Raw genomic sequence first — 115343 nt, forward strand, 5'->3', positions numbered from 1 at the left:
TTCGTGAATGTCCACACAGATTGTCTTGTTATTAATTGTTAAAGAACATGCCATATAGGCTGCTTCCGTAGAAGCGTGCTTTAGATGCTGTCCGAAGACCCTCTTAAGCGGGACGCGCATATTACGCTATCCGGTTTCGTTGTCAACAAAGTTTTTAAAATAAATTTTAAACCCTTTCTATACAACCCGCTAATTTCCTGACTTACGTACAGTCTTCTAGCGACTCAACCTCTGGACTTAAATGACTCTTTCAAGTCTGTCCCCAAGCGAGGAGGCGCATTATAGAGAAGCCTTCATCACTTGCAACACCTTTTTTAAAATTATTGTTTAAGTGCTGGTTTATCCGACAATTAGAGCTAATTTGCTTTTTAAAGCAGCAATATGGAATGTGTTTTTGCTAAACTTTAGAAAAAGAACAGTAAGTCATTAGGATAAAAGTATGTCTTTACGAAGTTATAAAAACATCAAACCAACAATAAGTGATAGTTGTTATATAGATGAATCCGCTGTCATCGTCGGAAAAGTAGAATGTGCTGACGATGTTAGTATCTGGCCACTTGTTGCAGCTCGGGGTGATGTGAACTACATCAAGATAGGTGCTCGCAGTAATATTCAAGATGGAACTGTGTTGCATGTAACACGAGTAAGTGAATCCAACCCTGAGGGTTTTCCCTTAATTATTGGCGAAGATGTCACTGTAGGGCACAAGTGCATGTTACATGGTTGTACCTTAGGAAATCGTATCTTAGTGGGCATGGGCGCCATCATTATGGATGGCGCAGTAGTACAGGATGATGTGTTTATTGGCGGCGGAAGTTTAGTGCCGCCTAATAAAACCTTGGAGTCAGGTTACTTATATGTAGGTAACCCGGTAAAACAAGTTAGACCCCTAAAAGAGAGTGAATCAGCCTTTTTAAGTCAGTCAGCAGTAAATTACGTCAAACTTAAAAATGAGTATCTCAAAGAAGTCGTTTAAGTAAATTGGTCAATATGAAGATGAATTTGGCCTTCATTATCCATCTGTTCATTTTCAATAAGTGTTTCAAGCAACTCTTCAATATTAAACTGATGGTTGGCATAAAGACTCAATAAGGTCTTTGTGTCAGCTCCATTAATATAACAGTAAATAAGTTGACCACTATTTAGAGCCTGAATTTCCAACGACTGTTTATCTTCTTTATATACAGCCCCATCTAAAATCTGAATTGCTTGATTCATAAATTAGCTCTTAAGCTTTGAATAACAGGCTCAACTAATGGGCGAACACCACGCCACAAAATAAAACTTTCTGCCGCCTGCCCCACCAGCATTCCCAAGCCATCATAAACATTCTCGACACCTAAGAGACTAGCGTGTTGCATAAATACCGTGGGTTTATCGCTATAACTCATATCGTATACACAGTCTGATGCAGCGATGACAGAATCAGCAATAGCAGGTAAGTCACCAGATAAACTTGCCGAGGTAGAGTTTATGATTAGATCGAAAGGCTGAGTATAAGAAGTCAATGCATCAAAACCACAGCCCTCTAATATTTCCGAGGGTAACAAAGAAGCTAATACTTGTGCTTTTTCTGCGGTACGATTTGCAACCAAAAGTAGAGAAGGCTCCTCAGATAATAAGGGCTTGAGTACTCCACGTGCAGCCCCGCCCGCGCCTAAAAGTAATATACGTTTATTTTTTAATGCTATCCCTAAGCGCAGTAAATCTTGCACTAGGCCAGGGCCATCTGTAGTTTCACCAAAAAAACGTCCATTCGGCTGACGTTTAATCGTATTGATCGCACCTGCCAGTTGCGCACCAGATGAAAGTTCATCAACCCACTGTGCTGCCAACTCTTTAAAAGGAGCGGTTATATTACAACCTTGAGCCAAAGGATTGCTAAAGAAGGTTTCCAAGTGCTCAATAAAATCTTCTTTAACTGCTAGCATACGTGCATATTGCAACTCTTGCCCTGTTTGTTGTGCAAACATAGAGTGAATAAGTGGTGACTTGCTTTGGGCAATGGGGTTACCAAATACTAAATACTGATCCATGAATTTAAAATCCGTTGTAACAACTATGCTGGGAAAGTTAACTCAAAACCCGCCACAAAAAAACCAAGAAGTTGCGCAAGTTACTCCATACGTGTTAATCGGTGGGGAGCAAGGAGTGCGTAAACTAACCAATCGTTTTTACGACATTATGCAAAATGACGATAAGGCCAAGGAATTATTGACAATTCATCCTCAGCCAATGTTGTCTATAAGGCAAAAGTTTTTTGAATATTTATCAGGTTGGATGGGCGGTCCTGCACTCTATGAAACAAAATACGGCCACCCTCGGTTACGAGCACGGCACTTGCCCTTTACTATTAATAAGCAAATGCGTGATCAATGGATGTACTGTATGGACTTAGCAATGGATGATGTCATTGACCACCCAGAGCTAAAAAAGAGTCTACATGATGCATTTTACCAACTTGCTACCCATATGATTAATCAAGAAAACTGATTAATCCTCTAAACCTAACCAATCCTGAGGTTTGAGAAAACGTGCATACAATTCAGCTTCAGGCGATCCTGCAGTCGGAGTATATGCATACTCCCAGCGAACTAAAGGTGGCATCGACATTAATATGGACTCGGTGCGCCCTCCACTTTGCAAACCAAAAAGGGTGCCACGGTCATATACCAAGTTGAACTCCACATAACGGCCACGACGGTATAATTGAAAGTCTCGCTCTGCTGGGCTAAATGACAACTCTTTACGCTTTTCAAGAATGGGGACATAGGCTTCTAAAAAGCCATCTCCCACTGCTTGCATAAATTTAAAGGATTTATCAAAGCCCCATTCATTAAGATCATCAAAAAACAACCCGCCGACTCCGCGGGTTTCATCACGGTGTTTAAGATAAAAATACTCATCGCACCAACGTTTATAACGAGGATAAACCTCCTCACCATAAGGCAAACAAAGTTTATGAGCTACTTTATGCCAATGTACTACGTCCTCTTCAAAGGGGTAATACGGGGTTAAGTCAAAGCCCCCACCAAACCACCAAACGGGGTCTTCACCTTCTTTTTCAGCGACAAAAAAACGCACATTGGCATGGGTAGTTGGCACTTGGGGGTTAAGTGGGTGGATAACCAGCGAGACACCCATCGCCTGAAAGCTCCGTCCTGCCAGTTCTGGCCTTGCCAGTGTCGCAGAGGGCGGTAACATGCCACCAAAAACATGAGAAAAATTGACCCCGCCTTGTTCGATGACTGCACCATTAGTTAATACGCGAGTACGGCCTCCACCACCTTGCTCACGTTGCCAATTATCTTCTATAAACTCACCACGACCATCAGCCAGTTCTAGCGTTTGGCATATACTGTCCTGCAGTTTTAGTAGGTATTGTTTGATTTTCTCGAACTTAATTGGGGCTTCACTATTCATTAACTAATTTTCTCTAATTACTTTGCCAGTATAACCATGGCGGATCATGCTGGGCTTAAGGGCTCCACCGAGCTCACCAGCAATCAACACTACTTTGTCGGCAAATTGTGTGATGACTTGTTCAGGTGTTTGCGCTGCTGGGTAAGTTGAAATATTGGCGCTGGTTGATACCAAAGGTTTTTGGAACAATTCACATAGTTCTTGGATCAAGGGATGCTGACTTACTCGCACGGCAATAAAATCTGAGCCGCCAGTGATCCAAAGAGGAGCCTTTTTTGATGCAGGCAATAACCAAGTATTTGGGCCAGGCCAACTTGAAAAAATCTCGGTGCGCCTGTCCATCGGGATTGCTGCATCATCAACATAGGCTAAAAATTGCGAATAACTGCGTGCGACAAGTATTAAGCCTTTAGTCACACTACGCTGTTTAAGACGGAGTAGTTCTGTGACTGCAGATTCATTATCAGGATCACAGCCAAGGCCATATACGGCTTCGGTTGGATAAGCAAAAATACAGCCTTGAACAAACTGCTGCTGTAACTGTTGTGCAACGGATTTATCTAACATTGACCTAATGGACTAAAAGCAAATTCACAAAAGTGTAAAACACCCAAGCCTTGCAAGAAACTAAAAATTTAGGTCTTTGGCATTTGTTTATGCCCACATAATCGCTGGGGGCATTGTAAAACGTTGCCTTGGGCTGATTTTTTTTCAAGCATTAAAGGCCAAGCGCATTTAGGACAAGGAGTAGCTACAGGTAAAAAGTTAACTACATATTTGCACTTAGGGTAGTTATCGCAGGGATAAAACTGTTTGCCAAATTTATTAGAGCGCTTACTCAAATGCCCATCTTTACAGCTTGGACAACTTACTTTTTCTTCACTAATTGGTTTGCTTGATTCAATGTAAACGCAGGTAGGGAAATTACTACAACCAATAAACAGCCCATAACGGCCTTTTTTGATTACTAAACTTTCACTACACAGAGGGCAAGCCGAACCTTCAATAACCTTAACCTCGGCACTTTCGTAATCGTGCAAAGGTTTGGCAAAGTCACAACTTGGGTATTGGCTGCAACCAATAAAGGGGCCAGATTTACCATGTTTGATTTTAAGAGCCGAGTGACATTGTGGACACAAATCATCGATTTGTTCCAAAGCATGTTCGTCGGCCTTAAATAATGAATGATCGATTTTAGACACAGATTACCTATCACTCATTAAACATAAACGCGATTCGATTTAGTGAAGTGGCCCTTCGGGCTCTTCAAACAATAAATCTTCCATTTGCGCGTAGGCGTTTTCTTTGCCGGGTACATTAAATAACACCATTAAAACGACCCATTTCATGTCTTCAAGGCAGAATTCTTTGGATTCGATTTCCATTACCCGGTCAATAACCATTTCCCGAGTATAAGAATCGAGCACATTGATTTGCTCTAAAAACAGCAGAAAACCGCGACACTCTACATCCAGACGCATTTCTTCATCATGGGTGTATATCCGCATGGAATAATTCGCCGTGCCTTTAACCAAATAGGGATTAATATCCGTTTCTTGTAAGGCGGCTAATTTTTCCAGCCAAGATAAAGCTTTGTAGATTTCGTCGTGATGAAATCCAGCACGAATAAGCTCATCGGTGAGCTCATCTTGGTCGACACGGATTTCTGTTTCACTGTGAATGAAGTTTTCAAATAGATACATGAGGATATCGAACATGTTATTTTTCCCCCAATTTGATGTAACCGCCTGGAACAGCTGTTACTAAACCACGCAACTCATATTCTAGTAATTGTGACATAACTTCCGACACCGTCATGCCGCTGCGCTCAGCCACTATATCTAGTGGTGTGGCTTCAAAATCTACACTATCTAACAAAAGGTCTGTTGCCAAGCATTCAATGCTATTTTTTTTAGTTTTATTTGAATTTGTGACATCAATGTTAAATTCAAGCTCACTAAACTCTTCATTTATATCGGCAATACAGGTTACTAACTTTGCTCCTTGCTGAATTAAATAATGGCAACCTTTTGTTAATGGGTTATTAATATTACCAGGTATCGCAAACACCTCTCTATTTTGCTCAGTCGCATACCGCGCAGTGATTAATGACCCACTTTTTAGAGCCGCCTCAACGATTAAAGTTCCTCTTGATAAACCACTGATAATTCGATTCCGCCGCGGAAAATTTTCTGGTAACACAGGTGTTAGAGGGGCAAACTCAGAAATAATCACTCCGCCACCAGCGATGATGTCCTCAGCTAGTTTACGATGTTTTCTAGGATAAATGTTGTCGATGCCTGTACCTAACACTGCAATGGTCGGCCCTTTGGCTTGTATAGCGCCTTCATGAGAAAAGCCATCAATGCCAAGTGCTAAACCGCTGGTAATCGTCCAACCGCATTGGCTTAAATCATGTGCAAAAGACTTTGCATATTCTTTACCGCTAATACTAGGGTTACGACTCCCCACTATCGCCATTTGTAAATTTGCTAGCTTGTTTTGGTCACCATAACCAAATAGCAGTATGGGAGGGCTGGAAATTTCTTTGAGTAACAGAGGATAAACACTGTCTTCCAAATTCAAAACAAAGCGATTGTTGTCGCCATTTAACCACTGGATACTTTGCTGAATAAGTTCAACATTGGGATGAAGGATGGCTTCAACTTGAACAGGATTAAAGCCTATACCTATTAACTCTGCCTGAGTGGCAGTAAAAAAGTCGCTGATATTCCATTGCAACTTTTTGCATATTTTAGCGTAGCTTGCTGCACCAAATTTAGGAATAGAGGCTAAATGTAACCAAGCAAAAAGTTCATCAGTTTTGTTTAGCCGTTTTGCTAAGTCAACGTCCTGTTGCACACTCCCTCCTTTATCTCTTAAGGTTTAGCGACTATTGCACCTCTTTTAATTACTTTAGATGACTTAGTGATAAGTGCATAACTGGCTTTCTCAAAAACTTTAAATACAATCACTTCACCTATTTTTAACGCTGGCTGGATAATATCGCTGTCCATAATAAAAGCGTTGGCCATTGGGTTATTTTCGCCCTTATATTTTGGTTTTTCATCATCAATAATATTAGGGCCATTAGTATATATCCCCATCACCATGCCTGCGGAAACTTGCTCAGCACCTAAATCAATAATCACCACGTTATATTTGCCTAATAAACGATGCTGTTCCAAATCATCAATAATATAACCACGCTGTTCTTGCGCGGCACTGAGCATAATGCTGTCTGGTGATTTGTTTTCGTCCGGTACCAAACGGTCGCCACGTTTGACTTCATAGTTGGCATCTTCGATTTTAACTAAGCGTTGATTATCAAGCTCTGCATCTACGGCTTCCGCATTAGCAACATGTCTGATTTGCAAACCTATAAAATTACCTGATAAGTCATAAATTTCATTTTGTTTGCGTAGCACCTTAAAATTTGATTGATAGGAACGTGATGCTTTACTCAAGGTTAAATTATTACTGGCAAACAGCACTGAACCGTCCTGATTACCCAAAATATAGGGATGACGTTCATAGTCAACCTGTTGCATTATCTGATCGTCTTCAATAAAGGGCTTGATCACAGACCAGGGTAAAGCAGGGATAGGATCTGGCTCTTTTACTAATTTACTGCCTTGAGGCGACATTTTGATGACGGTTTTAGCTTCTTGGCGCGATAGCTCTAGTACCATCTCACCCTGCTCGTTTTGCCTTAACAACAGCTCATCGCCAGGATAAATGAGGTGAGGATTCTGAATATGTACATTGGTGCGCCATAATTCTGGCCATAACCAAGGTTTATCTAGGTACATTTTAGATATGTCCCACAAGGTATCGCCTTTTTGCACGACATATCTCTGTGGCGCATCCTGTTTGATATTAATCACATCAGCCCAACATAGAGCTGGCAACAGTATTAATGCCGTCAGAAAATTCAGTATTTTTTTGCTCATCATTATCTAAGCCTTGGTGCTAGCACTATTATGTTTTGGATCCATTTAGGCTAGAATAGCCCAAAGTAAGTTGTGTTAAATAGTCAATTCTATTTGCACGTATAGTTAACAATACATGCATAGTATGTATTTAATCCATTTTTATGCAAAAGTGGAGCGTCGTTAAAACATGTTCTGGATACTCAATATCAGAACCTTTAATAGTTGAACAGCATCATGGCTATATTAGAAGTATTACGTTTTCCTGATGAGCGTCTGCGCACCATCGCCACCCCAATTGATAAAATTGATAAAGAAATTCAAACCTTAATTGACGACATGTTAGCAACCATGCTGGATGAAAATGGCATTGGTTTGGCCGCAACCCAAATCAACGTGCACAAACAACTTGTGGTTATCGACGTTTCCGAAGAACAAAATGATCCGCTGATACTGATTAATCCAGTGATTACACACATGGATGGAAAGACTATCAGTGAAGAAGGTTGTTTATCGGTGCCCAACAACTACGCAAAGGTAGAGCGTGCTGAAAAAATCACAGTAACAGCCTTAGACAAAACAGGAAAAGAGTTTTCATTGGAAGCAGATGGTTTATTAGCTATTTGCATACAACACGAACTTGATCACCTAAAAGGTAAACTGTTTGTTGATTATTTATCACCACTTAAACGTCAACGCATTAAAACTAAACTTGAAAAAGAAGCACGTTTAGAAGCGAAAGGTTAACTCTTCATTGAATTCAAAACTAAAAATAATTTTTGCCGGAACGCCTGAATTTGCCGCAAACCATCTACAGGCACTTATTGATTCAGCACATCAGGTTGTCGCAGTATACAGCCAACCTGATCGCCCCGCTGGCAGAGGCAACAAATTACAAGCCAGCGCAGTAAAACAACTTGCGCTGGAACATAACATCCCTGTGTTGCAACCTGTATCGCTCAAAGAATCCAAGGCTCAGATTGAACTTGCGGCGCTTGATGCTGACATTATGGTAGTGGTTGCCTATGGTCTCATTTTACCCCTAGCCGTACTCAACACACCGCGTTTAGGTTGTATTAATGTGCATGGCTCACTGCTACCCAAATGGCGTGGAGCCGCACCGATTCAACGCTCAATTTGGGCCGGTGACGCAGCAACTGGCGTTACCATTATGCAAATGGATGAAGGCTTAGATACTGGCCCAATGTTGCTTGAGCGCTCAATTCCTATCGAAACCAACGATACCAGTGCATCTTTGTACAGCAAATTAGCTGACATAGGCCCTCAGGCTTTAATGGAGTACTTAGGCAATATTCAATCTCTAGGGCCTCGTAAACAAGATAATGCACTAGCGAGTTACGCCAAAAAACTCAGTAAAGAAGAAGCCTGTATTAATTGGCATTATAGCGCTATGCAACTTGAGCGTAATGTCAGAGCCTTTAATCCTTGGCCAGTTAGTTATTTTGAACTGCAGAGCATTACGATCAAGGTATGGCGCAGTGAAGTGGTGGTTAATAGCACTTATAAAAACAGCCTACCAGGTCAAATATTACAAGCAGATAAACAAGGTATTTTGGTAAAAACAGCCCAGGATTGCCTCTTACTGCAAAACATACAATTACCCGGTAAAAAACCTATGAATAGCGCTGATGTTCTGAATGGTCGCAGCGATTTATTTGTGGTGGGTAGCATTATTCCAAGTTCATCATTTAATGAGTAATCCAAACACAAAAAATAAAAACAACCTACGCGCTGATGCTGCATTCGTGTTGTATCAAATACTTGAACAAGGTAAAAGTGCTAGGGAATGTTTACCCGCCATGCAAGCCAAACATATGGATCAAGATAAAGCTTGGCTGCAAGAAATGGTATTTGGTGTATTAAGGCAACTGCCCATCTTGCAATACTGGCTGCGATTATTGCTTGAAAATCCACTGAAAAATAAATTCAAAGTAGCTGAACATTTAATTTTATTGGGGTTTTATCAAATTGCCTTTAGTCGGGTAAGTCAGCATGCCGCGGTATCGGAAACTGTTGAGGCCTGCAAACCACTCAAAATTGATGCCATGAAGGGTTTGGTGAATGCCATACTGCGAAATTTTATTCGTCAGGATATGCAAGACAATAAGCCTGACGATGCTCAGATTTTGTCTGGCCTGCCCAAATGGCTATATAAAAAGCTGAACCTTGCTTACCCTGACCAACTTGATGATATTATTCAACAAATTGAATCTAAAGCACCATTGTGGTTGCGGGTTAATACAAAAAATATTTCTCACCCTGATTTTTTGATCGCGTTAACTCAACACGCTATCGAATATTCATTATCACCACTACATGCTGAAGCGGTCATTTTAAGTAAAGGCGCAGATATCATCAGTTTACCTGGTTTTGTCCAAGGTTGGTTTGCTGTACAAGACGGTGCAGCTCAACTGGCAGCGCATTATTTGGCACCACAGGCCAATGAACGTATTTTAGATTGTTGCGCGGCCCCTGGTGGTAAAACAAGCCATATACTTGAACTAGCGGATAATTTAGAGCTCATAGCGCTCGAAATAGATAGCCAACGAATGACCAGAGTCGCTGAAAACCTCGAACGATTAGGCCACAGCGCTCAATTAGTTGTTGGGGATGCGAGTCGCCCAACAGATTGGTGGGATGGTCAACAGTTCGATCGTATATTATTAGACGCACCTTGTTCTGCCACCGGCATTATTAGGCGCCACCCCGATATAAAATGGCTGCGAAAAGCCAAAGACATTGATGCTTTAGTATTAATTCAGCAGCAAATACTCGATGCCATGTGGTTACTACTAAAACCAGGTGGGGTGCTGCTCTACGCCACATGCTCCATTTTAGCGGAAGAAAATCATCAACAAATTGACGATTTTTTAGCACGAACTACAGATGCCAAACTTGACCCCGAGTTTAAGCACGATGCCATACACTGCGGACAACAGATCCTGCCTGGAAACCAACAAATGGATGGTTTCTATTATTGCAGGCTGCTAAAGTCAGCTCAGATTAATGTTTAAAGACCAACAGGTTAGATTCAAAGCTCGATGAAAATTATTATTCTTGGCGCCGGACAGGTTGGAGCAACACTCGCAGAAAATTTAGTGGGTGAAAAAAATGAAATTACTGTCATCGACTCTGATGCCGAAACACTTAGATTGCTGCAAGACAGGCTGGACCTACAAGTAGTGCATGGCGTTGGTTCTCACCCTGATATATTGAAAAAAGCCGGCGCAGAGGATGCCGATATGCTTATCGCTGTAACTAACAGTGATGAAAGCAACATGATGGCATGTCAGGTTGCTTACAGCTTATTTAAAACCCCTACCAAAATTGCCCGTGTCCGCTCAGAACAATACATTATTTATCAGGAACAACTGTTTAAACACCAAGATGTACCCGTTGATCATTTGATAGCACCAGAACAACTTGTTACCAAAGCCATCAAACGACTGATTGATTATCCAGGCGCTTTACAGGTCGTTGAGTTTGCTGGTGGCAAAGCCAGCTTAGTAGCGGTAAAAGCCTATTACGGTGGTTTGTTGGTCGGTCATGCGCTTTCGACATTGAAAAAACACATCCCTAATGTAGATACCCGCGTAGCTGCAATTTATCGACGAGGTCGACCAATCCGGCCACTCGGTACGACTATTATCGAAGCTGATGACGAAGTATTTTTTATCGCCGCGACTAAACACATTCGTACTGTAATGAGCGAACTACAAAAACTCGAGTCTAGTTATAAGCGTATAATGATTGCGGGTGGCGGCTTGATTGGTGCTGGTCTAGCCAAATTACTTGAACACAATCACAACGTTAAACTTATTGAATTTAATCAGGAAAGAGCCAAACACTTATCCGCCACCTTAGATAAAACCATCGTGTTTTGTGGTGATGCATCGGATCATGAGTTGTTAACCGAAGAAAATGTACAACAAGTGGATGCTTTTATCGCAGTGACCAATGACGATGAAGCCAATATCATGGCAGCAATGTTGGCCAAAAGGTTAGGCGCCAAAAAAGCCATGGTATTGATCCAACGCGGAGCCTATGTAGATTTAGTGCAGGGTGGTGAAATTGACATCGCATTTTCGCCTCAACAGGCAACCATATCAGCCCTGCTAACCCACATCAGACGTGGCGATATAGTCAACGTGTACTCGTTAAGACGGGGCGCTGCAGAAGCTATTGAAGCCATAGCTCATGGCGATCACAATACTTCCAAGGTAGTAGGTCGAGAGATCCGTGAGATTAAACTTCCTCCAGGCACCACCATAGGTGCTGTAGTACGTCACGACGAAGTGATTATTGCCCACAGCAATACCAGGATAGAAGCCAATGACCATGTCATTTTGTTTTTAGTCGACAAAAAATTTATTGGTGATGTTGAAAAACTTTTCCAGCCCAGTGCATTCTTTTTTGGTTAAAACTCACGAATCAAAAAATCATACTTGCATTAAAAATTAGCGAGATGAAATAAGTAAAGTTTTAGGTTTAAAAGATACAACTATTCTAAAATAGCTATTAATGTCCGTCGCATTTAACTGCGCCAAAAGGTTGGAGAAAACAATACTAGTAACGAGAAAATCTCTAGACGACCAAATAACATTGCTAAGACCAAAATCCATTTACCGCTATCTGAAACATCGGCATAAGTGCCTGCAACTGAGCCAAGACCTGGACCTAAATTATTAAGGGTCGCTGCGGTTGCCGTAAAGGCAGAGACATCATCCATCCCTGTTGCAATTAAACACACCATAACGATAACAAATATCATGGCGTAGGCAGAGAAAAAGCCCCACACAGCCTCAACGATCCTATCAGGCAAAGCTCGACCACCGACTTTAACTGAGTATATGGCTTTAGGATGAATTAACCTGTTAACCTCTCGTTTACCTTGTAAAAATAGCAAAAAAATCCGTATGACTTTCAAGCCACCTCCGGTTGAGCTTGCACAACCACCGATAAAACTAGAGAAAATTAACATAATCGGTAAAAAAGCAGGCCAATGCGCAAAGTCGGTGGTAGTAAAACCTGCAGTTGTACTGACAGATACCGATTGTATAAGCGCCTGATCCAAAGCTATTCCAGCATCGGCAAACCAAGAATATTCAACCAAGGTGATAAAACAGACAAATACCAAGCTAAATTGAATAATAAAAAAAACTCTTAGCTCAGGATCATAAAAGTATCCCTTAAGCGAACGGCCACTCACTGCACCATAGTGCAAGGCAAAATTTAGTGCAGCAATCCACAAAAAAACCACACAAACCAGGTTTACTCCTACACTATCAAAATGACCAAGACTGGCGTCATAATTAGAAAATCCGCCGATAGCTACGGTAGAAAAGGCATGGCATATAGCATCAAACAAGTTCATGCCGACAAGCCAAAAAGCAACAGTACAAGCGATAGTTAGCGACAAGTATATGTACCATAGATGTTTAGCCGTATCGGCAATACGCGGCGTCATTTTAGAATCTTTGACTGGCCCAGGTATTTCAGCTCGATACAACTGCATACCACCCACACCTAAAATTGGCAGTATAGCAACAGCTAAAACGATGATCCCCATCCCACCAAACCATTGCAATTGTTGACGATAAAATTGCACGGCCTTAGGCAGGTAATCTATCCCTTCGATGACCGTTGCTCCCGTCGTAGTCAAGCCAGAAAAAGATTCAAAAAATGCATCCGTAATAGACATTCCCGGTTGTTCAAGTAATAAAAAGGGTAAGGCACCGAAACTGCCCAATACTGTCCAGAATAATACGACGATTAAAAAACCTTCTTTAGCTCTTAAGTCTTCTCGATAGCGTCTATTAGGGTACCAAATGAGTATCCCTGTCACTAAACACAGGATAAAAGCCAATAAAAATGGCAAGCCACTTCCATCTTGAAAGACCAACGAGACCAGTGCAGGGGGGATCATAGTGACACTAAAAAGAGCCACTAAAAGCCCTAAAATTCGGACTATAGCGCGATATTGCATGACTTAGATTTTACTCACCAAAATATCTCAAAACATTTATCGAACAATTTGCCAAGTCTATTGCTAAAGCTGACGTAAATCATTGGTTTATTGTATAAATTTTTAATATTGAACATTGCTCTACAAATGCTAGGTTTAAGTGCGTTATTTTTGGCTGCAGCGATAAAAACGCTATACCTATTTATCCTGTTGCCAGTCTACATCTCTATTGAACCACATTATCTGAGGAATATTTAATAAATAAAATCAAGACTTAAAACTTAGCTGCCCATATTTTATTAGAATAGGTAATTTAGCCAAGTTAGTTTGCACTCACTTTAATTTGTTGCCAATTTAACGATAGAGATTACCTTGAATATTATTTTTATCAGGCTGCAGCCCTTGGCACTCAAGACTTATACCTTTAGTGGTGATTCTACGCGGTGTTTTAGCATAAATATTTATTTAAAAAGCGCTTTTCTTGCTGCAAATTTATGTGTATCGTCTGTGCCGGTGATGATAGCAATAAGTATTTAGCAAAAAAGTTATCCACAACTCTTATATTCTACTACCTGCTTGTTAAAATATTTTCATGAACCCCATATTTATTAGCTTAAATCGTTAAAACTCGGTTTTTCTAACTGCATATATATTGTGTTTGATAACAACAATAAACAGAGTTATCCACATATTTTAACTACATCTTGATATAGATGAATGGCCAGCCTTATGGCATTCTTCAATGATACTTATTAATTCTTTTTGGATGTCACATGGCCATCGATAAATCACATATTCCGCATAAGCCTTTTATTCTGATTGATGGCTCATCTTATCTTTTTAGAGCTTTTCATGGCATGCCACCTTTAACCAACTCTAAAGGTCAAGATACAGGAGCGATTTACGGAGTGGTTAATATGATCCGTAGCCTGATTAAGGAGTTTGAACCCACTAATATAGCAGTAGTATTTGATGCAAAAGGTAAAACTTTTAGAGACGATATTTATACTGAATACAAAGCAAACCGACCTTCCATGCCAGAAGAGTTGCGCTCACAAATAGCCCCTCTTCATCAAATTATTACTGCCATGGGTTTACCCATTATTGTCGAAGACGGGGTTGAAGCTGATGATGTAATAGGCACATTAGCAAATCAGGCATCGAAACTTGGTATGCCCACCTTAATTAGTACCGGCGACAAAGATATGGCTCAGTTAGTAGATGAGCATGTTATTTTGATTAATACCATGAACAATCACGTCATGGATCGCGCCGGTGTTATTGAAAAATTTGGTATCCCGCCTGAACTAATCATCGATTTTCTTGCACTCAAAGGTGACAAAGTAGACAACATACCTGGTGTGCCGGGTGTGGGGGACAAAAGCGCATTAGGACTTCTGCAAGGCATAGGTAATCTTGACCAAATCTATTTAAATTTGGATAAAATCGCAACGCTAGATTTTCGTGGTGCTAAAACAATGGCTCAAAAGATGGTCGAGAATGAAACAAACGCTCGCCTATCCTACCTTCTAGCAACCATAAAATTAGACGTAGTTCTCGATTATTCGCCGTCAGAATTGCAACCTACAAAACCAGATTACGACACTTTACAAAAATTATTCGCAGAATATGAATTTAAACGTTGGTTGCAAGAAGTATCTAAACACGATGAAAAGCCAAGTTCGAACACACCAGTGGAGGAACTATCAAATGAAATTCATAAAGAAAAATACCAAACTATTCTTAGCATGTCTGAACTGCATCTTTGGTTAGACAAGTTATCGAAAAGTGAGCTGTTTGCCTTTGATACAGAAACGACCAGTTTAAACTACATGGATGCAGAGCTAGTTGGCATGTCTTTTTGCATAATAGAGGGCGAAGCAGCTTATTTACCACTTGCTCATGATTACCCTGACGCTCCTGATCAATTGAACAGACAAGAAGTATTAGCCTTGTTCAAACCCTTGTTAGAAAACCCACACATTAAAAAAGTGGGACAGCATCTCAAATACGATAAAAACGTATTAGCTAATTATGCTGTCAACTTACAAGGCATAGCTTACGACACCATGCTTGAGTCCTACGTGTTAAACAGTGTTGCAACAAGACACGACATGGATAGTCTTGCGCTTCGCTATTTGGGGCATCAAACCATTCACTTTGAAGATATTGCCGGCAAAGGAGCCAAGCAACTTACGTTTAACCAAATACCGCTGGAACAAGCATCCGCTTATGCCGCAGAAGATGCAGATATTACCCTACGCCTGCATAATGTATTGTGGCAGAGCCTTAAAAGTGAACATGGATTACCAGAAGTACTCAATGAGATAGAAGTTCCTTTGTTGACTGTGTTGGCCAAAATGGAGCAATTTGGTGTACTTATAGATAGCCAGCGCTTGGCTCAGCAAAGTCAGGATTTAGCGGCTAGAATTTTACAGCTTGAAAAAGAAGTACACCTTTTAGCGGATGAAACTTTCAATTTAGGCTCAACCAAACAACTGCAAGAAATTTTGTATACAAAAATGGGGCTACCGATACTTAAAAAAACCCCAAAAGGCGCTCCATCAACCTCTGAAGAAGTATTACAAGAGCTAGCTCTTGATTACCCTTTACCTAAGTTGTTAATGGAATATCGCGGCCTATCTAAACTAAAAAACACCTACACAGACAAGTTACCCAAGATGATAAATGCAAGGACCGGCAGAGTGCATACATCTTATCATCAGGCTATAGCGGCGACAGGACGTCTATCATCTACCGATCCTAACTTGCAAAACATTCCAATTAGGACTGAAGAAGGACGCAGAGTAAGGCAAGCTTTTGTGGCTAGACCAGGATACAAGATAGTTGCTGCAGATTACTCACAGATAGAATTACGCATAATGGCACATCTATCTAAGGATAAAGGCCTCATCAAAGCCTTTGCTGCAGGAAAAGACATTCATACAGCAACCGCTGCCGAAGTATTTGGGGTAGCTGTAGAACTAGTGAACACGGAACAAAGAAGAAATGCTAAAGCCATCAATTTTGGGCTTATCTATGGAATGTCTGCGTTTGGTTTATCACGTCAACTTAACATCCCACGTCAAGATGCCCAAAAATACATGAATTTGTATTTTGAGCGCTACCCTAGTGTCTTAGACTACATGGAAAACACTAGACTCGTTGCGAAAGAGCAAGGTTATGTAACCACGGTATTTGGACGACGTTTATATTTACCAGAAATCAATGCAAGTAATGTTATGCAAAGAAAAGGCGCTGAACGTGCCGCGATAAATGCTCCAATGCAGGGTACCGCAGCAGATATCATTAAAAAAGCGATGATATTAGTTGACGAATGGATCTGCGATTTACCTTTTGATGAAGTCAGAATGATCATGCAAGTACATGACGAGTTGGTTTTTGAAATAAAACAACAAAATGTTGATACTCATAGAAACACAATTATCAAGCTTATGGAACAAGCAGCAGCTCTTGATGTCCCGCTAACGGTAGAAGCTGGAATAGGAGATAACTGGGACGAAGCTCACTAGATATTTTCAATATCTTGTAAAAAAAACACTACCTTGTAATTTAGTTACAAAAATAAGTTGGAATGAATTTCATATTTGAATAAACTTGTCGCTGTAGGGTACAGAGGTGAGAAAATTCAAACCTTTGTTTTGGCCTCGGCAATATTATTGTCGAGGTTTTTTTTGCAATTTTTTAACAACATTGAACTTTTTTAAAATACCACCGTCTTAATTTACAGTTTATGTGTGTCCCTATGTGTTTTGCCCCACCATTGTGTGGGGCTTTTTTTTGTCTGTAAATTTGAATATGTTATAAAACGAATTGAACCATTAGGAATTGATGCACTCTGAATTATTGGTTTTTATGTGTTTTCTCAAAAGTCCTTTTGCCCCATTATTATATGGGGCTTTTTTATAATCCTATAGATCTTCGATATCGCTATCATGTGATTTTTTTGCATGGTAGCCAAACCAACTATCCAGTTTTATCTGCAAGTTTTCTAGACCTATGTTTGTTAAAGACGAAAAAACATCGACAGTGACATCCCCGCAAAATGCTAAGGCCGCTTCTCTAACCTTCAAAAGTTGGTTTTTACGATTGCCAGATTTTAATTTATCGGCTTTAGTTAATAGTGCCAACACAGGAATTTGTGCGTTAACTGCCCAATGGATGAGGTCTTGATCTGAGTCTTTAAAAGGATGCCGAATATCCATCAGCACAATAATCCCCTTTAAACTTTCGCGCTTTTGCAGATACTCCCCTAATGATTTTTGCCACTTTTCTTTAACCGCCATTGGCACTTTGGCATACCCATAACCAGGAAGGTCAATCAAACGCCTATTTTCATCAAGTTCAAAAACATTGATGAGTTGCGTTCTACCAGGAGTTTTACTGGTTCTAGCTAATGATTTTTGCCTAGTTAGTGTATTTAGCGCACTGGATTTTCCTGCATTAGAGCGCCCAGCAAAGGCAACTTCAATGCCTTTGTCCTCTCCCAAATGGCTAATATCTGGTGCGCTAATTCGAAATTTAGCCTGACTATAATGACTCACAAATAGTTCCCTATTGATACTTTAATAAAATTTACGACTTATTTTCCAGAGTATACCAGCAATTTATACATCTTCTGACTGCCAAGCGGCCGAATAAATCAAACTAATATCGTGGAAGTTATTTTACTGTTGCAGTAAATGTGTAAAATAAGGAATGTTTCTATAAAAGAATAGCCAGCTAATCAAATGCTTAATGAGAATATTATGAAAAAAGTGGGTTTACTTATCTGTTTGTTTTTTGGTGTGAGCAATGTTTCGCTAGCACAAGGTAATGCTGAAGAAGGCCAGAAAAAGTCTGTGGCTTGTGGCGCTTGCCATGGTGCAGATGGTAATAGTCAAATTGATATGAATCCCAAACTCGCTGGGCAGCACGCTGGTTATTTAGTAAAGCAGTTAAATGAATTCAAATTAGCTAGCGAGTCCGCTGGTCTACAAGGTCGAAATAATGCAGTAATGAATGGCATGGCTGCGGTTTTAAGTGAACAAGATATACTGGATATTGCAGCGTATTTTGCTAGTCAAAAACCTTCATCAGGCGAAGCCCCCGAAGATGTTATTGAATCTGGCCACAAATTATATGTAGGTGGAGATTTAGAAAGAGGAGTCACAGCATGTATTGCTTGTCATGGCCCTCATGGTGACGGTATTAGTTTGGCAGGTTTCCCAGACATAAGTGGTCAACATTCTGCATACCTGAAAAGTCAACTAGAAGCATTCCGCTCTGGTGAGCGCAATAACTCACACAATGGCATGATGGAAGATATCGCTAAACGACTAACCGATAAAGACATCGATATTTTGTCAAAATACATTGCTGGTTTGTACTAGCCAAGAATTTTAAAAAAACGACTTCGGTCGTTTTTTTATGCGCGTTATATAGTATTTTTATTTCGTAAGTACTGTTGAATTATTTCATTTGTAAAAATATTGTAATTTTTTGTTAATGCTGTATTCTCTACGCCAATTAAAAACAACAGGGATTTACAGGCAATTTGCTTGTCAAGGAAGAATATCAAATGGTTGACGCCATTTATTTAGACTACAACCTTGGAATTATAGGGACTATTAATAAAGAGTCAGGATGACCTAAAACAACAACTAACTTCGTTAATAATAATAAAAAGTGAAGTTCAGTCGGATCCATTGCTTTATCGATGGATCATTATTGGGAGATGTGTCAGCTGACACTTGTATCTGCAAAAAGGCGATGATTAATTATCATCGCCTTTTTTCTGTTTTATTTTTAATCTGCACCACTATATTACCCAGTCCAGACAAATTTACGTTAGAATAGCGCCATTAATTTATATCGGTAGTTACTATGGCTAGAAAACTAAAATCTCGTAAAATTGGGTTGATTGGCGTTCGAAAATCCCCTGACTTTAAGCGAGTTGAAAAAGAAAAACGAGTTAAAAATGGGTTAGGAAAACCAGCAGGGAGTCGCAACAATCAACCCGTTGCAAACGATGGAACAAACAAAGTTAAAAGCAATAATGATCCAAGATTAGGTAGTAAAAAACCTGTAGATTTATTTGCTCAGACAAACGAACTCGAAAAAGTAAAAACTAAGGTTAGGTTTTTCACGCCAGAGCAAGAATTAGCGAATATCGAAAATGATGAGAAATTGTCTCTACTTATTCAACAATCGGACAATGGCTCAGAAATTGACAGAGCAAGTCAAAACTATGTCAATCAACAGTTGAGCCGACATAAACAATTGTGTGAAATGCTTGGGATAGTAGAAGAAGGCATCGTTGAAGAAGTAGATCATGACGATGATGATCTATATGCTAAATTCGAAAGAATCAATGTAAACAAACTAAAAGACTTTTGACTTTCTCATTAATGATTTTATTACTCATATTGACTGCTGTTGCCCTAATTGCTGCGTTGGCGTGGTATGCAGGGTCGCTGTTGTTTAAACTGCAATTGCAAAAACAAAAAATTGAAAACGTTAGAACACAAAGACTGACGCAGATCCTTGAAAGTATTCATGTCATCTCACTAGCCATGGCACAGCAACAATGTAATTTATCGGAAGGTTGCATCAGGTTGTATCATTTACTTGAAAGCCTTCCAATAAAGAATAAGCCTGATTTTAGCGTTAAGTATTCAGGCATTTATGCTCTCTATCAAGAGGTAAAAGATCTGCCCACCCACGAAGCAAGAAAACAATTGTCCACACTCGAAAGAAAACTTCAAGATATACAAAGAGAAGAAAAAGAAACGCATTTTGGATCTCAGGTTCTTGCCGACGTTGCTAGACTAAAGGTGTTGTCGGTCTAATTCGCAGGCCAGCATTTTGGATTGCAAGATGAAGTTTTTTTACATTGTTCTAAAAACCAAATTTGCACACGTGGTTAAGCTAAGAGTTTTATTTGTCCCTTAATATTACCAGCAGAATGCTAGTTGCCACTTCAACATCTAACCTCATAGTATGCATACCAACCTTCAAGCCCTCACGCAGCAATTTAGTACGTTATTTTTTATATTTTTATTGTTTTATTAAGCTAAACAAGTCATTTAGCCTACATTCGCGCTTTGACAGCGGGTATACTTACCGCCGTTTTTTATTTTTGATGTTGGCAGAGGATAATGCAAAAGTTTGACTGTAAGACGTTTCAAGGCCTTATTTTGGCCCTGCAAGATTATTGGGCTAGACAGGGTTGTGTAATCATACAGCCATTGGACATGGAAGTTGGTGCTGGTACATTTCACCCAATGACTTTTTTGCGTTCTATCGGACCAGAGCCAATTAGTAGCGCTTATGTACAACCTTGCCGTAGGCCAACAGATGGACGTTACGGCCAAAACCCAAACCGCTTACAGCATTATTATCAGTTTCAGGTGATGCTAAAGCCGTCCCCAGACAATATCCAAGAGTTGTACTTAAAATCTCTTGAAGAGTTGGGTTTCGATCCAACCGTTAATGATATTCGTTTTGTCGAAGATAACTGGGAGTCACCGACCCTTGGTGCTTGGGGGCTTGGCTGGGAAGTATGGTTAAACGGCATGGAAGTCACGCAGTTTACCTATTTTCAGCAAGTTGGTGGACTTGAGTGTTTTCCTGTTACCGGTGAAATTACTTACGGTTTAGAGCGACTCGCCATGTACATTCAAGGTGTAGATAGCATCTATGATTTGGTTTGGACTGATGGCCCAAGAGGCTTAGTCACTTACGGCGATATCTTTATGCAAAATGAAGTTGAACAATCTGCTTATAACTTCGAACACGCAGATGTTGCTGCAATGTTTGCCAATTTCGATCAATACGAAAGTAATAGCCAAAAATTAATAGCTGCAAACTTGCCATTACCCGCCTACGAACAAGTCATGAAAGCATCTCACGTATTTAATTTACTAGATGCACGCCATGCCATATCAGTAACAGAACGCCAACGTTATATTTTACGAGTACGCACCCTGTCTAAAGCCTGCGCAGAAACGTACTTTAAAGCGCGAGAAACCCTAGGATTTCCAATGTGTAAAGGGGAACAACAATAATGAACGTGGAAAATTTACTCATTGAAATTGGAACAGAAGAGCTGCCTCCCAAGTCACTAGCAAAATTAGCAAGCAACTTTGCTCAGAATATTGAAAAGGCATTTACAGAAAGTGAGTTTAGCTTTAGTAGTGTAACTTGGTATGCGACACCACGCAGATTAGCGGTATCCGTGCTGCAATTGGCTGAAATGCAGAACGACCGAATAGTAGAAGTTCGTGGACCTGCTGTTACAGTAGCCTTTGATGCAAGTGGCAACCCAACGCCAGCGGCAATTGGATGGGCAAAGTCAAACGGCATTAAAATTAGTAATACCACTAGACTAAAAACCGACAAAGGTGAATGGCTTTATTACAAGGGAACAGAAAAGGGCTTAGCGGTTTCTCAACTCATAAGTACAATAGTTGACAAAGCCTTGGCGACACTCCCCATACCAAAACCTATGAAATGGGGCAGTAATACCATTCAGTTCATTCGCCCTATTCATACAGTCACAATGGTATATGGCAAGAAACTAGTTTCAGGAAAAGTTTTTGGAATTGAATCATCTAGAACAATATTGGCGCATAGATTTATGGGACCAAAAAGTTTTGTACTTAACTGTGCTGATGATTATCTGCAAGATTTAAAAAATAATTTTGTCATTGCCGATTTTACGCAACGAAAAGAACTGATACGTCAACAAATCCAAGATGCTGCTGCTAAAGAGAATGCTGTAGCCGATATGAACGATGAACTGTTAGAAGAAGTTGCGTCATTAGTTGAATGGCCTGTAGCACTTGTAGCAAGCTTCGATGAGTCATTTTTAGCTGTTCCTAAAGAAGCTTTGATTTATACAATGAAAGGTGACCAAAAGTATTTTCCACTGTTAGATAGTGCTGGAAACTTAAAATCTCGCTTCATTTTTATCAGCAATATTGAAAGCAGCAAACCCGAATTAGTTATAAGCGGCAATGAAAAAGTCATCCGCCCTCGCCTCGCCGATGCAGAATTTTTCTTTAATACAGACAAAAAACACACTCTTGAGTCTAGGCTAGAAAGTTTAGATACTATTTTGTTTCAAAAACAATTGGGTAGTTTGTTAGATAAAACCAAACGTATTGCAAACTTGGCCTCATCAATCGCTCAGTCCCTTGGTGCAGATGCAGAACTTGCACACCGAGCAGGAATGCTAAGTAAGACAGATTTAATGACCAATATGGTTATGGAATTCCCTGATGTACAAGGCATTATGGGTATGTACTACGCAACAATTGACGGTGAAAATTCTGAAGTCGCAACCGCTCTAAACGAGCAATATATGCCACGGTTTTCCGGTGATTCACTGCCTCAGTCGCCAATCAGTATTTCACTAGCAATAGCTGACAAGATTGATACTTTGGTTGGTATCTTTGGAATTGGACAAGTTCCTAAGGGTGATAAAGATCCTTTCGCGCTAAGACGCGCAGCTATTGGGTTATTGCGGATCATTGTTGACAAAAATTTACCTATTGATTTAGAAATTGTGGTTGAAGCTTCAATTAGTACTTTTGGTGATAAAGTCCAAATGAGTGGGCTAAAACAAGCCGTTGTAGATTTTGTGCTAGCGAGATTTAAAGCCTGGTACCTAGAGCAAGGTATAGAAATTGATGTCATACAAGCCGTGTCTGAAATTAGGCCAACTCGTCCTGCTGATTTCGCTGCTAGGGTACAAGCGATTACCCTATTTAAGAATAATCCAGCTGCTATAACTCTCGCTGCCGCTAATAAACGCGTTGCGAATATATTGGCTAAAAATCCCGTGAACGACTTTAACACAATTGACTCGAGATTATTGAAAGAGTCAGCAGAGCAAGACCTAGTTAATGCTTTAGAAGCGACTGAGGCTAAGTTAGAGGGCTTATTGGGCAATGGAGATTATAATGGCGCACTTGAGAACTTAGCTAAGCTTAGAGGGCCGATAGATGATTTTTTTGAGAATGTTATGGTAATGGCGGATGAACAAGATATTCGTAATAATCGCCTGCATATTTTATCTCGATTAAGAGCTTTGTTTTTAAGTTGTGGTGATATTTCGCTACTCAGTCAACAAGCTTAGTCTCAAAGCAGGTGTTGTATGGATATTAAACGTTTAGTTACTACGATTTTAATTAGTTTCGCAGTTTCAGGCTGTGCCACAAATGTTATCCCGACCTTTAACACTTCTCCAGATTACAGCAAGCTGTATTTAAGAGGGGTTTTTAATTGGTGGGAAGCTGACGAAAAATATAGATTAGTGCAGATAGAAGACAATTTGTTTGTTACTCAAATTAGATTAACTGCAGATGGTCAACCATATGATTTTAAATTTGCAGATGCTAATTGGTCACCTGAATTAAATTGTGGCTACGCAGATGAATCAGATGATCAGATTGTTACCGTAAACATGTTTGTTAGAGCTAATTGTGAACGTACAAATGAACATTTTAAGTTTACACCTCAAGAAACTGGTCTTTATCAATTTAGCATTAATTTTGCCGGTTTTGGCTCACCAAAAGTACTAATAAAACTAGTAACCAATTGATTTAAAACAAAAAAGCCGCTTTATGCGGCTTTTTTTATGATCACATGAATCCTAGACTACTACACATCTAAGTTAGCAACTTTAAGTGCATTTTCTTCAATAAACGCACGTCTTGGTTCAACATGATCACCCATTAAACAGGTAAATAATTGATCTGCACCTATCGCATCTTCAATTTTTACTTGCAACATTCTTCTATTGCCAGGATCCATAGTTGTTTCCCATAATTGACTTGGGTTCATTTCACCTAGGCCTTTGTAGCGCTGAATATACTGACCGCGCTTTGACTCAGCCATTAACCAATCGAGTGCATCAACAAATGAATTAATACTCTTTGTTTTATCACCTCTTTTTACAAAAGCACCTTGCTCTACTAAGCCATTAATTGAAGTATTAAGCTCTTTGATACGCTTGTATTCAGTCGAACCCACAAACTCTTGATCAAGTGCATATTCAGTATCAATACCATGCAATCTGATTATTACCGCAATATAATAATTATTACGCTCGATATTTGGTTTAATACTAAAAGAATAAGTTGCACCATCAATTTCATCTGCAGTTAACTCATCAGTGAAAGCTTGTCCAAAAGCACTGAGTGTCGTTTCGTTTGCCAAATCTTCGATGTCCAACAAATTACTATATACAAGTTTATTAAGAATGACTTTTGGCATCACTCTACTTAAACGATTAATCATTGTAGAAGTAGTTTGATATTGTTCTACAAGTTTCTCAAGAGCAACACCTGTAATTGGAGGCGCGCTTTCATTGACGTGTATTGCAGCTTCATCTAAAGCAATAGAAGTTAAATATTTAGTTAATGAATCATCATCTTTTAAATATTGTTCTTGTTTTCCCTTTTTGGTTTTATACAAAGGAGGCTGAGCAATATAAATATAGCCACGCTCAATTAACTCAGGCATTTGTCTGTAGAAAAAAGTTAACAATAGCGTTCTGATATGCGAACCATCTACGTCAGCATCTGTCATGATGATAATTCTGTGATAACGGAGTTTATCAGGGTTATATTCATCTCTACCGATACCACAACCTAGGGCCGTAATTAGTGTCGCTACTTCTTGCGAAGATAGCATTTTGTCGAATCGAGCTTTTTCTACGTTAAGTATCTTACCTTTCAGTGGCAGGATTGCTTGATTTTTACGGTTTCTGCCTTGTTTAGCAGAGCCGCCCGCAGAGTCACCTTCCACTATGTATAGTTCAGAAAGTGCAGGATCTTTTTCTTGGCAATCCGCTAATTTACCAGGTAAACCTGCTAAATCTAACGCCCCTTTTCTTCTCGTCATATCACGAGCTTTACGCGCTGCTTCACGGGCTCTAGCCGCATCAATTATCTTGCCGACAATTATTTTACTTTCGCTGGGATTTTCTAATAAAAACTCATTTAGTTTTTCACCCATAACGGTCTCAACTGCTGGTTTTACTTCAGATGAAACGAGTTTATCTTTTGTCTGAGACGAAAATTTTGGGTCAGGTACTTTTACAGATATTACAGCGGTTAAACCTTCTCTAGCATCATCACCACTGGTCATAGTTTTAGCTTTTCTAGCTAAAGCTTCTTTTTCCATGTAGTTATTCAAGGTTCTCGTTAAAGCACCTCTAAAACCTGCTAAATGGCTTCCCCCATCACGCTGGGGTATATTGTTGGTAAAACAAAATACATTTTCTTGAAAGCTATCATTCCATTGCATAGCAACTTCAACAGATATGCCGTCATCTCTTTCTGAATTAAAATGAAATACTTTCTGATGTACAGGAGTTTTATTTTGGTTAAGAAACTCTACGAAAGCTTTAATTCCACCTTCATACTCATATTTATCTTTTTTACCATCTCGCTCATCGTCAAGAATAATGCAAACGCCTGAGTTCAAAAATGATAATTCTCTCAACCTTTTGGCTAAGATGTCATAGTGAAACTCAATATTGCTCGTAAAAGTAGCTTCACTTGGCCAAAAGCGAACACTTGTACCAGTAGATTGTGACTCACCAATCGCTACTAGCGGTTGCTGTGGAACACCATGTTGATACTCTTGCTCATATAATTTTCCAGCTCTGCGTATTTGTAGTAGTAGTCTACTGGATAGCGCATTAACAACCGAAACACCTACACCATGAAGTCCACCAGAAACTTTATAAGAATTGTCATCGAATTTTCCACCGGCATGTAAAACAGTCATGATTACTTCAGCAGCTGAAACACCCTCTTCCTCATGTAACTCTGTTGGTATACCGCGTCCATCATCTCGCACCGAAACCGAGCCATCAGTGTGAATTTTTACATTTATATTTTTACAATGCCCCGCTAGAGCTTCATCGATTGAGTTGTCTACAACCTCAAATACCATATGATGCAATCCGGTGCCATCATCTGTATCACCAATGTACATTCCAGGTCTTTTTCTAACTGCATCAAGGCCTTTTAATACTTTTATACTTGACGAGTCATAAACATTTTCTTGTGCCATTTGATTAAATCTCCTCTCTCACTTGGCCATGTTCCACGTGAAACAATTTCTTATGTTGATAGTTGGATATGTAATTCAATTGTTTTCTATCAATAGCTGTCACAAACAACTGAGAGCCTGTATTCAATAAACTATTAATGAATAATTCTTGTTTGGAGCTATCCAACTCCGCACCGATATCATCCAACAAAAACACAACTGATTTTTGTAACTTTGACTTTAAATACTGTGCTTGAGCAATTTGTAAGGCTGCAACCAACATTCTAACTTGGCCTCGAGATAAGATTTCATGCGCTAATACACCACCAATCTTAATTCTAAGATCCGCCTTATGCGGCCCTACACTTACAAATCCTCTTTTCTTATCTCGAACACAGTTTTTATCTATTGCTTCTTTTAAATTTAATTCCTTTTCCCAGCCTTTATAGTAAGAAATATCAAAACTAAACTCTGGCAAAAATACTTGCAAATTATAATGAATAAAGGCTTTAAATTCACTTAACATTAAAGATTCATGTAAGTTACGAATGTCTTCGCCCAACTCTGCCAATTGCTCGGTCCAGAAACTATCGAGCCCCTTTGCTCTACTCGATATTTTATAACTGGCATTAATCTGTAATAAACACCGACGATACATTGCAAATTTATTAGCAAACTGCTGTTCCACGTGAAACAAAAGCCAATCTAAATACTTACGTCTTAGTCGAGGAGAGCCCAAAATTAAATCTGAACTCTGTGGAGTAAATATCTGAACAGGCAGTTTACTAACCAAATCAACCGCTGATTTTGATTTTAAACCATCAATACTAACCAAACACTCATCGCTAACTGTTCGACTTAAACCAAGTTTATATATGGTGTTATCACAATCAACTTGCGCAAAAACAGTAAAACTTTGCTGTTCGTGTTGTATTACATTTTTATGTTTAGAAGTTCGAAAGGAACGAGTAAAACCTAAATAATGAATTGCTTCCAATATAGATGATTTACCACTCCCGTTCTCACCTAGAAAAATATTTAATTTAGCGTCAGGTACGATTGATAGATCATCGATATTACGGAAACCTCTTATCTGGACAAAGTCCAGTTTCATAAATCGTAGTTCACTTTGAGAAATTAAAGCCTCATCGGCATTATTACATAAAGAGCTGAGTCATCGGTTGCATTTTCGATCAATGCACTACTATTTGAATCAGCTAAGGTAATGCGAACATTCTCACAATTTAAACCATTCATCACATCAATTAAGTAAGCTACATTAAAACCAATTTCTAGGCTGTCACCGGTATAATCAACATCAACAATCTCTTCAGCTTCTTCTTGTTCGGGGTTGTTTGCGGTAATTTTTAACTCAGCATTAGACAAATTAAGTCTCACACCTCTAAATTTTTCATTCGATAAAATGGCAGCACGAGAAAACGCTTGTTTTAATACATCTTTACTTGTTTCAATTATTTTATCACCGTCCTTGGGTAAAACTCGGCGATAGTCAGGAAACCGTCCATCAACCAATTTACTCGTAAAGATAAAATCAGTTGAAAAAATTCTGATGTGATTAGAACCCACCTGTACTTTAACTCGTTTGTCACTGTCTTCTATTAAACGAGAAATTTCCAATACCCCTTTTCTTGGGATAATGACCTGTCTATTTTGTAAGGGTGAGCTAGTGTACTCCATACGACAAAGCGCCAATCTATGACCATCAGTAGCTACAGTTCGAATTGTAGTTCCTTCCGTTTCAAGTGACATGCCATTTAAGTAATAGCGCACATCCTGCTGAGCCATACAAAAGTGTGTGCTTTCGATCAAACGTTTCAGTGAGCTTTGAGAAATTTCGAATTCTAACTCGCCCTGCCAATCTTCTAAATTAGGATAGTCAGCAGCAGATAAGGTAGAAAGGCTATATTTACTCCTACCCGACCTAATAAGTGCTTTATTGGATTCAACCTCAAACTCTATAGTACTTCCATCAGCCAATCCTTTGCATATATCTACCAGCTTTTTAGCTGGCACAGTAATTTCACCTTCAGTGAAGTCACCTGTCAAAGTAACATTAGAAATCAACTCCACCTCTAAATCTGTGCCTGTTAACCAAAGTGAGTTATCACTAACTTTAATTAATATATTGGCCAAAATAGGTAAAGTATGACGACGCTCTACAGCGCCGGAAACTAATTGGAGAGGTTGTAGAAAATTTTCCCTGCTGATACTAAATTTCATCTTTTTACTCGTGAATTTTTATGAAGATAGTGTTCGAATAAGATTCTGATAGTCTTCTTTTATATCATGACTTTCTTCTCGTAGCTGCACTATTTTTCTACATGCATGCAGCACCGTAGTATGATCTCGACCACCAAAAGCATCGCCAATTTCAGGCAGACTATGGTTAGTTAATTCTTTAGATAAAGCCATCGCCATTTGTCTAGGTCTTGCAACGCTTCTGTTACGCCTTTTAGACAAAATGTCAGCCATTTTAATTTTATAGTACTCAGCAACTGTTTTTTGGATATTATCGATTGTGACAAGCTTTTCTTGTAGGGCCAACAAATCACGCAATGCTTCTCTAACAAAATCTATGGTTATAGGTCGGCCAGTAAAGTTAGCGTTAGCAATTACCCTATTTAGCGCACCTTCAAGTTCACGAACATTTGAACGCAGCCTTTTAGCAATAAAAAATGCAACTTCGTCAGGTAAAAATATCTTATTTTCTACCGCCTTACGTTTAAGAATTGCAACTCGTGTTTCTAATTCAGGAGGCTCAATCGCAATTGTTAAACCCCATCCAAAACGAGACTTAAGCCTATCTTCTACCCCAACAATTTCTTTAGGGTATCTATCTGACGTTAGAATGATCTGCTGGTTGCCCTCAAGTAAGGCATTAAATGTATGAAAAAACTCTTCTTGCGAACGCTCTTTATTAGCAAAAAATTGAATATCATCGATAAGCAAGGCATCTACTGATCTGTAATAACGTTTAAATTCTTCAATCGCATTATTTTGTAGTGCTTTTACCATATCCTGAACAAAACGTTCTGAATGCATATATACGACAGTAGCATTTTTCTTCTTATCAATAATTCCGTTACCAACAGCATGTAATAAATGGGTTTTACCTAAGCCCGTGCCACCATATATAAATAAAGGATTATAAGCACCACCAGGATTATCAGCCACCTGTTGGGCAGCAGCTCTGGCTAACTGGTTGGATTTACCTTCTACGAAATTATCAAACTTGTAAGTCAAATTAACATTACTTTTATGAATATTAGCGTGGGAAGATTGGTTATCACTTTCAGTATTATGGACATGAGCTGTTTTACTGTCGCCTCTTCCACTCATTTCATTTCTATTTATTGTACCAACCGTTGGTTTTACAAAATTAAGATCTGACTTTTTAACCTCAAAACGTAATTGTGGTGCATCGTTACCACACAGTTCAGTGAATAAAGAGGTTATCTGTGAAAAATACTTATCCCTCACCCAATCAAGTACAAATCTATTGGGCGCAAAAAGTGTCAAATGAGAATCACTTTGAACGGCTTGGAGTGGTCTTATCCACATACTAAACTGTTGGATTGGTAAATCTTGCTGCAGCCTTTCAAGGCATTGATTCCAAAGAGACATGAAAAAAACAACTCCAGCCCATTAAAATTAGAGCTAATTATAAAAATACGAAGAAAATTACTAGAAACAATAAAAACTCACACTGGTCATTTTATAAACAAACATATTTCAAATGACTAAACAATTGTGGATTATCTCGCTAATCACCTACTTAGCGCAATAAAGATCTCCAATTAAATAGTAATATCAAAAACAAGCTATATATCCTTATGTTTTATAAAGAATATTTGGCATTTAAATTGATCTTATAAATAACCTTTTTGTAGATTAAAATAACGGCAAAACTATTAAGAGTTGAGCAGATATTAAGAACTGAAAATAACTTACTGTGGATAAAATCAAGCTATTTTGATATTTTTGAACACAAATACACCAACTTCATCAATAACCCCGCTTTATTTGAAATAAAAACCTATTAGATAGATTGACAAAGCTATAAGTGATCTCTATTATTCAGCGTCATTTTTGAGCGCATCCTTGCTCAAATTGACATTAACCTTATGTAGCAGGACTAGGCCATGAAAAGAACTTTTCAACCAAGCAACTTAAAGCGTAAGCGTTCACACGGTTTTCGTGCCCGTATGGCGACTAAAAATGGCCGCAAGGTTATAGCAAATCGCCGTGCTAAAGGCCGTGCTCGTTTATCAGCTTAATTTAATTATCCAAGGTGGGTGAAAATCACTTTTCACGGGAGCTAAGATTACTTACTCCCACCCACTTTGAATATGTTTTCAGTAATGCAATTCCCTCTGTTTCACCTCAATTAACTTTATTAGCTCGTAAAAACGATAAGCTTGCTCCTCGTTTAGGTATCACTATTTCTAAAAAGCGAGTTAAACGAGCCCATGACAGGAATAGATTAAAACGTATTATTCGTGAGAGCTTCAGACTTCAGAGACAAGTCTTACCAAATGTTGATATAGTGGTGGTTGGTAAAAGCGGGCTAGACAAACTGTCTAATCAGGAACTTTTTTCATTACTGAATAAATTATGGAAAAAATTGTCACAGCGTTGCGCTTAGTCCCAATCGGGCTAATAAAAATTTACCAAAAGGTAATTTCGCCTATGCTTGGCCCTCACTGCCGTTTTCACCCCAGTTGTTCACAATATGCCGTAGAGGCTTTGCAAGAACATGGTGTAATAGTTGGTAGTAGCTTAAGTGTTAAACGCATTTTAAAATGCCACCCTTTTAATGATGGTGGTGTTGATCATGTGCCAAAAAAGAAAAAGAATAGTGATAAATGAAAAACTGCCCTTATTTAAAGGAAGTACAATTTCAAACAGAATTCGCCGTGGTTTGTTTTTAAAAAGTCACACACATCAATGAGTAGTTAATTAGAGTACTTTATGGAATCCCAACGCAGCTTTTTGTTAATTGGCCTAGCAATGGTCAGCTTTCTATTGTGGCAACAGTGGCAAATAGATTATGGCCCAAAACCAATAGAACAAACTCCCTCCTCCCTAGCACAATCAGCTTTAACTGACGGTTCAGAAGCATCTAGCGATGCACCGCAAATAATTAATCCTGAAATTAGCGGCTTTAATGCTCCAACTAACGCTAACAGCAAAATTATATCGGTTGTAACTGATACACTAATTCTCAGTATTGATACTAGAGGCGGTGACATCGTGTCCGCCAATTTAGCGGATTTTCCCTTAACTCAGGGCTCTTCAGAAACATATAGCCTGCTAAGACCTAGTGGTGAGCATCTATTTATTGCTCAAAGTGGTCTAGTAGGGCGTGACGGTATAGACAGCAAAAGTCGTGCAATCTACTCAGCTGAAAAAGAAAATTATGTGCTTGAAGGCGAAACCCTTTCGGTACCTCTCACTTACACCAACGAAGATGGCCTAACAGTAACTAAAAACTTTACTTTTACCCGCGATAGTCATCAAGTCGACGTGAGTTTTGTTATTACTAACAACAGCAGCAACGTTAAACAACTTCAGCAATTTGGTCAGTTGAAACAAAGCATGGTTGAAAACGGCGGCAGTATGTTTATGCCGACCTATCGTGGCGCAGCGTATTCCACTGAAGAAGAACGCTACGAAAAATACTCCTATGATGATATTAGCGACAAAAACCTGAATAAAACCACTAAAGCTGGCTGGGCCGCGATGATTGAACACTATTTTGTGTCAGCTTGGGTACCACCACAAGATCAAACCAATACGCTATTTAGCGCCGTTCGCCAAAATACCAATGCGCTTATTGGATTCACCGGTCAGGCGACGGTTATCCAGCCAGGTGAAACCACACAAATTAGCAGTATTTTATACTTGGGTCCCAAAGACCAAGATACCTTAGAAAAGATCGCTCGAGGCCTCGACTTAACTGTCGATTACGGTTTTTTATGGATGATTTCTAAATATCTGTTTTGGTTATTACAGATTATTCATAGCGTAGTAGGCAACTGGGGTTATGCCATCGTAATTATCACTATCATTGTTAAAGGCAGTATGTATTGGTTAACTAAAAAACAATACGAATCCATGGCCAAGATGCGCGCTTTAAAACCCAAAATGGATGCATTAAAAGAGCGATATGGCGATGATAGACAAAAAATGCAGCAAGGCATGATGGAGCTGTATAAAAAAGACAAAGTTAACCCTATGGGTGGTTGTTTGCCTTTACTGTTCCAGATGCCAATATTCCTCGCTTTATACTGGGTATTACTGGAAAGCGTAGAATTAAGACATGCTGATTTCATATTCTGGATCACTGATTTAAGTGCCAAAGACCCTTTCTTCGTATTACCCATTTTAACCGGCGTTACGATGTACTTATTGCAGAAATTGCAACCTATGACCATGACTGACCCGATGCAGCAAAAAATCATGCAATTTATGCCTGTAGCAATGAGTTTGTTCTTCTTTATTTTCCCAGCGGGCTTAGTATTGTATTGGTTAATAAGTAACATTATTACTCTTGTTCAAGCAAAATTCATTTACGCTTCAATGGAAAAACGCGGTTTACAAACCAAGTAATTATTCCAATCCTAATAGAGCCCGTTGTATATCTAGAATTAAGATATAAAACGGGCTTTTTTTTGCTTACAATGACCACTTTCAACCAAGAGGATTAGGCATGCCATCTTTTGATATAGTTTCCGAAATTGATCTCGTCGAACTGAGAAATGCTGTTGAAAATTCCAACAGAGAAATAACTACCCGTTTTGATTTTAGAGGCGTTGAAGCAAGCTTTGAACTCAAGGAAAGCATAGTCACTATGGTGGCCGACAATGACTTTCAACTTCGTCAAATGCTGGATATTTTGCGTGGCAATTGTGTAAAACGCGGCGTTGACACTGCTGCTTTTGAAGCGAAAGATGTACAACACATTGGCAAAATCTACAAACAAGCCATCGAATTTAAACAAGGTATTGAACAAGCCACCTCTAAAAAAATTATTAAACTTATCAAAGAAGCCAAAATTAAAGTGCAGGCTTCTATTCAAGGTGAACAAGTTAGAGTGACTGGCAAAAAACGCGATGATCTTCAGCAAGTAATGGCCTTAGCCAAAAGTGCAGAGCTTGATCAACCCGTGCAATTCACCAATTTCAGAGATTAAAAAAATACGTGAGCGAAATAGCTGCTTTACTCCAACAAGAAACCATAGTTGCACAAGCCACTGCCCCCGGTAGGGGTGGAGTCGGTATCATTCGTGTGTCTGGCCAACTTGCTTCTAAAGTAGCAGAGCATGTATTGGGAAAAATACCAGCTGTACGCAAAGCTGAATATTTGGACTTTAAAGATAGCCAGCAACAGCTAATCGACCAAGGTATCGCTATTTTTTTTCAGGCTCCTAACTCGTTTACTGGTGAAGATGTACTAGAACTACAAGGCCATGGCGGCCAAGTTGTACTAGACATGTTATTACAAACTGTACTCAGTATTGGCAGTATACGCATTGCCAGACCAGGCGAATTCAGTGAAAGAGCATTCCTCAATGACAAGCTTGATTTAGCGCAAGCAGAGGCCATAGCAGATCTTATAGATGCTAGTTCACAACAAGCCGCTAAAGGCGCCTTACGCTCTTTACAAGGCCAGTTCTCAGAGCAAATACATTTACTCGTAGAACAAGTTATTCACTTACGCATGTATGTTGAAGCCGCTATTGATTTTCCTGAAGAAGAAATTGATTTTCTCAGTGATGGCAAAATTCAAGATGATCTCAATGCCATCATTAGTTCGTTTGAAGTCCTACGTCAGCAAACTAAACAAGGCACACTGCTACGCGAAGGCATGCGGGTTGTTATAGCAGGTAAACCTAATGCCGGTAAATCCAGCCTGCTTAATGCCTTAGCAGGCAAAGAAGCAGCCATAGTCACCGATATTGCAGGCACCACTCGCGATGTGCTTAAAGAGCATATTCATATTGATGGCATGCCCTTGCACATTATCGATACCGCAGGTTTACGCGATAGCCCAGATAAAGTCGAAAAAATAGGTATAGAAAGGGCGTGGCAAGAAATCAAACAAGCGGACCGTGTCTTGTTTATGCTTGATAGTGCCGAAACTGCTGAAACCCATCCACAACGAATTTGGCCAGAATTTTTTGCACAATTGCCCGCAAATATGGGTTTAACTGTTATTCGTAATAAAGTTGATTTAACTAACGAAACCGTCGGCATAAACAACTCTGGTGATTATCCGGTTATTTCACTCTCAGCAAGCGAAAACCAAGGCATTACGCTGTTAACCGAACATTTAAAAACCTGTATGGGTTTTAATGCCAATAATGAAGGGCAATTTATCGCACGGCGCCGCCATTTAGATGCTATAGATCGCGCTGCCGAACATTTGTTTTTAGGTAAACAACAACTAGAAGAAAATTTAGCTGGCGAATTACTGGCTGAAGAATTACGAATCACTCAGGATCACCTCAATCAAATTACTGGTGAATTCAGCTCTGACGACTTATTAGGTAAAATATTTTCATCTTTTTGTATTGGTAAATAAATACAATTTAATAATCAAATCATCTGAGTAAACAAAACCCCTACCACTAACGTAGTGAACTTACCCTAAGCAAGGTACAATCCAGCCACAATAGTTTATTTAGATAATATTAATGGCTAAGTTTGAGATCATTGTAGGCAGTGTATTAGGTGCAAGTGAATATGTAGCAGATGCATTGGCTGAGACTTTAACTAAACATGGCCACAGTGCCAATATTCATCTGTCCCCTGACTTTGCAGAGATTAATAACAATGCTATTTGGTTGATCTGTACCTCAACCCATGGTGCAGGCGACTTACCCGACAACATTCAAACTTTTGCTCAGCAACTTTCACAACATGACTTGAGTAAGCTTAAATTTTTAGTCGTTGGTTTAGGTGACAGTAGTTATGATACGTTTTGTTACGCAGCTCAGCACATGGAAAACATTCTAACTAATGCTAAAGCCACATTACTTTATCCTGCGATACATATTGATGTATTAAATCATCCTATTCCGGAAGATGTAGCAGTTGAGTGGCTTAATAACCTGCTGCAATCTATTCAATTAAGCGACGAGTAGAATTAGGTATTTAATGAATATCAACGAAGCAGAACAACAAGCCTTATTACAGGCCTTGTCTAACGATGCTAGAACACTCTATTTACTTGGTATAAAACCTAGTGTTGATAAAACAACCGCAATATCTGAACCTTTAAACTATAAAAATTTACTTAAACTGCTAAATGGCAAAGAGCATAAATTTACCTTAGGCCGCCAAATAAACAGTCTGATAAAAGAATTACTGCATGTTGGTTTAGTCAGTTTTGAACAAGATGTAGAACTCAATCATAGTTTTAATGGTAAAACTCTAGTCCTACCATTAACCTTAACCAAAGCAGATGACTATTCAAGACTACACCTTGAATGGCAGAGTATGCAGCTTAATTGGCAACCCGATAAACGCTTGATCCAAGACTTAGCTAAACTTATGGGCATCATCGATTATCAACACACAGATTTAGAACTAGGCGACTTCATTGCCTACTGGCTGGGCCGACCAGAAAGTCATTTTACTCAGTTCCAATGGACACAAAAGTTTGTGTTTAATTTAAAACATAAACGCCTAGCACATGGTACGTCTACCGTGCATAAAGTCGGGCAACAGCTTGTGCAGGCAAAAGCAGGTATAGTTGCCGATGAAAATGCAAAAAAACTAGTAGAAAAATACAGTAAAAAAAACGTGTAAGAATAAGCAATACTTAAAGCATTCAATAAGAGAGTTATCAAACTGTGGACAATATTAAAAATAAAATTCAACAACTTGGTAGAGCCCTAGGACGTCAGTATGTTCCTGATAACTATACTGATTACAAATCATTGCGTAGCGAGTATGAAGCCTTAGCCAACCGCGATGTAAAACTAATGCAGCAAGAAAGCAAAAAACATCGCATCCAAGCCATTCAAGGGCGCTCCGATCTTAACGCTAAGTGGACCTTTGCTAATTTAATCGAAGACAACGAAGATGTAATTGAAGCTGTTAGCATCGCTCGATCGTTTATTGCAGCCCATGAAGATATCAATTGGCGCAGAAGTGGCTCACATATGATGATTTTTTATGGTGACTATGGCCGTGGAAAATCCCATACCGCAGGTGCGATTGCCCACGAATTGATAGAACAATATGAAATTTCAGTACTCTATCGCCAATTATCTAGCATCTTAGAAATGCGCTTTTTCTCTTATGATTACAATGCACAAGATAATGTGGCGCAAAAATTTCGTGAAATAAATCAGGAACTACTCGATGTTGATTTACTCATCCTCGATGAGGTATGTGTCAACGAATCCACTCTGAAAAAAAATGCACAAAGTTGGTTAGGTAACTTATTGCGTCAACGTTTAGCTAACCATAAAAATTGTATACTGATCACCAACCATAACTTAGCTGAGTTAGAACAAGCCTTAGGTAGTTACTGCTTTGAATCCATCAAAGAATATGACACTTACAAGGTTAAATTTTCTGGACCCAGTCGTCGCAAAGAAATCATCCCCAGTCAACCTGAAACCAAACCTGTTACGAGTGGATACCGCCCCAACCAGGTCAGATAAAAAATTTATATACTGCTTTAAACTTTTTATTTACGCCCTGCGACTTATAGCAATAAACACAACAGGGCTCTATATATGAAAAATTTAAGCAAAGTTATATTCTGCGTTAATGTCGTTTTACTTTACGCAGTACTGTTTTACTCCAGCAGCATAATGGCCTTAACTTACCAGGAAAGTTTTAAGGTTGAAATTGGAGGAAGCTTAGATATCCAAACTGATGTTGGCTCCATAGCTATAAGCACCCACAAACAACCTAGTATTGAACTAACTATCAAAATCGAATCTGAGGATGCGGATAAATTTACTTATCATACAGAGCTTTCTAAGGGCAATCTGTCGATAGTTGGTAAGTTGCCTTCTAATCGCCATTGGATTAAAAACCTACGAGTCCAATTCGAATTAACCGTTCCAGAAAACTACAACATTGAACTACAAACGTCCGGTGGATCACTGAGTATTGAAGATTTAACCGGTGAGGTAAATGCCAGAACATCTGGTGGCTCTATTCGTGTTGGTAATATAGTTGGTAACGTTAAACTTAAAACTTCAGGTGGTTCAATTTCTACTGCCACTATATCTGGCGACCTCAACGCCCATACTTCTGGTGGCAGCATTCAAACCACCATTAATAAACAACTAAAGGCTGATGCTAAATTCACGACTTCAGGTGGTTCAATCACTGCTAATTTAATCGATGATATAAAAATTGATATTGATGCCGCTACTAGCGGTGGCAGAGTTAAAACTGATTTTGAAATCGATGGAAAGGTTAAAAAACAATCTATCAGTGGAAAAATTAATGGCGGTGGTCCCAAACTCACCTTAAAAACCAGTGGCGGTAGCATTAAAATAAACTCAATTTAATAAACTACTGCCCAACAACTAAGGATCTACTATCTTAGGTTGTTGTGGCAGTTTGATCACAACTTGCCCACAGTTAGATCACTGTTTACTTTTTAATGTGTATATTTATATGTATAAACTATTAATAAGCAGTTTATATCCACTTAATACTAATTTCACAACTACAGTCTGTGGATAAAAGCACTAGTTACACCCAGTCTATACCCGTTTGATCAAGCTTTATTCACAGCAAAAGATCGTTAATAACTTATTGTTTTATATAAATAAAAAGTACTTACACACAGATCACAGCGATCCTAATAGTAGTAATAATAAAGAAAGATCTCTAAGATCATATATATATTAGATCTAGATCAAGTAACTAATCTGAATGATTTTTAAGCGTTTCCATAAAGCTAATTTCCATATAGAATACGCGCCCGTTTTGGGTGAGCAATTTGTCTTTTTTGAGGGTTAGTATGTTTTATCAACAACAATTTGATGTCATCGTTGTCGGTGGAGGCCACGCAGGTACTGAGGCAGCTTTAGCTTCAGCACGCATGGGTGCTAATACTTTACTGTTAACTCATAACATTGAAACCTTAGGACAAATGTCATGTAATCCAGCAATTGGTGGTATTGGTAAAGGCCACTTGGTTAAAGAAATTGATGCTTTGGGTGGTGCAATGGCACTAGCAACAGATCAAGCAGGGATCCAATTTCGTACTTTAAATTCAAGTAAAGGTCCTGCTGTACGTGCTACTAGAGCTCAGGCAGACCGTGCGTTATACCGCAAAGCAATTCGTCATATGCTTGAACGTCAAACTAACCTAACTTTATTTCAACAATCCTGTGATGATCTGATTGTTGAAAACGATCAAGTTGTTGGTGTCATAACCCAAATGGGGCTTAAATTTAAAGCAAAGTCCGTGGTTATTACCGTAGGTACCTTTTTAGGTGGCACAATTCATATAGGTTTGAATAATTACAAAGGCGGTCGTGCTGGCGATCCACCTTCGATCGCATTAGCCGATCGTTTACGTGCCTTACCCTTTCGTGTTGATCGTTTAAAAACTGGTACACCTGCTCGTTTGGATGCAAGAACTTTAGACTTTAGTGTGATGCAAGAGCAATTGGGTGATACCCCTATACCGGTATTTTCATTTTTAGGAAAAACCAGTGATCATCCACGCCAAGTACCTTGTTACATTACCCATACCAACGAACGTACTCACGAAATTATCCGTGGTGGGTTAGACCGTTCACCCATGTATACCGGGGTGATTGAAGGCATAGGTCCTCGTTATTGTCCCTCTATTGAAGATAAAATCCACCGCTTTTCGGATAAAGACTCACACCAAATTTTTGTTGAGCCGGAAGGTCTAGACAGTATTGAAATTTATCCTAATGGGATTTCAACCAGTTTGCCTTTTGATGTGCAAATGGATTTGGTTCGTTCAATCAAAGGCTTTGAAAACGCCCATATCATCCGTCCAGGTTATGCCATTGAGTACGACTTTTTTGATCCACGGGATCTGAAACAAAGTTTAGAAACTAAATTTATTGCTGGTTTGTTTTTTGCCGGACAAATTAACGGTACTACCGGATATGAAGAAGCCGGCGCTCAGGGCTTGATTGCAGGCGCTAATGCTGCGTTGATGAGTCAAGGTAAGGAATCCTTTACTTTACGTCGTGACGAAGCCTATATAGGCGTTCTAATAGATGATCTTGCGACTATGGGAACTAAAGAACCTTATCGCATGTTTACCAGCCGTGCAGAATATCGTTTGTTATTACGTGAAGACAACGCTGATATTCGTTTAACCAGCAAAGGTCGAGATATTGGTTTAGTGGACGATAATCGTTGGCAGATCTTTAACAAAAAATTGGAAGCAATAGAGCTAGAAAGTCAGAGATTGCGATCTACTTGGATCCACCCTCATCATGCTGCTGTTGAAGAGCTGAATAAAGTACTTAAAAACCCAGTGACGAAGGAAAATACACTGGAAGATTTAATTAGAAGACCAGAAATGACTTATCAGCGTCTGATGCAAATTGAATCGCTTGGCCCACAAATTGCCAATGAACAAGCGGCTGAACAAGTTGAAATTCAAATAAAATACGCGGGTTATATTGAACGCCAAAAAGATGAAATAGCTAAAACTTTACGTAATGAAGATACCATGATCCCCTTTGATTTTGATTACAGTAAAATTTCAGGTTTAAGCAATGAAGTCGTCGTAAAACTAAGTCATGCACGTCCGGAAACTATCGGTAAAGCAGGGCGTATATCTGGTGTTACACCGGCTGCAGTATCATTATTATTGGTATTTTTGAAAAAACACGGTTTGTTAGTGGGTTCAGCAAAAACTAATGCAAAAATTTCTGCCTGATGTCTGAGCTATTTACCCAATTAGAACAACAGCTTGAAACTTGCCTGCAAGGCAGTGATGTTGTTGCCAATAAAGATCAGCGCGAAAAATTAGTTAATTACGTATTGATGATGCACAAATGGAATAAGGCTTATAATCTCACTTCTGTGCGCTCTCCAGAACAAATGTTAATTAAACATATCGTTGATTCCATTGTCGTATCACCTTTACTTACTGAATCACAATATATTGATGTAGGTACGGGACCTGGGTTACCAGGCATACCACTGGCAATTATGTGTCCGGATAAACATTTTATTTTGCTGGATAGTTTGGGTAAACGAGTTCGTTTTATGAAGCAAGTCGCTTACGAGCTCAAACTTAATAACATTCTGCCAGTACAAAGCCGTGTTGAAGATTTTATTCCCGCAGTAAAAATTGATGGAGTTATCAGCCGCGCATTTGCCTCTCTAAAAGATATGTTGCACTGGTGCCAACATCTGGTAGATTCGCAAGGGGTTTTTTTGGCCTTAAAAGGTCAGTTCCCTGCAGACGAGTTAGCTGAAATGGGTGAAAAATTTAGTTTAATTGAAAGTATTAAATTAAAGGTACCTGATTTGGTTGGCGAGCGTCATATCATTAAAATTCGTAAAAACTGAAAAATCACCTTGGCTTGCTGAGTCAGATGGTATTTTGGTACAAATAACAACGCAGACACCAACGGAATATTATTTTGGGTAAAATCATCGCAATTGCTAATCAAAAGGGTGGAGTTGGTAAAACGACGACAGCCGTTAATGTTGCGGCTTCTATGGCAGCAACAAAACGTAAAGTATTGTTGATTGATTTAGATCCTCAAGGTAATGCGACTATGGGCAGTGGCGTTGATAAATATGCGGTAGAAAATACCTGTTACGAATTACTCATCGAAGAAAAACCTATCGATCAGGTAATGATTAAAGAAACAACAGGTAAATACCATTTAATTGCTGGCAATAGCGATATTACTGCGGCCGAAATTAAATTGATGGAAGTATTCGCCCGAGAAGTCAGATTACGTAATGCCTTAGCTCCAGTAAAAAATTATTACGATTATATATTCATCGATTGCCCGCCTTCTTTAAATCAACTCACCGTTAATGCCATGGCAGCAGCAGATTCGGTATTGGTGCCTATGCAATGTGAATATTATGCCCTTGAGGGTTTAACCGCCCTAATGGACACCATTAAAAAATTGGCATCTGTAGTGAATCCAGAATTAAAAATCGAAGGTGTATTGCGAACCATGTATGATCCGCGCAATCGTTTAGCTAATGATGTATCTGAGCAACTTAAACGTCATTTTGGTGAACAGGTTTATCGTACCGTAATCCCACGTAATGTGCGTTTGGCTGAAGCGCCTAGTTTTGGTACGCCCGCAATGTATTACGATAAATCCTCTACTGGAGCTAAAGCTTATTTAGCACTAGCAGGTGAAATTCTCCGTCGAGCTAAAGCTAACGTTGCCGAAAAAGCTAATTAATTCAATGCATCATTTGAATTTAAAAAATTATAGAGGAACCTATGTCGGTTAAAAAACGAGGCTTAGGCCGAGGTCTGGATGCACTTTTAGCGACAAGCCAATCTGCCAAATATCCTGAAAATGAACAGACTGAACAACAAGGCGAATTACGTAAAATACCCTTGGAATTTTTACAACCGGGCAAATATCAACCACGTAAAGATATGTCTCCTGATGCCTTAGAAGATTTAGCGGCATCCATTCGTTCACAAGGTATTATCCAACCTATCGTGGTGCGTCAGGTAGGCGAACAAAAATATGAAATCATTGCCGGTGAGCGTCGCTGGCGTGCATCGCAAATAGCGCGTTTAGATGTTATCCCTTGTTTAATCAAAGATGTACCAGATGAAGCCGCAGTTGCTATCGCCTTAATTGAGAATATTCAACGTGAAGATCTCAATGCTATGGAAGAAGCTCAAGCCCTTGATCGTTTAATGGTGGAGTTTGAATTAACCCATCAAGAAGTCGCAACGGCTGTGGGTAAATCTCGTACCACAGTGACTAATTTACTGCGCCTAAATAATCTTAACGATGACGTTAAATTGTTATTAGAGCATGGAGATATCGAAATGGGTCACGCTCGTGCCCTATTATCCTTGCAGGGTGAGCAACAAAATGAAGCTGCTCAAATAGTCTCTGGCAAAGGTCTTACCGTCAGAGACACTGAAAATTTAGTACGTCGTTTACTCGAGCCAGCTAAGCCAAAAGAGCAAACAAAACCCGACCCAGATGTGCAACGTCTAGAAACAGAATTGTCGGAAAATTTAGGTGCACCAGTCAATATTGCCCATAACGCGAAGGGTAAAGGCAAGTTAGTGATTAATTTTTCTAGTTTAGATCAGTTGGAAGGTATACTGGCGCACATTAAATAGGGATTACTTAAGTTTTCCTTAAGCTGTATAGAGTTGGAAGTTGTTTAGTATTTATTCAAACACTGTTACAAAATACCTATTAATGTTGTAAATTGCCGCCAGTAAAGTATACTTTTGGCGCTTTTTGTTTAGATTTAGTGGTTAAGAGGGATCAAATGGCAGCTAATTTGGTCCAAGAAGGGCAACAACTTGCTAGAAAAGTACTTTTTTACCAAAGTATTCTAGCTGTAATAATCGCCCTCCTGTTTACCTTAATGATTGGGGAAAATAGCGGTATATCATCATCTTATGGTGGATTGATAGCCATAGTCCCACACTTCATTTTTGCCCACTATGCCTTTAGATTTGCCGGTGCTAGACAAAATAAGCTAGTAGTGCGGAGTTTTAACAAAGGCAGTAAAATTAAATTTTTGTTAACTATCGTAATGTTTGGGTTTGCGTATCAATGGCCATCCCTGAATATCATGGCTTTGATGGTCACATACATTACGGTATTAATTGGGCAGTGGCCCATTATGATTTTAGTCAGTCGCGTCAAAAAATCAGCTTAATATCTGATTCCACAACGAGTCTGCTTTACCCGTTTTTAACTTTAAAATTTGGATGGAAAAATGGCAGCATCAGGTGGCGAACAAACCATTAGTGGTTATATTCAGCATCACTTGACCAATGCAACGGTAGGTGAGGGTTTTTGGACCTTTCACGTTGATACCTTAGCGTGGTCATTGATTTTAGGATTTGTTTTTATATTGAGCTTTCGTGCGGTGGCAAAAAAAGCCACAACGGGCGTGCCTGGTAAATGGCAAGCCTGCGTTGAGCTAATAGTAGAGTTTGTCGATAGCACAGTAAAAAGTACCTATCATGGCAAAAGTCCATTAATTGCGCCTTTAGCATTAACCATCTTCGTATGGGTATTGTTAATGAACTTTATGGATTTGATCCCCGTTGACTTTTTACCATCGTTTGCCCAGTTTATTGGTGGATTATTAGGTTACGATCCTGCACATGTTTACATGAAAGTAGTACCTACTACCGATGTTAACATGACCTTTGCACTGTCTATCGGTGTATTCATTTTGATGATTTTTTACTCAATAAAAATCAAAGGTTTTGGTGGATTTATGAAAGAGCTTTATGCTCATCCATTTAATACTCCATGGTTATATTGGTTCAACTTTATCTTAGAAGTTGTGTCTTTAGTGGCTAAACCTCTGTCTTTATCTTTACGTTTGTTCGGTAATTTGTATGCGGGCGAACTTATCTTCATCTTAATCGCCGGTACCATTGGTTTATGGCAATTGCCTTTACACTTCTTGTGGGCTGCCTTCCATTTATTGGTTATCCCTTTACAAGCCTTTATTTTCATGATGTTAACCATCGTGTACTTAAGCTTGGCAAGTGAAGAACATTAATTTTTTAGTATTACGTTAACGGCTTTAGTCGACGTTGTTCGGCAGTGGACAGGATGTTCACAGTAATAATTTTTTTATGTGTTATTTTTTTAAACTTTAACTTCAACTCAAAGGTGAAAATCTATGGAAATCTTAGGTAATTTGTACATTGCAGTAGGCATTTTGATTGGTCTATGTGCACTTGGACCCGCAATCGGTTTTGGTATTCTAGGTGGTAAATTCTTAGAATCTGCTGCTCGTCAGCCAGAGCTTGCTCCAACACTTCAAGTAAAAATGTTTATCGTAGCGGGTCTTATCGACGCTATCGCGATGATCGGTGTGGCTATTGCCCTTTTCCTATTATTCGTTGAAAGCGCTAAGTTTGCTGTTTAAGCACCTGACTACCCATTAACGAATAGAGGAGGAGCGGTTTTGAATATCAATGCCACTCTACTAGGCGAATTAATAGCATTTATATTCTTCGTGTGGTTCTGCATGAAGTTTGTATGGCCCCCAATTATGGGCGCTATTGAAGAACGCCAGCAAAAAATAGCGGATGGTTTAGCTGCATCAGAACGAGGTGAACAAGATCTCGAACTAGCACAGCAAAAAGCTACCGATCAGTTAAAAGAAGCGAAAACACAAGCCGCCGAAATTATTGAGCAGGCCAAAAAGCGTGGGTCACAAATTGTTGACGAAGAAACGCAACGTGGTCATTCCGAACGCGAAAAAATTATCGCCCAGGGATACTCTGAAGTCGAAGCAGAACGCAATCGTGCTAAGGAAGAACTGCGTAAGCAAGTTGCTACTTTGGCCATTGCCGGTGCAGAAAAGATCTTAGAGCGTGAAATTAATGCAGCAGCGCAAAGTGACATAGTTGAAAAACTTGTCGCTGAACTATAGGGGTATATGAGCTATGTCTGAACTGACTACTATCGCTCGCCCTTATGCCCAAGCTGCGTTTGATTACGCAGTCGAGCACAACGCTATTGGCCATTGGCAAGAAATGCTGATGTTTGCCGCCCAAGTTGCTAGCAACGAAAGCATCAAAGGTCTTTTGACCGGTGCTGTTGCAGCGCAGAAGCTGGCAGAAATTTTTAATGGCGTATGTGGCGAACAACTCGACCAACAGGGTCAGAACTTAATTCAAATTCTGGCAGAGAACAAACGTCTAAATGCCTTGCCTGATATTTATTTGATGTTTTCTCAGCTTAAAGCTGAGCACGATAAAGAAATTGATGTTGATGTAACGTCAGCAACCAAACTTTTGAAAAAACAGCAAACATCTATTGGTGATGCGTTAGAAAAACGTTTGTCACGAAAAGTTAAGCTGAATTGTAGCGTGGATCCTAGCCTGATTGCCGGCGTTGTTATTAAAGCCGGTGATACAGTGATTGATGGTTCACTACGAAGTAAATTAAACCGTCTCGCAGACGCGTTACAAGCATAGCGGGGAAAGAGCATGCAACTGAATTCCACTGAAATTGCAGAACTAATCAAACAACGAATTGATCAGTTTCAAGTAGTAAGTGAAGCTCGTAATGAAGGTACTATTGTTGGTGTAACTGACGGTATTATCCGTATTCATGGCCTTGCAGATGTTATGCAAGGGGAAATGATCGAGCTTCCTGGTAATCGTTACGCTATCGCATTGAACCTTGAAAGAGATTCTGTAGGTGCGGTAGTAATGGGTCCTTATCAGGACTTACAAGAAGGGACTAAAGTTAAATCTTCTGGTCGTATTCTTGAAGTTCCAGTAGGCCGCAAATTATTAGGCCGAGTGGTTAACACCCTAGGCGCACCAATCGATGGTAAAGGCACAATTGAAGCAGATGGCTATGAGCCAGTTGAAAAAATTGCACCTGGCGTAATTGAACGTCAATCAGTCGACCAACCAATTCAAACCGGTTATAAATCGGTTGATTCTATGATCCCGGTAGGTCGTGGTCAGCGTGAATTGGTTATCGGTGACCGTCAAACCGGTAAAACTGCTTTGGCGATAGATGCCATCATCAATCAAAAAGATTCTGGTGTTAAATGTATTTATGTAGCAATCGGCCAAAAAGCCTCAACTATTGCTAACGTAGTACGTAAGTTAGAAGAACATGGCGCATTGGCTCATACCATTGTTGTTGCTGCTTCTGCTTCTGAGTCTGCAGCATTGCAATACTTAGCACCTTATTCTGGCTGTACCATGGGTGAATACTTCCGTGATCGCGGTGAAGATGCACTAATCGTATATGATGATTTGTCTAAGCAAGCCGTTGCTTATCGTCAAATTTCATTACTATTACGTCGTCCGCCAGGTCGTGAAGCTTATCCTGGTGACGTGTTCTATTTGCACTCTCGTTTATTAGAGCGTGCTGCCCGTGTAAATGCCCAATACGTTGAGCGTTATACCAAGGGTGAAGTAACAGGCAAAACAGGTTCATTAACTGCTTTACCTATTATCGAAACACAAGCCGGTGACGTATCAGCTTTCGTACCTACTAACGTAATATCAATTACCGATGGTCAGATTTTCTTAGAAACTGACTTATTTAACTCAGGCATACGTCCTGCAGTTAACGCGGGTATTTCGGTATCACGTGTTGGTGGTGCAGCTCAAACTAAAATCATCAAAAAACTAGGCGGCGGTATTCGTTTAGCCTTGGCTCAGTATCGTGAATTAGCGGCGTTCTCGCAGTTTGCATCTGACCTTGATGACGCTACTCGTGCCCAATTAGAGCATGGTGAGCGAGTTATGGAATTAATGAAACAGAACCAATATTCACCACTTTCTGTGGGCGATATGGGTGTTTCATTGTTCGCTGTTGAAAAAGGATATTTAAAGGACATCGAGCTAGGAAAAATTCTAGATTTCGAAGCTGCTTTACACTCTTTCATGAACAGCGAATATGCTGAGCTAATGGGAAATCTTAATAAAACTGGTAATTTCGACAAAGAAATTGAAGCCACACTAGTTGAAGCTTTAACTAAATTTAAAGCAACTCAAACGTGGTAATCAATTGTTGCTTCTGTGCCTAACACAGAAGCAACGACGTTGAATAATCGGAGATAGAACTATGGCCAGCGGTAAAGAGATAAAAGGTAAGATCGGCAGTATTAAAAATACGCAGAAGATCACCAGCGCTATGGAAATGGTTGCCGCCTCAAAAATGAAAAAGGCGCAAGACCGGATGGCGTTAAGTCGTCCTTATGCTGCAAACATTCGCAGCGTAATTGGTCACCTAGCTAACGCTAACCTTGAATATCGCCATCCTTATTTGGAAGAACGCGAAGTAAAACGCGTTGGTTATATTGTCATTTCGACCGACCGTGGATTATGTGGTGGTTTAAACACCAACGAATTCAAACTGGTTGTGAAAGATGCCAAAAAATGGCGCGATCAAGGTGTGCAGGTAGATTTTGCAGCACTAGGCTCTAAGGCTTGTGGGTTTTTCAATCGTTTTGGTGGCAGTGTAGTAGCCGCTGAATCAGGGATTGGCGACGCACCCTCAGTCAAAGATATCATTGGCTTAGTGCGTATTATGTTGTCAGCATTTAACGAAGGTAAAATCGATCGCTTGTTTTTAGTGTTTAACAAATTTGTTAATACCATGACGCAAGCACCACAGATTGAACAGTTGTTGCCTTTGCCTAAATCAGATGAAAAAACATTACAACATCGCTGGGACTACATTTATGAACCCGATCCTAAACCTATTTTAGATAGGTTATTGGTCCGTTTTGTAGAGTCCCAAGTGTATCAAGGCGTAGTCGAAAACTCTGCGTCTGAGCAGGCTGCTCGTATGGTTGCTATGAAAGCAGCAACCGATAATGCGGGTGATATTATTGAAGACTTGCAATTGATATACAACAAAGCACGTCAAGCAGCAATCACACAAGAAATCAGTGAGATCGTAGCTGGCGCGGCAGCCGTCTAGTTTGTAATAAATTCAGGCAAAGGTTTAAGAATTTAAGAGGAATTAACATGAGTCAAGGTAAGGTCGTCCAAATCATTGGCGCCGTTGTGGATATCGAATTTCCACAGGATTCGGTTCCAAAAATATATGACGCATTGCGTATTACCGAAGGTGATCTGCAAGGTTTGACCCTAGAAGTACAACAACAACTAGGTGGTGGCGTTGTAAGAACAATCGCCATGGGTACTACTGACGGTTTACGTCGTGGTCTTGCGGTCATGAACACTGGCGAAGCTATTCAGGTTCCTGTCGGTAAAGCGACTTTGGGCCGCATCATGGATGTATTAGGTAATCCTATTGATGAAGCGGGTCCAATCGGTGAAGAAGAGCGTATGTCTATTCACCGTGCAGCACCTACATATGAAGAGCAATCAAACTCAACTGAACTATTAGAAACTGGTATCAAAGTTATCGACTTGGTATGTCCGTTTGCTAAGGGTGGTAAAGTTGGATTGTTCGGTGGTGCTGGTGTTGGTAAAACCGTAAACATGATGGAGCTTATCCGTAACATCGCTATCGAACACAGTGGTTATTCTGTATTCGCGGGTGTAGGTGAGCGTACTCGTGAAGGTAACGATTTCTATCACGAAATGAACGAATCCAACGTACTAGATAAAGTATCTTTGGTATACGGTCAGATGAATGAGCCTCCAGGAAACCGTTTGCGTGTAGCATTAACAGGTTTAACCATGGCTGAAAAATTCCGTGATGAAGGCCGTGATGTATTGTTCTTCGTAGATAACATCTATCGTTATACCTTAGCCGGAACAGAAGTATCAGCCTTGTTAGGTCGTATGCCCTCTGCGGTAGGTTATCAGCCAACTCTTGCAGAAGAGATGGGTGTATTGCAAGAGCGTATCGCATCGACTAAAACAGGTTCAATCACGTCGGTTCAAGCGGTATACGTACCAGCGGATGACTTAACGGATCCATCACCTGCAACAACCTTTGCTCACTTAGATGCAACAGTTGTATTGTCACGTGATATCGCCTCTTTAGGTATTTATCCAGCGGTTGATCCTTTATCTTCAACTTCGCGTCAACTTGACCCATTAGTTATTGGTCAAGAGCACTACAATACAGCTCGTGGTGTGCAATCAGTATTGCAACGTTATAAAGAGTTAAAAGATATCATTGCTATCCTAGGTATGGATGAGCTTTCTGAAGAAGATAGATTGTCAGTTTCAAGAGCACGTAAAATTCAGCGTTTCTTGTCTCAACCTTTCTTCGTTGCAGAAGTATTTACTGGCTCACCAGGTAAATATGTCTCTTTGAAAGATACTATCAGTGGTTTTAAAGGCATCTTAGAAGGCTCTTACGATCACCTTCCAGAGCAAGCTTTTTACATGGTAGGCTCTATCGAAGAAGCCTCGGAAAAAGCCAAAAAAATGTAGTTCGTATCTACTAGATACGTAATAACATTCACCCTGATTAGGAGGTTTTGTGGCGATGACAGTACAACTAGATGTAGTAAGTGCAGAAGATAGTATATTTTCTGGGCTTGTCGAGTCTATTCAAGTCACAGGTAGTGAAGGCGAGTTAGGGGTTAATCCTGGACATGCGCCTTTGTTAACTACTTTGAAGCCAGGCATGGTGCATATCGTTAAGCAATTTGGTGAAGAAGAAACCATCTATATTGCTGGTGGTGTGCTTGAAGTTCAGCCAAGTCATATCACAGTATTAGCGGATACCGCTGTACGTGCTGAAGATTTAGATGAACAAGCTGCCCTTGAAGCGAAAAGACGTGCTGAAGAACATATTGCAAATCCAAGTGCAGACTTTAATTACGCTGAAGCGGCAATTGAGCTGGCTGAAGCGGTTGCACAGTTAAGACTTATTCAAAAACTTCGTAAGTAATTGAATAGTTAAAATTATTGAACTTAATATGTTCCATGTGAAACCCGACGAAAGTCGGGTTTTTTGTTTATCCAGCGAAGCTGGCTAACGCGTCAGGAATCGATCTTTGAAATATCCATTTTCTACTTGGAAAGATCCGGCAAACCCCAAGCTTGTTGTTTTTTCAAATATTCTGCTTTAGGTAGGGCCACGTAACGTGGTGATTTTTTAGGATCAAGCCAAGCTAACAGTTTGTCCATATCGGGCTCTGCCATAGACGTACAACCGGCGGTAGCCACGCCAGGGCCGAACCATAAATGTAAGAAGATACAGCTGCCCTGCCCGCTAATATTGGCGACATTGTGGTCGAGCACTATGCCCTTTTTATACACCGTTTGATTATTATTGTGAATGTCACGGCGCATGGGTTCAGTTGAGTCTTTTACTGCTTCTTTGCCAACACGTTCTTCATCCACAATCTGGTTGTACAAGGGAGAACCGTTCACATCAATGCAATAGTTACTTGCTGACATGGGGCTATAGGGCATGGCAGTATCAAGCTTAGGTAAATAACCAAAGGTTTGACTTAAGTCGAATACACCTGCAGTCGCTTTACCATCACCTTCCTGTTTGTAGTAACCCGGCTGAGCCGAATGTAATCCAAGACCCCAGGCCAAGCCTGTGCGGCCTAAATTTACTGGAAAAGCTCTATCAACCTCATGCCACTTACCCTCCAGCCATTCAAATTTTTGTAAAGTGGCTGTGGTCGCCTCCCAATTATCAGATACCACTAAAACGAGTTGTTTAGTATCAACTCGCTGTAACAAAGGTAATTCATTTTTGGGTGTTTGGGCACAGGAAATAAGCAAACTAGTGAATGCTAGAATGCTCAATCTGATAGTGTTGCGAATACTTAAAAAGGCCATGTGAGTTCCTGTAATCCGTTGATGCTTTCTATGCCAAGACCTGGGCCCTGACTTAAGGTAATGTGAGAAAAATTGAAGTTGACCCCGCCTTGAACAGGATCATATTTGCCTAATGCTGGGCCATCTAAATCTATTAGACTAATGCTAGAGCTTTTAGCGCTCGCAAGGTGAGCCGCTGCAGCAACGCCTATACTACCTTCCAACATACAGCCTATCATACAAGGGATATTATGCAGCTCGGCCAGGTCAGCGATTTTAATGGCTTGGCTTAAACCGGCAGATTTCATCAGTTTAATATTGATGATATCAGCAGCACCACTATGAATAAGCTCAATGACTTGCAAGGGAGAAAACGCACTTTCGTCGGCCATAATGGGAGTCGTTATTCTTTGACTGATATAACGCAAACCATCAATATCTTTGCTTTTAACCGGCTGTTCAATTAATTCTAACTCAACTCCCAAGTGTTCAAGTTTTTGCATGGCGTAAACAGTTTGTTTTGCCGTCCAACCCTGATTAACGTCTAATCTTAAGATGGCACGTTTTGCGACATCTTGATAAATTGCCTCCACCCTCGCAATATCATTTTCGATGTCGGTGCCAATTTTGATTTTTAGAATATCAAAACCTTGGCTGATAGCCAGATTGGCATCGGCCAACATTTTGTCAATGTGATCAACACTAATGGTTACGTCAGTGCGTAATTGGCTTTTACCGCCGCCTAATAGCTTAAATAAAGGTAACTGATAAAGTTTCCCCCACAAATCGTAGATAGCGATTTCTAGAGCGGCTTTGGCGCTGTTATTGGCTACGATGGCATGCTGAATTTTATGGCAAATACTATTGATATCCTCAACGTCCATACCAATGATTTGTGGGCCGATAACATTGTTGATTGCAAAGTATACTGAACCATGGGTATCGCCAGTAATTACAGGAGTCGACGCTGCTGATCCATAACCTACTGCGCCACTGTCTGTTTCCACTATCACTACTAAATCAGTAATGTTTTCAACGGTACGCATGGCTGTTTTAAATGGCGTGATTAAAGGCACGATTAACTTTGCAAAACGAATAGCGGTGATTTTCATTGTTACTTTTTGTCCTTGCTCGTATTACAAAGTGATGCGTTTAATATTGTAAATTCTATCCACATAAGTCGTTGATTTATTTAAATGCAAAGTAACTAATGGGGTAACTGATACCGCATTTAACACTCCAGTATAGAACTCACCATCTGGCTTCCAGTAAGCTAAACCCTTTACATCGTGGATCACAAAAGGTTGGCCCTTATCGTTACCCAAATACATCATTACGTGGCCAGGTATATAGATTAAATCACCAACGTGCATGTTGTTTATCACAGCTAGTTTACTGGTTTCATCACTATCTTTGTCAAACCTAAAATTAGTACCGTATTCGCCTTGGCCTTGTTGGCCTGAATTGCGTGGCATTAAAATACCAAAAGTTTTATAGATTTCACCGACAAAACCGGTGCAATCACGGCCATTATAATCGTGGCCCCAACCATAACGTTCACCCAAAAATTTAAAGGCTTGAGCAATAATGTTTTCCGGCGTGTAGGCCAAATAGCCTATATGCACATCTTGAGTAAGCCCAATTAACGCAATAAGAATGCTTAGGCTGCCATCTGAATTACGTGTTGGCAGTTTAACTTGATAAGTGGCTGCGGTACTTTGTTGGTACATTTCACCTTGCTGATCTGCGTCAGCCACTAAAGGTAACTTGACCCCCATGTCGAGTTGTATTTGAGAGATCCCTGGCTCTGCTGGCACATGATTGGTCATCACTTTAGCGCCAGTGACGACTAAAAAGTGGGTGCTTGTACTAAATTCTTGAATCACTTGTTTGTCGCCAATGGCGATGCCTTCGGTCGGAACCCAAGCCAAATAATTATAGTTTTGCACCAACAACCATTGCCCATCAGCACTATGATGCAATATGGCAACGACTTCACCCGGGAACACAGCAGTTTCTTGAAAACGGTCTAAATCTAAATCCATTTCTTCGTTAAAAACACGATCTAAAGTGGGGAAGGTACGTAAAACCGAACGTGTTGCCACTAAACCAAAGCGAACAGGGTTGTTAGGTTTGAGCGCCGCAATGTTGAGGTTATCCACGTAAACTTTAAAATCTTGCTCTGTTAAGGCCTTACCATCGGCATAAAAACGCGCACCACTAGGAATACTGCTGATGGAACTAATGCGCTCTACTAAGTTAGCTTTAGTTAAGCTGGCAGGGATACTTAATGGATCAACCATATGGGGATTGGTAGCAAAAAGCTGCTCATTAAAGGATGCAACTTCAGAGTTTTTCATCGACATACCCTCGTCACTTGTCAGTTTTGCCTGCCAATATTGTGCATTTAATTGTTTGATGCTGAGATCAGGAATATTAATGGCGCTGTGCGCTGTCCAACTAGCAACACTCACAGACAACATTAACAATAGTTGCCAATAAGCTTTGTACACTTGCTTAGGTGTAGCGAAAACCTTAGGTTTGAAAAACATAATAATTACTCATCAGTAAAATGGTCACAAAGTGGGAGCTGTTTAACTGTGTTATTAATATTAGCAGGCCATTAGTTCGGGTGTTTGCAATAGACGCATTGCTCCCCACTCTGGACCCGCTTGTGCTTTAACAATTCGTTGGCGCAACTCTGGGCTAAACCAATGTTCAATAGAGGGGGCTAAGCCTCCCATTAAAACCATAGACAACGAAGTGCCATGTAAGGTCCGCAAACACAACTTATCTAAGTAGGCAGCGCCTTCTTTGACTAAATTAAGGGCGCTTAGATCATGTAATAGAGCGAGCTCGATAATATCAGGTGCTAAAGTGGCAAATTGGCTTGGGCTAGCGTTAATCATAGTTTGTACCAAAGCAGCGCTGGAATTAAGGCCAAGTTTATTGAGTACCATGTCATGTAAGTCAGACAAGGGAATTAGGCCGTCAAGCGCCTCAAGTGTCGACGCTACTGCTGCGCGACCAAACCAGGCTCCACTGCCCTTATCTCCAAGGACAAAGCCATGACCGCCAAACTGAGTCAGTTTATTATTTTGCATACGTGCAGCAGATGATCCTGTACCAACAATAAGCAGGGCTCCTTCATTTCCACCATGAGCACCATAACAGGCGGTCATTAAATCACTGGTGGCGCTAAAGCTGGCAAATGGATGTTTCCACGATTTTAATTGGCTATTAACACTCGGCACACAGGCTCCCGCTAGTCCTGCACCCACTTGTAAACCAGCCATACTGTCGCTGCCTAAGCCTGCATTTATTAGCGCAAGCCGTACGGATTCGACAATAGAAACTAAGGTGTTAGAAAAGTCTCGAGCTGCATTAGCTGAACCAGCAATTCCTTGGCTCAAGACTGCACCCTTGGCGTTAAATAAAATGGCACTACACTTTGAGCCGCCGCCATCAATACCCACATATAAAGGGGTGTTGTTAGTCATTATATTGTCCTTAAACAATATTGTATTCCAAATAAAAGCCTAACATAGGAATATTTATTTCAACAAGTTAATAGTGTAGTAAACTAGAAATAGTTACCAAAATGAGCAATATTGGCTTCATAATTATGTTTTACAAGACCTTAACTCACGCTATTTCTTGACGAAGACTGTTTGTCGTAGTTTACTAATAAATTATTCTTGAAAAAGCACTATTAGTGAATATGGTGAGTTTGTGATGAAATTAAACACGGCTTTATTTTGGCTATTGTATTTAGTCTTACAGTTGAATTTAGTTTCGCAAGTACAGGCGCAGTCAAATGAGTCCATAACTCAAGAAGTGCGCGATTTTTATCCTCTCGTCATGAATGCCCATCCCTATTTACCATCTAACCAGCAAGACCATAAAATAGGTGCTAATTTACCTATACGTAAGCCGCTAGAGGCCAATTATCTAAATGCTAAAGAAATTAATTATTTTAAGCCTGGCTGGGAGTTGAGGGTTGCAAGTGATTGGGACTTTTTTAGTGCTAGGCCCGAAATGGGCAAAATATTGGTAATTGATTTTAAGCAAACGTCAGCAGAGCCTGGAAGCAATTTAGCTTATCGCTATCTCGCCAACCATAATAGTCAGAATGACTTGTATGAGCCTTGGAGTTCGTCGAAAATTTTTGCCTATACCGCGGCCATCGCTAGAGTTAGGCAAACTCTACAAATAGGTGCCAATAGTAGAGCGGGTGATGTACCTATTGCAGACTTAATCACCAGTATTCATAGTTATGAGCCTTTTGGTAAAGCCGATGGTAACTCTAATGCTATAGCCACTTATTTTGCCAATATTGCTGGCAGAGATGGACTGACTGCTTTATTCCATGATCAGTGGTTAATGTTAGCAAACCCGGCCATTCGTTTTCGTGGAGCTTACGATAATGATGCCTTTGCTCCGCAAGATGGTCTGTGGCACAGCGGTGAGCAGGCTTTCGAAGTACCCGCTTACGCAAAAAGTAGCGATGATCCTGGTCATCAGACGTATCGCTGTGAACATTGTGGTTTGACCGGCAACAAACCCATGACCACTTTGGCTCAGGCAGAATGGCTTAAACGGCTCGCTTTGCATGAGCGTGAACCATTAACTCGCCATCCTTATTTAGAATCGGTGGATCTAGAAGTATTATTTTTTGGTACTGGTCGTTCTCAATCTGCCAAACAAGTGGGCGGTATGATACAAGGTATTAGCCTCATGTTACCTAAAGCTATTGCGCTGGCGATATCAGGTGACGAGAATGCAGATCCTAAACAAGTATTAGAAGAGGCGACTCGTGGGCATTGGCGTATCTGGCAAAAAATTGGTTGGGGACCCAGTGAGACTCGTGGTAGCGGAGAAAACGTGGTACTTGCTCATGTGAGTTTACCCCATTATCAGGGAGGTAAAGAATTTACGATAGCTGCACAAACTACTGCACCAGGTGATGGGGAGATTTATGTAAACTATGCCGGCATTAAGATGCAGGCGCTGTTAAGCCAAAGCTTGCAAGAATTATTTAATTCACCGCAGCCCTAGTGCATTAAATCTGGCTTGTGGCAAACTGCGCCAACTTACCTATTTTGTTAACTTTCTAAGGCTAAAAATGAGCTCTACTCAAGGTGTTGAACAAGCTGCTACTACATTGGTTTCTAGACGTATCGCTGGTGGACAAGGTGACGTGCTTTGTACCGACCATCGTCCCAGTGATAATGAGCAGGCCTTTACGATCCAAACAGAGGTCAGTCGTCAGTGGTGTGAACAAGTTAACGACAGCATAGGTGGTTGGAAGTGCTTACAGCCTATTGACGGAAGATGGGTCGTCGCGCCGATTTTTACCAGCACTATTAATACTATTCCTCCAATTCCAGTGTGGCCTACTAAGCAAGTATCACGCATCGAACCTGAGTTAGCTTTTTATTTTGCTCATGACTTGGCGGTTCGTGATGAACCCTATTTGGCCCATGAAGTTGACGCAGCCATTAGCCGCACTCATATGGCACTGGAGCTCATTTATAACCGCCATGCCGACCCAACTCAGTGTACTCACTTTGATAACTTAGCCGATGGCTTGGTGAATCAGGGTTTGTTTGTTGGCCCTCAAGTGGATACAGAGCACGCCATCCAAGCGAGCCAATTTGAGATAACAGTGAGTTATAAAGAACATACACAAACTTATGAAGGTAAACATCCCAATGGCCTGCCAAGAACTCCTTTGTATTGGTTAGTTGAGTTTTTACGTCAACAAGGCATGGGCATTCAAGCGGGTCAGGTAGTGATCACTGGCTCCTACGCTGGCGTTATTGACGTACCTTTAGACACTGAGATTAAACTTGAATATCAGGGTTTAGGTGAGATGCAGGTGAGATTTATCAGTAAGTAATTTATTGCTACGAAAAGTTACTACATCCATTTGTTAAATTGGCAAAGGTTACCAAATTATTCCTAGATGAATTAGGTAACCATTTTGCATAATCTGTAAGTCCTAGCTTGCTATTATTGAGTTAAATTAACAAAGTCATATACTCGTTTTAGTTAAATTATTTCATTCTCCCATTGTTCAAATACGGACTAAAATGACCTGGATTTTCTTAACGTTGTTTGCCACTTTTATGCAGGCTTGGCGCAACGCTTTTCAAAGTCAATTAAGTGAAAACCTAAGAACTTCAGCCGTTACACTGGCGCGTTTTATTTGGGCTGGGCCATTGGCTGCTTTGTACCTGTATCTGCTTTATTATTTTTTGCCAACGGCAATTCCCATTTTTCCTCCAAAGTATTGGTTGTATTTATGTGGTGCAGCCGTCATGCAGATCACGGCTACTAGCTTGATGGTGATATTATTCAAAATGAAAAATTATGCTATTGGTGCGGGACTAGCAAAAAGCGAAGCCGTTGTGGCTGCGGTCTTAGGTGTGGTGTTTTTTGGTACAAGCCTTTCGTTAACCGGCTGGCTTGGCATTCTATTAGGCGCTATTGCCGTCTTTTATCTAAGTATGGCTGGTGGTATTAAATCGGTATCTTGGCCTATCGTAGCGATTGGCTTAGCTTGTGGTAGTTCGTTTGCAATCGGATCTTTGTGGATAAGGGAAGCCTGTTTAAGTTTGCACATTGGCTTTCCCTATAGCGCGGCTTGGGTATTGTTAATGTTAGTTTGTATGCAAACCCTGATTTTGCTCGGCTACTTGTTGCTCCGCGATAAACAAACTTTAAAGTTTCTTTGGCAACAACCTAAACTCACCGTTTTGACTAGTGTCAGCAGTTGTATGGGCGCGATCGCATGGATTAGTGCGATGTCGATTCAAAATGTGCCATATGTAAAAACCTTAGGACAAATAGAGCTCTTTTTTACGATGTTGATTTCGGTTTATTGGCTAAAACAAAAGCCCAAAATAACAGATATCTTGGGCTTAGTATTGATAGCGGTCGCCGCTGTATTGGTGATCTTGGCTTAAGAAGACTGCAATCAATGAGACTCATGGCGTTAACGGCTTTTAGTGTAATAGCGCACACCAAAACCCTTGTTAAATCATTCCTGCAGCGCAACCTTTTGTTCAATAAGTAACGTAGATGGTATTTTTATTCTTTATTACTTTGAATTTTCCAAAGTATTAAAGAAGTGCAATTTAAGTTGGGTTTCTATAATTTGATATTATGTAAATATAGAAAGTTCGATGTCAAAGACAGAGCGAACTTGTAATTATTCGGGTATTTACTTAACTTTAAACTGTACGTCTTGAACGCAAACTCATTGCTATTAAACCTAAAGATAAAATCAAAGCGGTAGCTGGAGCCGATACAGCGGTTACATTCGCAGAGTAAGTTCTATCATTTCCCGCTATCGTGACTATATCGCCAACCGTAGGATTATAACAAACACCACCAGCACACCAACCAACACTATCACCTAATCCGTGTTCATAGGCGACCTTTGCTGTGCCAATATATAAACCCAGAATATCGCCAGCTCGAACAAAATCACTACCTGAATCAGGATTAAAATCGAAAACATTGAGACCAGCATTTACCACTTCAAAGTCGGTGCCAATTATTTTGTAATCATCGCCGCCAATGCCTCGTAAAAGCAACAAACCTAAAGTACCTTCGTTGTGTGTAAAAACTTCCCAACTTTTCACAATGGCATCTTGATTAAAAATCTCAGAAGTCAAACCTACAACAAAATTTGACCATCCGTCTGCATAAGTTCGTTCTATTGCTTCGTTACCAACTATTAGACTTGATTGAGCAGAAAGGCTTACCGTTAATAGTACAGTGGCAGCCACAATGTTTTTAAATAAACGATTACAAATGGTATTCATTAATAGGTTCTCCGATAATTTTTCAAAAATGCAGTTAATAGTTATCTATTAACACAATGAAATACAATATTATGCAAAAGCACAAATCGGGCCAATATGATTTTTTGTTAAATTACAGATAGTTATGTTATTTTTTGTTTCTTTTGTGGAAAATGTGTAAAAAAACAAGACATCTTAAAATAGGTGAGATTAATTAAATTCAATTTTGTAAGGGTTTTGCTCTACGGGATCCACTGTTTGTTAAGGGCACTAAGATAAATTTACATGCTTGCCTCTTAATACCTTATTTAACTTTACTAAAATCCAGATCCTGAAAGTCGTAACTAAAATCAATGTCACTTGATTCTGGTGCGATGGTCATGCCGTTGATAATACCTGCCGTGTCACGTTTAAAGCTGATAATAGCATCGGCTTCGAGGCTGCGGTCGTGCCAGCGGACCAACAATTTTCCTTGATCTAGCTCATATAAATTACCCACAAATTTTTCGACTCGCAAAGAGCGAATTTGCAAACTGGTATCTTTGGTTTTTGTGCTGGTTTCAATGATAAAACGGCCTAACCAGGGATCGTCATACGCACCTATATAATCCTGACTGGCAGGATTTCTAAGGGTAAGCGCTTTGTTGGTAGCTTGAACACTGCCTTGCTTAACTGAGTTAGTACTTGGTTTGGGGCTAAATTCAGCTAACCAGTCAGTTTGTGTATCCCCTAAATAGGGTTTCATCACGGTGTACATTAAGGCACTGCGTGCGGCGCTGGATTGCTGATTGGTTAACACCACAATACCTAGTTCCAGTTCAGGAAACAGACTGACAAAAGAATACATGCCAGCCAAACTGCCGGTGTGGTGAACCTGTAAATAACCATCCATATCATTGATACGCCAACCTAGACCATAAGCGCTAAAGTGACTGTTATCACGCCTTTTGCTGGTGGCCGACAGGGGCATAATGGTGTGGGCTTGCCACATTTGTTTGTGCTGAGCTGCCGAAAACAGAGTTTGTTTATCGTCTATTTTACCTTGGGCTAGCTGTACTTTTACCCAAGCCAACATATCGTTTAGGCTGCATTGAATCCCACCAGCGGGTGCAGATACACTGGGTTTATCCTGATCTAATTTGCGGACAATGGTTTGTAATTTGCCAGCTACAATTCCGTGCGGCGTGGCGACATCACCTTTATATTGCTCGCTGACGTTACCAGCAAAACAACGTTGCATACCCAATGGTTGCATAATGCGTTGTTCTACAAAGTTTTCCCATGAGTTGCCGGTGACCGCAGGAATTAGCTCCCCTGCAACGATATAGAGTAAATTGTCGTAGGCATAATCGGCACGAAATTCACCAGTGGGTTTAAGGTAACGTAAGTTGTGCAGTACTTCTTGGCGCGTAAAACTCGAAGGCTCAGGCCATAACATTAAATCACCGGCACCTAAACCTAAACCACTGCGATGGGTGAGTAAGTCGATAATATTAAAATGCTCACTGACCCAAGGATCGTGCAGTTTAAAATCAGGTAAATAGCTTTGAATTTTGCCATCCCAACTCAGTTTTCCTTCGTCGACCAATATGGCTAAGGCTGCGGCGGTAAAGGCTTTGGTATTAGAGGCAATTTTAAAAATACTGTCGGCATCAACTGGCTCTTTTTGCCCGAGAGTTTTAACGCCATAACCTTGTGCTTGAATAACTTTGCCATTTTGAATAATGCCAATTGCTGCACCAGGTATCTGAAATTTTTCCATGATTTTATGCACATTTTCATCTGTCGATTGCGACGATGAAACTTCAGCATTGGTGTTATTACTCATAGCTAATCCAGTCAATACCAGCACAGTAGCCACTAAGCGCAAATAAAAATTAGGCACTTTGTTACTCCTATTTATTGTCTAATATGGCTTCATAAATAAGGCTGATGACACTGCCGTATTTACCGGTTTCAAATAGTTTGCCACTAAATTCAGGCCCCTTGCCTTCTTCTTGTTCAACAATTTCACTGTGACGGGCATTGGTCAGTAGGATTATCGCGAGGTCATAAGCTGGATCAATCACTGTAACTGTCCCCGTCCAGCCGGTATGGCCATAAGCATAGGGGCTGGCATAAGGGCCAAAGTGCCATTTTTGTTGGCCGTGATCGGCACGGCGCCACCCTAGGCCAAAGCTGCCGTCGCCCTCTTCAGGTTTAACAAATTTTTCCAGCACGTCACGTTCAAAAAGTTTATGTTGGCCATAACCACCGCCATTTAACAGGGTTTGGGCTAATACAGCTAGTTCATCTACAGTGGAAAACAAGCCAGCATGGCCTGCGATACCATCTAAAGAATGAAAGGCTTTTTCGTCATGGACCTCACCCTGCAACACGTAAGTACGTACATTGTCAAAATCTACTGTACCACCCCGCGTAGTACCGTATATTTCGGTGGCAGCAAACTGAGTAGGCGTAAACCCCTTACGCAGCGGATTAAATAAGGTATTGTGCAAGTTAAGTGGATGATAGATTTCTTGTTCGACGTAATGGTCAAGACTGTTATGGGTGACACGTTCAATCAACAAACCTAACAACATATAGTCAGTATCGCTATACACTGCCTTAGTTTGACGACCAACAACAAAAGGTACCCGAGTTAACAATAAGTGCTCGGTTTGTTTTTTATTTTGTGAGAAAAAACGTGGCCCTAATTCATTATCTTTAGTAAAAAATCGCACCTGTGGTGAATAACCCGCCGTATGGGTTAACAAATCCCGCACCAAACGGCTTTCGCGCCCCTGACCTTGATATTCGGGCAAATAATTGCTGATGGGTTTGGTTACGTCTATCTTGCCCTCTGATACCAGTTTCATTAAAGCAAAGTTGGTGGCAAACATTTTGGTATTAGAGGCAATATCAAATAGTGTGTCTGTCTGCATTTTTACGGGTGTATCGAGAGGTAGACCACCATCTGCATATTTACGGGCGTAACCATAAGCGCTGCGTTTGATGACTTTACCGTCTTTGAGTACTAGTAATACTGCACCAGGAAAACCATTAGCGACATCGTTATTGATTAACTCATCGACTTTGGCAAATTTGGCCGCAAGCTTAGTGTTATTTTTCTCGCTCCCTTGTTGCAGTTTGGGGTAGGGGATCATCACTTTAATGCTGCTACCCTCAGGCAGTATATTGTCAACTTTTAAGGTGTTTTCACCATTTTTAGTGCGTCGTGCCAAACTGTAGCTATAACGCTGATAGGCTTGTAGTGGCGAGTCGATGTTAAGTTTTTCGCCGTTTATATAAACATCGGCACTTAGGGCATTAAGGTTATCGATAATTATCTCACCTTCACCGGCATAACTTTTAAACACCGTGCGATCGTTAACCCATTCGCGCGTGCTGCGTTCGATATTAGGGAACACTTCATTCACCTGATAAAAACCTAAGGTGATTGGTGCCGCTAGGGGTAACTTTTCGGCTTCGTAGCGTGCAAGTAGAGAGCCTATGCGCTCAGGCATATATTTTTCAATTAAGGCAAATAGAGCGCCAGCTGTTTTGCTGTCTAGCTGACCATTCACCGACCAAGGCATAAAGTGCATTTGAAAGGCCGAGAGGGTATCCACAGTGGCACCATCATTAACAGCGGTTTCGGTTATGCCATAACCATAGACGCGCAAGGCGGACTGCATAAGTCCAACGCTGACGGGCCTGTCATTAAACATTTGCCAGTATTTTTGCAAAGTGTTGTTGTCGTACCAAGCGCCAATACCGGCTTGGTATAGTTGATACCAAGGAAAACGCGGGCCGGGGTCATTTTTGCGAGTAGGTGCAATATCTGAGTGCCCTACTATGGCAGTTGGAGAGATATCCGGATTACGTTTTAGAATATCTTTGGATAACTTGATGAGTAATTCAATTTGTTTGGGATCATAGTCAGGAAAGATACATAACCTGCCTGCGTCATTTTCTCTTTTCTGAGTAGCGGTGCCAGCATTGTCTCGCATGCACTCAGGCACATTAACTATTTCAATACCAATGCTTTGATCATTGAGATCTTCACGTCCTTGCCAGTGACTATTGCCTGCATGCCAGGCACGGCCTGATTCTGCTACTAGCTGAATCACTTTTAAATCGCCATCAGTATACGAAGGATCATGGCGCTCAGGGATTAAATAATGGGAGCTTAAACCTCCTTCCTCTACTAGTGCCTTCACTGATTTTTGATAATCAATGGCGGTGTAATGCATCACCAAAAATTTAATACGTTGGCTATAGTTTTTCGACTGCATATAGGAAATAGGCAGAGTGGCGCAGCTGATCAGCAGTACTGAAACACCACAGATGAAAAGTAATCTAGAACTAAACATCATTTGTGCAGCTATCGCAGATAAAGGTTTAGTACACCATTGCATGAGAGTTTCCGGCTAAAGAATAAATAATTATTAAAAACAATAAGCTAATGAATAATTATTCTACACATATTTTGCAGGTGATAGTAAGAAGTTTTGTTGATTAATTTCTAGCTAAAACTTACAAATTTTCCAGTATTCATCTAACTTAAAGCATGTCTAGAAGGAATTGCACTCGGCTTAGCTAGCTTTTTAAGCGAACGTATAATTTATTACTATTAATTGGAAATATTGGAAAATATTATTCTTGACGTGTCGGGTTATTGTTTGTTAAATGAAGTAGCTCCTTGGTATGTAGAGTGTCAGCAAAAGGTAGCGGTACGAAATAAGCAGGTAAACCGCTCAGAATATAATTAAAAAGAAATAACAGGTGGAACACATGTCAACTCAACACACAAATTTTATAAAAAGGCGCCTGCACCAGGCTCTCAGAAAAACATTCAGGTTTCATAGCTTACAAAGGGGAACATTATGAAAAATTCTTTACGATCTTCTTTACTGTTTGCATCGCTTCTGTCAGGAATGAATGCATATGCTGCCCAGGTAGGTGAAATTGTAGGTAAAATTACTATGCCGGATGGCTCGCCACTTTCCGGTGTATCTATCGAGGTGAAGGGTGATGTACTGCCTAAAGCCCGCACGGTGACATCTAAATCCAACGGTAACTACCGACTACAATTATTGCCACCAGGTAATTATGAAGTCACTTTTACTTCGCCCAGTGGTGAAACGAGAAGCATCAGCATTGCAGTGCAACTTGATCAAAAGACACCGCTTAACATTCAACTCGGTTCTGCAGAGACTGAAAAAGTGGTTGTGTATGGTCAGGCTTTGACGACCTCTACAAATTCCGCTCTGGGTAATTCTCTGAGTGCCGATGCTCTGGCTGCCCTACCAACTGCCGTTGAATATAGCTCGCTGATTCGTTTAATGCCGGGTGTTCAGGTTACTTCAGACAGTGTGCGTGGACCAAGTGCCGGTGCTAGTGGTCAGGACAACGGATACAAATTTGATGGTGCAAACCTGTCTACTCCGTTATTCGGAATTTTGGCATCATCACCATCAACTCACGACGTTGCCCATGTTTCTGTTGAACGCGGTGGCGCCAGAGCCGTTGGTTTCAATCGAAATGCTGGTGTTACTCTGAATACTGAAAGTAAATCAGGTACCGATGAATTTAAAGGGGATGTATCCTATCGCCTGCAAAAAGGTTCATGGCAAGCGGATGACGAAGATGGTCTGAGTACGGAAGATGACATTGCCTACATTACTGTAGGTGCAGGTGGCCCACTTATCGAAGAACAGCTTTATTTCTATGGTTCGTACTATACGCGTGATGATTCAAAAGAAAGTGGCACAAACGCGCGCGGCTCGGTACCAAGTATTACTAACGAACGTGAAGAGTACTTCGGTAAGTTCACTTGGACGCCAACTGAAGACATTCTGGTAAACGCAAGCTATCGCAATTCAGAAGTAAAGACCACTAACCAAGGCATCTTCGAAAATAATTCGGTGTCTACCGCATACGATGGCGTTAATGATTTTGAAGTGTTGATAATTGATGGATCGTGGATCATTAATGACAATACGACCTTAAACGTTTCATATGCCGATACCAAACAGTCTGCGGGCTCTTTCCCGATCAACAATTTAGGGTTTAACGGTCAGTCTGGTGACTCTTTGAACATAGCAGACTTGCCTTCACAGGGTTACTTTGTCGTGCCGTCTCTTGAAACCAGAACGGCAACTGATGCTAACGAACAAGCACTAATTGACGCCTACAATGCGGGTGCTGCGCCACTGATAGCAGCGCATGGTATCAACGGTGAAGCGCTGGGTGCTGTAGGTGCTTATTCGACAATCAACGACAACGCCTATTTAAGCAATAACTTTGAAATTTCGCTGGAACACGTGATTGAAACTGACAACACGACCCATGAACTCTATTTTGGTTTTCAAGTAGAAGAAGGTTCAGAAGAACTTGATCGTGTTTCTAATGGTTGGGGCTCAATTTCCTATTGGGGAGGCATAGACCAGGATGCCGGTGGTATTATCGCTCCGGGTACTGATACAGCTCCTGTCGGCACGGTTTATCGCGCAACCGTTCAAACTCGTGGCTTCAGTGAAGGCGGTCTGACCGGCTCATTGGTGTCAAAATCTAAGTCAAATACTTTTGCATTTAACGATACTATATACTGGGAGGACTGGATCTTTGATGCTGGCTTCTTAATCAGCCAGGACGAGATCTTTGGTCAAGGCTTACGCAAAGCCGACACTAGCTCTGGTTGGGAAGTAGCTCGTGGTGAGACTTATGTGATGAAAAAAGTTGGTTTCAGTGAAACATTCCAGCCTCGTTTAACGGCTACATGGGAATACAGTGATAGTGCCTCCGCGTTTGTAAGTTTTGCAAGATATAACCCTGCGGTAAGTTCCCTTGCTCGCGCGGCGTCTTGGGATCGTGCTACTGATGGCAGTACCACCTGGGTTTATTTTGATGAAAACGGCAACTATCTTGATTCTGAAACCAATATATCTTCTACAGGTAAGCTGTTCGCAGATGGTCTTAAGCCAAGAACTTTGCAAGAGATTATGATTGGTCACCAAATGGCCTGGGACAATTCTTGGACAATTCGCAACCACCTTCGCTATCGTCGTACCTGGAATTACTGGGAAGATACCAACAACGACTCTCGAATCATTTATGATGCGGAGTACTACAAGGGTGCTTATGCCGGATTTGCAGAATTGTATCCGGATCTGGTTGCTGCAGCCAATGCAGGTGCGTTTGACTCACCAGATCCTAAAGACCTGTATATACCACTTAACAACTTGGTTGGCGAGCGTACTTATGTTATTGCTCAGTTGGATGGCGCCTTCACCAAGTATCTGGAAGCGAGTCTGGAAGTTGACTACAAGTCTGATAAGTTCTTTTCAACAACGTCATTGGTTTGGAGTCACTACTACGGCAACTTTGATCAGGATAACGCCACACGTTTCGACAATGACCAAGGTACATTCATTGGTTCTTCGAACATTGGAGACTCCTCTTACGGACAATTGTGGGGCAGCTTAACTTCAGGCGATCTGCGCGCAGATCGCACCTGGCAGTTTAAGAGCTTCGGTGCCTACGACCTTCCATGGAATGCATCGTTGGGTTATCTGGCTTACTGGCAATCTGGTCACAAATGGGAGCATCAATTTGCGAGTACCCAGTATCTGGAGACCCGTGGTAGCCGCGAAACGCCAAGTCATATGCAATTGGATTTGAACTATACCCAGAACTTTGACTTTTCAGAAGATTACGCTCTGAAACTGCGTTTGGACATATTCAACGTATTTGATAAGCAAACTGGTTATAACCCTGAGCCACGCTATAACAGTTCGGCACTGGGCGAATACCGTAGCCATGAAAATCCGCGTCGTGTTCAGGCGACCGTATCTTTAAGCTTCTAAAGGATTAGTGTTTGTAAATATGGCCCCGTAATGTGAGTACGTTGCGGGGCTTTTTTATACTTTATAAGTGCTTAACTAACAGGTGACTCGTGCAGTCTTAGGCTACCTTGATCAGCGTTTATTTCTACGTTGACCCCAATAGGTAAAATATTGTTGATAACTTCTCAGTAGGCGCAACTTTCAATGATCTGGATTGCGAGTCCTGATGGCGCATTCTCCAAATATAAAGCTCAGAGTTACCCCTTGCGCCAAAGAGGACTTAATAAATATCCGCCGCTACACACAGTAAACCTGTAAAGTGGAGATTTATTAAGGTGGATGAAAAATAAATTAGTAAAGATTTGAAACGATGATTTTGGGGAAGATAGTGTTTTTAATAAATAAAGTGTTTCTGATATTGGCATTATTAACAACCGTCTCATGTGCGATGAAACCTACAGCAGATCCGCATCTAAACCGCTTAATTGCTCAAAAACTGATGCTGGATATTCGTTATTATTGTGCTGATGCCAAAGCAGATGAAAACTGCACTACGCCAGTGACAGCTTTGCCACCAGCCTTAAGTCAGATGCTCACTGATACAGGTATTGGTGGTGTGGTGTTGTTTGCCAACAATCTTGAAAATACTCAGCAGATGTTGCAACTCAATTATGCCCTGCAACAAGCCGCACAGCGTGGTGGCCACTCCCCTCTATTTATCGCTATCGATCAAGAAGGTGGTCGAGTAGTTCGAATTCCGCAAAATTTAGCGACTTCATTTGCCGGTAATATGGCGATTGGTGCAACTTATAAACAGTATGGTACCAAGTATGCGCAACAAAGCGGCGAAATCTTTGCCAAAGAGCTACTTGCTTTAGGTTTCAACGTGAATTTTGCTCCTACTGTTGATGTAAACGTTAACCCTTTAAACCCGGTGATTAATGTTCGCTCATACGGTGAAGATGCCAATATGGTGGCGCAGTTGGGTACGGTGCAAATGGCTGCCATGCAAAGCCAAGGTATGATGGCTACGCTTAAACATTTCCCTGGTCACGGTGATACCAGTGTCGATAGCCACACCGGTTTACCTCGGGTTGATCATGCTTTGAGTCAAATCGAAAATACCGACTTATTACCTTTTCAATATGCCATTGATAATGATGCGCCAGCGATGATCATGACGGCGCATATTCAGTATCCACAACTGGATAACAGTGAATTTATCGCTAAAGACGGTAGCAAGGTTATTTTGCCTGCGACTATGTCACGAGCGATTCTGACTGACTTGCTACGTAATAAAATGGGTTTTAAAGGAGTGATAGCTACCGATGCTTTGAATATGGCAGGTATAGCGCATTATTTTGATGAAACCGAAGCGGTAATCCAAACCTTTGCGGCTGGCTCAGATATCGCGCTGATGCCTATAGCCATTCGCAGTCCAGCGAATATTGCCAAAGTAACAGCACTGATCAATGACGTAGCCAAGGCTGTGCGCTCTGGTCGTTTAAGCAGGCAAGAATTCGAAAGGTCTGCTCAACGTATTAACCATCTTAAGCACCAATATAATATTGCGCAGTTTTATATGCAGCCCTTGGAACAAGCAGTGGTAAAAGCCTCAGATATCTTAGCTGCTCCACAACATCGTATGGTCGAGCAGGAACTAGCAGACCATGCCATTGTTGAGATTAAAAATCAGGGCGCTTATCCATTAGCGAATAAAGTTAAAAATATCCTATTAAGCATGCCCGACACCACTAAATGTATGGCTTTTACCCTCGCCTTAAAAAATCGTTTAAGTGGTGCCAATGTCAATTGTCTCAGTTTGGCACACGCAGATAAGTCAGCCAATATGACCGCACTTAAACAGGCCGATGTGGTGATCGCCGCAGACATCTCTCCCGACCAAAGTTTGGCCGAGTTAGGTGGTATGGATGATATTGTTAATTGGCGCCAACGTGCGCCCAAAGAGCAACAGATCACTCAGCAGTTAGCGCTACTGCAAGCCGCAAAAGCCCAGCAAAAAACCACTATTTTTGTTAGCTTACGCACTCCCTATAACACGCCGCAGTTTGCTCAATATGCCGATGCTGTATTGGCCACTTTTTCCTACAACTTAAATAAAACCGAACACATGGATGATCACGGACGTATGGTTATCCAATATGAGGGAGCTATTTATAACGCGCTGGCAGATATATTGACTGGGCGTAAAACTGCCAGTGGTTCTTTGCCAGTATCGGTTGATTGGAAAAACTAAAATGTTTAGGTTGTTAAGATCACATTGCCAGTCGATTTTAGCCAACCAGCCAATTAATCGTCTGCTGGCACTGGATGTGTTTCGCGGTATCACTATTACCGCGATGATCTTAGTTAATAACCCTGGCAGTTGGCAGTATATTTATGCCCCGATGAAGCATGCAGACTGGCATGGCTGGACTTTAACCGACTTAATATTTCCGTTTTTTATTTTTATTGTTGGTATCGCTATTACCTTATCAGGCACCAAACAGCTTGAACAAGGCAAGAGCCGTGGCTCGATACTAAAACATGCGGCACTGCGAATGGTAAAGCTGATCTTGCTCGGCTGGTTTCTAGCCTTGTTTTATTACAACTTTACTGCAGACAGTTACAACTGGATAGAACAGCGTTTATTGACCATGCGTTTTATGGGGGTGCTACAGCGTTTGGCTTTGGTGTATTTTGCCTGTGTGCTGTTGTGGTTATATTTATCTAATCGTTTATTGCAAATGTCCTTTGTTGTTTTGTTAGTAGGCTATTGGATGACATTGTGGTTTATCCCTTACCACGATGTTTTGGGTAAACCCTATTTGGGGCTAATGGAGTTTGGCAACAATCTGAGTGCTTGGCTTGATAGCCAATTGTTTAATCCTCAACATTTGTATTATAAAACCGCCCAGCCCTTTGCCTTTGATCCTGAAGGGGTGCTGAGTACCCTACCCGCCATTGCGACAGGATTGTCGGGTATTTTTGTAGGTCAATGGTTAAGCAAGCCAAATTTTAACAACCTTGCTAAAGCCAAATGGCTACTACTCGTTGGTATTATAGCAGTAGGACTCGGCGAATTATGGGGTCTATATTTTCCTATCAATAAAGCCTTGTGGACCTCAAGTTACGTGTTACTTTCGTCGGGTTATGCCTGCGTCATGTTGGCTGCCTTGATTTACCTACTGGATTGCAAAAATATTAAAAATTGGAGCGCACCTTTTGTGGTGTTTGGTGCCAATAGCATCGCCTTTTTTATGTTTGCCGGTGTAGTAGCGCGCTTGCTGATTATGATCCCTGTGGCTGATAGCAGTTTAAAAGGCTGGTTGTATACGCAAGTTTTTCAACCTGCCTTTGGAGAGTTTAATGGTTCTCTGGCTTTTGCCATCGGATTTTTAATCATGTCTTATGGGGTGATGTACGTTATGTATCGCCGTGGGCTTTTTTGGAAAGTGTAGGAGACCATCACATCAAGTTACTTGAATAATAATTTTTCAATAAATAGGTGAATAAAATATTACGGCTATAATTTGACATTAACATCAAAAAAAAACACGCAAAACCAAGATAACTAGCTGATTTCTATTTATTAACAACGGAGGCTTAGGTTACACTTATTCCAAGTTTAAAAATAAAATATTTTATGAGTGTCGATGTCTACTTTTACCAAAATTAAGGCCTTAAAAGGTTCTTTATCCAGTAGTGAACTTAAGTTAGCTAAATTTGCCCTTGATTCATCCAATGTAATCCGTGAGCTGTCTTCCCAAGAATTAGCCAATGTGGTGGGTGTTAGTCAGTCCAGCGTAGTTAAGTTCGCGCAAAAGTTGGGTTATAAGGGGTATCCCGCTTTTAAATTGGGGATTATTGATGCCCTCAATCATGCGACCACTAATAACAACCTGCATGGTAAAATTACCATTAACGACAGTTTCAGTCAGATGTCGGATAAATTATTAAGCAGCAAAATTTCGGTATTAAGCGAAACGCAAAAACTTAATGACGAAAAGGCCTTTTTGGCGGCCGTCGAATTACTGAAATCAGCGAAACGCATACTGATTTGTGGTTTGGGTGGCTCTGCGTTAGTGGGCAAAGACTTCTCTTATAAACTACAGAAGTTAGGTATGTTAGCCATAGAAGAGCCAGATACCCATGCCCAATTGGCCTTTGCTGCGACGTTAACAAGCAATGATTTGGTTTTTGCCATCAGCGAATCTGGCACCACTAAAGAGATAGTTAATGTAGTCACTCAAGCTAAACGTAATAACTGCAAAATAATCTCCATTACCCGTTACGGCAGTAATCCTATCTCTGATATGGCAGACGTTAAGTTGTACTCCATCGCTGATGAAGAATCCGCTCGTTTATCTTCTATTTTGGCCAGAACCGCACAAGAATTTATCATCGATATCTTGTTTATCGCCATTACCCAGTCGTCGCGCCAAGGCAGGCAAATATTGGAAAAAACCAATACAGTCGTGGGTGAGTTTAGGCGTTTGTCTTAGTGCGCTATCACGGTGCTTACTTTTAAAAGCATCGCTTCGCGACCGCAAATCGTTAGCTCACGACTCGAAGCTCGTTGCTCAATGCTGCTGTTAGATTTCTCAAAAATCAGGATAGAGTAAATAAGGCAAACGTTGTTGTTTAAATGCCTGCAAACCTGTTTGCCAACTTTGTTGGATTTGCTCAAGGCTTTGGCCTTGTTCGATGGCGAGGCGTAATTTGTCGGTACCGGCCAGTTTGTCCATAAAATCTGCGCGTTCGAAAAAACGCAAACCTTGTTGGGTAAATTGTTGATAGGCGCTGATGAACAAGCTTAAATCTAAGCCTTGTATGTCGCTGTTACGCAAATCGATACCCATTGATAGCTTGCCTTCAAGCTTAGGGTGTAGGGATGCGCCAGGACGTGATTCTGGGCTAAATTCAAAACTACCAAGTGCAACAGTGTCATGCCCCATTACCTGAAACGGAAAGTCGGTGCCTCTGCCAATGCTCACTGGTGTTGCTTCAAAAAAACATAAGGATGGATATAACTGGATTGATTGGCTGTTAGGTAAGTTAGGGCTGGGTGCTATGGGTAGCTCATAGGTCATATCTCGGCTGTAATGGGTATTACTGATGGTACTTAGTTTTAAGTCATTAGCCTGATTTATCCAGCCTTCGCCTTTAATCATTAAGGCCAGCTCAGCGACCGTCATACCGTGTAATACGGGGATGGGGTGCATGCCGACAAAAGACTGAAATTGTGGATCTAAAATCGGGCCATCAACAAACTTGCCATTAGGGTTGGGTCTGTCAAACACCATAAACTCGACACCCGTTTCGGCGGCGACTTCCATCATATAGTGCATGGAACTGATGAAAGTATAAAAGCGTACACCTACATCCTGAATATCAAAAATTATTACATCCAGTTCAGCCATCAGCTCTGGATCAGGTTTTTTGTTCTTGCCATAAATCGACGTAATAGCAATGCCCGTAAGGCTGTCGACGTCGTTGTTAACATGGGCGCCAGCATCATGATCACCACGAAAACCATGTTCTGGGGCAAAAACTCTAGTGACCTTAATGTTGTTAGCCAACAAATAATCCAGCAGATGTTGCTCACCTACGCGGGATGTTTGGTTAACTACCAAGCCCACTCTTTTGTTTTGTAATAGAGGTAAATACAGCTCGCTGCGCTGTGCCCCTACTTGTATTTTGGCGGCACTAATCTTTTGTGAACAGGCAGATAATCCAAGGACTAGCAACAAAACGACGCAAAATTTGTGGAATAAGTGAGTCATAAACTATGCGATTTTAGCTTGTACGGCTTTACGTAAAAAGCCATGGTGCTGTTGTAACGACGCCACAGCATCTGCAGCGCTGACACCGGTGAGTATCATCATGATGGCGACTTTGGCTTCATTACCCGCCTGTTGCATCGCTTGAGTTGCTGTTTCCTCGTCGCAGTCTGTCGCTTGCATCACTATCAGTACCGCTCTGGCATAGAGTTTTTCGTTACTGGCGTTTACGTCAACCATCAAGTTTTGATAGGTTTTGCCAATGCGGATCATGCTGGCAGTGCTTAACATATTAAGAATGAGTTTTTGTGCGGTACCCGATTTCATGCGGGTTGAGCCGGTAAGTATTTCTGGGCCTACCGCTGCGCAAATTTCAACATCGGCCTCTTTACCAATCGCTGAATTAGGGTTGCAACTAACTGATACACTTTTAGCGCCAATTTCACGGGCATACTTAAGTGCAGAAATAACATAGGGGGTACGGCCACTGGCAGCGATACCTACTAAGACATCTTTGGCATTGAAGTTAATGGCTTTTAAGTCGGCAATGGAAGCGCTTTGATTATCTTCAGCACCCTCAACCGCACGTTTAATCGCTTTTTCTCCGCCAGCAATAATTCCTATCACCATGTTTTCGTTAACGCTGAAGGTTGGCATGCATTCAACTGCATCGAGTATACCTAAACGGCCACTGGTACCGGCGCCCAAATAAATAAGTCGCCCTTGTTGCTGAAAGGCTTCAACAATAAAATCCACTGCCTTGCCAATACTGGGTAAGGCCGGTTTGATAGCCAAGGCAACTTTTTGATCTTCATCGTTAATTTTTTGAAGGATCTGTTCGGTGGTTAACAAATCTATATCTAAAGTATCGTTATTACGGGTTTCAGATAATATCGAGTGGAGTTCGTTCAAAAGTGGATTTCGATTCATTATTTTTTCACTTTAGCTGGAATTTTATTTGTTCAATGTGGGTAGTGTATTTTAATTCCCAGATAGAACCTACTTAGTCGTTACATTGATCGTTTTGGCGTCAAGTCTCAGTGGCTGAGAGTGTATTCTGTGCATGACTCTTACCGCTACTACAAATTAAAAATGCCACGATTGTGCCTACACATAGTTGCCAGGTAAAGCCGAGGTCAAATACCCACGCTTGGGGTAGAAACAAAGCCATGACATAAGGCTGAAACATCAGTGTTAGGATAAAACCGCCAAGTAAGGCGGCCAATACACTATGTTGATTGCCACGTTGAGTAAACAGCACGGTAAAATACACACCTAATAAACCGCTATATGAAAACACCATGACACTTAAGGCAAATTGCAGCAAAGGCATATCAGAATGTTGTTGCCAGAAATAACATAAACAGGCCATGGCCGACAGGGCTAGAGCGACTATCAACATGCCAAACTGCCCCGCTTTTACAAAGTGTTTATCATCAATATCTTTGTTAACGCGTTGACGCCAAGGGCGATACAAATCTTGTACTATCACCGAAGACATCGAATTAAGGCCAGAATTTAAGGTAGATAAAGCCGCTGCCACTATACCAACAGTGACTAGAGCTTTGACTCCTGCTGGGATCTCATTTAATACGTAATACATAAAAATGGTCACCGACTCACCTTGAAAACTCGGTACAATTTTATTGCCGCCACTGTGCATAATGTCGGGGCGGTCGTAATAGATATACAGCAGCAAACCTATGCTGATAAATACCAGCATAACGGGTATCACCATTAGCACAGAATAGATCATGGCTTTGCTGCCTTCGCGGGCATTTTTACAGGTTAATACTCGTTGAGTCATATCCTGATCCAAACCGAAAGCGGCAATGTTAAGTAATACAAAACCTGTGAGTACCGACCAGAAGTTAAAAACGCCGGCTGAAGAGAAATCCAGCGCAAAATTGAAAAACCTCAGTTTAGAATTTTGCCCTTCACCTGGCTCAGCCAAGGCATGATAAATAGTGCTTAAATCGGCGGGTATTGCGGCAAACAAAAAATAGACGACGGTGATCGCAGCTCCAACATAAATACTACATTGCAGCACATCACTGTAGATAACTGAACGAATTCCACCGTAAACCGTATACAACAAACCACAGGTAGCTATCAGTAAGATCGCTATAATGACGTGTGAACTCGCGATATCACCAAAGAGGATCATGGAAATGGCGATGGCCGCCATGTATAAACGCGCACCACTGGCAAAAATACGACCAAATAAATACATGGTGCCTGCATATCGTTTAGCCGCCGCGCCAAAACGTTTTTCCAGTAATTCGTAAACGGTAAACACTTGTTGTTGGTAAAAGCGTGGTATTAAAAAATAAGACACAAAAAAAGCAGCGATGAGGGCGCCAATATTGGACGTAAGATAGGAAAAATCGCCACGATAACCCTGATCAGGGCCACCTAAAAAAGTGGCTGCAGATTGTGAGGTGGCTAATACGGAAATGGCCACCACCCACACAGGCATACTGTTACCACCGAGAAAATAATCTTTGCTGTTGGCTGAGCTACGATTAAAAAACCAGCCCGAACCTAGCAATAATAAGCCATAAGCCGCAAAAACCAGCCAGTCTAAGCTTGTATATTGCTCGAGCATGTTTACCTACCCAAAGTCTATTTTGATTAAATTTAGAATATATTATTCATTAATTGTTGTATACAAAGAAATAATAATTGACTGATGATCAGCAAATAATGTGGTTTTTTGTCCTTTCGCAGTGACTTTCAGATGTATTGCTATTAACAGTCAACCATTTAATAGTTTATTCTCGTTCATTAAATATTTTTAGTAGGTAAACAGGCTGTGCTGGGCAGACAAACATTCGCAACAATCAATCTAAAGGCGCTACAACATAATTTTAGTGTTATGTCTCAATGTGCTTTAGGCAGTAATACTATAGCCGTGATTAAGGCAGATGCCTATGGACATGGCGCTCAACAAGTTGCCCAAGCATTAGCATCACAAGCCAAGGTTTTTGCTGTGGCCTTTATCGATGAAGCCTTGGCATTGCGTGAGCAAGGTATAACTCAAGCCATTTTATTGCTTGAAGGAGTCATGAGCGAAGATGAAATGGCTTGTGCCAAACAGCATAACTTTTGGGTAATGTTGCATAGTGTTGAGCATTTCAGTTGGTTGCGGGCACTAGAAAAAAATCAACGCCCTGTTTTTTGGATTAAAGTTGATAGTGGCATGCATCGTTTGGGCATTAGCTTGCAAGATGCAGATGTAGTACTCAAGGCTAATCAAGACTTAATTCAGCCTGATACTGTGCTGTGCAGTCATCTAGCTTGTGCCGACGAGCTACAAAATTCGCTAAACCTTAAGCAAATGGGAATATTACGTGATCTTGCCAAGGCCTACAATTTGCCTTTGAGCATGGCAAACTCGGCAGGTATTGCGAACTGGCCTGATACCCACGCTAAGTGGAATCGATTAGGGATTGCTCTGTATGGTTGCGCTCAGCCAGCGGATGCTAAGGCAGGTTTGTTGCCTGTAATGAGTTTACATGCCCCCATTATTGGACTGCGTAACATTGGAGTGGGTGAATCTGTAGGTTATGCGCAGAGCTGGACGGCAACACGGCCGACAACCATTGCTACCCTAGCCATAGGTTATGCAGATGGTTATCCACGTCATGCAAAAACAGGTACGCCTGCTTGGATACATGGCCAGCGAATTTCTTTAGTGGGTCGGGTATCTATGGATATGATTACTCTTGATGTCACAGATTTACCCCAGGTGCAGATCGGCGACAGTGTTGAGTTGTGGGGCGAAAACATCTTAGTTGAAGAGGTGGCATTAAATGCGTCGAGCATTTCTTATGAGCTACTAACTCGTATTTCCCCTCGGGTAAAACGCCGCTACATCAAGTAAGCATAATTAAGTGAGCTCAATAGTGCTTAACCTGCTAACAGGCTAAGCACGCAGAGTATAAAAACTGTCTTAAGCAATCATGATTACGCTAGCGACAGTGTAAGCAATGATACTTAATCCCCCAGCAAATAAAGCATAAGGCATTTGGGTTTTAACGTGGGTTAATAAATCACAGCCCGCTGCTATTGATGAAATAGCCGTGGTATCAGAAATAGGTGAGCAATGATCACCAAATACCCCACCACCTAATATCGCCGCGATAACTAATGACGGCGGTAAACCTAAGGATTGGATCAAAGGTACGCCGATGGGCACTAATATGGCAAACGTACCCCACGAGGTACCGGTCGTAAACGACATGATCCCGCCTGCGATAAACAGCATAGGCGCCACCAATATTAATGGTAAGTAATCACCAACTAGCCCAGCCACAAATACCCCAGTACCTAGGGTTTTTAAGCTGGCTCCTAAGGTGAGTGATAACAAAACAATAGTCACGACAGGTAATAATTCACCAATTCCTTTAAAACCTAAGTGCACCACTTCTTGATGAGTAAAGCGTTTGTGCCAAATTAACAATAAGTACGCCACCACACAGGCCAAAAAGGTGGAATACAACACGGATTTAGTGCCACTACCTTGAATTAAACTGCCATTACCTGTCCATAACATAAAAGCAATCATGCCAAAAATCATGACGGCCAAAGGTAGTAACATAAAACGCGCTTTAGTGGGGGCCGCACTCTCAAGCTCTTGATTAGTGGTTGCGCAGTTTTTTTCTGCTTCACGCATTGGCCCGTGTACTTTGTCTTTGGCGATGGTGTAGGCAACCACAGCCAATGTGATAAGGGCATAAAAGTTTAAGGGGATGGTGCCAACTAAAATGCTTACCGGTGTGTCGTCGCCCAAGTCATAATTGCTTAAAAGACCAATAACTAATGCACCCCAGCCGTTTAATAGGATCAGAATACAAACCGGTGCGCTGGTACTGTCAATAATATAAGCCAGTCGTGCTCTACTCATTTTGTATTTATCAAATAAACCGCGCGCTAGTATACCTGCCGTTAAGACACTTAAATTCGATTCGATAAAGACCGCAATACCGGTAAACATGGTCAGTGAGCCAACCTGTCTTTTACTTTTAGCGATACCTTTGCTGATGAGTAAATTGACGGTAGCGGCAACACCACCGGAATCACGGATAAAGGCCAGTAAGGCGCCCACTAATAAACTAAACAGTAATACTCTGGCGTTGCCAGGATCACTGACTATCGAAACAATCTGTTCAATAGAATTAATTGGCGTCATCCACAAAGACTGCTCTGGCAGTCCAATTAGGGTAATCAGCTCCGCGCTGATAATGGCCATAAATAAAGCCAAGATGACTTCTTTTTTCCAGAAAACCACCACGATGGCGACTATAGGGGGGATAATTGAATATGCGTCCATATAAGTTCCTGTGAATTAACTGCAATTTACCCATTGCTATTGTTTTTTATAGTGCCTGCATACTGGGCTATTCAGTGAATGAGGTCAATAAAATGGTAGTAAACTCAGTAGATTAAGTAATATTTTATTCTTAGCTAAATTTATACCCGCAATAACTGATACTTAATTATATATTTTACTACTGATCTAAATTGTCGCTTTATGGTAATTTTACTTACCTTTTGGGCAAGTTATATCCTAGGGTTAAGTGGTTTTAAGCCGAGCGTAATTATTGCATTTAGGTCTGTAATAGTTGCTGAAGGTAGACAGAATTTTTAATCTAAATAAAAAATAACGTTAAAAATCAATAGATTGATTTTTGGCATTGAAATGGCATATGGCTTCAGTACAAACAATTACTTAAATATGGAATTTGTATGACTGAAGCCAATAAAACTACTGCCTCTGAAAAGATTATTGTAGCTAATAAACAATATTCTAATAAAACAGTTACACATTTTAACTGGTTTGCGCGTTTTGAAAACTCGCAAACTGAAAAATACACTGTACTTAAGCCTTAATTTTACCCTCGGGCGATGGTTAAGATAAATATCAGTTACAAGGAATGAATGATGTCATCACTAGATTGTAATATTCAGGAATCAATCCCGGAGTTTTTTCCGGAAGATACCTGCGCCAGCCGATTGCAGATGCTACTGCTGGCTAGCCCCGCTGAGGCTCAAGCAATAAGGCGCTTGTTGGGTGAGAATTACGAGATAGTGGTAGTGGGCAGCATAGATGAGCTACTACCCTGTATTTATCAACATGACTTTTCATTGATTGTGCTTTACCCACAAACTTTAGGCATGACAGGTGTGGAATGTGTTAATCAACTCAAAACCAATCAATTTTGTGGAGAGATCCCTGTAATTTCGGTGTTGGCTGAGCACACAAGGGCAGAAGAATTTGCCGTCATTCAGGCCGGTGCGATTGATTGTGTGATTATGCCAGTTAAGCCTGTGATCCTTTGCGCTAAAATTCAAAATCATATGGCTACCGCTGAGCGTATTAAGCAATTAGAGGTGGCGTCCTGTACTGATGGTTTGACCGGTCTTAACAACCGAACACAACTAGAAACAGTACTCACCAGAGAATGGTTTAATGCAAGGCGAGGTCAGCATTTTATTTCAGCGCTAATGATCGATGTGGATTATTTTAAAGATTTTAATGATACCTATGGGCATTTGCGCGGTGATGAATGTCTGAAATCCATTGCTGAGATGGTACATAGAACTCGGCGCAGGGGATCTGATTTTGCAGCTCGTTTTGGTGGTGAGGAATTTATTATGATCTTGCCGTTTACTGATAGTGAGGGGGCCGCCAAGTTGGCTCAACGCTTAGTACAGCGTGTAAGACAGTTGGCTATTCAAAATGCACAGCAAGATGGTAGTCCGGTTACTATCAGTATCGGAGTAAGCACTTGTGCTCCTCACACTATGGAGTTTGATAGCGACAAACCTTGGCAATTGATTGAGCTAGCTGATAAAAATTTATATAAGGCGAAAGAGTTGGGCCGCGACCGGTTTTGTTAAAGGGGTAAACAAAGTGCTAAATCACCTAAGATGCCAGTCAGTTTGAACTGACTGGCATCTTGATTTTAATACTTGAGACGTTCACAAGTAGTTACTTTTTTCACCGGTTTAAGCTGCAATACCTGAGTGGCGCAATAAAGCATCGACTTCCGGTTCACGCCCTCTGAAAGCGACAAATAACTCCATTGGCTCTTTACTGCCACCCATTTCAAGGATGTTAGTTAAAAAATCGTAACCGGTTTGTGGATTAAAAATGCCTTCTTCTTCAAAACGGCTAAAAGCATCAGATGATAAAACTTCTGCCCATTTGTAGCTGTAATAGCCAGCGGCATAACCACCAGCAAAAATATGACCAAAGCTGTTTTGGAACCGATTAAAGCTTGGTGGAATGTTCACCGCCACTTCGGCACGAACCTTATCTAAGATATCTTGCACCTTGGTTTGCTCGGCATCCACAAACTGCTCGTGTAAATTAAAGTCAAACAGACTAAATTCTAACTGCCTAGCCATTTGCATTGCCGACTGAAAATTACGTGCCGCTAGCATGTTGTCGAGCAAAACCTGAGGCAGTGGCTCGCCTGTCTCAAAATGGCCAGAGATAAAGCTCAAGGCTTCGGGCTGCCAGCACCAGTTTTCTAAAAATTGACTGGGTAATTCCACTGCATCCCAAGCTACACCGCTTATGCCTGATACCCCGCCCACATCAATTTTAGTCAGCATATGGTGAATGCCATGACCAAATTCGTGGAACAAAGTCACTACTTCGTCATGAGTAAACAACGCCGGTTTCTTGCCCACTGGGCCATTAAAGTTACAAGTTAAATACGCAACTGGAGCTTGCAAGGTACCATCAGCTTTGATGCGGCGAGTGTGGCAAACATCCATCCATGCACCACCACGTTTTTTAGCACGAGCATATAAATCAAAGTAAAAACTACCACGTAGCTCACCTTTGTTATCAAAGATGTCGTAATAACTGACATCTTTGTGCCAGGTATCAACATTTGCCACCGGCGTAATGCTTAAGCCATACAAACGTTTTACCACTTCAAATAAACCACTGACTACTTTAGCCTCTGGGAAATACGGACGCAGTTGTTCATCAGATATTTTATAGGTTTGCTCTTTAAGTTTTTCGCTGTAATAAGCAATATCCCACGACGCTAATTCACTGACACCATAATGCTCCTGAGCATAGGAGCGCAGGTCCGCCATATCTTGCTGTGCCTGAGGTTTAGAGCGTTTAGCTAAGTCATGTAAAAAACCATTTACCTGTTCGGTAGAGTTCGCCATTTTGCTGGCCAGCGAATACTCAGCGTAGTTGGCAAAATCAAGCAGTTGAGCTTCTTCCTGACGCAAACTCAGGGTTTCATTGATGTTGGCGGTATTGTCCCACTGCCCCGCATTAGGACCTTGCTCAGAGGCGCGAGTCGCGTACGCACGATACATCTCTTCGCGTAATTCGCGATTGTCAGCGTAAGTCATGACGGGCAAATAACTGGGTATATCTAAGGTAAACAACCAGCCGCTAAGTTCTTTTTGCTCTGCCGCTTGTGCTGCCGCACCCATAGCTGACTCTGGCAAACCTGCCAATAAACTTTCATCTGTGATGTGTTTTTGCCAACCCAGCGTGGCATCCATCACATTGTTGCTAAAGGTCGAACCTAAGTCAGACTGGCGACTTTGGATCTCGGCATAACGTTGTTTCTTTTGCTCATCGAGCGCCACACCGGATAGTTGAAAGTCACGGATAGCGTATTCAATTACTTTTTGTTGTGCTTGGCTTAAACTAGCAAATTCCGTGCTTTGCTGAATTTGCACATAAGCATTATAAAGCTCGCTATTTTGCCCAACCCAAGTTGAAAACTCAGATAAAGCCGGTAAACACGCATCATGAGCTTCACGCAAAGCATCGTTACTAACGACCGAGTTCATATGAGAAACCGGTGACCAAATTTTACTTAATTGATCGTCGATTTCTTCTATCGGCGCAACCAAATTGGCCCAGCTATAGCTGTTTTGATCCAGACATTTAATGATGGTGTTTTTGCACTTTTCGATGGCTTGGATTACTGCCGGTTGAATGTGCTCGGGTAATATTTTTGAAAATGGCGGTAAACCGGATAAATCTTGTAAGGGATTGCTTGTTTGTGCGGTCATAATTGGGCTCTTAGTCAGTCCTGATAGCTTAGAAGTTGGGTTTGCAGAGTCAAAATACAAGCCTAAAAACAAAATACAATCATACTACTACCTGTCTACGCACAATTAAGCGATTAAACTGATTGATTTTTTAAGCTGTTAATTTAAACCTAATGTCATTAAGGTAATTGGCATTATTTAGATCACTTTGTAAGGTAAATAACATGACACAACAAGACAGCAATCAAACAACAGACTTCGATTACATTTGTATTGGCGGCGGCAGTGGTGGCATTGCGTCGGCCAATCGAGCATCTAAACATGGTCAACGGGTAGCATTAATTGAGGCTAAAGCCATTGGTGGTACCTGCGTTAATGTCGGTTGTGTACCCAAAAAAGCCATGTGGTATGGCGCGCAAGTTGCCGAAGCCATCAATCTTTATGCACCTGATTATGGTTTTGATGTGACCGTGAATAAATTCGACTGGGCCAAGCTTGTCGCTAGCCGTGAGGCTTATATTAAACGCATACATGGCTCTTATGATCGAGTATTAGGCAATAACAAAATTACCGTGATCAATGGTTTTGCCACTTTTGTGGATAAAAACACTGTTGAGGTAAACGGCAAGCAATACACCGCTAAACACATCTTAATTGCTACCGGCGGCCGTCCGGTGCAACCACAAATACCAGGTACTGAACTTGGTATAGATTCCAACGGTTTTTTTGCGCTGAATGAACAGCCTAAGCGCGCTGTGGTAGTGGGTGCAGGTTACATTGCTGTTGAGTTAGCTGGCGTCATGCACGCCCTAGGTACCGACACCCATCTAGTGGTGCGCAAACATGCTCCTTTACGTAATTTTGATCCTGCAATATCAGAAACCTTAGTAGAGTTAATGGCGCAACATGGCCCCACTTTACACACTCATGCAACACCATCAAAAATTGTTAAAAATGCTGATAGCTCATTGACTATCACCTTTGAAAACGGTGAATCCATTGAAACCGATTGTGTCATTTGGGCCATTGGCCGTGAACCCGCGAACGACAAAATTGGTTTGGATAAAATCGGTGTAGAGCTCGATGACAAGGGTTATATCAAGGTTGATAAATTTCAAAATACGAATATTGATGGTGTTTATGCGGTAGGCGACAACATTGGTAAAGTTGAATTAACCCCCGTTGCGGTTAAAGCTGGGCGTTTATTGTCTGAACGTTTGTTTAATGGCCAAAGCAGTGCTCACATGGATTATGAGTTAATTCCTACAGTAGTATTCAGCCACCCGCCCATTGGTACCATAGGTTTAACCGAACCCGAAGCCATCGAAAAATATGGCAAAGACAATATCACCGTGTATAACTCAAGCTTTGCCGCCATGTACACCGCGGTTACCAGCAATCGACAAATGACAAAAATGAAATTGGTCTGCGTCGGTAAACAGCAAAAAGTAGTAGGTTTACACGGCATAGGTTATGCCATGGATGAGATCATTCAAGGTTTTGGTGTCGCCATGAAAATGGGTGCCACTAAGGCTGATTTTGATGCCTGTGTGGCCATCCATCCCACGTCATCTGAAGAGTTTGTCACTATGTGATAAAACTTATCCTAAGCCCGCATAGTTATGCGGGCTTTTTTTACTTCACGATTTATCTTCCATACAGTTTTAAATATATCTCCTTGGTTAAATTGACTTAAGCTAAGCTTGCAATCAAAGTTGCCGCCAATGGTGCGGATGTTATATTCCACAAAAGGACTTTACATGCAGCAACGTGAAGTGATGAGCCAACTCATAGAACAAGATCACATCGCTCAACAAGACATTGAAACAGCGATGTTTGTTAGCCAAGTTTATCCACCGGCCCCAAATTGGTATGGCTTTTTAAGTAAACTACTATTGTGCTTTGGTGCCTTGGCCATCGCCTGTGGAGTGATATTTTTTGTGGCGGCCAACTGGCAAGACATGAGCCGTTTGATTAAGTTTGTGTTGTTACAATTGCTGGTTGTGGCGCCAATTATTATTTACCTGCGGTCAAAAACCCACACTTTACTTAGTCAAATATCCCTGACGAGTGCTTTTATCCTACTCGGCGCGCTGATGGCCTACTTTGGCCAAACTTATCAAACTGGTGCTGATCCATGGCAGCTCTTTTTTAATTGGGCCTTACTAGGTTTACCTTGGGTAATTATCTCGCGCTTTAGCCCTTTATGGATGATGTTTTTAGCCTTACTCAATCTCAGTCTTGTTCTTTATCATGATGCCCTAGGCACATTATTACCTTTTGGCATTAACAGAGATGAAAGCCTATTTTGGTGTCTTTTGAGCTTGAACTATTTAAGTTTAATCATGTGGGAATTATGTCGCGTTAACTACGCTTGGCTTAACCAGTCTTGGGCTGGACGCCTACTTGCTATCGCCACCATTTTTTGTGCCAATGCCCTCGCTTTGATGGCGATATTTTCATACAACACTTCCTGGTTAGGTGGCGCTGTTTGGGTATTTTTGATGGTAATGACCTATGTGGTTTACCGTAAAATTCGACCCGACCTGTTTATGTTAGCGCTCGGCTGCTTATCAGGCGTAGTCATTGTAGTGGGGTGGAGCGCCAACATTTTAAAACATATCGATGACGGCAATATGTTTATTTTGTTGTTTCTTCTGACTATTGGCCTGACAAGTGCTGCTGCAGTTTGGCTTAAAAAACTGATGAAGGAGTTTCAATAGTGACTCAATCAGCACAACTTCTTGAGCTACTCACGCAAAATCAACTGCTAATAAAGCAAACGACTTTGCCACAACAAAACCAATCACCTTGGTACATAAAAGTACTGTTAGCCCTTGCTGGCTGGTTAGCCGCCTTGTTTTTCTTTGGCTTTTTCGCCATAACCTTAATTGATATAACCGACAATACAGTTGTAAGAGCCTTACTCGGCCTTGCCATGTTGCTAACAGCGTATTTTATTTTAAGGTCTCCTCAGTCTGAATTTTTGGAACATATTGGTCTAGCGCTTAGTCTGACAGGGCAAATCTTAATTGCATGGGCTTTGCTTGAGCACTTCGAATTGAAAAATAAAGAAATTTGGTTGCTCGGGGCAGTAACACAAATGTTACTTGCGTGGTTTATGCCGAGCTTTCTGCATCGAGTGTTTTCTGCCTTTCTTGGGGCCTATGCTTTCAGTGTTTTTATGGCTTTAGTGGGTTTGCCCGCCCTATTTAGTAGCATTATTATGTTTGTTTGCGCTTGGTTGTGGTTGCATGAGTTTCAAGTCAAACAGCACATCCCACGTTTTAGAGCTATGGCTTATGGCCTGACTCTAAGTCTCATCATGATTAAAAGTGCCACCACCCTCGAGTGGTTGTGGCGGGAGCATAACGACGTTGTTAGTGACACGCATTTAAGCCAATGGTTAGACGAAGGTCTGAACTGTTTGATCCTGTTGTATGTCGCTGTCATCTTGTTAAAACGCTATCAAGTGACTTTTTCGTCAACAGAATCGCTATTCTGTTTAGCCGCCACTTTACTCATTGGTTTAGCCTCTATGCAGGCTCCCGGCCTTATTGCTGCCATGATGCTGATAGTATTGGGTTTTGCCGCCAGCCACCGCGTACTCACGGGTTTAGGAATAATGTCCGCTTTGTACTACATCGCTAAATACTATTACTCCCTTGAAATAACATTAAACCAAAAATCATTTAGCCTAGTTATTCTGGGACTGACTCTGTTGATATTGGTTAAAGGACTATCACTGTGGCAACAGCAAAAGTTGGCAGCGGGAGCTCAAACTCATGAATAAAATCATCGCAATAGTGGGTTTGCTACTAGCACTAGGACTGATCAATGGCTCAATCTATGTCAAAGAGCAGCATTTAGCTCAAGGTGAAGTGGTCAAGTTAAAGCTGGCACCGGTTGATCCCCGTTCATTAATGCAAGGTGATTATATGGCGCTGCGTTTTGAGTTAGCAGATGACATTGATAGCGCCTTACCTGAAGCGGAGTCTCACTCTTTTTTGGCAACGAATTCAAAGCGCAGTGAGGGCAAAGTGATAGTGCAACTGGATGAACAAGGACGTGCCAGCTTTGTGGCATTAGATAATGGCCAAACCATTACCGTTAAGCAACGTAAATTACAGTATCGCGTCCGAGATGGCAGAGTTAAATTTGCCACTAATGCCTTCTTTTTTGCCGAAGGCAGTGCACAGATATACGAAGCGGCAGAATATGGCGAATTTAGGGTTAATCAACAGGGTGAAGTATTACTGGTCGCGTTATACAACCAAGACATGCAAATTCTAGGCGCTCAACACTAAAGTAATAACGTCGCCGGTACATCCCAACTGGTCACCAAAAGTTCACCCTGCCAATCTTGCATGGTTAACCACACTTTATGCTGGGGCTGGATTTTATGCGGTGCAATAGCATGCACATGCTGGCCGTGACGACTACCATGCAAAATTCCATCACTGCCTTGCTGCAATTGTTCAATAGGTAATGGCTGCTCACCGATATTCAGGTAGGCCTGACGGATCTGAGCAATATCGCCTTGACTAAATATCAATAAAAAATCTTTCACAAAAGAGCCATCGTGGGCGTAAGGCGCCTTTAAATTAAATGGCATGGGCGTAATCTGATAACTACCGATGTTCTGTGCAGCTAAAGCAGGCGGAAATTCAGGGTGTAAAGATTCATAATAAAACCAAATCGGTAAAATCAAGATCAAACCATTGAGCTTAAATCGATGCCGTTGCCAAAATGAACGTTGTAAACGGGCCATTAATTAATTCCTGCTGATAATTGCTTGTCTGTTACATCACTTGTTTTTGCTGCTCTGACAGTACGACTGCCCCACATTAAAAAGCCTGTTATCGACATGCCACTCAAAATTAAGCCAAAAACTAACCAGATTAACTTGGTCCAGATCCCCCCCACCGTTCCATAATGTAGCGGATCGGCAATATGCATAATGGTTTGTAGGGTATTCATATTGGCTGGTGAGATTTCTTGTTCAATTTCGCCAGTCCAAGGGTTGATCACCAAGTTATAAGCATATTGATCATAAAACACATAGTCACCAGAGCCGACCAACTTGTAAGTATCGCGTTGATGTTCAGGCAACATAATATAGCTGGGTTTAAAATCGGCAAAGCGCTGGGTTGCCATCAGTAAAGCGCCATCAAGAGAAACAAGTGGCTGGGGTTTTTCAGTAATATTAAACGGTACTTGTGATATATCGGCAATGGGTGCATGGGGCTCAATATCAATGTCATTATGCCACATCACGGCCTGCACTAAATACCATAAACCCGTGGCAGTCATGAGCATTAAAAACCAGATTGACCAAACGCCAGCTAAACGATGTAAATCGCTTAGCAGTGTTTTTTTCCCTTGATTGGTACGAATTTTAGGTTGTAAAAAAGCCCGCCAGAAATTCTTATAAATAATAAGGCCAGTGACTAACGCTCCCAACATCACAAAAGCCATGCTGTTAACCAGATAATAACCAATGCTGTAATTTCCAGGCCAAGGAAACAATAACCAACTGTGCAATGAGCGCATAAAATTAATAAACGTCATATCTTGATTAATTTGCTGAATCTCACCGGTGTATTGGTTTACGTAAGCAATGGCATAGGGTTTATCACTGTCGGTAAAAATAACCGAATTTGCCAAATAAGACTCCAAGGCGATAACACTACCCACATCGGCGGTGGGATAAGCTTGCTCAACAATAGCGACTAACTCAGCCACTGATTTAGTCGGTAGATTATGCGGGTTGTCGGCTCGCGCCAAGGGGTTAGTTAACCAGGTTAGTTCATGGCTCACCACTGCAATGGTGCCGCTTACGCACACAAAACAAAACAGCAACCAAACGGGCAACGAAAACCAACCATGTAATTGAAACCAAAAGCGGTTACTTACTTTGACCATTTATTTTTACCGCTCCCACTTTCATCTCTATTCACTGTTAGATCATACTATTTAAGAACCTAGAGTTTAATAGGAATCATTAGCATTTGCAAAACAATGCGACTGAAAAACCTATTAAAGGCGTGAACTTATAACTCAGATTTTCGTTTGAATTCAGCAAATTTTAGATTTCCTCTGTACTTTTAACTTCATTTTATTGATAATCATTCTCATTACGGTTTTTATAATTTACTGAAAAAGGTGTTTTACATAATGCAAGGCTCTCGATTTACACTGTTACCTCTCACTTGTGCCGTTAGTTTAGCTTTAGGCAGTTTGTCTGCTGTAGCCAACGAAAACGCAACTGCTTCGAATGAGATAGAAAAAGTTACGGTAACGGGCAACTACACTGTCAGTGAAGTAATTGATACGGCAACAGGTTTAGGGCTTACTTTGCGTGAAACACCTCAATCGGTCAGCGTAATGACTGAGTTACGCATTCAAGATCAGGCCCTGGATTCAATTGTTGACACAGTGACCAACGCCGTTGGCGTATCGTCTAAAGAAGTCGATAAAATTCGCCATACTATTCGAGCACGTGGATTTGACGTAAACAGTTACCAAATCGACGGCGTGCCATTGTCTTGGAGTTTAGCTGGTGATTCTGGCGAAACCATTGTTGATGTATCTATCTATGAACGCGTGGAGTTTGTGCGTGGCGCGACTGGTCTATTAACCGGCGCAGGTGACCCTTCTGGCTCGATTAACTTAGTGCGAAAACACGCGGATAGCAGCGAATTTACCGGTTACGTTAACGCTGCAATTGGCAGTTGGAATAATCGCGAATTAACCACCGATCTGGCAAGTAGCCTGAATCAAGAGGGTTCGGTACGCGGGCGTATAGTGGCCAAATACGAGGATGGTGAGTCGTATGAAGATCTCTACGAAAACACCAAAGTAGTACTTTATGGGGTGGTCGAAGCCGACTTATCGTCGAGCACCTTATTGCGTGTTGGTGCCAGTTACCAAAATAATGATCCTACCGCCCCAACCTGGGGGGCTTTACCGACCTTTTTTACTGACGGTACGATGACAGACTGGGATGTATCCAAAACCACTGCCGCGCAATGGACTCAGTGGGAAACAACAGGCACCAACTTTTTTGCCAATCTACATCACCAATTTTCGAATGGTATGGAATTGGTTATCAACTACAACAATCTTAAATACGAACAAAGTACTGAATTACTTTACCTCTTTGGCACCTTAGATAAAATCACCGGCGAAGGTCTTTCCTCTTGGCCTTACAAAAGTGAAGGGGAAAGTAAACAAGACAGTTTTGATATGCAGCTGAAAGGACAATACAAATTCTTTGACGTTGAGCACGACTTTGTTATTGGTGCCTTGATTAGTGACCAAAGTGCCGATACCGTGACTTTTGCACCCTTGGATAATGCCTTTTTGCCCGTAGGTAACTTTTACCAATGGGACGGCGTGTTTCCTGAGCCAAATTGGTCAAATGAATCATCCATCGCCGAAGCCATGGATACCGAGCAAAAGGGAGTGTATGGCGCAACACGTATTCACCTATCGGATGCCTTTAAAGTGATTGTGGGTGGTCGTATTGCTAGTTGGCAAAGAACCGGCGTTAGCTATGATACCGTAACGGATTTTGGTGATACTGGTGTATTTATTCCTTACGCTGGCGCCTTATACGACTTAAACCAAACGTACCGTATTTATGCCAGTTACACAGAGATATTTCAGCCACAAAACGCTCAAGATAGAAATGGCGACTACCTCGCTCCTAAAGAAGGCAAAAGTTATGAAATTGGCCTCAAAAGCACACACTTAAACGACCGTCTGCACACATCATTTGCGCTGTTTCGCATTGACCAAGATAACCTTGGACAGACAGACGTCGGTTATATCGTGCCCGGCACGGTGAATACCCAAGCTCAGTATGCAGCCCAAGGTACGGTGAGTGAAGGTTTTGAAATCGAAATCGTAGGTGAACCCATAGATGGTTGGAACATCAACGCTGGTTATACCCAATTTAACGCTGAAGATGCCGGTGGAACAGAGGTTAATGCTGATCATCCACGCAAACAATTTAAATTATTCACCACTTACAACTTACTCGACCTGCTACCCGCCTTAACCATTGGAGGTGGCCTCAACTGGCAAGATGATACTTATTCTGAAAACGGCACAATCCGTATTGACCAAGATGCTTACACAGTAGTGAATTTAATGGCCAAATATGCCATTAACGAACGGACTCAAGTTCAATTAAACCTGAATAATCTGTTAGACGAGAAGTATTACAGCCAAATTGGATTTTTTGATCAATATCGTTATGGTGCACCTAAAAACGTGACCCTTAACCTGCAATACCATTTTTAAGTTGTGTTTGGCTATAGGGTTGTCGGATAGCAGCAACCCTATAGTAAACTCGCTGAATACAAATTAACCGTGCTCAATGCAAGATTCGTTTAATCATCCTCATTTGCGACTGAAAAGTGCATTGCAGATTACCTTCCGCTAATTTAAAGCTAAACGAAATCATCCAAAGACTTTTCCTCTATTTGCTTTACACATAAAGAGCGATAAGCTGTTTAGCGCTATCAAACCTCTTTACCTAAGGCTGTACATAAATTCGTAAATTTGTGCACGCTAGGTTAAGTAGATCGTATTGGATACTTATACTATGTCCGTCATCGACAACTTTGTCGCCCCTCCCTGCCATGAGCACATAAAGATCTTGTGGCAGGACGAACATATTTTACTGATCAATAAACCCAGCGGTTTACTCAGTTTATCGGGCAAAAATCCGCTGAATAAAGACTCGGTCCACCATCGTTTAGTAGAGCAGTTTCCCACTGTTACTCTTGCTCATCGCTTAGATTTTGGGACTTCGGGCATTATGTTGTTGGCTAAAAGCAAAGAAGTGAATGCCCAATTAACCAAGCAGTTTCAACAGCGCACTGTGATCAAACGTTACGAGGCGATATTAGCCGGTCATGTGCTTGAAGATTCTGCTTGTATCGAGCTCAGCATTGCCAAAGATCCAAGCAATTTTCCGCGCCTTAAAGTATGTGAATTAACAGGCAAACCAGCTTCCAGCCATTATCGAGTAGTAGAGCGTTTGCAAAACCCTGAATCAACTCGTGTATTGTTTACGCCTTTGACTGGCCGCACTCATCAATTGCGTATTCACAGCCAAGCCATACAACATCCTATATTAGGCTGCGATCTTTACGGCACAACAGAAACTCAGGCTATGTCACCAAGATTACTACTGCACGCGGTTGAACTGGAGTTTTTACATCCACAAACCAATGAAGCAATGAAAATCACCTGCCCCAGCCCTTTTGACGCACTATATAAGCAAACAAAGTTTCAAACAGCTAACCACACCGCCTCAGTGTTTTGCAATGTCTCAGGAGGCATAAGGTCTTGCCACCAATAACCATGTTGCTCAACACCCAATGCTAGATTACCAAGACTCACCACAGCACCAAATTGAGGAGTGATTAAAGGTACATCATAAGTCTCAGCGGCATTAGCTAAACGCTGCAAGGGTTCATACCAAGCATGCATGGCTAAATCAAAGCTGCTGTTATGTATCGGTAGCATAAAACGAGCTTTTAAGTCTAAATGGGCCCGTAAGCTTTGCTCTGGTTGCATGTGTATATCAGCCCACATTTCATCATATGCACCGGTTTCGATTAAAGACAGATCAAAGCCACCAAAATGACTACCAATTTCAGCAAAGCCACGAAAATACCCACTGTCACCACTGAAAAAGATCTTGCGGCGGCTCGATTCGATGACAAAGGAAGCCCATTTGGTTTGGTTTTTATCAAACAAACCGCGGCCAGAAAAATGCTGGGCTGGGGTGGCATGCAAGGTCAGCGAACCTAAACTTACTTGCTGCCACCAATCGAGCACCACAATCTTGTTTGCAGGGATGCCAAAACGCCGTAAATGTTGGTCTACCCCAGTTGGCACAACAAACATGGCAGTTTTGGCAGCCAAGGCTCTAATACTGGCTTTATCCAAATGGTCGTAGTGGTCATGACTAATTAACACCACATCAAGTCGGGGTAGTTCAGCAACGGTGAGTGGCAAGTTGTGAAAACGTTTGGGTCCTACAAATTGTAGAGGAGAGGCACGTTTGGAAAACACCGGATCGGTTAAGACAAACTGACCATCCAACCGCATTAATACCGTGCTATGGCTGATTTTCACCAAAATATCGTGATCACCAGATAAATCAGGCTGTTGCACAGGCAACAGTGTAATAGGAGTTTTATCGGCTACTTTTTGCGTCAGATAACGCCACAAAACACGGCCAAAGGTAGCATTGGCGTCTTTTGACTTGGGTAAATTGTGCGATGTTTTAGCGTACATTGATTTAGTCATTTTGATGCCCTTTTGCCAAACACAAATAAACTACACTGTGTAGTGTAGTTATAATAATGAAAAAGTAAACTGATTAGTGTAATATTTTTGTAAGTTCGAAATTGAGGCCTAAAGTTGTGGAAAATCTAAGTCGGTCTGAGCAAAAACGGCAGGACATATTGTTAGCCGCATTAGCGGAATTTAAAGATAAAAGTTTTGCTGGCGCCAGCATGGACGCCATTGCCGAAAGGGCAAATGCCTCTAAACGCACGGTTTATAATCATTTTGCTAGCAAAGAATTATTGTTTCAGGCTGTCATGGAATCTTTTTGGCAACAGAGTAAACGCGTTGCCAACCAGCAATTTGATGCCACGCAACCGGTGGAAGAACAACTAGAAATCATTGCTTCTGCCATGTGGGATCTGTATCTGCAATCTGACTTTATCGAAAAAGCACGCGTGCTCATGGCTGAATTTATTCGCCAACCGCAAATGATGGATCAGGTTATTCAGCAAGTTAACGATCAAGAACAAGGTCTACCACGATTTTTACAACAAGCTAATGCCAGTGGTGCGTTAAAGATCAGTGATTTAAAAGTAGCCGAAACTCAATTTTGGGGTTTGTGTAAAGCCTTTGCTTTTTGGCCAGTATTGTTCCAGTTACATGATTATCGCGAGCAACGCCAAATGATTATTAAAAGTAACGTGGCAATGTTTGTGCAGCATTATCAACATAAATCAACTTAAGTACTTCTCTGAGACATGAGGACAGATTGGTGAAAAATTCTAGCAATGTTAATGTTGGCTTAAGCAAAAATACGTGGTCAGGAAAATAACTACATCAATGGATAAGCTAGGATCGTCTGCTAATCAGCAACTACAGCTTTTTCTCAAGTCTCTCGAGAATAAGATTGTTATGGCGCGTAATCGTGATGAGCTTACAGCCATACTGCATCAAATCGAGTCCTTCGGCCGCCCGCTAAAATACGACAACAGTCGCTACTGGTTTAGTTTGTTGGGGGCTTTGTTAGTTGCAGGTGTAAGCTTTTTTTATCTAAATGAAAATCCTCAAACGCCAGTTGTTATGTGGTTACTAGGCCTGTCAGGCATAACGGTTTTAGTGTTTGCCGTATTGATTTTTATGCGTCGTAGCAAAATAAGTAGTTTGTCCGATGCTTTATATCTGCGAGACGTCTACCTAGATAACAACTGGCAACATGAGCCCTTCCATGGCAAAAGACTGGCCGCCCAATTAGCTCAGCAATTTAATGAATTTAAACGAGGTAATCACTTACGTGAAATTCAATGGTTAGTTAAAGGTCATTATCAAGGGCAAGAACACCAATTTGAATATCATGCCTACACCTTTCACTACGTTGATCGGCGCACCGTTAGTACGACCGATTCCAAAGGCCGCCATCGTACTCGTACCGTTTATGACCATCATTACCGTTATGGGCTGTATTTACCCTTTGAATTTGTTAGCGGCATTACCATTTCCTCTAGCTGGTTTGGCAGTTTTTTTGGTAGCACTTATAAACCGGCATCCACAGAATTTAATCGCCGTTTTAAAGTGAATGCCCACAGTGAAATGGCCGCGGCAAAATTTCTCAAACCGGCGGTAGTGGTTGAATTAGAAGATCTAGGCAAAGAGTTAACAGGGCTAAATTTAGAGTTCAGCTCACTTGGGCAATTATGTATGTCATTTACCCCCAATATTTGTAAATGGCAGCGCCAACATGGTTTAGATGAGCCCGCGGCATTTTTACGTGAAATTAAACAAAATCAAAAAATCCCCTTACTTCAACAAACACTGCAACGCATTCACACTTTGCTGCGTCACAGTGACAATAACTTTTAAACTTAAGGACTTTATATGGAAGGTAGCATAGTATTTTTAGTCATTGTTGGCATAGTGATCCTAAGTGTAATCATCATTTATAACGGTATTATTAGCCGTGCTAATGCCGCTCAGCGCGCCTGGGCCAACGTGATTACTCAGGAGAGACAAAAAAACAAAATCATTCCCCAGTTACAAGCCGTCACTGAGCAGTACCAACAATTTGAATCAGGTGTACAAGAAAAAATCGCCGCCTTACGCAGTGCTTTAGGGGGTTTAAATAGTGACAAGATGGATACAAACAAACTGGCAGAAGTAGAAAGCGCCACCCTTAATTTAATCCAAGGCATGCATATCGCGGTAGAAGCCTACCCCGAGCTCAAAGCCAATGAAATGTTTGGCAAATTAATGCGTGAAATTACCGAACAACAAGAAAATATTGGCGCGGCCATTCGTATTTTTAATCAAAATGTTGAAGCTTTTAATAACGGCATTGAAGTCTTCCCCAATTCAATGGTTAACAGCCTGCTCAACAAAAAAGTCAAACTAAATACCTTTAACGACAGCGAAGCCGAAGCAGGTTTTGACTATAAACCGAATTTTTAACGCAAAGCTTTGGGGCGGCTGGAGCCCAGCGTAAGCCGTCCCATCCGCTTTAGTGGCGACTATAGCCTTGTTATGCATTTTGAATGGGAATATGAATTTGCCCAACCAGCGTATCTGCATCTTCCCACCCAATACTGACATCATTACCAACAACCCAAAGGTAACCTGATTCACTGCTTGAATAGTTCTGCGTTGTAAATCTGATTGATATCACTTCGCCGCTTTCAAACAGTGGGTATTTCCCTCTAGGGAATTCCACCTTGAACTTCTTGTACTCATCTTCGAAGGCTGATAGCGCGTAGCCAAGCTCTGCCTCATCCAGATCCTGCGCCCTGTTCACAAGATCTGGCGCTGAAAATTCAATATGTGCCAAATAGCCAAACTTTAAGATTAGCCGCCGCCACTTCCAAGGATCATTTGGCGCGGATTCCCTAATCTTTTGGTTTCCTTCCCAGTTGTAGTAATCAATATCCAGCACACAACTACGCGCATTCCCATCTGAAAATGACACGTTGATTCCACGAAGCGAGCTGTCATGAAAGTACAGGTTTTCAAGCTCTTTGGTGATGCTCATTGAACTCGCCTAAATGCATAACAATTTATTAGACGACAAACTGGGGTGATCAAACACGACAATTTGTCCGATATTATCCAGGCTAGTTTTTTATACTGCCTATAGGTTTCTCTTTTATAAACACTTTTCAGTTTTTGTGCAAAACAACTTTGTCGAATGACGACATTTGTCGTTGCTCTGCTCTCATAGGATGCCATCAGGCAGTTAAGCACGGCATTTAAATGCCAAGGCCTCGATGGCCAACGCGGAACTCACCACCATCTCTTGTTGTAATTGAGCGGCTTGCCATAGCTGTTGCTGTACATCTCGCTGATGCTCAGGTTTTAAAGGCTCTCCCTTTGCACATTGCGCGACTAATTTTTGCCCTATATCCACTACCTGACTCAGCGTTGTAACAAGCGGAGCTAAGGAATGTAACTTGGGGTAGTTGGCTATCAGCAGTTTTAGCTTGGGTAGGTTTTTCTGCCATTTTTGTAGTAGTTGCTCAATAAACTTTTTAGCCTGTTGGTCACCCTGCTGAAATAACTCAATATGCCGTTTTAGCTCAACCAAGCCCAAGCTTTGCGCAGATAAATAATCCACATATTGATTGAGCTCTACCAGTTGATGATAGTTATCGTGCTGAAACTTACTGTGATGGCGAGTGTAATACTGAGCTTGCTCTACAGCTTCGGCCAAAATGATTAAAGGCTCGATGTCTGCATCCTGAGAAGTAAGTTGTTTAAAACCCGCACGCTGTTGCTGGGTAAATTCCAAACCAATGACTTCGCTGGCATAAGTTTGCATTACCGTTAAACGGCGATACATAGCATCTTCATCGGTCAAAGTAGCAGGCGACCATAAACGCTCAGCTATGGCATACAGCCGTGGCCATAAACGTAAATCGAGATTATCTGCTCGAACTATTTCACTCCAAATAGCGGCCTCACCACCTAATATATTTTTGTGTAACTTAGGCAAATCTGTAGGTACTTTTGAGGCAGCGACAAAGTCTTGCAGCATAGCAGGTAGAGCCTTACTGCCAGTGCTCTGAGCAAGCCGATTACCACTGACAGAATAAGGCGTATTACCAATTAAAATACGGCCTTGTTGGATCACATCTTTGCTTAAATCGAGTTCAAATTGACTGGGCCCCATCCAGCTATCCACAGTAAAACGTTGTAGATTAGCTCGTGGTTCTAACTCATTGATTAACCTGGCTTGTTGATTATTAAACCGCAGCAGTACTTGTTTGCCGGCCTCACTGCTGAGTAAGACAAACTCTCCACTTACGGCACTGCCTTTTAGCCGTGGCATGGTGAATTGCCAATGTTGCCAGTGCTTAATATCCTGAGTCTTAAAACTCGGCTGTTTGAAACTAGTAAAGGGATCATTACGATAGTGATAGGCCGCCTCTTGAGGTTGGTCAACGTAATAACCGGTAGACAGTAAAACCTGATAATCACTAGAGGCAATGTGCTGCAAAGAATCTAAACCGCGCCAAGATTGCACCACAATATCTTTGGGTAAGTCAGTGGCAAAAACCTCATCCCAACCCATCATTTGTTTGCCGTATTTGCTTAATATTTGTTGTACTTGCTGATTAAAGTAGGCATGTAATTGATGCTCGTCAGCCAGTTGATGTTGCTGCATATAGTGTTGCACGGCCTGACTTTGCTGCCACTGTGTTGGCTCGATTTCATCACCACCAATGTGCACATAAACGTCGGGAAACAACTCAGCAAGTTCACTGATGATGGTTTCAATAAATTGGTAAACCTGAGGGTTGGAAGGATCAAGCAGAGGCTCAAACACCCCCCAATGGCGCTGCATTGTATAGGGTCCGGGCTGAGTAATTAGCTCTGGATAAGCCACGGCGATGGCCGAAGCGTGACCCGGTACATCAAATTCCGGCACCACACGAATGCCCAAGAGGGCGGCGTATTGTACTACCTCACGAATTTGCTGCTGAGTGTAAAAAAGTCCGTCCGACGCCAAGAGCTGTAATTTTGGATAGGCCTTTGACGCGATACGCCAGCCTTGATCGTCGGTGAGATGCCAATGTAATACATTAAGTTTGGCCGATGCCATGCCCCGCAGTTGGCGTTTGATGGTATCCACCGGCATAAAGTGGCGCACACTGTCGATTAACAAACCACGCCAGGCAAACCGTGGTTTATCGTCAATGTCCACGGCCGGAATGCTGCGCTGAGTTCTATTCACTAATTGCAATAAAGTCTGCACACCATGTAACATGCCTCGCTCGGTTTGTGCCTTTAATGTGATAAGCCTAGGACTAACACTTAGGTGATATTGCTCGTTATCGTGCAATGTGGGGATAAGCTCACCGCTCTTTCCCCCTACTTCCATGACTTGTGTTACGCCCTCTACCTCTACTAACAAATTAGCTTGGTCTTTAGCTGTCACCCACAGTACTTCAACTTGCTGGAGCTGTTCTAGCTGCTCTTTGATTAACTCACACCTTGCCTCGCTCACATGCTGAGTGAAGACCTTAAGTTGACTCGGTAAAGTAAAATGCCCGGCTTGTTGTTGCACCTCACTGGGATAAGGCATTAAATTTAAGGGCTGCATTCCGTGGCTAGTTATTGACCATAACAATCCAAGACCAGCGATAATGATTTTATACATGTTTATAAACTGCCTTGTTTATCTAAAGTTTGTCGATTGTTGTTGGACTCAAGATTGTCGGGATCAGATTCCAGCTCGGCACGCTGTTTATTAAGTTTGGTTAAGGCTTGTTCAGGAGTAACCGTTGAGACTGGTGTTAACAAGGTCACGATGACCCCGCAACACAGGGCGGCACACAAAGAAGGGATAACCGGATTACCAAACAATATCAGCCATTGTGGCTGAAAATTAACGATGATAGCCGTGCTACTGCCTGCTATTAACGTCGCCAGCGCACCCTGCCAGTTATAACGTGGCCAAAAACGACCAAGCAAGGCACAAACACACATACCAGACATTAAGATGGCTATCATTTTGGTGATATAAGCCACGATATCGTTAGAAATCATGGCAAAACCCAAGGCCAGTGAAATAGTTAAGACCAAACTAATACGTGACCAAAACACCGCTTTTTCTGGTGCCGGCATACTACCACTGCACATTTGATATAAGTCGCGCATGACCACACTTACACCAGCAATGGCATCGGAGCTGGCACTAGACAAAGTAGCGGATATCCCGGCAATAATAATAAAAGCGCCAAGACCCAAGGGCATAAAATACAAAGCCATATGGGGGAAGGCAAAAGAGGCGTTGTCTAAGTGCTGCTCTACCGCAAAGGCACTCATGCCAATAATGGCCGGAATAATTGAAAAGCCTAAGTACAACAATCCAGAATAAATAAAAGAACGACGAATGGTTGCTACATCTTTGCCAGAATAGATACGCTGGCGAAAAGAAGGTGTGGCTAAGATGCCAACTAAAATAGCTAAGGCCAAGGAGATTGCCGGTAACAGGCCAATTTTGTCCACCGCAAACCAACTTTGATTAGCGACTGGTTGGGCGCTCAGCATGGCATCCCAACCGCCAACGGCTTGAATGGAGAAATATGCCATCAAGAAAAAACCACAAAACAGAATAATGGCTTGAATGGAGTCGGTCCACACCACAGCCATGTAGCCGCCTTTCACCACATATAGGGCAAAACTAAAGGCAATAAGTACTTTGGCCAGTTGTAAATCCATGCCCGTTAACCAAGCCAGATACAAACCACCGCCAATAATATGAGCACCTAACCAACCAATACTGGCCACAAAAATGATGACGGCAATGAGGTTTTTGATCAAAGTATTGGCGCCAACGTAATAACTTAGCTCTTCACTCATGGTCATAAAACGTAAGTTACGCAGGGGCGCAAACCACCACGCCAAGAGTAAAATTCCGACTGCACCACCTATGCCGTATAAGGTGCCAGCCCAGCCATTTTGATAGGCAAAACCAACAGCGCCCATGGATGAACCAGTGCCTACCATGGTGGCTACTGTCGTACCTAAGGTGAGTAAAAAAGGCAGTTTTCGCCCACCCAGCAAAAATTGCTCAGCGTTATTGTTAGCTTTGTTGGCTTTACCAGAAACCACTAAAGCAATGCCAAACATCACTAGGATGTAAACGAGAAAAAACACCACAAAAGTAATATTCACGTTATCAGCCTCGACTACTGCCCATGGCCACTAAGGTGCTTTATAACAAGTAACATCAACCTCAACCTTGCAATCCACCACTAGACTAGCCACGGCGCAAATACGGGCGGGCGGGTGTGCCCCAAATACCTCTTTAAATACCTTATTAAAAGATTGGAAATACCGCGCATCGGTCAGGATCACGGTGACATGCACCACAGTGTCGAGGCCGTAACCAGCTTGCTGCATGATGTCTAAACAGTTTTGAATGGCCAAACGCGACTGCTCGATAATGCCACCTTCAACCACTTCGCCGTCTGTCATGGGAGTTTGACCCGATACCATTAGCCAGCCACCGGCTTGCACGGCACTGGAAAAAGGTAAATGCTGGCCACCTGTGCCTACTCCCCCCAAACTGCCAAAACGTTTAATCGTCATATTTTCCTGCTCCCTAAGTGCATTAATTGATAGTCGTTGAATATTGATGTTTAAGAAAACGTCCGGCCTGACGCATTACTGGTGTTGTGTTTTCAGCTGCGTTTGATTGCCCCGTGACTAAATGTGGGTACTGGCTGAGATCCTGCTGTTGATAACTCAACTTGCCGTTGACCCACACTTGTAATATCCCAGTGGAAATTTGTTTAGGCTGGCTAAAAGTGGCGTTATCTTTGATGGTGTAAGGGTCAAACAGCACCAAATCGGCATAATAACCGGGCTGGATCAGCCCGCGGCGTTCAATGGCAAATTCTTGGGCCGATAAACCCGTCATTTTATGAATGGCTTTAGCTAAAGGTAATAACTGTTGTTCACGCACGTAATGCCCAAGTATACGAGGGAAACTACCCCATAAACGTGGGTGAGGATGGGGATCACAAGGTAGGCCGTCGGAGCCAATCATGGAGTGGGGAAACCGGATGATGGCCTCTACATCGTTTTCATCCATGCCGTGATACACCGCGCCCGCAGGCTGAAGTTTTTTGGCTGCGTCTAATAAACTCAGGTTCCACTTTTTGGCAATATCTTGCAGATTGTTGCCCGCCATCTCAGGATGGCTGTCAGACCACGTAATATAAATATCAAAGTCGGCTGTCACTTGGCGTAAATCCAAGGTACTCGAACTGGCATTATAGGGGTAACAATCGCAGCCAATATGCTGATGTTGTTGAGCTTGCACTATATGCTCTAGCACTTGTGCCGAGCGCCCCCAATTAGCTTTTCCCGCACATTTTAAGTGAGAAATAATCACATCAACCTTGGCATGGCGACCCACGCTAAAGGCTTCATCCAGTGCAGTCAAAATGCCATCAAACTCGGTACGTAAATGCGTGGTGTATTTACCTGCAAAGGGACTTAATACGGCCGCGAGTTGCTGCACTTCGTTAAAACTAGCGGCATTGGCATTGTGATAGGCCAAGCCGGTACTCAAACCCTTGGCACCTTGTTGCATAGCACTTAACAATAAAGCCTGCATGGCGGCAATTTGAGTTTCATTCGCAGTTTGGTGCAAGTCATCCATGACCTGCGCGCGTAAAGCCGTATGCCCCACCAGAGCGACTAAATTTACCGCAGGTTGGGCCTTTTCAAAAGCCGCCACATAATCACTAAACTGGTGATATAAAAACTCACTTTTGTTGCCCAAAAGGTTAATTGGATCGGGGATGGGTTTGTGCTGTGCGTCAGTAAAAGCCAGCGGACTCGCGCTAATACCACAGTTACCCACTATGACAGTACACACTCCCTGACTGAGTTTGTATAACATGGCCGGATTACGTAGGATTTCCAAGTCATCATGGGTATGTACATCAATAAACCCGGGCGCTAAAGCCAAACCCTTGGCGTCCATATGTTGTGTTGCCGACCAATGTTGCAGTTGCCCCACAGCACAAATAATATCGTCGCGCACTGCCACATCTTGCAAGTTGGCTGGCGAGCCACTGCCATCAAATAAGGTCACATTGCTTATTAGTAAATCAGCATGATGTGCTTCATTGGAGCTTGGTTGGTCTGCGTTGTTTTGCTCTGTCACGACGGCTGTCATGGGTATGGGTTTAGTCACCAAGTGGCAAGCGCTCCGAACAGTGGCGATGTTCATCTAAATGAAATTTTAGACGACGTAACTTTTCCCGCGACTTACGTTGATTTCGGATAGCCACTTCACTGGCCAGCATGTCGATAGCGGCCAGCATCACGTAACGTGAAGCACTAGGCTGAAATATATAATCACTTTCCTGCGTTTTTAGCGGTAAATGCACATCGGCCACGGTGGATAAACTGCCACTAGCACAGATGGTTATTATCTGGGCTCCATACTCTTGAGCTATACGTGTAGCAGCCAATACGTCAGGGCTTTCCCCACTTAAGGATAAAGCAATCACCACATCACCCTTGTTAACCGTTGCCGCACTCATGCGCATTAACATGGGATCAGAATAAGCATTACTTTTAATTTCTAAGCGGAACAAACGGTGATGACATTCTTGCGCCATCACGGTACTGCCCCCCCCCACGCCAAAAAGCAGCACATGTTGAGTTTGAGTCACCAGATCACAGGCTTTTTTGAGCAAGTCATCGGTGATTAAACCCGCATTAAGATCCAGAATATCGTGAATGGCTTGATAGACTATGGGCCGCTTTACGGTTTTGGAATCTTCTTCAATAAAACGTGCACCAACGGCGGCAGATTGGGCGATTTTGAGCTTCATATCACGTACATTGTCGCAACTTAAGGCTCGTGCCAAACGAGTAATACTGGCTTGGCTCACCTCTATTTTTAAGGCCAATTCATTGATCGAGGCACTGGCCGCAAAGCTCAGATTATCGAGGATGTACTGAGCCACTTTTTGCTCGGCTGGCCGCAATGTGGGCAAGGCATTTTGCATGCGCGATACAATATCCATTAGAATTGGGTCTCTATAAGTTCGATAACATTAAGTTGCTCATCCACTATGGCCAAGGTGCGCCACTTATCTAAGGTTAGACAAGGGTGAGAAGTAGAAAAACTTAGTATGTCGCCGGGTTGAATATCGCTGTCAGCGGGCAAGGACAACATGGCATGTTGATCCATGATCTTAGTTAATTTCCATTGTGCATTAACTTTGAGTGTACGTTGCCAGCCGGGACGATAATGACATTCTGGGGTGGGTAAACCCGCATCAAAGGCCGCATCACGTTTACCAAAACCCACTATAACCATGCCCGGTTCAGGAACGGATTGCACATAGGCCCAGATTTCTAAACTGCTGATCAGATCACCACTGATTTCACAGGCTAAACTGCTACGCTCACGTAATTGTTGTTGTGCGTCTTGATAGATGCCAGTGTCGTGAATGAGATAACAACCGGGGCGGATCACCACCAGCCAACCTTCAGGTAAATTGCTACTGTCCAGTTGCTCAGCTACCACGTCATACCATGCCGAACCGGCACCACTAACAATAATCTCCCCCTGTGCAAACAGATGCTGCTCAGCCATTAATAAGCTGAGTTGTTTGATGTTTTCCACAAATTGGCGGATGGTAGTAGCAGGATCATCACCGCGGATCACCCCTTCATAAAAGGTCACTCCACGCAGCTTAAGGTTAGACAGCTGTTTAATATGTTCAGCCAAATCCACAGCCTGTTGATTACCACGCACACCACAACGACCCGACTCCACACCCACTTCAATTAATACATTGAGCATCAAACCTTGCTCTGTAAAAAATTGATTAAGTGCTGTCACATTGCTGTGGGAATCAACAAAAACATAAAACTCTAAGTTAGTGGTTTTGAGTAATTGCGCGATGAGGGCAAAATTGCGTTTACCCACTAACTGATTGGCCATCAGCACACGTTCGATGCCCTGGGCACAGGCAGCAGCAACTTGTGGTGCAGTCGCTAAGGTCATGGCCCAAGCACCTGCCTCTATTTGTGTTTTGAATAAAGCGGGAGCCATGCTAGTTTTGCCATGGGGCGCCAGCTTAACACCTAACTTATTGGCGTAATTTGCCATCCACTTAAGGTTATTGTGTAAAGCCGACTGTTTTAACACCGCGACGGGCAAACTGATGTCTTCCGCCAGAATATTCCAGCCAGTTTGTTGGATGTCCCCAATGCCTTTGCTGGCTAGAGATAAGGGGATATTTGTAGGGTGGATGTTCATTAATAACATTTATATTGATAAATAATTGTTATTTTATAACTTATATGCTTGCTGCAAACAAGCTTATTATCATTTTTTGGTGCTATTTAAACTACCTGCGTCGTCCACTACTTATACAGAATTTAGGTAATTTAACCTTATTACTTAAGCTCTGAATCATAGCGCGCTGACTGTAAACTTGTTTAAAAAAAAGGAGATGTACAACATCTCCTTTTAGTATTTAGTCAAAAATTACACTTACAATAGCGGCGCTATAACCAAACTCACTATCGCCATCACGTTGATCAAGATATTCATGGCAGGGCCAGATGTATCTTTAAAGGGATCGCCGACTGTATCACCCACCACCACGGCTGAATGTACCGCTGAACCTTTGCCTCCTAAATTGCCTTTTTCAACATATTTTTTAGCGTTATCCCAAGCGCCACCAGCGTTGGCCATCATTAGAGCCATTAATACACAACCTAGTAGTGCACCACCTAACATGCCACCTAGGGCATGTGCACCTAAACCAAAACCAACTAAGGGAGGAGCAATTACCGCAATAGCACCGGGTAGGATCATCTTTTTAAGTGCGGCTTTAGTGGCAATGTCCACGCAACGCGCGGTATCAGGTTCGGCAGTACCTTCCATCAAACCTTTTATTTCTCTGAATTGACGGCGAATTTCTTGGATCATCTCAAAGGCAGCGTCTCCCACTGCAGTCATAGTAATGGAAGCGATTAAAAAGGGTAAAACACCACCAATAAAGAGCCCGATCAAAACCATAGGGTCACCCAGATTTAAGTTAAATCCTGGGTAGTGCAAGGTTAATGTTTCGATAAATGCTGCAATTATTGCCAAGGCTGCAAGGGCTGCAGCGCCAATAGCAAAACCTTTACCTATGGCTGCGGTAGTGTTGCCCAGTTCGTCCAATGAGTCGGTTATATCACGGGTTTCTTTGCCCAATCCGGCCATTTCAGCGATACCACCAGCGTTATCTGCCACAGGACCATAGGCATCAATTGCCATAGTTATACCTACCGTCGCCAGCATGCCCACGGCTGCAATGCCGACACCATATAAACCGGCCAATTGGGTAGAGGCATAAATAATCGCACAGATGGTTAACACTGGTACCACGACAGATTGCATGCCAACCGATAAACCGGTGATCATCACAGTCGCAGGGCCTGTTTGACCTGACTCTGCAATTTTACGCACGGGGGTTGAAGCCGTGTAATATTCGGTCACTAAACCAATTACAATACCACCTACTGCACCAGCCACTACGGCCCACCATACGTGGTTATTCACCCCTAACTCGCCAATCACAAAATAAGCCGCCGCGATAAATATCACCGCAGCCGACATGGTACCGGCACGTAGAGCAACCTCAGGTTTACTGGCAGACATGATTTTAACCAAGATAATTCCTGCTACGGAACATAATAGTCCGGTAGAGGCCAAAGCCAGTGGTAAAAACATTAAGGATTCACGATCGCCAAGGGCACCCACCGCCATCGTCGAGGCGATAGCAATAGTCGCAATCATCGAGCCACAATAAGACTCAAAAATATCAGAACCCATACCTGCTACATCACCCACGTTATCCCCTACGTTATCGGCAATAACACCTGGGTTTCTGGGGTCATCTTCTGGTATGCCAGCTTCGATTTTACCCACTAAATCTGCGCCTACGTCGGCACTTTTAGTAAAAATACCGCCACCAACGCGAGAGAACAATGCCACTATTGATGCGCCCATACCAAAGCCATGAATAACATGGGCGGTATGAGGGTCGCCACCAAACATCAGATATAACACCCCAAGACCAAGTAAGCCCATGGATGCGACACATAAACCCATTACCGAACCGCCCATAAAAGCAATGGTTAATGCGGCAGCGGAGCCTTTGTCATGGGCTGCTTGAGTGGTGCGCACATTGGCTTTGGTGGCAGTAAACATGCCCATATAGCCAGCCAATGCAGAACAACAGGCACCCGCCACAAAGGCGATAGTGGTATTGGCACCGAGTGAAAAATACAGCGCGATTCCTACTACCAAAGCAAATAGAAATAACATTTTGTATTCGCGGTGCATAAACACCATGGCACCAAGATGTATGGCATCACCTATTTTACTGATGGCAGGATTGGTAACGGGATTTTTTTTGATTAAGAGGTAGACAATAAAAGCGCAGAATAAACCTGCAATACCGAGTATGGGTGGAGCATAAAGTAAGTTGGTCATATAGTTCCCTAAAGTAGAGTGTAATGACACAAGGCAGACATCTGGTCAGGCAAATTAGGTTGCGCTTAACCAACATGCTTTGTGGGTTAACTAGTCGCCCGTTTACCTTTTTAAGTTACTGGTTAATTTGGGCTTATTTATTGTTTTATTTACATTTTTATAACAACCACGTGGCAACTATAACGATATCTTGAATAGAAGTTCAAGTTTTAATCAATAAATCTCGTTTAGCTTAATATTTATCCTTCTTGGTCGTTTCATCTTGGCGCTCAAGCCTTTATAATTCTTCGCAATTTATTAAGTAACAAACTAGGTAATATTATGAGTTTAAATGCAGTTCCTGCAGGCAAAAATCTGCCTGACGAAATCAACGTTATCATCGAAATTCCCGCTCACTCTGATCCGGTTAAATACGAAGTTGACAAAGAATCTGGCGCTATTTTTGTTGACCGTTTCATGGCAACTTGTATGCACTATCCAACTAACTACGGTTACGTACCGCACACTTTGTCTGAAGATGGCGATCCAGCTGACGTTTTGGTTATTGCACCTTTTCCTTTGTTGGCAGGCTGTGTAATCCGTTGTCGTCCGGTTGGCGTACTAAAAATGACTGATGAGTCAGGTACTGATGCTAAAATTTTAGCGGTGCCAGCAGATAAATTGTCTACCATTTATCGTGGTATTACTGAGATTGATCAGATCCCTGAATTAACCCGTAATCAGATTGAACATTTTTTCTCTCACTATAAAGATCTTGAACCAAACAAATGGGTAAAAATCGACGGTTGGGAAAACGCAGCATCTGCTAAAGCAGAGTTAGTTGAAAGTGTTAAACGTTACGAACAAGCCGAAGACAAACCTCGCTTCTAAGTCCTTATTTAGAATGAGTCAGTTCGATTAAATTAAGCCGGTTTTTACCGGCTTTTTTATTGGTTGCATGTAAGCCATATGCGACAATGACAGTATCTTTTTCTATTTGTAAAACTCTCCGATGCGCTTTAGTTTTTCTCAATTTGCGACTCTACGTAGTAATCCTCAGGCATTATTATTGGTAATGGCTTTTGTTATGCCTTTGGTCTTTTCGGTGTGGAATGCGCTATTGAATAACTTTGTAGTTGAACAAGCGCAATTTACGGGAGCCGAAATCGGCATTTTGCAAAGTTTACGGGAAGTGCCCGGATTTTTAGCTTTTACCGCGGTATTTGTACTATTAGTACTGCGTGAACAAACCTTTGCATTGTTGTCTCTGGCGGTGATGTGTATTGGGGTAGCCTTAACGGGGTGGTTACCTTTTGAGCTGGGTTTGTATTGCACCACAGTGTTGATGTCGATTGGTTTTCATTATGTTGAAACGGTCAACCAATCCTTGACGTTACAGTGGTTGAGTAAGGACAAAAGCGCTCAATTTATGGGCAAACAATTGGCAGTCACTAGTTTTGCATCATTATTGGCCTATGGTTCGATTTGGCTATTGATGGAGTATATGGGAATTTCGTATAAGAGCATGTATATGCTGGCTGGTGGTTTGGGTCTAATCATCGTGGTTTTTTTATGGTTTGGATTTCAGAAATTTAGCCATGGTGCGGTTCAACATAAAAACTTGTTTTTACGTCGTCGTTATTGGTTGTACTACGGTCTGGTATTTTTCAGTGGAGCTCGTCGCCAGATCTTTATGGTGTTTGCCTCATTTATGATGGTCGAAAAATTTGCTTATTCGGTCGGTGATATCAGCCTGTTGTTTATGATCAATTATGTTTTTAATCTATTGTTTGCTCCAGCTATTGGTCGCTGGATCAGTAAAATTGGTGAACAAAAAGCCTTAACCATTGAATATATTGGGCTTATTGGTGTATTTATTTGTTATGCCTTGGTCACTAGCCCACATCTGGCAGCGGTTTTGTATGTGGTTGATCACTTGTTTTTTGCCATGGCTATTGCCACTAAAACTTATTTTCAGAAAATCGCGGATCAGCGAGATTTTGCCTCAACTGCCAGTGTAAGCTTTACCATCAATCATATAGCAGCTGTAATTATTCCAGCACTGTTGGGTATAGTGTGGTTAACTTCACCCAGTCTGGTTTTTTATATTGGGGCTGGATTTGCCATTTGTTCCTTATGTTTAGCTATTAATATTCCCACTCACCCAAGTATGGGTAACGAAGTGCGCCGTAATCCCTTTGGATGGGCTAATCATGTTGATGCAACAGCACCACTAACAGAGAGTCGCTAATGAAAAACCTCATCTTATTAATCTGTCTACTCAGCAGCGCAAGTATCAATGCAACTGAGCCTCTAGAGTTATTCTGGGAAGATATGGTGCCTAAAAACTACATCACGCCCGAAGCCCAAGTAAGTCATGATGGTTCAATGGTTCAGCAAAGTTTGGATGCGCCAGTGGTGCAATCGTTAAATGGCAAACTGGTTAAAATTCCGGGATTTGTAGTGCCACTCGAAGGTGATAATGAACTGACGAGCGAATTTTTGTTGGTTCCATATTTTGGGGCTTGTATTCACGTGCCACCACCGCCACCCAATCAAATTGTTTATGTGAAGTTTTCCTCTGGTGTGCCGATATCTAATCTTTACGATGCAGTTTGGGTAACCGGCACTTTGTCGACGGCAAGCTGGCAAGGTGATTTGGCCACAGTAGGTTATAGTTTGACAGGAATAAGTCTTAGTCAGTACGATGGGTAATAATCGACAAAAAACACTAGCTTATCTATACCTACTAGTGAGTTTGCTGATACAGGTTTAATCGTAGTTTTTTGCTGGTTTGATCAAATAAAAAGGTAGCGCGATGAATTTTTTGACCAAAATGTCTATTTCACAAAAATTATTTCTAATTCCTATCATTGGTACAGTAGGATTTTTACTTTACCTCGCTATCACAACCTCTACGGCATTAACTAACGTTGCCCTACTAGATGATGTTATCGAAGTACAATATCCGGCGCTAGATGTCACAAAAACTGCATTGGTGAAAATAGAAAAAGTCAGAGATACCCTCAGTAGCGCTGCTATTACTGGTGATGAAGATGCGTTAGATAATGCCAGAACCATTGCCTCAGAAACCGAAGCTTTACTCAAAGAAATTAAATCTATTAATCCTGCCCTAGCATCTGAGGCCAACAATATCCTCAGTGCCTTTGATAGCTATTATAAATATGCCTACGATGTATCAGAGTCGATGGTCAATCAGACGGCTGATATGTCAAAGCTTGGACAAATGTCAGGTCGTATGAACAGCAGTTATGAAGAACTGACCAAGGCACTTACCGTATTTCGTGATGCTCGTATTAAAGCCTTTCAAACAGCTATTTACGAATCTAAAGAGAGTGGCACTGCCTTAATCAAGGTTGGGGCTATTATGGCCATTTCTATCATTATTTTACTTTTTGCCACCGCCATTCCCATCGTTACCGGGCTTAAAGGCAGTATTGTGCAAGTAGTCACTTCGCTAAAAGATATTGCTCAGGAAGATGGCGATTTAACGGTCAGGCTCAATACTAAAAATAAAGATGAAATTGGTGATTTAGTTTATTGGTTCAATCAGTTTATGGAAAAGCTGCAAGGAGTGGTTAAAGATATCGTTAACGCTTCTTTGCCACTGTCGCAACTGGCACAAAACCTCAATCAACTGACCGATGACACCAATAAAACAATTGACGTACAACAACGCGCCGCAGGGCAGGCAAAACGTGCGGTTGATGATATGACAGCCAGTGTTACAGCGGTAGCCAGCAGTGCTGCTGAAGCAGCTAGCGCCGCAGGTGATGCTTCTGCAGCGGCTGATAATGGTCAGTCTGTCGTAAATTCTACCGTGCAAAGCATTCAGCAATTAGCGGCCAATGTACAAGATACAGCGGAGGTAATCCGCAAACTGGAGTCTGACTCTAATCAAGTTGGTGTGGTACTGGATGTTATTAAAGGTATCGCTGAACAAACCAACTTACTGGCGCTAAATGCTGCGATTGAAGCGGCTCGTGCCGGTGAACAAGGTCGAGGTTTTGCCGTGGTAGCTGACGAAGTTAGAACCTTGGCTTCACGTACGCAACAATCTACCGAGCAAATTCAAAAAACCATTGAGCAATTACAAAACGCCGCACGCTCGGCAGTGAATGTTATGGCTAAAGGCACTGAAAAAGCCTCCAGCAGTGTTGAAACCGCCAATAAAGCGGGTGAAAGTCTATCGGTGATCACAGAAACTATTAGCCGCATTACCCGCATGAATGATCAAATAGCTCGTTCAACGGGCGAACAACAATCCGTTGCTAAAACCATCAGTACCAATGTGGATGAAATTCATCAACGTACCGTTGAAACATCTAATAGTTCTGGAAAACTAGCCTCAGTAAGTGCTGAATTGGCTAAACTAGCTCAACATTTAGAGCGCATCACTAAGCAGTTTAAAGTGTAAAAACGTTGTATAACGACAAGTTAAAACCATTAAAAAAGCCGCTTCAAGCGGCTTTTTTATGGTCTACAGTAAAGTTGTTTTTATAAGCTTATTTGATGAGAGCTTAGTAAGGCTTTTATGTCTTCACTAATGGGTTTGGCTTTTTGCAATTCGAAGTCAAAGCTCACTAAGGTCGTCAGGCCTGTCGCGCATTTTTGTTGGTTTTGCCACACTTCCTGATAGACGTCAAAGGCGCTATTGCCTATGCGACTGATATAAGTGCGCACCTCAACATCTTGCCCGTAAAAAATTTGCTTGAGAAAATCCACCTTGTAACTGGCCAAAATTAAAGGCCAGTTACGCAAGTCTAACTCAGGTGTGAACAGTCTAAAAATTGGCTCACGAGCGCTTTCAAACCATTGTACCAGTACCGTATTGCTCACATGGGCGAGCCCATCTGTTTCGCAAAAACGGACTTTAAACCACTCGCTAAACATTCTGGCTCAGCAACATAGGTTTTAAAAAACGACCAGTATGTGACATCTCTACCTGACAAATATCTTCAGGTGTGCCCTGAGCGATAATTTGTCCGCCACCAGAACCACCCTCTGGGCCTAAATCAATTACCCAGTCAGCCGTTTTGATTACATCTAGATTATGCTCAATCACTACCACGGTATTGCCATGATCACGCAGTCTATGTAATACATGTAATAACTGTTTGATGTCGTGAAAATGCAGGCCGGTAGTGGGTTCATCCAAGATGTACAGTGTTTGGCCGGTATCTCGTTTAGATAGTTCTTTAGCCAGCTTAACCCGCTGTGCTTCACCGCCAGACAAGGTTGTAGCAGATTGGCCTAAACGCACATAAGACAAACCTACATCTATCAACGTTTGTAGCTTACGAGCAATGGCTGGTATCGCATCAAAGAAGGGGCGAGCTTCTTCAATAGTCATATTCAGTATTTGATGAATGTTGAGCCCTTTATATTGTATTTCAAGGGTTTCACGGTTGTAACGTTTACCTTTACACACATCACAAGGTACATACACGTCGGGTAAAAAGTGCATCTCAACTTTGATGACACCGTCCCCTTGGCAAGCTTCACAACGTCCGCCTTTGACGTTAAAGCTAAAACGTCCGGCTTGATAACCTCGTGAACGGGATTCTTGCGTGCCTGCAAACAACTCACGCACCGGCGTGAAAATGCCTGCGTAAGTAGCAGGATTAGAGCGCGGTGTGCGGCCTATTGGGCTTTGATCGATATCCACGACCTTGTCCATGTGCTGCAACCCATCGATGGTTTTGTATGGCGCAGGCTCGCCTGTGGTGGCGTTATTCAGATCACGATGAGCGATACGATAGAAGGTGTCGTTGATTAAGGTAGATTTACCCGAACCAGACACGCCCGTTACACAGGTCATTAAACCTATAGGCGCTCTAAAGGTCACGTTTTGTAGGTTGTTACCGCTAGCTCCAGTCAGCTCTATCCACTTACTTTGATCGATGGGAGTGCGCTTTGTTGGAATTTCTATTTTTTCACGGCCCGACAAATATTTGCCTGTCAGTGAATGTTCGCTGTTTTTGATGTCTTCAATCGTGCCCTGCGCGACGATTTCGCCACCATGTACACCAGCACCTGGGCCAATATCCAAGACAAAATCAGCAGCGCGAATGGCGTCTTCGTCGTGTTCAACCACAATCACCGTATTACCCAAATCTCGTAAATGGACCAGAGTTTTGAGTAGGCGTTCGTTGTCACGCTGATGTAAACCAATGGAAGGTTCATCTAATACATACATCACCCCCACCAGACCAGCACCGATTTGGCTGGCGAGTCGAATACGCTGAGCCTCGCCCCCAGATAAAGTATCGGCACTGCGTGACAATGACAGATAGTTCAAACCAACGTTAACTAAAAATGTCAGTCGATCGTTGATTTCCTTAAATATTTTTTCAGCAATTTGTTCACGATTACCGGTTAATACCACTCCGGCAAAAAAGGCCAGCGCATCAGCGATAGACATGTCGGTGATAGTGGGTAAGGGCGTGTCGCCAATAAATACGTTTCTGGCTTCAAGGCGCAAACGTGTGCCATTACAACTGGTGCAACTTTGTTGGCTTAAGTATTTTGCTAGTTCGTCTCGTACCGCGTTGGATTCAGTTTCTTTGTAGCGTCGTTCCATGTTTGGAATGATGCCTTCAAAGGGGTGTTTACGCTCCATGATGTCGCCACGATCATTAATATATTTGAATTTTAATGAAGTGCCCTTACTGCCAAACAACACCAAGTCTTTGGCTTTATCATCCAATTCGCTAAAGGGTTTACTAAGATCAAATTTGTAGTGATCGGCCACCGCTTGCAGCATCTGAAAATAATAATAACTACGTTTATCCCAGCCTCTAATCGCTCCACCAGATAAACTCAGTTCGTCGTTGGTCACAATACGTTGCGGGTCAAAAAACTGTTTCGTGCCTAAACCATCACAAGTTTGGCATGCGCCAGCAGGGTTGTTAAACGAAAACAGTCGGGGTTCTAGCTCCGCCATGCTGTAACCACAATGGGGGCAAGCAAAGTTTGACGAAAACACTAACTCTTGTTTAGTCGGTTCGTCCATAAAGGCGATTTTGGCGGTCCCGCCGGATAAATTTAACGCGGTTTCAAAGGACTCTGCCAAACGTAATTTAAGATCATCGCGCACTTTAAAACGGTCAACGACCACTTCAATGGTGTGTTTTTTGTGTAAGTCTAGGGGCGGTGGATCAGATAAGTCACACACTTCACCGTCTATTCTGGCGCGAATAAAACCTTGAGCTGATAAATTTTCCAAGGTTTTAACATGTTCACCTTTACGATCTTGTACCACAGGTGCCAACAACATCAGTTTAACGTCTTCAGGCATTTCACAGACTCTATCCACCATTTGGCTAATAGTCTGGGCATTTAATGGTACATGATGATCAGGGCAACGGGGTTCGCCCACTCGAGCATAGAGTAAACGTAAATAATCGTAAATTTCGGTGATGGTACCCACAGTCGAGCGTGGATTATGTGAAGTAGATTTTTGCTCGATGGAAATGGCTGGCGATAGACCTTCAATATGATCAACATCAGGCTTTTCCATCATAGATAAAAACTGACGAGCATAAGCTGACAAAGACTCAACATAACGACGTTGACCTTCAGCATACAAAGTATCAAAAGCAAGTGAAGATTTACCAGAGCCGGATAAGCCGGTAATAACTGTCAGCTTATCTCGGGGGATAGTGACATTAATATTTTTGAGGTTGTGGGTGCGGGCGCCACGTACTTCAATTTTGTCCATTTGTAACCAGTTTCGGAGCCAAAAGAGTAGTATTACATACTCTGCAAAGTAGCTCTATGCCAAGAGCAATTATCTTTTTAAGCAAAGGCTTATATACGCAACCAACCTGAAGATGCAGGTTGGTTGGCTGCATTCATTCGCCGCCGCCGTGCAATTCTAAAGATAAGGGCTATATGTATTTGGCTGGTTTTTTGGCTATGGGTGAGACTAACAATTGTGCTACACTCGCGCGCTTAAAATTATCGTCCGTTTACTATATTAACAACCGTATTAAAAGATTGTAATTACCTTGAATTCACTCGAACTTCGCGCCGCATTTTCGCTGGCATTTATCTACGTATTACGCATGCTTGGTTTGTTTATGATCATGCCGGTGATGGCCATTGCAGCTCATAAATATCCTGACTATTCGGTATTTTTAGTGGGTTTAGCGATAGGCGGTTACGGCTTAACCCAAGCCTGTTTACAGATCCCCATGGGTGTGCTGTCAGATAAAATTGGTCGCAAGCCGGTGATCATCATAGGTTTACTGTTATTTTCTGCAGGCAGTTTAGTAGCTGCTTATGCCGATAGTTTAGTCTGGGTTGTGGTTGGCCGTTTTTTACAAGGTGCTGGTGCTATTGCTGGTGCGATTATGGCGCTGGCCGGTGATTTGAGCCGTGACAACCAACGCCCTAAAGTGATGGCGATTATTGGTGTCGCTATTGGATTTTCGTTTTATATCGCCCTGTTGATGGGACCGGTTATCGCTAATGGTTATGGCCTTAGAGGCATATTTTTAGCCACTGGTTTATTGGCACTATTGTGCATATTGTTAGTACTGTTTGTAGTGCCCAATGCCCATAATATCGCTCCCAAAGGCGATACTTTACCGGTAATCAGTGATCTTAAAACATTGCTAAGGCACCCCCAACTGCTGCGGCTTAATCTAAGTGTCCTGTTTTTGCACATGTTGATTACCTTGTTATTTGTGCACATACCACGGTTTTTTGTGTCCTTAGGCTGGCCATTGGCCGAACATTGGCAGCTCTATTTAATTGTATTACTCAGTTCTGTGATGGGGCTGGCGCTTATCATGACCACAGGCCGAAAGTTATCCCAATCAGTATTGATGTTTGTGTGTGTGCTGGGTTTAGCAACGGTATTTGCGGCACTTGCTATAGATAGCTGCTCTATGTTGCTTATTATGTTGTTGGTGAGTGTATTTTTTACGTGTTTTAATTACCTCGAAGCCAATTTTCCTGCCATGGTATCGAGCATTGCTCCGGCTGGAAAAAAAGGTTCGGCCATGGGAATTTACGCCAGCTTTCAGTTTTTTGGCGCTTTTTTAGGCGGCGTATTATCCTCTGCCATCAGTCAATATTGGGGAAGTGAGTGGGTGTTTGGTTTGGCTGCGCTAATCTGTTTAGTCTGGAGCTATTTAATCAAAGGTTTGCATAGTACTGAGCGTTTAAAACGTTATACACTTAAGGTTGATAGTCAGGGCGCTGATCACCTAGCACAGCAACTTGCAGAGTTTGATGGTGTCGAAGACCTGACCGTAATTCATAGTGAACAAGTCATTTATATCAAAGTTGATAGTCGGAAATTTGATATTCAAAGGGCTCGTAAGAGTCTGAATTTAGAAGAATAATAGGAGTAAAAATGGCGACTAAAGGTGTTAATAAAGTAATTTTAGTTGGTAACTTAGGACAGGATCCTGAAGTTCGCTATATGCCTAATGGCAATGCCGTAGCTAATTTAACCTTAGCAACCAGTGAAAGCTGGAAAGATCAGGCAGGTCAGTTACAAGAGCGTACCGAGTGGCACAGGATCACCATGTACCGCCGTTTAGCCGAAATAGCCGGTGAGTATTTACGCAAAGGTTCGCAAATTTATGTCGAAGGCAAATTGCAAACTCGTAAATGGCAGGATCAACAAGGCCAAGATCGTTACACTACCGAAATTATAGCCGACCAAATGCAAATGTTAGGTGGTAAAGGTGGTCAAGCAGGTCAGTCTGAAGGCGGTTTTCAACCTCGCCAAGGTGCAGCTCCACAAGGTGCTCAGGCTTACAACCAAGCCCAACCTAGTTATCAAAAAATGCCTAATCAAGGCGGCGGTGCTAATCAAGGTGCAAGTAACCAAGGTGGCAACAACCAAGGTTTTAATCAGTCTCCTCCCAGTCAAAAAAATCAACCTCCTATGGTTGAACCAGACTTTGACTTTGATGACGATATCCCGTTCTGACTGTTACCAGAGACCGCTTTTTGTATGTAAAGCAAATAATCTTCAAAGCCCTGTTTTTACGGGGCTTTTTACATTTATTAGGTTTGCTTTAGTTAAATGCGCTGCAGATTTAACTCATCATTGAATACAGCGATTCTTGACTGGTGTAGCGTTTAGTAAAAAAATCTAAAAAAGCCACGATATTACTGGCTAACTGCCGTCTGCTTGAATAAACCCCATAAACGTTAAATGGCT

Annotated in this window: 101 protein-coding genes (1 of these 101 running past the window's edge); 61 read left to right on the forward strand and 40 right to left on the reverse strand. The window is 41.7% G+C overall.

Features of this window, described 5'->3' with window-relative positions:
- The first annotated feature begins 439 nt into the window (after nucleotides 1-439).
- Nucleotides 440-976, forward strand: coding sequence for a gamma carbonic anhydrase family protein (locus AX660_RS05380; protein ID WP_068373600.1), 537 nt, complete (start codon nucleotides 440-442; stop codon nucleotides 974-976).
- On the opposite strand, the gene AX660_RS05385 is transcribed toward AX660_RS05380, so the two are convergent.
- Nucleotides 973-1218, reverse strand: a complete 246-nt coding sequence (locus tag AX660_RS05385) for a DUF1488 family protein (protein ID WP_068373603.1) — start codon at nucleotides 1216-1218, stop codon at nucleotides 973-975. The two genes, AX660_RS05380 and AX660_RS05385, sit on opposite strands and share 4 nt — an antisense overlap.
- Nucleotides 1215-2036: a shikimate dehydrogenase gene (gene aroE / locus AX660_RS05390; RefSeq protein ID WP_068373606.1), complete on the reverse strand. Its 822-nt coding sequence runs from the start codon at nucleotides 2034-2036 to the stop codon at nucleotides 1215-1217. The genes AX660_RS05385 and aroE overlap by 4 nt, the downstream gene beginning before the upstream one ends.
- 25 nt (nucleotides 2037-2061) lie before the next feature.
- Here aroE and AX660_RS05395 point away from each other — a divergent pair, with 25 nt between their 5' ends.
- Nucleotides 2062-2493: a group II truncated hemoglobin gene (locus AX660_RS05395; RefSeq protein ID WP_068375230.1), complete on the forward strand. Its 432-nt coding sequence runs from the start codon at nucleotides 2062-2064 to the stop codon at nucleotides 2491-2493.
- Here AX660_RS05395 and hemF read toward each other — a convergent pair whose 3' ends face one another.
- The 6 genes from hemF to AX660_RS05425 form a co-directional block, all read right to left on the reverse strand.
- Nucleotides 2494-3423, reverse strand: a complete 930-nt coding sequence (gene hemF / locus AX660_RS05400; RefSeq protein WP_068373609.1) for an oxygen-dependent coproporphyrinogen oxidase — start codon at nucleotides 3421-3423, stop codon at nucleotides 2494-2496. It lies immediately after the preceding gene.
- A gap of 3 nt (nucleotides 3424-3426) precedes the next feature.
- Nucleotides 3427-3990: a Sua5/YciO/YrdC/YwlC family protein gene (locus tag AX660_RS05405; RefSeq protein ID WP_068373612.1), complete on the reverse strand. Its 564-nt coding sequence runs from the start codon at nucleotides 3988-3990 to the stop codon at nucleotides 3427-3429.
- Between the two features lie 68 nt (nucleotides 3991-4058).
- Entirely contained in the window at nucleotides 4059-4625 is a 567-nt protein-coding gene (locus AX660_RS05410) for a DNA topoisomerase family protein (RefSeq protein ID WP_068373615.1), read from the reverse strand.
- 39 nt (nucleotides 4626-4664) lie between these two features.
- Complete coding sequence (locus AX660_RS05415) at nucleotides 4665-5141, reverse strand: DUF494 family protein (RefSeq protein WP_068373618.1); 477 nt, start codon at nucleotides 5139-5141, stop codon at nucleotides 4665-4667.
- Nucleotide 5142: 1 nt separating this feature from the next.
- Complete coding sequence (gene dprA, locus AX660_RS05420) at nucleotides 5143-6285, reverse strand: DNA-processing protein DprA (RefSeq protein WP_068373621.1); 1143 nt, start codon at nucleotides 6283-6285, stop codon at nucleotides 5143-5145.
- A 17-nt stretch (nucleotides 6286-6302) separates the two neighbouring features.
- Nucleotides 6303-7379: a LysM peptidoglycan-binding domain-containing protein gene (locus AX660_RS05425; RefSeq protein ID WP_082768744.1), complete on the reverse strand. Its 1077-nt coding sequence runs from the start codon at nucleotides 7377-7379 to the stop codon at nucleotides 6303-6305.
- 213 nt (nucleotides 7380-7592) lie between these two features.
- On the opposite strand from AX660_RS05425, the gene def reads away from it, so the two are divergent.
- Genes def through trkA form a run of 4 tightly spaced genes read left to right on the forward strand, consistent with a single transcriptional unit; the run spans nucleotide 7593 to nucleotide 11797 of the window.
- Nucleotides 7593-8102, forward strand: a complete 510-nt coding sequence (gene def / locus AX660_RS05430) for a peptide deformylase (protein WP_068373625.1) — start codon at nucleotides 7593-7595, stop codon at nucleotides 8100-8102.
- A gap of 7 nt (nucleotides 8103-8109) precedes the next feature.
- On the forward strand, nucleotides 8110-9075 hold the full coding sequence (fmt, locus tag AX660_RS05435) for a methionyl-tRNA formyltransferase (RefSeq protein ID WP_068373628.1): 966 nt from the start codon (nucleotides 8110-8112) through the stop codon (nucleotides 9073-9075).
- Nucleotides 9068-10390, forward strand: coding sequence for a 16S rRNA (cytosine(967)-C(5))-methyltransferase RsmB (gene rsmB, locus AX660_RS05440; protein WP_068373632.1), 1323 nt, complete (start codon nucleotides 9068-9070; stop codon nucleotides 10388-10390). Before fmt ends, rsmB begins: the two co-directional genes overlap by 8 nt.
- Before the next feature lie 27 nt (nucleotides 10391-10417).
- Entirely contained in the window at nucleotides 10418-11797 is a 1380-nt protein-coding gene (gene trkA, locus AX660_RS05445; RefSeq protein ID WP_068373635.1) for a Trk system potassium transporter TrkA, read from the forward strand.
- Between the two features lie 113 nt (nucleotides 11798-11910).
- On the opposite strand, the gene AX660_RS05450 is transcribed toward trkA, so the two are convergent.
- Nucleotides 11911-13362 carry a TrkH family potassium uptake protein gene (locus tag AX660_RS05450; protein WP_068373638.1) on the reverse strand — a complete coding sequence of 484 codons (1452 nt, stop codon included), beginning with the start codon at nucleotides 13360-13362 and terminating at the stop codon, nucleotides 11911-11913.
- Nucleotides 13363-14114: 752 nt separating this feature from the next.
- Between AX660_RS05450 and polA the strand changes: the two genes are divergently transcribed.
- Entirely contained in the window at nucleotides 14115-16874 is a 2760-nt protein-coding gene (gene polA / locus AX660_RS05455; RefSeq protein WP_068373642.1) for a DNA polymerase I, read from the forward strand.
- 399 nt (nucleotides 16875-17273) lie between these two features.
- Here polA and yihA read toward each other — a convergent pair whose 3' ends face one another.
- Complete coding sequence (yihA, locus tag AX660_RS05460) at nucleotides 17274-17906, reverse strand: ribosome biogenesis GTP-binding protein YihA/YsxC (RefSeq protein ID WP_068373645.1); 633 nt, start codon at nucleotides 17904-17906, stop codon at nucleotides 17274-17276.
- A 204-nt stretch (nucleotides 17907-18110) separates the two neighbouring features.
- Between yihA and AX660_RS05465 the strand changes: the two genes are divergently transcribed.
- From AX660_RS05465 to AX660_RS05490, 6 genes are all read left to right on the forward strand, one after another.
- The gene (locus AX660_RS05465; protein WP_068375236.1) at nucleotides 18111-18734 is read left to right on the forward strand and encodes a c-type cytochrome; all 624 of its coding nucleotides are present in this window, start codon (nucleotides 18111-18113) and stop codon (nucleotides 18732-18734) included.
- A gap of 493 nt (nucleotides 18735-19227) precedes the next feature.
- Nucleotides 19228-19740: a Der GTPase-activating protein YihI gene (gene yihI / locus AX660_RS05470; RefSeq protein ID WP_068373648.1), complete on the forward strand. Its 513-nt coding sequence runs from the start codon at nucleotides 19228-19230 to the stop codon at nucleotides 19738-19740.
- A gap of 11 nt (nucleotides 19741-19751) precedes the next feature.
- A complete protein-coding gene (locus AX660_RS05475; protein ID WP_068373650.1) occupies nucleotides 19752-20192 on the forward strand; it encodes a DUF2489 domain-containing protein in 441 nt (146 codons plus the stop codon).
- A 309-nt stretch (nucleotides 20193-20501) separates the two neighbouring features.
- Nucleotides 20502-21410: a glycine--tRNA ligase subunit alpha gene (glyQ, locus tag AX660_RS05480; RefSeq protein WP_068373653.1), complete on the forward strand. Its 909-nt coding sequence runs from the start codon at nucleotides 20502-20504 to the stop codon at nucleotides 21408-21410.
- Nucleotides 21410-23485, forward strand: a complete 2076-nt coding sequence (gene glyS, locus AX660_RS05485) for a glycine--tRNA ligase subunit beta (protein ID WP_068373656.1) — start codon at nucleotides 21410-21412, stop codon at nucleotides 23483-23485. The genes glyQ and glyS overlap by 1 nt, the downstream gene beginning before the upstream one ends.
- A gap of 18 nt (nucleotides 23486-23503) precedes the next feature.
- Nucleotides 23504-23950 (forward strand): hypothetical protein, encoded by a 447-nt coding sequence (locus tag AX660_RS05490; protein ID WP_235594658.1) that lies wholly within the window; start codon nucleotides 23504-23506, stop codon nucleotides 23948-23950.
- 59 nt (nucleotides 23951-24009) lie between these two features.
- On the opposite strand, the gene gyrB is transcribed toward AX660_RS05490, so the two are convergent.
- Genes gyrB through dnaA form a run of 4 tightly spaced genes read right to left on the reverse strand, consistent with a single transcriptional unit; the run spans nucleotide 24010 to nucleotide 30057 of the window.
- Complete coding sequence (gyrB, locus tag AX660_RS05495) at nucleotides 24010-26433, reverse strand: DNA topoisomerase (ATP-hydrolyzing) subunit B (protein ID WP_068373659.1); 2424 nt, start codon at nucleotides 26431-26433, stop codon at nucleotides 24010-24012.
- A 4-nt stretch (nucleotides 26434-26437) separates the two neighbouring features.
- Complete coding sequence (recF, locus tag AX660_RS05500; protein WP_068373662.1) at nucleotides 26438-27526, reverse strand: DNA replication/repair protein RecF; 1089 nt, start codon at nucleotides 27524-27526, stop codon at nucleotides 26438-26440.
- A gap of 23 nt (nucleotides 27527-27549) precedes the next feature.
- Nucleotides 27550-28653 (reverse strand): DNA polymerase III subunit beta, encoded by a 1104-nt coding sequence (gene dnaN, locus AX660_RS05505; protein WP_068373665.1) that lies wholly within the window; start codon nucleotides 28651-28653, stop codon nucleotides 27550-27552.
- Between the two features lie 18 nt (nucleotides 28654-28671).
- Nucleotides 28672-30057, reverse strand: coding sequence for a chromosomal replication initiator protein DnaA (dnaA, locus tag AX660_RS05510; protein ID WP_068373668.1), 1386 nt, complete (start codon nucleotides 30055-30057; stop codon nucleotides 28672-28674).
- Between the two features lie 518 nt (nucleotides 30058-30575).
- Here dnaA and rpmH point away from each other — a divergent pair.
- The 23 genes from rpmH (at nucleotide 30576) to AX660_RS05620 (ending at nucleotide 49972) form a co-directional block, all read left to right on the forward strand.
- Entirely contained in the window at nucleotides 30576-30710 is a 135-nt protein-coding gene (gene rpmH, locus AX660_RS05515; protein WP_007615483.1) for a 50S ribosomal protein L34, read from the forward strand.
- A 14-nt stretch (nucleotides 30711-30724) separates the two neighbouring features.
- A complete protein-coding gene (rnpA, locus tag AX660_RS22755; protein ID WP_082768745.1) occupies nucleotides 30725-31078 on the forward strand; it encodes a ribonuclease P protein component in 354 nt (117 codons plus the stop codon).
- Nucleotides 31048-31302, forward strand: coding sequence for a membrane protein insertion efficiency factor YidD (yidD, locus tag AX660_RS05520; protein ID WP_068373673.1), 255 nt, complete (start codon nucleotides 31048-31050; stop codon nucleotides 31300-31302). Before rnpA ends, yidD begins: the two co-directional genes overlap by 31 nt.
- A gap of 102 nt (nucleotides 31303-31404) precedes the next feature.
- Entirely contained in the window at nucleotides 31405-33045 is a 1641-nt protein-coding gene (gene yidC / locus AX660_RS05525; protein WP_068373676.1) for a membrane protein insertase YidC, read from the forward strand.
- Between the two features lie 100 nt (nucleotides 33046-33145).
- A complete protein-coding gene (locus AX660_RS05530) occupies nucleotides 33146-33628 on the forward strand; it encodes a YajQ family cyclic di-GMP-binding protein (protein WP_068373679.1) in 483 nt (160 codons plus the stop codon).
- Between the two features lie 8 nt (nucleotides 33629-33636).
- Entirely contained in the window at nucleotides 33637-35019 is a 1383-nt protein-coding gene (gene mnmE / locus AX660_RS05535; RefSeq protein WP_082768746.1) for a tRNA uridine-5-carboxymethylaminomethyl(34) synthesis GTPase MnmE, read from the forward strand.
- A gap of 112 nt (nucleotides 35020-35131) precedes the next feature.
- Nucleotides 35132-35581 (forward strand): FMN-binding protein MioC, encoded by a 450-nt coding sequence (gene mioC / locus AX660_RS05540; RefSeq protein WP_068373683.1) that lies wholly within the window; start codon nucleotides 35132-35134, stop codon nucleotides 35579-35581.
- 13 nt (nucleotides 35582-35594) lie between these two features.
- Entirely contained in the window at nucleotides 35595-36248 is a 654-nt protein-coding gene (locus AX660_RS05545) for a DnaT-like ssDNA-binding domain-containing protein (RefSeq protein WP_068373686.1), read from the forward strand.
- A 44-nt stretch (nucleotides 36249-36292) separates the two neighbouring features.
- Complete coding sequence (locus AX660_RS05550; RefSeq protein WP_068373689.1) at nucleotides 36293-37111, forward strand: ATP-binding protein; 819 nt, start codon at nucleotides 36293-36295, stop codon at nucleotides 37109-37111.
- A 153-nt stretch (nucleotides 37112-37264) separates the two neighbouring features.
- Nucleotides 37265-37975, forward strand: a complete 711-nt coding sequence (locus AX660_RS05555; RefSeq protein WP_235594659.1) for a DUF4097 family beta strand repeat-containing protein — start codon at nucleotides 37265-37267, stop codon at nucleotides 37973-37975.
- 458 nt (nucleotides 37976-38433) lie between these two features.
- A complete protein-coding gene (gene mnmG, locus AX660_RS05560) occupies nucleotides 38434-40347 on the forward strand; it encodes a tRNA uridine-5-carboxymethylaminomethyl(34) synthesis enzyme MnmG (protein ID WP_068373694.1) in 1914 nt (637 codons plus the stop codon).
- Nucleotides 40347-40985 carry a 16S rRNA (guanine(527)-N(7))-methyltransferase RsmG gene (gene rsmG / locus AX660_RS05565; RefSeq protein ID WP_068373697.1) on the forward strand — a complete coding sequence of 213 codons (639 nt, stop codon included), beginning with the start codon at nucleotides 40347-40349 and terminating at the stop codon, nucleotides 40983-40985. The genes mnmG and rsmG overlap by 1 nt, the downstream gene beginning before the upstream one ends.
- Nucleotides 40986-41059: 74 nt before the next feature.
- Complete coding sequence (locus tag AX660_RS05570; RefSeq protein ID WP_068373700.1) at nucleotides 41060-41848, forward strand: ParA family protein; 789 nt, start codon at nucleotides 41060-41062, stop codon at nucleotides 41846-41848.
- A gap of 41 nt (nucleotides 41849-41889) precedes the next feature.
- A complete protein-coding gene (locus AX660_RS05575; RefSeq protein WP_068373704.1) occupies nucleotides 41890-42759 on the forward strand; it encodes a ParB/RepB/Spo0J family partition protein in 870 nt (289 codons plus the stop codon).
- Between the two features lie 155 nt (nucleotides 42760-42914).
- Entirely contained in the window at nucleotides 42915-43310 is a 396-nt protein-coding gene (locus tag AX660_RS05580; protein WP_068373707.1) for an ATP synthase subunit I, read from the forward strand.
- A gap of 60 nt (nucleotides 43311-43370) precedes the next feature.
- The gene (gene atpB / locus AX660_RS05585) at nucleotides 43371-44171 is read left to right on the forward strand and encodes a F0F1 ATP synthase subunit A (RefSeq protein WP_068373710.1); all 801 of its coding nucleotides are present in this window, start codon (nucleotides 43371-43373) and stop codon (nucleotides 44169-44171) included.
- Between the two features lie 123 nt (nucleotides 44172-44294).
- On the forward strand, nucleotides 44295-44543 hold the full coding sequence (gene atpE, locus AX660_RS05590) for a F0F1 ATP synthase subunit C (protein ID WP_008842484.1): 249 nt from the start codon (nucleotides 44295-44297) through the stop codon (nucleotides 44541-44543).
- A 39-nt stretch (nucleotides 44544-44582) separates the two neighbouring features.
- Entirely contained in the window at nucleotides 44583-45053 is a 471-nt protein-coding gene (gene atpF / locus AX660_RS05595; RefSeq protein ID WP_068373713.1) for a F0F1 ATP synthase subunit B, read from the forward strand.
- 13 nt (nucleotides 45054-45066) lie between these two features.
- Nucleotides 45067-45600: a F0F1 ATP synthase subunit delta gene (gene atpH / locus AX660_RS05600; RefSeq protein ID WP_068373716.1), complete on the forward strand. Its 534-nt coding sequence runs from the start codon at nucleotides 45067-45069 to the stop codon at nucleotides 45598-45600.
- 12 nt (nucleotides 45601-45612) lie between these two features.
- Nucleotides 45613-47154, forward strand: a complete 1542-nt coding sequence (gene atpA / locus AX660_RS05605) for a F0F1 ATP synthase subunit alpha (protein ID WP_068373719.1) — start codon at nucleotides 45613-45615, stop codon at nucleotides 47152-47154.
- A 61-nt stretch (nucleotides 47155-47215) separates the two neighbouring features.
- Complete coding sequence (gene atpG, locus AX660_RS05610) at nucleotides 47216-48076, forward strand: F0F1 ATP synthase subunit gamma (protein ID WP_068373722.1); 861 nt, start codon at nucleotides 47216-47218, stop codon at nucleotides 48074-48076.
- 47 nt (nucleotides 48077-48123) lie between these two features.
- A complete protein-coding gene (gene atpD, locus AX660_RS05615; protein WP_068373726.1) occupies nucleotides 48124-49509 on the forward strand; it encodes a F0F1 ATP synthase subunit beta in 1386 nt (461 codons plus the stop codon).
- Between the two features lie 49 nt (nucleotides 49510-49558).
- A complete protein-coding gene (locus AX660_RS05620) occupies nucleotides 49559-49972 on the forward strand; it encodes a F0F1 ATP synthase subunit epsilon (RefSeq protein ID WP_068373729.1) in 414 nt (137 codons plus the stop codon).
- Nucleotides 49973-50094: 122 nt separating this feature from the next.
- Here the strand turns inward: AX660_RS05620 and AX660_RS05625 are convergent, their stop codons facing one another.
- From AX660_RS05625 to AX660_RS05640, 4 genes are read right to left on the reverse strand one after another with little or no spacing between them, the layout of a single operon-like run.
- The gene (locus AX660_RS05625; protein WP_068373731.1) at nucleotides 50095-50877 is read right to left on the reverse strand and encodes a L,D-transpeptidase family protein; all 783 of its coding nucleotides are present in this window, start codon (nucleotides 50875-50877) and stop codon (nucleotides 50095-50097) included.
- A complete protein-coding gene (locus tag AX660_RS05630) occupies nucleotides 50865-51968 on the reverse strand; it encodes a dipeptide epimerase (RefSeq protein ID WP_068373734.1) in 1104 nt (367 codons plus the stop codon). The genes AX660_RS05625 and AX660_RS05630 overlap by 13 nt, the downstream gene beginning before the upstream one ends.
- A gap of 24 nt (nucleotides 51969-51992) precedes the next feature.
- Nucleotides 51993-53408 carry a C40 family peptidase gene (locus AX660_RS05635; protein ID WP_068373737.1) on the reverse strand — a complete coding sequence of 472 codons (1416 nt, stop codon included), beginning with the start codon at nucleotides 53406-53408 and terminating at the stop codon, nucleotides 51993-51995.
- 60 nt (nucleotides 53409-53468) lie between these two features.
- The gene (locus tag AX660_RS05640; RefSeq protein WP_068373740.1) at nucleotides 53469-54356 is read right to left on the reverse strand and encodes a BadF/BadG/BcrA/BcrD ATPase family protein; all 888 of its coding nucleotides are present in this window, start codon (nucleotides 54354-54356) and stop codon (nucleotides 53469-53471) included.
- 235 nt (nucleotides 54357-54591) lie between these two features.
- Between AX660_RS05640 and AX660_RS05645 the strand changes: the two genes are divergently transcribed.
- The 3 genes from AX660_RS05645 (at nucleotide 54592) to AX660_RS05655 (ending at nucleotide 57827) form a co-directional block, all read left to right on the forward strand.
- Complete coding sequence (locus tag AX660_RS05645; RefSeq protein ID WP_068373743.1) at nucleotides 54592-55914, forward strand: hypothetical protein; 1323 nt, start codon at nucleotides 54592-54594, stop codon at nucleotides 55912-55914.
- A 67-nt stretch (nucleotides 55915-55981) separates the two neighbouring features.
- Nucleotides 55982-56758 carry a hydratase gene (locus AX660_RS05650; protein WP_068373746.1) on the forward strand — a complete coding sequence of 259 codons (777 nt, stop codon included), beginning with the start codon at nucleotides 55982-55984 and terminating at the stop codon, nucleotides 56756-56758.
- 193 nt (nucleotides 56759-56951) lie between these two features.
- Nucleotides 56952-57827, forward strand: coding sequence for a DMT family transporter (locus AX660_RS05655; protein ID WP_068373749.1), 876 nt, complete (start codon nucleotides 56952-56954; stop codon nucleotides 57825-57827).
- A gap of 267 nt (nucleotides 57828-58094) precedes the next feature.
- On the opposite strand, the gene AX660_RS05660 is transcribed toward AX660_RS05655, so the two are convergent.
- The 3 genes from AX660_RS05660 to pbp4b form a co-directional block, all read right to left on the reverse strand.
- Complete coding sequence (locus AX660_RS05660) at nucleotides 58095-58691, reverse strand: hypothetical protein (RefSeq protein WP_068373752.1); 597 nt, start codon at nucleotides 58689-58691, stop codon at nucleotides 58095-58097.
- 283 nt (nucleotides 58692-58974) lie between these two features.
- Nucleotides 58975-60498 (reverse strand): serine hydrolase, encoded by a 1524-nt coding sequence (locus AX660_RS05665; protein WP_106404045.1) that lies wholly within the window; start codon nucleotides 60496-60498, stop codon nucleotides 58975-58977.
- A 67-nt stretch (nucleotides 60499-60565) separates the two neighbouring features.
- Nucleotides 60566-63070 carry a penicillin binding protein PBP4B gene (pbp4b, locus tag AX660_RS05670; RefSeq protein ID WP_068373755.1) on the reverse strand — a complete coding sequence of 835 codons (2505 nt, stop codon included), beginning with the start codon at nucleotides 63068-63070 and terminating at the stop codon, nucleotides 60566-60568.
- Between the two features lie 468 nt (nucleotides 63071-63538).
- Here pbp4b and AX660_RS05675 point away from each other — a divergent pair, with 468 nt between their 5' ends.
- The 4 genes from AX660_RS05675 to AX660_RS05690 all read left to right on the forward strand — a co-directional run bounded on the left by AX660_RS05675 (nucleotide 63539) and on the right by AX660_RS05690 (nucleotide 71004).
- The gene (locus AX660_RS05675) at nucleotides 63539-66520 is read left to right on the forward strand and encodes a TonB-dependent receptor (RefSeq protein WP_068373758.1); all 2982 of its coding nucleotides are present in this window, start codon (nucleotides 63539-63541) and stop codon (nucleotides 66518-66520) included.
- A 349-nt stretch (nucleotides 66521-66869) separates the two neighbouring features.
- Nucleotides 66870-68756: a glycoside hydrolase family 3 N-terminal domain-containing protein gene (locus AX660_RS05680; RefSeq protein WP_068373761.1), complete on the forward strand. Its 1887-nt coding sequence runs from the start codon at nucleotides 66870-66872 to the stop codon at nucleotides 68754-68756.
- 1 nt (nucleotide 68757) lies between these two features.
- Entirely contained in the window at nucleotides 68758-69960 is a 1203-nt protein-coding gene (locus tag AX660_RS05685; RefSeq protein ID WP_068373764.1) for an acyltransferase family protein, read from the forward strand.
- A gap of 195 nt (nucleotides 69961-70155) precedes the next feature.
- The gene (locus tag AX660_RS05690; protein ID WP_068373766.1) at nucleotides 70156-71004 is read left to right on the forward strand and encodes a MurR/RpiR family transcriptional regulator; all 849 of its coding nucleotides are present in this window, start codon (nucleotides 70156-70158) and stop codon (nucleotides 71002-71004) included.
- A gap of 99 nt (nucleotides 71005-71103) precedes the next feature.
- Here the strand turns inward: AX660_RS05690 and AX660_RS05695 are convergent, their stop codons facing one another.
- The 3 genes from AX660_RS05695 to AX660_RS05705 form a co-directional block, all read right to left on the reverse strand.
- Entirely contained in the window at nucleotides 71104-72285 is a 1182-nt protein-coding gene (locus AX660_RS05695; RefSeq protein ID WP_068373769.1) for an exo-beta-N-acetylmuramidase NamZ family protein, read from the reverse strand.
- A gap of 3 nt (nucleotides 72286-72288) precedes the next feature.
- Nucleotides 72289-73212, reverse strand: coding sequence for an N-acetylmuramic acid 6-phosphate etherase (gene murQ, locus AX660_RS05700; RefSeq protein WP_068373772.1), 924 nt, complete (start codon nucleotides 73210-73212; stop codon nucleotides 72289-72291).
- Between the two features lie 100 nt (nucleotides 73213-73312).
- On the reverse strand, nucleotides 73313-74890 hold the full coding sequence (locus AX660_RS05705; protein ID WP_068373775.1) for a sodium:solute symporter: 1578 nt from the start codon (nucleotides 74888-74890) through the stop codon (nucleotides 73313-73315).
- Nucleotides 74891-75097: 207 nt separating this feature from the next.
- Here AX660_RS05705 and alr point away from each other — a divergent pair, with 207 nt between their 5' ends.
- Nucleotides 75098-76168, forward strand: a complete 1071-nt coding sequence (gene alr, locus AX660_RS05710; RefSeq protein WP_082768747.1) for an alanine racemase — start codon at nucleotides 75098-75100, stop codon at nucleotides 76166-76168.
- Between the two features lie 69 nt (nucleotides 76169-76237).
- Here alr and AX660_RS05715 read toward each other — a convergent pair whose 3' ends face one another.
- Nucleotides 76238-77617 (reverse strand): Na+/H+ antiporter NhaC family protein, encoded by a 1380-nt coding sequence (locus tag AX660_RS05715; protein ID WP_068373778.1) that lies wholly within the window; start codon nucleotides 77615-77617, stop codon nucleotides 76238-76240.
- Nucleotides 77618-78033: 416 nt separating this feature from the next.
- Between AX660_RS05715 and AX660_RS23165 the strand changes: the two genes are divergently transcribed.
- Entirely contained in the window at nucleotides 78034-78177 is a 144-nt protein-coding gene (locus AX660_RS23165) for a hypothetical protein (RefSeq protein ID WP_157884306.1), read from the forward strand.
- Between the two features lie 48 nt (nucleotides 78178-78225).
- Nucleotides 78226-79188 (forward strand): GGDEF domain-containing response regulator, encoded by a 963-nt coding sequence (locus tag AX660_RS05720; protein ID WP_082768748.1) that lies wholly within the window; start codon nucleotides 78226-78228, stop codon nucleotides 79186-79188.
- A 108-nt stretch (nucleotides 79189-79296) separates the two neighbouring features.
- On the opposite strand, the gene prlC is transcribed toward AX660_RS05720, so the two are convergent.
- On the reverse strand, nucleotides 79297-81348 hold the full coding sequence (prlC, locus tag AX660_RS05725; protein WP_068373784.1) for an oligopeptidase A: 2052 nt from the start codon (nucleotides 81346-81348) through the stop codon (nucleotides 79297-79299).
- Between the two features lie 203 nt (nucleotides 81349-81551).
- Here prlC and gorA point away from each other — a divergent pair, with 203 nt between their 5' ends.
- The 4 genes from gorA to AX660_RS05745 all read left to right on the forward strand — a co-directional run bounded on the left by gorA (nucleotide 81552) and on the right by AX660_RS05745 (nucleotide 85634).
- On the forward strand, nucleotides 81552-82922 hold the full coding sequence (gene gorA, locus AX660_RS05730) for a glutathione-disulfide reductase (RefSeq protein ID WP_068373787.1): 1371 nt from the start codon (nucleotides 81552-81554) through the stop codon (nucleotides 82920-82922).
- Nucleotides 82923-83087: 165 nt separating this feature from the next.
- On the forward strand, nucleotides 83088-84050 hold the full coding sequence (locus AX660_RS05735; RefSeq protein ID WP_068373790.1) for a DUF2157 domain-containing protein: 963 nt from the start codon (nucleotides 83088-83090) through the stop codon (nucleotides 84048-84050).
- Nucleotides 84050-85120 carry a DUF4401 domain-containing protein gene (locus AX660_RS05740; RefSeq protein ID WP_068373793.1) on the forward strand — a complete coding sequence of 357 codons (1071 nt, stop codon included), beginning with the start codon at nucleotides 84050-84052 and terminating at the stop codon, nucleotides 85118-85120. The genes AX660_RS05735 and AX660_RS05740 overlap by 1 nt, the downstream gene beginning before the upstream one ends.
- Complete coding sequence (locus AX660_RS05745) at nucleotides 85113-85634, forward strand: GDYXXLXY domain-containing protein (RefSeq protein ID WP_068373799.1); 522 nt, start codon at nucleotides 85113-85115, stop codon at nucleotides 85632-85634. Before AX660_RS05740 ends, AX660_RS05745 begins: the two co-directional genes overlap by 8 nt.
- Here AX660_RS05745 and AX660_RS05750 read toward each other — a convergent pair.
- Together AX660_RS05750 and AX660_RS05755 are read right to left on the reverse strand one after the other, a co-directional pair.
- Nucleotides 85631-86098 carry a hypothetical protein gene (locus AX660_RS05750; RefSeq protein WP_068373802.1) on the reverse strand — a complete coding sequence of 156 codons (468 nt, stop codon included), beginning with the start codon at nucleotides 86096-86098 and terminating at the stop codon, nucleotides 85631-85633. The two genes, AX660_RS05745 and AX660_RS05750, sit on opposite strands and share 4 nt — an antisense overlap.
- On the reverse strand, nucleotides 86098-87252 hold the full coding sequence (locus AX660_RS05755; RefSeq protein ID WP_068373806.1) for a PepSY-associated TM helix domain-containing protein: 1155 nt from the start codon (nucleotides 87250-87252) through the stop codon (nucleotides 86098-86100). Before AX660_RS05755 ends, AX660_RS05750 begins: the two co-directional genes overlap by 1 nt.
- 252 nt (nucleotides 87253-87504) lie before the next feature.
- On the opposite strand from AX660_RS05755, the gene AX660_RS05760 reads away from it, so the two are divergent.
- The gene (locus AX660_RS05760; RefSeq protein WP_068373809.1) at nucleotides 87505-89637 is read left to right on the forward strand and encodes a TonB-dependent siderophore receptor; all 2133 of its coding nucleotides are present in this window, start codon (nucleotides 87505-87507) and stop codon (nucleotides 89635-89637) included.
- A gap of 304 nt (nucleotides 89638-89941) precedes the next feature.
- Nucleotides 89942-90703, forward strand: coding sequence for an RluA family pseudouridine synthase (locus AX660_RS05765; RefSeq protein WP_068373813.1), 762 nt, complete (start codon nucleotides 89942-89944; stop codon nucleotides 90701-90703).
- Here the strand turns inward: AX660_RS05765 and AX660_RS05770 are convergent.
- Nucleotides 90634-91659 carry an MBL fold metallo-hydrolase gene (locus AX660_RS05770; protein WP_082768751.1) on the reverse strand — a complete coding sequence of 342 codons (1026 nt, stop codon included), beginning with the start codon at nucleotides 91657-91659 and terminating at the stop codon, nucleotides 90634-90636. The two genes, AX660_RS05765 and AX660_RS05770, sit on opposite strands and share 70 nt — an antisense overlap.
- A gap of 116 nt (nucleotides 91660-91775) precedes the next feature.
- Here AX660_RS05770 and AX660_RS05775 point away from each other — a divergent pair, with 116 nt between their 5' ends.
- From AX660_RS05775 to AX660_RS05785, 3 genes are all read left to right on the forward strand, one after another.
- Entirely contained in the window at nucleotides 91776-92384 is a 609-nt protein-coding gene (locus tag AX660_RS05775) for a TetR/AcrR family transcriptional regulator (RefSeq protein WP_131811759.1), read from the forward strand.
- A gap of 97 nt (nucleotides 92385-92481) precedes the next feature.
- On the forward strand, nucleotides 92482-93498 hold the full coding sequence (locus AX660_RS05780) for a hypothetical protein (RefSeq protein ID WP_068373824.1): 1017 nt from the start codon (nucleotides 92482-92484) through the stop codon (nucleotides 93496-93498).
- A 15-nt stretch (nucleotides 93499-93513) separates the two neighbouring features.
- Nucleotides 93514-94083, forward strand: coding sequence for a LemA family protein (locus tag AX660_RS05785; RefSeq protein WP_068373829.1), 570 nt, complete (start codon nucleotides 93514-93516; stop codon nucleotides 94081-94083).
- Nucleotides 94084-94153: 70 nt separating this feature from the next.
- Here the strand turns inward: AX660_RS05785 and AX660_RS05790 are convergent, their stop codons facing one another.
- From AX660_RS05790 to AX660_RS05825, 8 genes are all read right to left on the reverse strand, one after another.
- Nucleotides 94154-94657, reverse strand: coding sequence for a hypothetical protein (locus tag AX660_RS05790; RefSeq protein ID WP_068373832.1), 504 nt, complete (start codon nucleotides 94655-94657; stop codon nucleotides 94154-94156).
- A gap of 204 nt (nucleotides 94658-94861) precedes the next feature.
- Nucleotides 94862-97285, reverse strand: a complete 2424-nt coding sequence (locus tag AX660_RS05795; RefSeq protein WP_068373836.1) for a family 20 glycosylhydrolase — start codon at nucleotides 97283-97285, stop codon at nucleotides 94862-94864.
- Nucleotides 97286-97287: 2 nt separating this feature from the next.
- The gene (locus AX660_RS05800; RefSeq protein ID WP_068373840.1) at nucleotides 97288-98805 is read right to left on the reverse strand and encodes a sodium:solute symporter family protein; all 1518 of its coding nucleotides are present in this window, start codon (nucleotides 98803-98805) and stop codon (nucleotides 97288-97290) included.
- A gap of 30 nt (nucleotides 98806-98835) precedes the next feature.
- Nucleotides 98836-99222, reverse strand: a complete 387-nt coding sequence (locus AX660_RS05805; protein WP_068373843.1) for a RidA family protein — start codon at nucleotides 99220-99222, stop codon at nucleotides 98836-98838.
- 22 nt (nucleotides 99223-99244) lie between these two features.
- Nucleotides 99245-100840: an N-acyl-D-amino-acid deacylase family protein gene (locus AX660_RS05810; RefSeq protein WP_235594662.1), complete on the reverse strand. Its 1596-nt coding sequence runs from the start codon at nucleotides 100838-100840 to the stop codon at nucleotides 99245-99247.
- Entirely contained in the window at nucleotides 100833-101681 is an 849-nt protein-coding gene (locus tag AX660_RS05815; RefSeq protein WP_068373849.1) for a MurR/RpiR family transcriptional regulator, read from the reverse strand. The genes AX660_RS05810 and AX660_RS05815 overlap by 8 nt, the downstream gene beginning before the upstream one ends.
- Nucleotides 101681-102934, reverse strand: coding sequence for an amino acid deaminase (locus AX660_RS05820; protein WP_235594663.1), 1254 nt, complete (start codon nucleotides 102932-102934; stop codon nucleotides 101681-101683). The genes AX660_RS05815 and AX660_RS05820 overlap by 1 nt, the downstream gene beginning before the upstream one ends.
- A gap of 228 nt (nucleotides 102935-103162) precedes the next feature.
- Nucleotides 103163-105157 carry a sodium-translocating pyrophosphatase gene (locus AX660_RS05825; protein ID WP_068373852.1) on the reverse strand — a complete coding sequence of 665 codons (1995 nt, stop codon included), beginning with the start codon at nucleotides 105155-105157 and terminating at the stop codon, nucleotides 103163-103165.
- A gap of 321 nt (nucleotides 105158-105478) precedes the next feature.
- On the opposite strand from AX660_RS05825, the gene ppa reads away from it, so the two are divergent.
- The 4 genes from ppa to AX660_RS05845 all read left to right on the forward strand — a co-directional run bounded on the left by ppa (nucleotide 105479) and on the right by AX660_RS05845 (nucleotide 109574).
- Nucleotides 105479-106027, forward strand: coding sequence for an inorganic diphosphatase (gene ppa, locus AX660_RS05830; RefSeq protein WP_068373853.1), 549 nt, complete (start codon nucleotides 105479-105481; stop codon nucleotides 106025-106027).
- 121 nt (nucleotides 106028-106148) lie between these two features.
- Nucleotides 106149-107387, forward strand: a complete 1239-nt coding sequence (locus tag AX660_RS05835) for an MFS transporter (protein WP_068373856.1) — start codon at nucleotides 106149-106151, stop codon at nucleotides 107385-107387.
- Nucleotides 107387-107851, forward strand: coding sequence for a DUF3299 domain-containing protein (locus AX660_RS05840; protein WP_068373858.1), 465 nt, complete (start codon nucleotides 107387-107389; stop codon nucleotides 107849-107851). The genes AX660_RS05835 and AX660_RS05840 overlap by 1 nt, the downstream gene beginning before the upstream one ends.
- A gap of 103 nt (nucleotides 107852-107954) precedes the next feature.
- On the forward strand, nucleotides 107955-109574 hold the full coding sequence (locus tag AX660_RS05845) for a methyl-accepting chemotaxis protein (protein ID WP_068373860.1): 1620 nt from the start codon (nucleotides 107955-107957) through the stop codon (nucleotides 109572-109574).
- An 80-nt stretch (nucleotides 109575-109654) separates the two neighbouring features.
- On the opposite strand, the gene AX660_RS05850 is transcribed toward AX660_RS05845, so the two are convergent.
- Both AX660_RS05850 and uvrA read right to left on the reverse strand, forming a co-directional pair.
- Nucleotides 109655-110050 carry an acyl-CoA thioesterase gene (locus AX660_RS05850; RefSeq protein ID WP_068373863.1) on the reverse strand — a complete coding sequence of 132 codons (396 nt, stop codon included), beginning with the start codon at nucleotides 110048-110050 and terminating at the stop codon, nucleotides 109655-109657.
- Entirely contained in the window at nucleotides 110043-112880 is a 2838-nt protein-coding gene (uvrA, locus tag AX660_RS05855) for an excinuclease ABC subunit UvrA (RefSeq protein WP_068373866.1), read from the reverse strand. Before uvrA ends, AX660_RS05850 begins: the two co-directional genes overlap by 8 nt.
- Nucleotides 112881-113169: 289 nt before the next feature.
- Between uvrA and AX660_RS05860 the strand changes: the two genes are divergently transcribed.
- Both AX660_RS05860 and AX660_RS05865 read left to right on the forward strand, forming a co-directional pair.
- Nucleotides 113170-114513: an MFS transporter gene (locus tag AX660_RS05860; RefSeq protein ID WP_068373867.1), complete on the forward strand. Its 1344-nt coding sequence runs from the start codon at nucleotides 113170-113172 to the stop codon at nucleotides 114511-114513.
- Nucleotides 114514-114524: 11 nt separating this feature from the next.
- Nucleotides 114525-115109: a single-stranded DNA-binding protein gene (locus tag AX660_RS05865; protein WP_068373870.1), complete on the forward strand. Its 585-nt coding sequence runs from the start codon at nucleotides 114525-114527 to the stop codon at nucleotides 115107-115109.
- A gap of 109 nt (nucleotides 115110-115218) precedes the next feature.
- Here the strand turns inward: AX660_RS05865 and AX660_RS05870 are convergent, their stop codons facing one another.
- Nucleotides 115219-115343 carry the end of a LysR family transcriptional regulator gene (locus AX660_RS05870; RefSeq protein WP_068373871.1) on the reverse strand. 787 nt of this gene lie beyond the right edge of the window, so the window shows 125 of its 912 coding nt (coding positions 788-912); its start codon lies beyond the right edge, outside the window; it ends in the stop codon at nucleotides 115219-115221.

The organism is Paraglaciecola hydrolytica, from assembly GCF_001565895.1.
Taxonomy (GTDB): Bacteria; Pseudomonadota; Gammaproteobacteria; order Enterobacterales; family Alteromonadaceae; genus Paraglaciecola; species Paraglaciecola hydrolytica.

What these genes read in the sequence shown, in the direction of transcription:
- glyQ (WP_068373653.1), top strand. Translation starts at nt 20,502, where the DNA reads ATGCAAAAGTTTGACTGTAAGACGTTTCAAGGCCTTATTTTGGCCCTG.
- AX660_RS05780 (WP_068373824.1), top strand. Translation starts at nt 92,482, where the DNA reads ATGGATAAGCTAGGATCGTCTGCTAATCAGCAACTACAGCTTTTTCTC.
- AX660_RS05385 (WP_068373603.1), bottom strand. Translation starts at nt 1,218, where the DNA reads ATGAATCAAGCAATTCAGATTTTAGATGGGGCTGTATATAAAGAAGAT.
- pbp4b (WP_068373755.1), bottom strand. Translation starts at nt 63,070, where the DNA reads ATGCAATGGTGTACTAAACCTTTATCTGCGATAGCTGCACAAATGATG.
- mioC (WP_068373683.1), top strand. Translation starts at nt 35,132, where the DNA reads ATGGCTAAGTTTGAGATCATTGTAGGCAGTGTATTAGGTGCAAGTGAA.
- trkA (WP_068373635.1), top strand. Translation starts at nt 10,418, where the DNA reads ATGAAAATTATTATTCTTGGCGCCGGACAGGTTGGAGCAACACTCGCA.
- AX660_RS05380 (WP_068373600.1), top strand. Translation starts at nt 440, where the DNA reads ATGTCTTTACGAAGTTATAAAAACATCAAACCAACAATAAGTGATAGT.
- AX660_RS05405 (WP_068373612.1), bottom strand. Translation starts at nt 3,990, where the DNA reads ATGTTAGATAAATCCGTTGCACAACAGTTACAGCAGCAGTTTGTTCAA.
- AX660_RS05465 (WP_068375236.1), top strand. Translation starts at nt 18,111, where the DNA reads ATGAAAAAAGTGGGTTTACTTATCTGTTTGTTTTTTGGTGTGAGCAAT.
- AX660_RS05770 (WP_082768751.1), bottom strand. Translation starts at nt 91,659, where the DNA reads ATGACTAAATCAATGTACGCTAAAACATCGCACAATTTACCCAAGTCA.
- AX660_RS05655 (WP_068373749.1), top strand. Translation starts at nt 56,952, where the DNA reads ATGACCTGGATTTTCTTAACGTTGTTTGCCACTTTTATGCAGGCTTGG.
- AX660_RS23165 (WP_157884306.1), top strand. Translation starts at nt 78,034, where the DNA reads ATGACTGAAGCCAATAAAACTACTGCCTCTGAAAAGATTATTGTAGCT.
- yihI (WP_068373648.1), top strand. Translation starts at nt 19,228, where the DNA reads ATGGCTAGAAAACTAAAATCTCGTAAAATTGGGTTGATTGGCGTTCGA.
- atpA (WP_068373719.1), top strand. Translation starts at nt 45,613, where the DNA reads ATGCAACTGAATTCCACTGAAATTGCAGAACTAATCAAACAACGAATT.
- AX660_RS05765 (WP_068373813.1), top strand. Translation starts at nt 89,942, where the DNA reads ATGTCCGTCATCGACAACTTTGTCGCCCCTCCCTGCCATGAGCACATA.
- AX660_RS05850 (WP_068373863.1), bottom strand. Translation starts at nt 110,050, where the DNA reads ATGTTTAGCGAGTGGTTTAAAGTCCGTTTTTGCGAAACAGATGGGCTC.
- murQ (WP_068373772.1), bottom strand. Translation starts at nt 73,212, where the DNA reads ATGAATCGAAATCCACTTTTGAACGAACTCCACTCGATATTATCTGAA.
- AX660_RS05690 (WP_068373766.1), top strand. Translation starts at nt 70,156, where the DNA reads ATGTCTACTTTTACCAAAATTAAGGCCTTAAAAGGTTCTTTATCCAGT.
- AX660_RS05680 (WP_068373761.1), top strand. Translation starts at nt 66,870, where the DNA reads ATGATTTTGGGGAAGATAGTGTTTTTAATAAATAAAGTGTTTCTGATA.
- AX660_RS05695 (WP_068373769.1), bottom strand. Translation starts at nt 72,285, where the DNA reads ATGACTCACTTATTCCACAAATTTTGCGTCGTTTTGTTGCTAGTCCTT.
- dnaA (WP_068373668.1), bottom strand. Translation starts at nt 30,057, where the DNA reads ATGTCTCTTTGGAATCAATGCCTTGAAAGGCTGCAGCAAGATTTACCA.
- AX660_RS05545 (WP_068373686.1), top strand. Translation starts at nt 35,595, where the DNA reads ATGAATATCAACGAAGCAGAACAACAAGCCTTATTACAGGCCTTGTCT.
- yidC (WP_068373676.1), top strand. Translation starts at nt 31,405, where the DNA reads ATGGAATCCCAACGCAGCTTTTTGTTAATTGGCCTAGCAATGGTCAGC.
- AX660_RS05750 (WP_068373802.1), bottom strand. Translation starts at nt 86,098, where the DNA reads ATGGCCCGTTTACAACGTTCATTTTGGCAACGGCATCGATTTAAGCTC.
- gorA (WP_068373787.1), top strand. Translation starts at nt 81,552, where the DNA reads ATGACACAACAAGACAGCAATCAAACAACAGACTTCGATTACATTTGT.
- dnaN (WP_068373665.1), bottom strand. Translation starts at nt 28,653, where the DNA reads ATGAAATTTAGTATCAGCAGGGAAAATTTTCTACAACCTCTCCAATTA.
- AX660_RS05450 (WP_068373638.1), bottom strand. Translation starts at nt 13,362, where the DNA reads ATGCAATATCGCGCTATAGTCCGAATTTTAGGGCTTTTAGTGGCTCTT.
- atpG (WP_068373722.1), top strand. Translation starts at nt 47,216, where the DNA reads ATGGCCAGCGGTAAAGAGATAAAAGGTAAGATCGGCAGTATTAAAAAT.
- AX660_RS05630 (WP_068373734.1), bottom strand. Translation starts at nt 51,968, where the DNA reads ATGAAAATCACCGCTATTCGTTTTGCAAAGTTAATCGTGCCTTTAATC.
- ppa (WP_068373853.1), top strand. Translation starts at nt 105,479, where the DNA reads ATGAGTTTAAATGCAGTTCCTGCAGGCAAAAATCTGCCTGACGAAATC.
- AX660_RS05660 (WP_068373752.1), bottom strand. Translation starts at nt 58,691, where the DNA reads ATGAATACCATTTGTAATCGTTTATTTAAAAACATTGTGGCTGCCACT.
- AX660_RS05650 (WP_068373746.1), top strand. Translation starts at nt 55,982, where the DNA reads ATGAGCTCTACTCAAGGTGTTGAACAAGCTGCTACTACATTGGTTTCT.
- polA (WP_068373642.1), top strand. Translation starts at nt 14,115, where the DNA reads ATGGCCATCGATAAATCACATATTCCGCATAAGCCTTTTATTCTGATT.
- AX660_RS05825 (WP_068373852.1), bottom strand. Translation starts at nt 105,157, where the DNA reads ATGACCAACTTACTTTATGCTCCACCCATACTCGGTATTGCAGGTTTA.
- prlC (WP_068373784.1), bottom strand. Translation starts at nt 81,348, where the DNA reads ATGACCGCACAAACAAGCAATCCCTTACAAGATTTATCCGGTTTACCG.
- glyS (WP_068373656.1), top strand. Translation starts at nt 21,410, where the DNA reads ATGAACGTGGAAAATTTACTCATTGAAATTGGAACAGAAGAGCTGCCT.
- AX660_RS05490 (WP_235594658.1), top strand. Translation starts at nt 23,504, where the DNA reads ATGGATATTAAACGTTTAGTTACTACGATTTTAATTAGTTTCGCAGTT.
- AX660_RS05575 (WP_068373704.1), top strand. Translation starts at nt 41,890, where the DNA reads ATGTCGGTTAAAAAACGAGGCTTAGGCCGAGGTCTGGATGCACTTTTA.
- AX660_RS05735 (WP_068373790.1), top strand. Translation starts at nt 83,088, where the DNA reads ATGCAGCAACGTGAAGTGATGAGCCAACTCATAGAACAAGATCACATC.
- recF (WP_068373662.1), bottom strand. Translation starts at nt 27,526, where the DNA reads ATGAAACTGGACTTTGTCCAGATAAGAGGTTTCCGTAATATCGATGAT.
- AX660_RS05640 (WP_068373740.1), bottom strand. Translation starts at nt 54,356, where the DNA reads ATGACTAACAACACCCCTTTATATGTGGGTATTGATGGCGGCGGCTCA.
- AX660_RS05845 (WP_068373860.1), top strand. Translation starts at nt 107,955, where the DNA reads ATGAATTTTTTGACCAAAATGTCTATTTCACAAAAATTATTTCTAATT.
- AX660_RS05665 (WP_106404045.1), bottom strand. Translation starts at nt 60,498, where the DNA reads ATGAGTAATAACACCAATGCTGAAGTTTCATCGTCGCAATCGACAGAT.
- AX660_RS05715 (WP_068373778.1), bottom strand. Translation starts at nt 77,617, where the DNA reads ATGGACGCATATTCAATTATCCCCCCTATAGTCGCCATCGTGGTGGTT.
- yidD (WP_068373673.1), top strand. Translation starts at nt 31,048, where the DNA reads ATGGAAAAAATTGTCACAGCGTTGCGCTTAGTCCCAATCGGGCTAATA.
- rsmB (WP_068373632.1), top strand. Translation starts at nt 9,068, where the DNA reads ATGAGTAATCCAAACACAAAAAATAAAAACAACCTACGCGCTGATGCT.
- AX660_RS05415 (WP_068373618.1), bottom strand. Translation starts at nt 5,141, where the DNA reads ATGTTCGATATCCTCATGTATCTATTTGAAAACTTCATTCACAGTGAA.
- AX660_RS05785 (WP_068373829.1), top strand. Translation starts at nt 93,514, where the DNA reads ATGGAAGGTAGCATAGTATTTTTAGTCATTGTTGGCATAGTGATCCTA.
- def (WP_068373625.1), top strand. Translation starts at nt 7,593, where the DNA reads ATGGCTATATTAGAAGTATTACGTTTTCCTGATGAGCGTCTGCGCACC.
- AX660_RS05805 (WP_068373843.1), bottom strand. Translation starts at nt 99,222, where the DNA reads ATGACGATTAAACGTTTTGGCAGTTTGGGGGGAGTAGGCACAGGTGGC.
- AX660_RS05555 (WP_235594659.1), top strand. Translation starts at nt 37,265, where the DNA reads ATGGCCTTAACTTACCAGGAAAGTTTTAAGGTTGAAATTGGAGGAAGC.
- AX660_RS05745 (WP_068373799.1), top strand. Translation starts at nt 85,113, where the DNA reads ATGAATAAAATCATCGCAATAGTGGGTTTGCTACTAGCACTAGGACTG.
- AX660_RS05625 (WP_068373731.1), bottom strand. Translation starts at nt 50,877, where the DNA reads ATGGCCTTTTTAAGTATTCGCAACACTATCAGATTGAGCATTCTAGCA.
- AX660_RS05755 (WP_068373806.1), bottom strand. Translation starts at nt 87,252, where the DNA reads ATGGTCAAAGTAAGTAACCGCTTTTGGTTTCAATTACATGGTTGGTTT.
- aroE (WP_068373606.1), bottom strand. Translation starts at nt 2,036, where the DNA reads ATGGATCAGTATTTAGTATTTGGTAACCCCATTGCCCAAAGCAAGTCA.
- AX660_RS05705 (WP_068373775.1), bottom strand. Translation starts at nt 74,890, where the DNA reads ATGCTCGAGCAATATACAAGCTTAGACTGGCTGGTTTTTGCGGCTTAT.
- AX660_RS05675 (WP_068373758.1), top strand. Translation starts at nt 63,539, where the DNA reads ATGAAAAATTCTTTACGATCTTCTTTACTGTTTGCATCGCTTCTGTCA.
- AX660_RS05580 (WP_068373707.1), top strand. Translation starts at nt 42,915, where the DNA reads ATGGCAGCTAATTTGGTCCAAGAAGGGCAACAACTTGCTAGAAAAGTA.
- AX660_RS05395 (WP_068375230.1), top strand. Translation starts at nt 2,062, where the DNA reads ATGCTGGGAAAGTTAACTCAAAACCCGCCACAAAAAAACCAAGAAGTT.
- rsmG (WP_068373697.1), top strand. Translation starts at nt 40,347, where the DNA reads ATGTCTGAGCTATTTACCCAATTAGAACAACAGCTTGAAACTTGCCTG.
- AX660_RS05760 (WP_068373809.1), top strand. Translation starts at nt 87,505, where the DNA reads ATGCAAGGCTCTCGATTTACACTGTTACCTCTCACTTGTGCCGTTAGT.
- AX660_RS05815 (WP_068373849.1), bottom strand. Translation starts at nt 101,681, where the DNA reads ATGGATATTGTATCGCGCATGCAAAATGCCTTGCCCACATTGCGGCCA.
- uvrA (WP_068373866.1), bottom strand. Translation starts at nt 112,880, where the DNA reads ATGGACAAAATTGAAGTACGTGGCGCCCGCACCCACAACCTCAAAAAT.
- AX660_RS05425 (WP_082768744.1), bottom strand. Translation starts at nt 7,379, where the DNA reads ATGATGAGCAAAAAAATACTGAATTTTCTGACGGCATTAATACTGTTG.
- AX660_RS05790 (WP_068373832.1), bottom strand. Translation starts at nt 94,657, where the DNA reads ATGAGCATCACCAAAGAGCTTGAAAACCTGTACTTTCATGACAGCTCG.
- AX660_RS05720 (WP_082768748.1), top strand. Translation starts at nt 78,226, where the DNA reads ATGATGTCATCACTAGATTGTAATATTCAGGAATCAATCCCGGAGTTT.
- atpD (WP_068373726.1), top strand. Translation starts at nt 48,124, where the DNA reads ATGAGTCAAGGTAAGGTCGTCCAAATCATTGGCGCCGTTGTGGATATC.
- AX660_RS05530 (WP_068373679.1), top strand. Translation starts at nt 33,146, where the DNA reads ATGCCATCTTTTGATATAGTTTCCGAAATTGATCTCGTCGAACTGAGA.
- AX660_RS05645 (WP_068373743.1), top strand. Translation starts at nt 54,592, where the DNA reads ATGAAATTAAACACGGCTTTATTTTGGCTATTGTATTTAGTCTTACAG.
- AX660_RS05835 (WP_068373856.1), top strand. Translation starts at nt 106,149, where the DNA reads ATGCGCTTTAGTTTTTCTCAATTTGCGACTCTACGTAGTAATCCTCAG.
- gyrB (WP_068373659.1), bottom strand. Translation starts at nt 26,433, where the DNA reads ATGGCACAAGAAAATGTTTATGACTCGTCAAGTATAAAAGTATTAAAA.
- rpmH (WP_007615483.1), top strand. Translation starts at nt 30,576, where the DNA reads ATGAAAAGAACTTTTCAACCAAGCAACTTAAAGCGTAAGCGTTCACAC.
- AX660_RS05685 (WP_068373764.1), top strand. Translation starts at nt 68,758, where the DNA reads ATGTTTAGGTTGTTAAGATCACATTGCCAGTCGATTTTAGCCAACCAG.
- atpB (WP_068373710.1), top strand. Translation starts at nt 43,371, where the DNA reads ATGGCAGCATCAGGTGGCGAACAAACCATTAGTGGTTATATTCAGCAT.
- atpE (WP_008842484.1), top strand. Translation starts at nt 44,295, where the DNA reads ATGGAAATCTTAGGTAATTTGTACATTGCAGTAGGCATTTTGATTGGT.
- hemF (WP_068373609.1), bottom strand. Translation starts at nt 3,423, where the DNA reads ATGAATAGTGAAGCCCCAATTAAGTTCGAGAAAATCAAACAATACCTA.
- AX660_RS05820 (WP_235594663.1), bottom strand. Translation starts at nt 102,934, where the DNA reads ATGTTATTAATGAACATCCACCCTACAAATATCCCCTTATCTCTAGCC.
- AX660_RS05475 (WP_068373650.1), top strand. Translation starts at nt 19,752, where the DNA reads ATGATTTTATTACTCATATTGACTGCTGTTGCCCTAATTGCTGCGTTG.
- mnmG (WP_068373694.1), top strand. Translation starts at nt 38,434, where the DNA reads ATGTTTTATCAACAACAATTTGATGTCATCGTTGTCGGTGGAGGCCAC.
- atpH (WP_068373716.1), top strand. Translation starts at nt 45,067, where the DNA reads ATGTCTGAACTGACTACTATCGCTCGCCCTTATGCCCAAGCTGCGTTT.
- AX660_RS05840 (WP_068373858.1), top strand. Translation starts at nt 107,387, where the DNA reads ATGAAAAACCTCATCTTATTAATCTGTCTACTCAGCAGCGCAAGTATC.
- AX660_RS05865 (WP_068373870.1), top strand. Translation starts at nt 114,525, where the DNA reads ATGGCGACTAAAGGTGTTAATAAAGTAATTTTAGTTGGTAACTTAGGA.
- AX660_RS05635 (WP_068373737.1), bottom strand. Translation starts at nt 53,408, where the DNA reads ATGTTTTTCAAACCTAAGGTTTTCGCTACACCTAAGCAAGTGTACAAA.
- AX660_RS05795 (WP_068373836.1), bottom strand. Translation starts at nt 97,285, where the DNA reads ATGTATAAAATCATTATCGCTGGTCTTGGATTGTTATGGTCAATAACT.